The organism is Hymenobacter citatus, from assembly GCF_014333615.1.
Lineage (GTDB): Bacteria > Bacteroidota > Bacteroidia > Cytophagales > Hymenobacteraceae > Hymenobacter > Hymenobacter citatus.
This window is the reverse complement of record NZ_JACSCY010000012.1, coordinates 1-115,343: the sequence shown is the minus strand read 5'-3', so window position 1 is coordinate 115,343 and position 115,343 is coordinate 1. Positions and strand designations below refer to the sequence as shown.

Here is a 115,343-nt window from a genome sequence, read left to right as displayed (position 1 = left end):
GAAGCCCTGGGCTTGGCGCCGGAGCACATTCGGTTTGAGCTGGGCGACGCAGCGTTTCCGCACGCACCGGGGCAGTTTGGGTCGCTCACGGCGGTATCGGTGGGGTCGGCGGTGCATGAGGTTTGTACTGCCCTGAAGCTGCAATTGCAAGGGCTGCTCACGCAGCTTCCCGACCCTACCTTCCAGCAGCTCATGCCGGCTGAGCTGGTGTTTGCCGAGGGCAGCATCCGCCACGCGCATAACCCGGCCGTTTGTATTTCCTACCCTGAGGTGTTGCAACAAAGCCACTTGCCGGCCATTGAAGCTACATTAGAATCGAAGCCCAAGCAGCCGACGCATTCCGGCAAGTCCTTCGCGGCGCATTTTGTGGAGGTGCACGTGCACCCTGCTACCGGCGAGGTACGCGTGGCGCGGGTAGTATCGGCCTTGGATACGGGGCGGGTGCTCAACCAACGCACGGCCCGCAGCCAAGCCTATGGCGCGGTGGTGTGGGGCATTGGGCTGGCACTACTGGAAGATGCCGTCCTCGACCACCGCACGGGCCGCTTCGTGAATCACAACTTAGCCGAGTACCACGTGTCCACCAACGCCGACGTACCGGACATCGACATTATCCTGCTCGACCAACCCGACCCCTACCTGACGCCCACCGGCGCCAAAGGCATGGGCGAAATCGGCCTGGTGGGCTTCACGGCGGCTATTGCCAACGCGGTATTTCACGCCACTGGCACACGCGTGCGGGAGTTGCCCATCACGCCAGACAAGCTGCTGTAAGGGTAGCGAATGGCGTGGGGCTGTGCCCCGTGCCGACTATGCGCAGGCCTCTGGCCTGCCGTCGTCCGTGGCGTTAGGGACGCTCTAGTGCGTCGTTCTAACGGGCAGGCCAGAGGCCTACATATAATCGGCACGGGGCACAGCCCCGCGCCATTCGCTACCGACTTAGCTTTTGGCAAGCAACAATCCGCTTTTTTCCAGCAGATAGCCCATTAGGACACCTACACTATAGCACACTAGGTCGCTCCACAGAAAGCTGTGCCCCAGCACCAAGCTACCAAGTGTGGTATTGCGAATGGCGTTTATCCAGGGTGCTTGATAGAGTTGGCTGATTTCAATAGCGAATGCAAACCCCAATGCGATAATAGCCACCCGCTCGCTGGGCCAAGTGGGCCGGAGTAGTCCTAACAGCCAAAAAATCAGCAGCGCCCAGAGCGTATCGCCAGCGTAAGCCGCTATCCAGCTGGGTAGCCAAGGAGCATATATGCGCGAGGCCAACCCCAACAGGAGGGTGAAGAAGATTAACACCAAATAAACCGGCCAACGGCGAATACGCATACTTACTTAATTGTGAGATTCTCGCAAATACACATTAACTTTGCAAAACAAAGTACTTTAAAAAATATAAAATAAACTATGGATTATTTTGTTGAGCCGGACTCGATTGTGCGCCGCATTTGGGGGAAAGGCGACACGATTCTGTTCATTTTTGCTGGGGCAGCGGCCGAGTTTGCGCTGAACAAAGCCGTAGATTGGCTGTATTTCACCGGTCGCCTACCCTCCGACCCGCTGGGCCGCTTATTTTCGACGGTAGAGTACGCCCGCAAAATCGTGTTTGCAGAGCGCCACGCCGCCGAGCGGGCCATCGACACCATTGCCGCCATTCACGGCACGGTGGAGCAAAACCGCGGCATGGCCATTCCCGACTGGGCCTACCGCGACGTGCTATTTATGCTGATTCATTACTCAATCCGGGCCTTTGAAGTGCTGGAGCGGACCATGACGGAAGCGGAAAAGGATGAGGTAGTGGCCGTGTTCTGCCGCGTGGGCCGGCGTATGGGCATCCCCGAGCTACCCGATACCTATGCCACCTGGCTTCCTACCCGTGAGCATCACCTAGCTAATAATCTAACCCACAGCGCTTACACTATTGACTTATACCATCAATACCGCAAGCACCTTGGGGCTTTTCGATACCAACTGGTATTGGCCGGCCAACGCCTGGTAGTACCTACCCACGTGCGCATGCTACTATCACTCCCTAATGCAATGTGGCTACGCGTATCTCTACCCGCCTACCGCCTGGCACAGCGGGTAACACTGGGGCGGTGGCTCCGGTCGTTGCTGTTGCCAGCCGCCTATCAAGCGCAGATTCTGGCCCTGGATGCTGTGCCCGTGGCCACAGTGGCATCGTTTCGGCCGGTACCACACACAGCAAGACCCGCCATCGGTTGATAGCGGGCCTTGTGGTCGTCAGCACGGCCGGTCTAACGCCTGCGGCGTCGGACCAGTGAGCGACCAAGTATTATTCCGCGGCCAGCTTCACCACCAATTCTCCAAAGCCAGCACCCACCACCACGCTGGGTAGGGTGGCGCCGGTTTCAGCGTTATACTCACTTATCGTTATTTCATTACCATCGGCTTCTACCTGCGCGGCCACTGTGGGCAAGCCGTGAAATACCACCTGGTAAGTAGTATAGCTGGGCTGATAAACGCCTTCGATGGCTTGCGTGAGCAGCAGGCCCTGCGCCGAACCGGCCACCGTGAAGTGGCGCACGGTTTGCTGGCCGGCTTCCTGATAGGCGTAGCCCTCGCCACCGTCATCGTAGTGTACGCTCTCGGCGGTGCCGTTTTTGAAGTACACGTGCAAGGTGAGCTGCTCGATGGGTGCCTGGCCTACGTACTGCAACACGGGCGCTAGCGGCACCACGGCACCAGCCCGCACGAATAGTGGAATCCGGTCGAGGTTGGCTACGGCCCACACTTCGGCACCGCCGGCTTTTACTTCGTCGGTCCACCAATAGTACCAGTCGCCGAAGGGTAGGTACATCCAGCGGCCGTCTACGCCGGGCGTGGTGATGGGGCACACCAGCAGGTTGTCGCCGAGGGCAAACTCGGCCATGCGCAGGTAGGTGTTGGTGTCGTTTTGATCGAGGAACACCAAGGGGCGCAGCATGGGCGTGCCCTGCTGCACGTACTGCCAGAAGGCCGTGTACATGTAGGGCAGCAGGCGGTAGCGCAGCGAAATGTACTGCCGGGCCAGGTCCGTCACCTGGTCGCCGAAGCTCCAGGGCTCCTGGTCGCCGTGGTCGCCGGAACTGTGCGTGCGGAAGAACGGGTGAAAAGCCGCCAGCGCCACCCAGCGGGCGTACAGCTCGCCGTCGGGCGTGTCGATAAAGCCGCCCACATCACTCCCAATAAACGAAAACCCACTGATGCTCAGTCGCTGGCACTGGATATTGGCCAGCCACAGGTGCTCCCAGGAGGCGAGGTTGTCGCCAGTCCAGCCGGAGGAGTAGCGCTGCCCGCCGGCGTAGGTGCTGCGCGTGATGGTGAAAGGCCGGTTGGGGTAGGCAAAGCGTTTCACGCCGGCGTTGGTGGCGCGGGCCATCTGCATGCCGTAGATGTTGTGCGCCTTGCGGTGCGAGCCCTGCTGCCCGTCGTAGTCGAAGCGCACGTCGTCGGGAAAGGTGCCTTTCTCGAACACAGCCGGCTCGTTCATGTCGTTCCACACGCCCTTCACCCCAATGTCCTGAATCAGCCCTTTGAACAGGCCGGCCCACCACTCGCGCACGCTGGGGCGGGTGAAATCGGGGAAGTTGCAGAGACCGGGCCACACCGAGCCCTTCATCAGCGGCCCATCGGCGCGGCGGCAGAAGTAGTCCTTCTCCAGCGCCTGGGTATACACCTCATACTCAGGGTCAATCTTGATACCGGGGTCGACAATCACGACGGTTTTGAAGCCATCCTCGGCCAGCTCGCGCACCATCTTGGCGGGCTCGGGAAAGTGGGTAGGCGACCAAGTGAAGCACCGGTAGCCATCCATGTAGTCAATATCGAGGTAGAGCGCGTCGCAGGGAATCTGCCGCTCGCGGAAGCCCTGCGCGATGTCGCGGAACTTCTGCTCGGGGAAGTAGCTCCACTTGCACTGGTGGTAGCCCAGCGCCCACAGCGGTGGCAGCTCGGGCGGCCCCGTGAGGCGCGTATACTCCTGGCTGACTTCCAGCAGGGTAGGCCCGTAGATGAAGTAGTAGTTCATCTCGCCCCCCTCGGCCCAGAAGCTCGTCACATCGGCGCGCTCGGCGGCAAAATCGAAGTAGCTCTTGAACGTGTTATCGAAGAAAATGCCGTGGGCAATTTTCTGCTGCAATTCCAGGTAGAACGGGATATTCTTGTAGAGCGGGTCGGAGCCCTTCACGTAGCCGTAGGTGTCGGTGCCCCAGTTGGTGAAGCGCGAGCCGCGCAGGTTCATGTTGGCGGGCTTGTCGCCGAGGCCGTAGTAGCACACGCCGCTTTGCACCTGCTTACTCATGAGCACCAGGTCGTTGCCGGTGTCGTCGTTGTACTGCCAGTGAAAGCCTTTGTCGTCTTCGCAGAGCACCGTGCCGGAGCGGTCCAGGATGCGGGTGTGCAGGTTTTCCTTGCCCAGCACGCAAATCAGGCGGGCGGTGGTGATGCGGTAGTGGTCGGACTTTTCGCGGAACTCCAGCAGCTCGGGGGCCGTGCGGGTGTGCTCGGGGGGTAGGGCGTAGCTGAAATCGGGCGCAAACTGGCCGTCGGTGGCGTAGCGAAACCGCAGAATTTTGTCATTGATGACCTGAAGCTGCAACCGTAGGCCGTTGTCGCAGGTAAACAAAAAATCACTGCCTTGTTGCTCGCACGCGATTACCTGACCCGGACGAAATTCCTGGCGGGCGCGCGCCGCCAGGTCGTTTACCATGTAATTATTTTCCTGAAACATAAAGGCCGTTGCGGGGTCGGGAGAAGAGAATCAAAAAAAGCGTGGCAAAGCTGGTGCCATCTGCATAAGTTCGCAAGGTAAAACCGATTCCCCCGAATCTTATCTAACATTAGGCCAGTCCTGCGTAGAAACAGGTCAACGGTCACCTGTACTGGCTTTATCTACCCTGGTGCCGGTCTAATCCGGTGTTTGCTGCTTATGAAAATGAACAATCTGAAGGTACTGCTACTGGGCTGGGACAACGCCTATCCGACCGGAGAAGTGGCTACTCCCGACACACTGGAGTTGGCCCGCGCCCTGGCCCCCTACACGCAACTGGCGGTGCTACTGCCGCATTTGCCGGCCAACGATGCAGATTTGCCCACCGAGGCGCACGTAACCGGTATTGGCAACCTCACGCTGGCCGAGCTGGACGCCGCCGATGCCTACCTACCTTCTGAGCAGCTAACGCCGGTGGCCTACCCGAGCTTTCCGTACGTGGGCGCCGAGCACACCATTGATGAGGTGGCTCAGCCCTTCGCCCCTACTACCGACTCAGCCCCCGCTGCCGACGCCACGGCCACGCTGCTGGATGCCGATGCCTTTGCCGCCACCGGCGGTGAGCCCGACGCCGCCGAAGCCAACGACCTGGACCAAGGCAAGGAAGAAGTGGAAACCGCCCCAACGTATGCTCCGGCATCGGCCGAGCGCTCGGCGCCTTCGGAGGCGCTGGCCGTGCTGAGCGCCCACGCCGGCGACAGCGGCGACTTGAATTTCAGGGTGATTCAGTATGCCCGCTTTGCTACCCGCCTGGCCTTGCAGGAGCAGTTTGCCGTCACCTACGCCGCCGACTGGCCCGCCTGGCTGGCCGGGTTGGAAATTCGGCAGCTCACGGGCCGGCCGCTGGTGCTGCACGTGCATACGCTGGCCGCCGACCGCGACACGCCCCTTGACCGGGGCTGGATTATGGAGCTGGAGCGCTTGGCTCTGCGCCGCGCCGACCTGGTGCTGGCCGCCACTCCCGAGTTGCAGCAGCGCCTCACCGCCGACTACGGCCTACCTACCCAACGCGTGCACTTGCAACCCGATAACCTGGCTGACGGCCTGCGGCAGGTATTAGAAGAGGTGGCAATGGCAACCGTATAACCCGTTTCTCCCACGCACAAGGCCCGGCTGATAAGCATCAGCCGGGCCTTGTGCATATAATCGAGGGGCGTTTCACCGGATATTATCGAGCCAGCGGTAGGCAGTCACGGTGTCGTCAAACGTGTCTACCAGCGGTTGAGTCACATACTGCATCACAGTGTCGATGGCGGCTTGGGCGGGCCAGTCGTGCGCTTTCACCCACGCTACGGCTACTACACCTTGGGTAGTAAGCTGTTGAAAGAAGTTTTCTCCTACCCAGCGTGCTACTTCATTCCAACCATCCAGCACCTGGCTGCTGTCGTTCAGAATCTTATGAGCGCGAGTTTGTTCTACGTGCCGCAGAATTAAAATGCAGCCCGTAATGGCGGCCACGCAATCGTACTCGCCCCGCCAGGTTACGTACAGCCACTGGTGCGCAGCATCGTGCGAAATCACAAAATTAGGCGTTTCAAATAGTGGTCTTAGGGCCATAGCGTACGGCGGTATATAGAATATTTTGAATACGTCTCGGTCGCTTTAATGTTGTCCGTAGCTCGCCCAATTTATCCATTCAACTCTTTTATTTACTGATTCTTATGAAATAGCAGATCGGCGTCATCCCTTGTTGGCGGTGCAAGCTGGTATAGGCTTTGCTACCCTTACCCGGGTAGACGCAATTGCCTGATGCGTACTACCTGCCCTTTGCTCCTCCTTGGGTAGTCCTGCCGCAGTTGGCCTTGTTGAAATTGCCGGTTGTGGGCAGGCGTATGGCTTCCACCCTAGCCCGCTCTCATCGTGTCTGTTGCTTTTGAAAATGAAGCCCGTTCGTTGGCTCTGCCATCCGATTATTCGGCCGAGTGCCGCGGGCAGGCGCCCACCAACTCTTCCCCTACCCTCAGCGTAGCGCCCCCCGTAGCCACCGAGCCCCGCACCACCTACGCCAACGTGGTCCTGCCCGGCGACTTCCCCGACCCGACCGTGACCAAAATCGGGGATACGTACTGGGCTAGTGCTACCTCGGCCGAGTGGGGCCCTGTGTTTCCATTGTTCAAATCGACCAATCTGGTAGACTGGGAGCTGGTTGGCCACGTGTTTGCCGATAAGCCGGAGTGGGCCGAAGCCAGCTTCTGGGCACCCGAAATCAGCCACGAACACGGCAAAACTTACATCTGCTACACCGCCCGCCAGAAGGGCGGCCCGCTGTGCGTGGCCATGGCCTCGGCCGACAACCCCGCCGGCCCCTACCTCGACCACGGCCCGCTGGTAGGCCAGGCCCAGGGTTCTATCGACGGCTTTCCGATTCGGGATGAAAACGGCGAGCTGTACCTGGTGTGGAAGGAAGACGGCAACGCCTACGGCAACCCTACCCCCCTGTGGGCCCAACGCCTGAACGAGGAGCGCACGGCCCTGCTCGGCGATGCGCCGGTGGAGCTGTTCCGCAACGATGTGCCCTGGGAAGGCAACCTGGTAGAAGGCTCGGCCTTTGCCCGGCACGATAGGTATTTCTACATGTTTTACGCCGGCAATGGCTGCTGCGGCAGCGGCTGCACCTACGCCACCGGCGTGGCCCGGGCCCGCCAGCTGCTGGGACCGTGGGAGAAATGTCCGCAGAACCCCATCCTGAAAAAAAACAAGGTATGGAGCTGCCCCGGCCACGGCACCGTAGCCGAGTACGACGGCCGCTGGTTTCTGCTGCACCACGCCTACCACGCCAGCAGCCACGAGTTTGTGGGCCGGCAGGGCATCCTCAGCGAGTTCAGCTGGAACGCCGAGGGCTGGCCGGAGTTTGAAGGCAACAGCCCCCAGGCCGCTCCCCTGCACAACGTAGCCCGCCTGAACCTGACCGACACGTTTGCCGGCAACCACCTAGCCGAAACCTGGCAGTGGCCCATCGGTAAGAAACCTGTGGTGGGCATCGGCGACGGGCAATTGCTGCTGCAAGCCTGCCCCGACGAGTTGGGCGCCCTGGTGGCCCAGCGCACCTACGCCGCTACCTACAAGGCCACTACCGCCCTCGATGCAACGGTGCTACCCATTGGCACGTTTGCCGGCATCACGGCCGTGGGCGACCCGCACAACGCCCTGGCCCTGATGGCCAGCCACAACAAGCTCCAGCTTTGGCATGTGAAGCACGGTGTTTCGCAGTGCCTGACGGAGGTAGCTGTGGAGCCAAACCACAGCCTGGGCCTGCGCGTGGAGGCGTGGGGCGGGCAGCGCTACCGCTTCTCCTACAGCCTGAACGGCGTGACCTGGGAGCCCATGCCGCTGGATAGCTTCGCCGTGAATGGTACCTACCTCCCGCCCTGGGACCGGGGCATCCGGGTAGGGCTGCTGGCGCAGGGCCCTACCGACGTAACGGTGGCGTTCGACCATTTCACCATTCGCAATCAACGCTGATTGGGTGAGACATGAGAAGTCGTTCTGACGGATTTGCCAGAACGACTTCTCATGTCTCACGTCTCACAGTCTCATGTCTCAACGAAGCAACACGGGCGGCCGGCTGGATTCAGTCGGCCGCCCGTATCTTTGGCCATGACTTCTTCCCTGGAACAATCTTTCGAGGCCGCCCTGGAGCTGCACGACACCGACGGCGGCGTATTCCTGCTGATTCCTTTTGACGTGGCGGAGGTGTACGGCGCCAAAGGCTCCTTCCCCATCATCGGCACCATGGATGGTTTCCCCATTCGCCTGTCGCTGACACCAGCCGGGCCGGGCGAATACGAGCTGCGCGTACCCAAGGAGGTGCGCAAAGCCATCGACAAGAACTGGCCCGAAACCGTGCAAGTTGTGCTTCGCCCCGATACCGAGGAAACCCTGGAGCTGCCCAAACCGCTGGCTCAGGCGCTACGCAGCACGGGTTTGCAAACCCAATTTGATAAGCTTTCCTACCCTGAGCGCAAGGAGTTAGCGCAGTGGGTAGCGCGCGCTAAAACCAACGACGCCCGCCACCAACGTATTCAGGAGATTCTGGATCGGTTTGACTGAGTAATGGTAACGAGGGTGTGGGGATGGGAAGGTAGAAAGTGTGAGGAATAGAAATAGTGTGTCATCCTGAGCGCAGCGAAGGACCTTATTACGATAGAACGAGTCGTTGTTTCGATTGTCGTTCTATCGTAATAAGGTCCTTCGCTGCGCTCAGGATGACACACTTCCTACCCCCATACCCCCATACCCTCCTACCCTACCCCTCTTCCCGCTTAAACACCAGTACAGCGCGGTTGATGGCGTAGATGCTGAGCTGCTGGCCGGTGCCTTCTTCGTCGGGTTGGGTGAAATAGATGCCGTCGTCGTTGATGCGGCTGAAACCGTCGAAGCGGGCGTCGTCGGAGTTGAGCAGGAGGCGGTAGCGGCCGGGCTCGGGCACGTAGAACTGGTAGTCGGGCACGCTGTTATTGACGTGGAAGTTGAACACAAACACCAAGCCGCCCCGCTCGAAGGCCAGCACTTGGTTGGTGGTGTCGATGTTCAGCTCGCGGGCGGGACCGGCCGCCAGCAGGCGCTCGGCGCGGGCCAGCCCTACCATCGCCTCGTCGAAGGCTTGCAGGTACTGGAACTTCAGGTCGGGATTATCGGCCAGTGACCATTGCCGGCGGGCGTAGTGATGACTCCAGTTGTTGCCGGCCCGCGGGAAATCGACCCACTCGGGGTGCCCAAACTCATTACCGATGAAGTTGAGGTAAGCCTCACCACCCAACGCCAGCGTAGTCATCCGAATGAGCTTATGCAGGGCCATGCCGCGCGCCACAATGGGGTCGGGGTCGTTTTTCTGCATGTGAGTGTAGATGGCGGCATCCATCAGCCAGTGTGCCAGCGTTTTGTCGCCTACCAGGGCTTGATCATGGCTTTCGGCGTAGGCTACTGTTTTCTCGCCCTGGCGGCGGTTGGTGAGCGTGTACCAGAGGTCGTGCAGGTTCCAGTCCTCGTCGCGGGTGTGCTTGAGCAGCTTGATCCAGTAGTCGGGAATGCCCATGGCCAGGCGGTAGTCGAACCCGATGCCGCCCTCGCTAATAGGCCGGCACAGGCCGGGCATCCCGCTCATATCCTCTGCAATCAGAAGAGCGCTGCGCTTCTGCTCGCGCACCAGCGAGGCCGCCAGTTGCAGGTAGAGCACGGCATCATCATCTACCTCCGGCCCAAAATATTGGCTGTAGTCGCCAAACCCTACCCCCTCGCCGTGGTGGTGGTAGAGCATGCTGGTCACGCCATCGAACCGGAAGCCGTCGAAGTGAAACTCCTCCAGCCAGTAGCGTAAGTTACTGAGCAAGAACTGCTGCACCTCGGGCTTACCGTAGTCGAACAGGCGGGAGTCCCAGCCCGGGTGCTCGCCCCGGCCGCCCTGGTGAAAATACTGCCCGCCCGAGCCATCGAAGTTCGCCAGGCCCTCGGCTTCGTTTTTCACGGCGTGGGAGTGCACCACGTCCAGCAGCACCGCAATGCCGCGACGGTGCGCCTCGTTCACCAGGTGCTTCAGCTCCTCGGGCGTACCAAATCGCGACGACACCCCGAAGAAGTTGGCCACGTGGTAGCCAAACGAGCCGTAGTAGGGGTGCTCCATCACGGCCATCAGCTGAATGCAATTGTAGCCCAAAGCCTGCACGCGGGGCAGCACCGTATCGGCAAACTCCAGGTAGGTGCCAATGCGGCCCTCCTCGGTGGCCATGCCCACGTGGCACTCGTAAATGAACGGCTCGCGCACGTAGTTCGACACCCGAAACTTCTGGTCGGTCCAGCGAAAGGGCTGCTCGGGGCGCCACACCTGGGCGGCGAAATCCTTGGTTTCGTCGTCCTGCACGGCGCGGCGCAGATAGGCGGGTAGGCGGTCTTTGGCCTCGCGCCAAGTTACCACGTGCACCTTGTAGCGGCTGCCATGCGTGAGTCGGTCGCGGTACTCGCGGTCCGGAAAGAACCGCTCCCATACGCCGTCCGGACCTTTCTCTAGGGGCGTGGCCTGCCGGTCCCAGCCGTTGAAGTCGCCAATGAGGGAGAGGGCATCGGCGGCCGGTGCCCACTCGCGGTACCAGTAGCCCCGGCGACGACCGTCGTAGTTGAGGCCCAGGCGCTCGTGCGCTTGGGCAAACTTGCTCAGCGACTCATACTGCGCCTCAATTTCGTGTAGGCGCTGGCGCAGCCGCTGTTGGCGCGCCAGCAGCACCGGCTCATAGGGCGTCAGCCAGGGGTCTTGCGCAACAAGGGGAAGGGTAGGCGCAGCGGGCGTAGGCTCGGTCGTTTCGGTGGTGGTCATGGCAGAAAAGGGTTGAATAGCAAAGCTACGACTACCAACGAATTGCGGCGCGTACGGTTGGCCGCGGGTCCTTCCTACCCGTCTACTTGCTCCTTGGGAACGACTTGTCGGAGCAACCAGCTGCACGCCGAAGCAAGGTCAGGAAAGGCTACCACAAAGGGGCGTCTGCTGGAACGCAGCGCATTTTCGCGCATCTCTTCATCCATTGCTGACGTTGGGCTTACCCACACAAAGTAGTATACACCTGTTGCATAGATGTCATGCATCCATTGCCAACCCACGTCCGTAATCCGAGCGGTACTGCGGGTAATGTTGGAGTTATCGTTCAGGATTTTGGCGCAGCGCCTTTCCTGTGCTACTTCCAGCAGTAGCTGGCAGGCTACGGCCGAAGACTCCGGTGTATGCTCGCCGTGCCAGTCAGCATAAATCCACTGGTTTGTTCGGTCATAACTTATTATCAGGCCCGGTACTTCCCGAACATATTCTAACTCATCGAAACACATATACCTATTCAGCAGGGCTTTATCCTGCTTGACGCACTAAATATAAGCGGCAAACTATTCCTTTACCAAGTTGTATTTGCGGCAACTTACCTTTTCGCATCGACGGGGTAGGACAAACCCTGACCATCTCTTACCTTCCCCACATGAAAGTTCGTTTGCTCCCGTTGGCGCTGGTCGCGCTAACCGCCTGCTCTACCGGCCGTACCACCCCATTCACCGCCCCTACCGTGGCCGTGGCCCCACTGTCGCTGGCGGCCCGTCCGCCTGCTGTTTCGCCGGTCGTCACGGATAAAGTTATGGTAGTATCGGCGCACCCGGAGGCTACGCGCATCGGGGTAGAGATTTTGCAGAAGGGCGGCAACGCCTACGATGCAGCGGTGGCTGTGCAGTTTGCTTTGGCTGTGGCCCTACCCGTGGCCGGCAACATTGGCGGCGGCGGCTTTCTGCTCTACCACGGCGCCAACGGGCAGGAAGGCGCCCTCGACTTTCGGGAAACTGCCCCCGCCGCTGCCACGCGGGATATGTACCTCGATGCCCAGGGAAATGTAGTGCCCAACCGCAGCACCCTGGGCCACCTGGCGGTGGGCGTACCCGGCACCGTGGCCGGCATGGAGGCCCTGCACCAGAAGCTGGGCAAGCTGCCCTGGCGTGAGGTAGTGCAGCCCGCTGTGGATCTGGCAGCGAAGGGCTTGCGGCTGACTAGTAAAGAGGCGGCTGGCCTCAACCGTACCCGTGCCGAGTTTGCCAAGTTCACACCCACCGCGGCGTACATCAAGACCAATGGCACCTGGGCCGAAGGCGACATCATCACCTACCCCGACCTGGCCCAGACCCTCTCCCGCATCCGCGACCAGGGCCGCGCCGGCTTCTACCAAGGCCAGACCGCCGATTTGGTGGTGGCGGAGATGCAGCGTGGCAAGGGCCTGATTACCAAGCAAGACTTGGCCGACTATCAGCCCAAGTGGCGCACGCCCCTGCACGGCCAGTACCGCGGCTACGACGTGCTGACCTTTCCGCCGCCCAGCAGCGGCGGCGTGGCGCTGCTGCAAATGCTGCAAATGCTGCAACCCTACGACCTGGGCCGCATGGGCTGGCACACGCCCCAGCAGGTACACGTGGTAACGGAGGCCGAACGGCGCGTGTATGCCGACCGCGCCACCTACCTCGGCGACCCGGATTTCGGCCGCGTGCCGGTGCCGCAACTCCTCGACTCGGCCTACAACCGGCAGCGCATGGCTACTACCCTACCCGTGCGCGCCACACCCAGTGCCCAGGTGCAGGCCGGCGCGGGCCTACCCGGCTACGAGTCGGACCAGACCACGCATTACAACATTGTGGATACCCAGGGCAATGCGGTGTCGTGCACCACTACCCTCAACGGTGCCTATGGCAGCAAGGTGGTGGTGGCCGGTGCGGGCTTTATTCTGAACAACGAAATGGACGATTTCAGCAGCAAGGCCGGCACGCCCAACGCCTACGGCCTGGTGGGCGGCACGGCCAACGCCATTCAGCCCGGCAAGCGCATGTTGTCTAGTATGACGCCGGCTATTCTCACGCAGAACGGACAGTTGAAGCTGGTGGTGGGCACCCCTGGCGGTAGCACTATCATTACCAGCGTGTTACAAACTATTCTGAATGTGGTGGATTACGGCTTCAATCCCCAGCAAGCCGTGGCCGCTCCGCGCCTGCACCATCAGTGGCTGCCCGACCAGATAGACGTGGAGCAGAACGCCCTGATTCCGGCCGCTGCCGACACGCTGCGCGCCCACGGCTACAAGCTGGCGCCCCGCGCCGCCTGGGGCCGCGTAGAAGCCATCCGGGTGCTGCCCGATGGCCGCCTGGAAGGCGGTGCCGACCCGCGGGGCGACGACACAGCGGCGGGCTATTAGTAGGTCGACTGCGCACCCACCTCTGCGGAAGTAATTTCTCTTATTCTCCTCCCTTTGAAAAAGATCCTAAACAACTGGCTCTGTCTGGGCCTCACGCTCTGCACGGCAGCGTGCAGCAGCAACCCCGAAACCGCTACCACGCCAGCCGAAACCACTGATACACCAGCTGCTGCTGCCGCCGCCACCACTACCCCAGCGCCCATCGACGCCCGCGCCGACAGCACCGCCACGCTTACCATTCCGGCCGGCGACAGCGCCGTGACCATGCTGGGCGAACTGAAAACGGTCAATCAGGAAATGCTGGTGCGGGTGCCGGTGCAGGGCAAGCACCGCCTGTCGGCTACGCTCATTGCTCCGGATTCTTTGCCGAACATTCGCTTCGCCCAGGTGATTCGGCCGGGTGGGGAGGCGCAGGGGCCGTTCGGCACTACCGTTTCCGTACCTACCCCGCAGGATGGCACGTACACGCTGCGCATTACCCACAATCTGCGCACGGAGGCTGGGTTGACCAGGGAGTTTAAGATGCGGGTGGTGCTGAGCCAATAAATGCGTAGTTTGAAATAGATGATGTGACATGTGAGTACAATGACCGTCATGCTGAGCTTGTCGAAGCATCTCGCGTGCTGATGGCAGATAGTAACTCCAACATCAGCACGCGAGATGCTTCGACAAGCTTAGCAGGATGACCTTATGACATTTTAGACGACTCCAATACCCTACCTCCCCACACGTCCTGCCACTTTCAGCCACCTATGCGCCTGTTTCTCCTACCAATTCTGACAGCCGCCACCCTGGCCGCTACCGCTACCCAAGCCGCCGTGCGCCTGCCCAAGCTGGTAGGCGACCACATGGTGTTGCAGCGCGATAAGCCCCTACCCCTTTGGGGCTGGGCCGATGCCGGGGAAACCGTGACAGTCACGTTCAAAGGCAAAACATACAAGGCTACCCCCACCGGCGCCGAGGGCAAATGGACGGTGCAGCTGCCCGCCACGCCGGCCGGCGGGCCCTACGAGCTGGTAGTGAAAGGCCAAAACACCATCACGGTGCACGACGTGCTGGTAGGCGACGTGTGGCTGGCCTCGGGGCAGTCGAACATGGAGTGGCCGCTGCGCGATGCCAACAACAGCGCTCAGGAAATTGCGGCGGCTAACTTCCCTACCATCCGGCTGCTGGATGTGCCCAACGTGGTAGCCAGCGCCCCGAAAACCGATTTCGGTGGCAATGGCTGGCGCCCGTGCACCCCCAAAACGGCGGCGGATTTCTCGGCCGTGGCCTACTTCTTCGGGCGCGATTTGCAGCAGCAGTACCACGTGCCCATCGGGCTGATTTCGTCGGAATGGGGCGGTACGCCGGCCGAGGCCTGGACCAGCGTCGAGGCCCTGGGCACCCTACCCGACTTCAAAAGCAAAGTAGCTGCCGCCTCGAACGGCGACCTTGAGCAGCGGCAGCAGGCGTATGCGGCGCAGCTGGCACAGTGGCAGCGCACCCCCGCCGCCCACGACCAGGGCCGCGCCGCCGGGCACGCGCCGTGGTCGGCGACCGATGTAGCAACCACTGATTGGCCTACCATGCCCCTACCCGGCGCGTGGGAGCAACATGCCGACATGGCCGGGCTCGATGGCGCGGTGTGGTTTCGCAAAGAGGTGGACCTGACGGCCGCCGAGGCCGGCAAGCCGCTGACGCTGCACCTAAGCATGGTGGACGACGCCGATTCTACCTGGTTCAACGGCGCGCTGGTAGGCACTACTAATGGCTATGCCACGCCCCGTGCGTATGCCGTGCCCGCCGCGCTGGTGAAAGCAGGCCGCAACACCATTGCCGTGCGCGTGCTCGATTTTGGGCAGGGCGGCGGCATCTGGGGCAAGCCCGAAGACCTGCACCTCACCACCGCCACCCGCACCCTACCCCTCGCCGGCGACTGGCGCTACCACGTGGGGGTAGACAATCGGTTGGCGCCGCCCAACCCCTTCCCTGGCGGTGCGCAAAACGAGCCCACGGCGCTATACAACGGTATGATTGCTCCACTGATTCCGTACACTATCAAAGGCGTTATCTGGTACCAGGGCGAGAGCAACACGAGCCGCGCCGCGCAGTACCAGACCCTGTTCCCAACCATGATTCGGGACTGGCGCACGCGCTGGAATGAGGGCGACTTTCCGTTCCTATTCGTGCAGCTAGCCAATTTTCAGCCCGACCAGGACCAGCCCGCCGACTACGAGTGGGCGGAGCTGCGTGAGGCTCAGCGCCAGACCCTGGACCTACCGAGCACCGGCATGGCCGTGGCCATCGACATTGGCGACCCCAACAACATTCACCCCCGCAACAAGCAGGAAGTGGGGCGCCGGCTGGCCCTGGCCGCCCGCCACGTGGCCTATGGCGACAAGAACGTGGTGTACAGCGGCCCTACCCTGGAGAAGATGGAAACCAAGGGCAACACCGTCCGTCTCACATTTGCCAACCTCGGCGGTGGTCTGGTGCTGAAAGATACCAACGGGCCCTACCTCAAAGGTTTTGCCCTGGCTGGCACCGACCACAAATTCCACTGGGCGCAGGGCCGCTTGGAAGGCAACACGCTGGTGCTCACAAGCAAAGAAGTGCCGCAACCCCAGGCCGTGCGCTACGACTGGAGCAACAGCCCTTACCCCAACCTCTACAACAAAGCCGGCCTGCCCGCCTCGCCTTTTCAAGCAGGCAAAAATTGAACAAGAAAACCCGTCTGTCCTCCTGAGCAAGCTCAGGAGGACAGACGGGTTTTCTTTGCTTAACTCAACCCTTACAACTCACTATCTCCTTACAGCCCCGTGCGGATTTGGCCGGCGGCGGAGGCGAGCTTCTGGTTGAGGTGACGCAGGGCATCGTAGGCGAAGCTGTGGCCGTCGTAGGCAGCCTGGGCCGTGAGGTTGGAAAGGTTTTGCAGGGAATCGGCAATTTTGGTGATGTCGCTGCTGGTAGAGCCGCTAATCATGCCGCGCAGGTGGCGCATTTCGTCCACGAGGGAAGCGCTAATTTTGCCATCGAAGCCTTGCAGACGGTTGATCCACTGGTCGAGCAGACCGGTGGCATCCACGCGGTGCAGGTCGTTGTCCATGGCGGCAATGGTGTTTTCGATATCGGAGGTAACAGACATGATCAGGGAAATTGAAGAAGGAAAAACGGTTTTTCTACGGGCAGTTTCCGGCGGCTGTTGCAGGCCGCCCATTAAGCCGGCAAGATAGCGGCATTATCTTCGACCACCAATTCTGACCCACCGAATGGCCTTTCCCGGCCCCGGCCTACCCCTACCCTATGCGGCAAAAAGTACGCGAGTGGCTGCGGCGCTACCTGCCGGCCGAGCTGGCATCGGTGGTGGCCACGCTGGTGGGCGCCGCCCTGGCCTACGCGCTTACCCAGCAGCGCATCACGGCGGCGCTGGCGGCCACCTGGGCCGGCAACGTGGCCTACTTCGGCCTGATATTGGTGCGCGACATCCGCATCGCCCAACGCCGCTGCCACGCCGCTGGCCGCTCCTACGCTATACCCGATTTGCTGCACAACCTACGGGCACTGGTAGTGGAGTTTGGCGTGGCCGAAGTGCTCGACAGCTTTCTGATTCGTCCTACCCTCCTATACTATATGCCACTGTGGGTTGGCAACTTCGCCGGAGGCGTCCTGCTGGCCAAGCTTGCAGCCGACGTTACGTTTTATGTGCCGGCCATTATCGGCTATGAGCTGAGTAAAAGGCGGTTTCGGAAAGATGACCTCTGATATTTCTCGCAGTGTTTCGCAGATGCAAAGATTCGAAGTGTTGTAGCGCAAATAGCTATTCAGCATTGCGAACCTCTGCCTCTACCTCTGCGAAACACTGCGAGAAATATTATTTACCCAGCTCCATTGGGAGCCAATAGTTGTTATTGGGGTTCACGTCGGGTAGCAGATTGTCGGGGTTGAGCAGCACCAGGGCCAAGGGCGAGGTAGAAGGGTAGCGGAACGTCCAGGTGCCGCCGCGCTGCCACACTTCCACGGGCAGCTTCAGGCGGCCTACCTTGCCGTTGCTTTCGCGCACGGCCACAAACACCGGCATGGCGGCGCGGTCCTTGTTTTCGATGGTGATGAGGGCGCCCTGGGCGGGGTCCTGGTTCACGTAGCTGACGGTGGTAACGGCCTGATCGAGCAGCCAGTTTTCCAGGAACCACTCCTTCCAAAACCAGCCCAGATCCTCGCCGCCCACGTCCTCCATCGTTCGGAAGAAATCTTTGGGGGTAGGGTGCTTGAAGGCCCAGCGCTTGATGTACGTGCGGAACGCATAATCAAACCGCTCGGGACCCAGAATGGCTTCGCGCAGCAGTACCAGCCCAAAGCCCGGCTTAGAGTAGGCCGCAAAGCCCAAGTAGCGAGACTGCGTCACGTCGGGTGCCGTGTAGGGCACATCGGCATCGGGCACGCGCAGCAGGTAGGGCAAGATGTACTTGGCGCTGTCGCTGTTGGGCTTGTACTCGCCGTTGTTGAAGTTGCGAGTGCTATAGATGTTGATGAAGGTGTTGAAGCCCTCGTCCATCCACGGGTACTTGCGCTCGTTGGAGCCCACAATCATCGGAAACCAGTTGTGGCCAAACTCGTGGTCAGTCACGCTCCACAGGCGTCCGCCCTTCGAGTTGGCGCTGCAAAACACGATGCCCGGATACTCCATGCCGCCCACAATGCCGGCCACGTTGGTGGCCACGGGGTAAGTGTACTCAAACCACTGCTTGGAGTTGTACTCAATGCTGTGCTTCACGTACTCCGTGGAGCGCCCCCAGGCCGAATCGGCGGCCACCTCGGGCGGGTAGAGCGACATGGCCAGCGACTTTTTGCCGCTGGGCAGGTTCATGCGGGCTGCGTCCCACACGAAGGCCGGCGAGGCAGCCCAGGCCACATCGCGGGCTTGCTGGCAGCGGAAGTGCCAGGTGAGGCGGCCGTTTTTGCCAGCCGGACGCGAGCTGGGCTGCGTCACCTCAGCGGGCGTGCGCACCATCACGGTTTTGTCGGACGAGGCCGCTTGTTGCAGGCGCTGCTGCTGGGCTGAGGTTAGCACTTCCTTGGGGTTCACCAGCTCGCCCGAACCGCCCACGATGTAATTGGCGGGCACGTTGATGGTGTAGTCGAAGTCGCCGTATTCAAGGTAGAACTCGCCGGCGCCGAGGTAGGGCAGCGTGTTCCAGCCCTCCACATCGTCATACACAGCCATGCGCGGGTACCACTGGGCTATTTCGTAGATCTGGCCGTTGGGCGTCTGCTTGCGGCCCAGGCGGTCGGAGCCGTACTCGGGAATGTAGAACGAGTAGTCGATGCTAATGCGCAGCTTGTCACCGTTGGGCTTGAGGGCCTCGGGCAGCTGGATCTGCATGCGCGTATCGGTCACCACATACTTAGCGGTGCTCTTCTTGCCGTGCAGCTCAATGCGCACCGTTTGCAGGCTGTCGCCACCGGCGGGCTCGTTGGCCGCATTACCGAAGCGCGCCCCGTTGCGAGCCCCACTCACGGGGGTAGTCAGGGCGCCGCGAGAGGTGCGCTTGAACAGGTTCTGATCGAGCTGCACCCACACGAAGGGGAGGGCGCTGGGGCTGTTGTTGGTGTAGGTGATGGTGACTGAGCCATTTACTCGCTCCTGCTTTTCGTCCAGCGTGGCGCTGATCTGGTAGCTGGCCGCGTTTTGCCAGTAAGAAGCGCCGGGCTGTCCGCCACCGGTGCGGTAGGCCGTGCCGGGGTCGTTCTGAAACAGCGGCGAAAACAGCGTGTGGGCGTCGTAGGTGCCGGCGTTGGGGTTGGGATTTTGAACCTGGGCCTGGGCAGTGGCAGCGGTGAGGCCAACGGCAGCAGCCACTAGAAAACGAAGTTTACGCATTCAGTTAAAGGATGTAGATATAGGGTGGTGAAAGAGTCGTGCTGTTGAAAGGCACCGGCGAAGATGCATCGGTATCCTGTCTTTTGTGTGAACGACTCACATCTAGCCCGCAGATTGCACGGGAAACATAAAAGTTTTATCTGTGCTTCCTGCCATTACCATATAACATCCGAAAAGCACTATTTTTCGGCATGCGTTTCCGCCTTCTGCTGTTTGTAAGCCTGTTTCTCGCGGCTTGTCAGTCCAACCCCACCTGCCCGCCGCTGCCGGCGCCCTATAGCGTGCAGCATCCCGCCTGGGCGGCCCACGCTAGCATTTATCAGGTGAACGTGCGGCAGTACACGCCCGCGGGTACCTTTCGGGCGTTCGAGGCGCACTTGCCACGCTTGCAGCAGATGGGGGTAGGAATTTTGTGGCTGATGCCGGTACAGCCCATCGGCCAGGAAAAGCGCAAGGGTACGCTGGGCAGCCCCTACTCCATCCGGGACTACCGCGCCGTGAACCCCGACCTGGGTACCATGGCCGATTTGCAGCACCTGATAGCCGAAGCGCACCGACTGGGCATGCACGTAATCCTAGACTGGGTGGCCAACCACACCAGCTGGGATAGTGAGCTGGCCCGGCAGCACCCCGAGTGGTTCACGAAAAATGCGCAAGGCCAGTTTGTGGCGCCCGTAGCCGACTGGCAGGACGTCATCGACCTGGATTATAGTAAGCCCGCGCTGCGCCAGTACATGACCGCCACCATGGCTTACTGGGTGAAAACCGCTGGCTTCGACGGCTTCCGGTGCGACGTGGCCGGGCTGGTGCCCACCGAGTTCTGGAACGATACGCGCCAGGAATTGGAAAAGGTGAAGCCCGTATTTATGCTGGCCGAATGGGACGAGCTGCATCACCCGCCCTTTTTGAAAGCCGACGAGTTTACACCCAACACGCACCTGCTTGAACAAGCCTTCGACGCCGCCTACGCCCTGCGCCTGCACTACCTCCTCGATAGCGTGGCCCAGGGCAAGCAGCCCGTGGCAGCCATCGACGCCTACCTGAAGGCAGAGCGCGCCAAGTACCCGGCCGGCATCTACCTGATGAATTTCACCAGCAGCCACGACGTGAATAGCTGGGACGGCACCGAGTACGAACGCCTGGGCGAAAACGCGCTGGCTATGGCCGTACTCATTGCCACCCTCCCCGGCATCCCGATGGTGTATAGTGGCCAGGAGGCGGCTTTTGAGCGACGCCTGAAGTTCTTCGACAAAGACCAGATCGACTGGAACGCCTACCCCCTGGGCGACTTCTACACCAAGCTGCTACAGCTCAAAAAGCGCAGCCCCGCCCTCGCCAACGGCGACGCCTGCGCCACTTTTGCACGCCTACCCGCGCCAGCCGGCGTGTACGCCTTCTACCGCCAGGGTACCGCTTCGCCCACCGACTCGGCCGCTACTGCGCCAGATACGCCTGCCGCGGCGCACCGCTCTGGTGGCCGGGCACCAAGCACTGCTACGGTAGTGGTGTGCGTGAATACCTCGGGGCAGGAAAAATCCTTTGCCCTACCCAACGTGCCGACGGGCACCTACCGCGAAATCTTCAGCGAGCAGACGCTGCGCCTGGGCGCCCGTAGCCGCGTTTCGCTCACGCCGCACGGGTACCAGGTGTATGAGCTGGTGGAGGAGGCGCAGTAGAGGGGTGATGGAAGATTGTCACAGCAGCACGCGAGATGCTCCGACAAGCTCAGCATGGCGTTCTGTTTTACGCGGATTTTACTTTAGGAACGCCCCTCCTGCCCATGCACGCGCGGGGGCCTACTAGCGCCCTACCTTGCAGCGACAACAAAAGCAGCTACCGACTCTTCTTTTACTTCCACCGGCTGATGAATTGCTCGAATACGTCGCGGTAGCTGTCGCTGACGGGGAGGGTTTCGTTGCTGATTTGCACGGTGCCCCGGCCGATGGAGGTGATGTGCTCCAGCCCCACAATGTAGGAGCGGTGAATGCGCATGAACAGGTGCGACGGTAGGCGCTCCTCCATCGTCTTCATGCTGGTCAGCGACAGCAGGGGTTTGGGCTGGCTCCGGCGGTACACTTTCACGTAGTCCTTGAGCCCTTCCACGTACAGAATATCGTTGAACGGAACCCGCACCAGCTGGTACTCCACTTTCAGGTAGAGGTAATCTTCGGGCGGGGGTGCCGGGGCGGTAGGGGCCGCGGTTGCTCCTTGGTTCAATTCGGCGTAGGCTTTGGCCTTCTCGGCCACGCGCAAAAACTCGTCGTAGGTAAAGGGCTTCAGCAGGTAATCCAGCGCATCCACTTTGTAGCCATCCAGAGCGTACTGGTTGAAAGCCGTGGTGAACACCACCCGCGGCCCGCCACCGCCGGGTCCTCGGTCGAGGGCGCGGGCCAGCTCCAAGCCGTTGAGGTCGGGCATCTGGATGTCCAGAAAAAGCAAATCGATGGGTACGGTTTGCTGCTGCAAGCCCCGTAGCGCGGCCGTGGCACTGCTGTAACTGCCCACCAGGTTCAGGAAGGGCGTTTGCGCGGTGAAATTACCGAGCAGTTTCAGGGCGAGTGGCTCGTCGTCGACGGCAATGCAATTCAGCGTCATGGCAGCAGGTTCAGGGTGAGGTGCACCAGGTATTCGCGCGCCTCGGTGCGTTCTTTCACCACCAGCAGGTGGCGGTCGGGGTAGAGCAGTTCCAGGCGGCGGCGGGTGTTGACGAGGCCGATGCCGCTGTTTTCATCCAGCGCCGCCGGCCGATCTGCAAATACGGAGTTGCGGACAAACAAATCCAGCACGTGCGGCGCGGGCTGGCGCAGCACCACGCTGATATGGCTCGGCTCGTCGGTGCTGACGCCGTGCTTGAAGGCGTTTTCCACGAACGTGAGCAGCAACATGGGTGCAATGGGCGCATCGTGCAGCGGCTGCGGCGACTCAAAGTCCACCGTCACGTTGTCGGTCAGGCGCAGCTGCATCAGGTCGATGTAGTCGCGAATGAACTGCACCTCCTGCTGCAAGGGCGCCAGGCCCGTTTGGGTATCATAAAGCACGTAGCGCATCATGCGCGAGAGCTGGTGGATGGCCCCGCGCGCCTGGTCGCCGTCCATCAGCGTGAGGACGTAGATGTTGTTGAGCGTATTAAAGAAGAAGTGCGGATTGATCTGCGCCTTCAGCCACGACAGCTCCGTCGAGAGTTTTTCCTTCTCCAGCGCCTGCCGAATTTGGGCGTCCTGCTGCCCGCGCTGCACGGCCGCAATACTAGTGCCCAATCCCAACATGAGCAGCGTGGACAGGAGCACAGCCGGATTGAGCCAGTTGTGGCTTCTGGGGCCGGGGCCCGGCCGGGTGCCACCGTTGGGTGGCGGCGGCATTTCCTGCGGGTCTGGCGGCGGGGTCCGGCCCGGTGCGCGCAGGCCGGTTGCCCCGGGCGGCGAGGCCAGCGCCCCCTGCGCCACGTAGTGCGACGCGCTAATGCCGACCACCACCGCCACCAGAAACCCCAGGTAGGGCAGCAGGCGGCGGCGGTCCAGGAACTTGGGTACGGCCCAGTACATGTTCAGGTAAAACACCCCCAACGACACCACAAAGAGCGTCGTTTGTAGCAGGTAAAACCGCGAGGCCGTCAGGTGCTGGTCGGGCTGGGTGAATACCAGCACCCCCAGAAACACACTGATGACCACGTGAAATAGGCGGGGCTGTAGCTGCTCTAGCGTAAAAAAGGCCATCCAGTCGACGTTTGCTAAACTTAAACAATCTTTCACTAGGCACGTCCGACAGCGGTTTTTGTGGCCGTTGCTACGCCGGTAATTCCACCACCACAAGTAGGGCGCCGTTGCTGAGCGCTTCCAGCTCCACCTCTTTGGTGTCCCACAAGGCCAAGCCATCCTTTTCGTGGAGCAGCCTACCCTCTGCCTCGAAGGCACCGGCCAGCACAAAGGCGAAGAACTGCGCTTTGCCGGCTAACGGGTACACCACTTCCTGCCGCCCGTCAAATCGGCCCAGACTAACCGTGCAGGGTAGGGCATTAGGCGCTCCAATGGGCGGCAGTAGGGGCAACAGCCGGCCAGCAATAGCGGCGAAGCTGAACTGGCTGACGTAGCCGGCCGCGGCCGACTGGGCAGGGTCGGCGGCTATCCACAGGTGCAGAAAATCAATCAGCGCGTTGTCATAGGGGTTGGTGAAGTGTAGGGTGCTGCCTGCGGGTACGGTCAGCGCGTACATTTCCTCCACATCGATTTGCACGGGGCCTTCCGCCTCCACGCCAATTTGCACGGCGCCAGTGATGGGTATTATCAGCACATGCACGGCCTGCGCGGCGGCCACCGTCACGCGGGCCCCGCCCACCACTAACTCTTCATTCACGGCCAGCAACCGGCCCAGCGCCTGTTTGTGCTCGTGGCAGTAGGCCCCAAACTGCAACGTGCTGTAGCGCCGAAACTGCGCTGTTTCTTCCACGCCGCGCTGATCGGCCAGAAAGATTTTGCCAGAAGCTTGCGTCATCGTCATCGGCTTAGCCTTCGGTGTGCAGAGCGTGGATGCTCAGGTAGGGTTGCAGTTGAAACAAGTTGGTTAGCACCTCGGCGCCCGCGGTGGGCGCTTCCGCCGGCTTGGCCGATACGAGCAGGTAGGAGCCCAACGTATCGTGCCACAGCAGCGGGTCGGAGTAAAAGTTGATGGCGACCTGATGCCGGGACTTGTCCAGCAGGTCGGAGTTGATGATTTCGAACTGAAACGTATTAAACTTCAGAAAAAGCCGCCCCAGATTGTCAAGAATATCCGGTATCCAGCCGTTGAGTTGCTGCAAGTAGCCGCGCACGGCCGCACTTACCAGAAAATGCAGTTGCTCGGTACCCGGCACGTGCTGGCGCAGCTCCCCAAACGTGCGAAACTGGTTTTGCTGGTTGAAGTACTGCGCCTGCATCCGGAACTCAGTGTAGGTGTCGTCGAATACCAGCTTATCCCAGGGGCGGGCGGCGCTGGCATCGATGATCTTCCGGTAGTGCAGGGTGATGGTGCGGGCGAGCATGCGGCAGAAGGCGGAAAAAGGGTAGCGTGGGGTAAGCCGCGCGTCTAGGCAGGTACGCCCAACGAAATGGCCAAGGTAAACCCGTCGGTGGTGTTGCCGGTTACGGTGGCTATTTCCACCCCGGCCGTGTCGTCGCTGAACACGTTGTCCGACTTGTTGTAGGTGTAGCCCGTCATGCCCTTGGCGTAGCCACCAACGGCCGCCAACGCAGTGCCCGAGCCCTCGGGGAAGGCAATTTGCGTTACTTTCAGCGAGGTGCCGCTGGCGCTGTACACGTGCACGTGGATGTGGGTAGCCCGCCCCGAATACCAGCCGGGGAAGATGCTGGTAAAGCTGACTAGGCCGTTGGCATTGGTAGTTTGCCGGCCGCGCAAAAAGTGCACGCTCGCGTAGTTGACGGACTGCATGCCCGAGCCACCGTACTCCGAGTAGTTGCCCTCGGCGTCGCAGTGCCAGATATCTACCAGTGCCCCGGCCAGGGCGGCGCAGCTGCTGCTACTGTTGGTAACGGTGATGTTGACCGTCAGCTTGTAGCCCGTGCGGCCGTCGGTGATGTCGCTGCGCACGTAGGAGGCGGGCGCTTTGGTAGGAAAAGGCCCCTCGGTTTCGGTGGGTGCCACCGTGCAGCTATTTGAGCCGGTGCTGGTGCCGCCTGTCGTGCCCGTGGTAGTGGTGCCGGACGGGGTGACGCTATCCGACTCCTTGCTGCACGCCGCCAATACAGCGGGCGTCGAGATGGCACCGACGAGTAAGCTTTTCAAAAAATTCTTTCTTTCCATGACGGTAGCAGGTTAGTAGGTAGTGTGTCGAAGTGATGCTTCAAAAGTGCACCCCACCCCCCTACTCCCCGTAGTATAGTCGACGTAAGCCGTCATCACGACGACGAATCCGAGCTTCGGGTCGAAAAAGGAACAGGCCGATTTCCTTCCTTTCCGCTTGCCAAAGCACATGCAAATTCGGTGTGCATGACGAGGTAGAGGCGCAGCATTTTGCGTCTCTCCGTTGAACGACCAGAGCCACGCCTATACAACACCCTCAGCAACGAAGAGGCACGAAATGTTGTGTCTCTACTTTCCACCTCACACTCTCTACTAACATAGTACTAAACAGAGCTTTACCTATCATGTACACCCACACTAGCCGGCGCGTGCCACCCGCTAGGCAGGAACCTACTTAGTCGCGTAAACCACTTGTTTGAGGCGTAAAAAAGCCTCCCGAATACTCAGCGCCCTTCGACTTCGGGGGCGGCTTCTGCGTATGCATGGGCAGTTGTTCTTGTTCACTTCCAACCACTGCCGTGTCCGATTTCCCTCCGCACCCCGACGACCATCTGTTCCAGGTTCAGCACCCCGAGTGGGCCGCCCACGCCAGCATTTACGAAGTAAACGTGCGCCAATACACGCCCGAGGGCACGTTCCGGGCGTTTGCCGAGCACCTGCCGCGTTTGGCCGCCATGGGCATTGGTATTGTGTGGCTGATGCCTATTCACCCCATCGGGGAGCTGCACCGCAAGGGCACGCTGGGCAGCCAGTACGCCGTGCGCGACTATTTCGGGGTGAACCCGGAGTTCGGCACGCTGGACGATTTGCGCCACGTGGTGGAGGAAGCGCACCGCCTGGATATGCACGTGATTCTGGACTGGGTAGCCAACCACACCAGCTGGGACAACCCGCTGGTGACCGAACACCCCGCGTGGTTTACCAAAGACGAAAACGGCCAGATGGTGCCGCCCATTCCCGATTGGGAAGACGTAGTAGACCTGGACTACAACAGCCAGGAACTGCGTCGCTACATGACCGACGCCCTGCTCTACTGGGTGCGCGAGGCCGACATCGACGGCTACCGCTGCGACGTAGCCGGCCTGGTGCCCACCGACTTCTGGGATGATGCCCGTACGGAGCTGGACCAGGTGAAGCCCGTGTTTATGCTGGCCGAGTGGGATGAGCTCTACCCCTCGGGCGGGCAGACCTGGGAAAACTTCAATGGCAACACCCGCCTGCTAGAGCGCGCTTTCGACATGACGTTTGGCCTGCGCCTGCACTACTTTCTCGACCACGTGGCCGAGGGCAAGCACCCGCTCTGTGAGGTAGACGACTACCTGGCCGCCGAGCGGGCCAAGTACCCGCGCAGCGTGTACCTGATGCACTTCACCAGCAACCACGACGTGAACAGCTGGGATGGCACCGAGTACGAGCGCCTGGGTGAAAATGCCCTACCCTTCGCCGTGCTTTGCGCCCTGCTGCCAGGTATGCCGCTGGTTTACACCGGCCAGGAAGCCGCCCTGAACAAGCGCCTCGCCTTCTTCGACAAGGATACCATTGACTGGAACGACTACCCGTTGCAGGCTTTTTACACCTCGCTGCTCCAACTCAAAAAGCGCCACCCGGCCCTGCACAACGGCGTGCGCGAAAGTCGCTTCGAGCGGCTGCCGGCGCCGGACACGGCGTATGCTTTTGTGCGCCGCCACGGCAATGCGGCTGTGTTGGTGGTCGTCAACAGCGCCCCTACCCCGCTGGAATACTCACTACCCGATACTATTGCTGATGCCTGGTACGATGTATTCAGCGGCCTTACGGAGGAGCTGCTGCCGGGTGAGGCGCTGACGGTGGAAGCTCACGGCTGGCGGGTGCTGGAGTACGTAGCCTAGCAGCAAAGCCGTAGAGACCTAATACTTGCGTCTCGTCGTTGCTGATGTTGTTTGCCAGAACAATACTGACGCGACTTGTTCAACGACGAGACGCAAGTATGTGTCTCTACACCCCAAAGCTACCCACCCTATCCATGTCTGTTCCCCATCTCACCCTCGACCTCAGCGGCCTTACGACCAAGGCCGATTTGCACCTGTTCTTCAAGCGGAAACTGGCATTTGAGGACTGGTATGGCGTCAGTTGGGATGCCTTTTGGGACAGCATCGTGGCCATTGCCGATATGCCTATCGTGCTCACCTTGGAGCACTGGCAGGACTTTGCCGCGGCCTGCCCGCGGGACATGGAAATTCTGCGGCAGGTAATAGCCGATTACAACGACTACGTGCCTACCAAGCGCATCGAGCTAAGCCCGCCAACCTAAACCTATTGCCTGCCTACCTGGTACTACTACCCGGTGCCTTACTGGCGCCATCTGAACTACTCTTTCAACATTTCTCATGGAAAAACGTGAACTGGGCCGCTCCGGCCTCTATATCGCTCCGCTGGTGCTGGGCAGCAACGTATTTGGCTGGACGGCCGACGAACAGACTTCCTTCCGCGTACTCGATACGTTTGTGGGCGAGGGCGGCAACGCCATCGACACGGCCAACGTGTACTCGGCGTGGGTGCCCGGCCACCAGGGCGGCGAGTCGGAAACCATCATTGGCAAGTGGTTGCAGCAGCGCCACCGCCGCGACGACATCATCATTGCCACCAAGGTAGGGATGCAAATGGGCGACGGCTCCAAAGGCCTCAGCAAAGACTACATCAAACGCTCGGTAGAGGATTCGTTGCGCCGCCTGCAAACCGATTACATCGACCTGTACCAGTCGCACAAAGACGACGAGACGCTGCCCGTAGAGGAGCCGTTGCAGGCGTATGCTGAGCTGATTCAGGAAGGGAAAATCAGGGCCATTGGGGCCAGCAACTTCTCGGCCGAGCGCCTGCGCGCCGCCCTGCAAGCCAGCGCCGACCAGGACCTACCCCGCTACGAGTCGTTGCAACCCGAATATAACCTCTACGACCGGGACGACTTCGAGAAGCAACTGCTGCCGGTGGTGCAGGAGTTCGGTATCGGCGTGATTCCGTACTACGGCCTGGCTTCGGGTTTCCTCACGGGCAAGTACCGCTCCGAGGAGGACTTGCAGAAAAGCCAGCGCGGCGGCGGCATCGGCAAGAAATACCTCAACGACCGGGGCTTCAAGGTTTTGGCCGCTTTAGATGAGGTAGCCGACCGCCACCACGCCACCCAGGCCCAGGTGGCCCTGGCCTGGATTATGGCCCAGCCCGGCCTTACGGCCCCCATCGCCAGCGCTACCAATATGGATCAGGTGCGCGACATTATGAAAGCTACCATCCTCACGCTCAGCCCCGACGACGTAAAAACCCTGACTGACGCCAGCGCTTATTGAGGAGTTTACGTAGTAGCCCTACCCAACGGCCCGAATCCGCCCCGTGCGTGGTTCGGGCCGTTGTGGCTTGTGGCAACTTGGTAGAAATCTATGGAGAAGGTAACACCTTTCGACTGGCACCGCATCTTGCTATCTGACGACGCCCCACCAGTTTTTCTGTTGGAAATAGCGTTGCGCTGCGTCGTCACGTACTTGTTGGTGCTGGGTGCTCTGCGGGTGACGGGCAGGCGTGGTGTGCGGCAGTTATCCATCTTTGAGCTGAGTATCATCCTGGCCCTGGGCTCAGCCGGCGGCGACGCCATGTTTTACTCAGACGTACCGCTGCTGCACGTGGCGGTGGTGTTTGTGGTGGTGCCGGTGTTGTATTTGCTATTCAACCGGCTAACCGAAAAGTCGGTTAAGTTCAGCAACTGGCTGGAAGGCGCTACCATTTGCCTGATAGAAGAGGGCGTGATTGACATAGACGAGTTTCGCAAACACAACCTCACCTACAAGGAGCTGTTTGGCGAGCTGCGCCAGCGGCAGGTAGAGCACCTGGGGCAGGTACGCAAACTATACATGGAAGCCACCGGCGAAATCAGCGTCTTCTTCTACCCCGCCGACGAACCCGTACGCCCCGGCCTACCCATTTGGCCCGACGTACTGAAAACCGCCCAAACCCACGTAACCGAGCCCGGTACCTACGCCTGCACCGAATGTGGCCGCGTAGTGGAGTTACCAGCTGACACGCCCGTTTGTGAGGGCTGCCACGAGCACTGCTGGGTACCGGCCTGCAACCGCAAGCGAGAAGCGTAGGCACCAAGACACAGCGCCACTATGGCGCTGCCGCTCTACCTTGCGCTCATGAAATTGTCGACGACGCTTCCTGTGCTGGGGCTGGCTTCTTTTCCAGGAATCCCTTTGCAGCGGCCCTATTATGTGGAGCGCCTCCAGACACACGTCGCCAACTTTCCCCATATCGCCACGGCACATGCGCACGATTTCTATCTACTGCTCTACGTAACAGACGGCTACGGCACGCACACCATCGATCTGGTAACGTATGAATTGCGGCCGGGCAGTCTGTTCTTTATGGCACCCGGCCAAGTGCACCGCTGGCACTTATCGCCCGAGGCGCAGGGTATTGTTGTCTTCTTCGACGCCGATTTCTACTCGTTTCGCTATCCAGAGAAGCAGCTGTTTGACTATCCTTTTTTCACGCCGGCACAGGTCCCGGTTCTGTATCTACCATTTGGCGAAGCCGAGCTGTACCCACTGTTTGCGCGTTTGCTGACTGAAAACACCGGTCCCTACCCCAACCAGGCCGACGTGGTACGTTCCTACCTACACCTGTTGCTGGAGCTGGCTACCCGCCACTACGCCCGCCCCAGTGCCGCGCCCCCTGCCCTCACCCACAGCGAGGCACAGATTCGGAAATTTGGCCGCCTGCTAAATCAGCATTTTCGCACGCATCGCACGGTGCACGCCTATGCCCAGCTGCTGCACCTCACGGCCAACCACCTGAATGCCATCTGTCGGCAACGGCTCAATAAAACAGCCAGCTCCCTGATTCACGAGCGTGTGGTGATGGAGGCCCAACGCCTACTCACGCACTCGGCGCAGTCGGTGGCGCAGGTAGCAACGGCGCTAGGCTTTGAGGATGCTTCGTACTTCAGCCGGTATTTTCGCAAATACAGCGGCCAAACGCCCGAGGTATTTCGGCGGGGCCGTTGATTTGTCCTGTATTTGCCCGCAAGTGGTCCGTGCGCGGGTAGGGATGCGATGGTACCTTTGTGCCTGCCGTGCGGCGCTTTCTTCTCTAGTGCCAGCCACGGCTTCTACTTACGCGTAGAATGGCTATTGCGCGTCCTTTTCTTCTGCTCTATGCAACCTATCCAATCGTCTGTTCTTGCCTCGCTTGCCCAGCGCTGCCCGCGCTGCCACCAGGGCCCGCTGTTTACGCACGGCGCTTATAACCTCTCTCATTTCACCGATATGCCCGAGCACTGCCCTGTGTGCGGGCAGGCCTACGAGCCGGAAACCGGTTTTTATTGGGGAGCCATGTACATCAGCTTCGCCTTCAGCACGGGCATTATGCTGGTGGTAGGCGTGCTGCTTTACTACCTTGCCGGCGACCCCGATACGTGGGTATATGTGTCGGCGGTGGCGTTGGTGACGGTAGTGCTGGCCCCGTTGAGCCTGCGCTACTCCCGCACCTTCATGCTCTACCTGTTCGGGGGCATCAGCTACGACCCCGATTGGGCCAACCATGCGCCAGTGCGGCGGCGTGGGTAGTATGTTAGCTGTTAGCTGTTAGCTGTTAGCTGTTAGCTGTTAGCTGTTAGCTGTTAGCTGTTAGCTGTTAGCTGAATGAACGAGAGCTGTTAGCTAACAGCTAACAGCCTAAAAAAACACCTCTATGCTTGCGCTACAACGCGTCCATCACATCGCCATTATCTGTACCGATTATCCGGCTTCCAAGCACTTTTATACGCACGTGCTGGGCTTGCAGGTAGAGCGCGAAGTGTATCGCGAAGCGCGCGACTCCTGGAAGCTGGACTTGCTGCTGGATGGGCAGTACATCATCGAGCTATTTTCGTTTCCTACCCCACCAGCCCGCCCCAGCCGGCCCGAGGCCGCGGGTTTGCGCCACCTGGCGTTTGCCGTAGCCGATCTGGACGCGGCCGTAGCGCACCTGGCGCAGCATAAGGTTCAGACCGAGCCCATCCGGGTAGACGAGTTCACCGGGCGGCGCTTCACGTTCTTCGCCGACCCCGACGGCCTACCCTTGGAGCTGTACGAGGAATAGGGATGCATAAAAAACGATTGTCATCCTGAGCACTGCTCAGGATGACAATCGTTTTTTATGCATCCCTATTCTACTACCAGTTTCTGCACTACACTACGACTTGGCAGTTCGACTTCAAGCAGGTATACACCCTTGGCAAGCGAGTGTTGCACCGTGAGTTCCGTCGCGTTTTTGGCTGGATGCAGCACGAGTACTTCCCTACCCGTGAGGTCGCGCACGACGAGGCGGGTAGGCTGCTGCCGGGCATCTTCGAAGCGCACCCGGAAGCTGCCGTGGCTGGGATTAGGATATACCGACAAGATAGCCGCGGCCTGCGCGGTTTTGTTGCTGAGCGTTGACTGGTATTTGAATTCCAGCCAGTTCAGGTTGAAAGAACCCGTCTGCATCAGCACGCGCAGCACATGGCGACCAGCCGTGAGTGGCACCAGGGTAGGCGCCGTGAAAGTACGCCAGGTTTGCCAGCCTCCCGTCACGGCGAAGGTAGCCGCGTGCAGATCCTGGGCCGTGCCGCTGTCCAGGAGCTGGAGCTTCACCGCCCCCGCCGTCGACTCGCTGGCCACGCGGTAGTCTACCTGGTACATGCCCGGCTGATTCACGCGCACCACGTAGTCGAGGTAGTCGCCGGGGTCGGCGTGGCCCACATTGAGGCCGCCATCGGTGTCGGAGCTATTTTCGGTTTCGAGGCCGCTGTTGACGCTGAAGTTGGCCGCCTTGATTTTACCCGGAATCAGATTAGTAATGACCTCTACCTTGTTGAGAACGAACTGCGCATCAAAAGCTTGCAGCGCCTCGCCGGTGGTGGCTTTCACGTCGCCGGTCCCGTCGTAGCTCACCTTCACCACGGTGGTAGGCGTCGCGGTTTGTGGCAGCGTGAGCACCAACTGCTGGTTGGCGTTCAGCGAAGCCGCGCCCACGGTGGCGGCCGTACCGTTCAGCAGCAAGCTGAAGCCTTTGCTGCTGACGGTGGCAGGCACCACGGGCTTGTTCAGCGTCAGCAGCACGGCGGTGCCTTCCTCGTTGGTTTGCCCCGATACCAGGCGCAACGGCGTACCAGCGGGCACGCCCGTGAGGCGAAACTGCATCCAGTTCAGGTTGAACTCGCCCGATACCACGTCGATGCGCAGCTGCTGGTCGCCGGCGGTCAGGTTGAAGGCTTTGCCGGTGACAGTCTGCCAGGTTTGCCAGCCGTTGGTGCGGGCCACGGTCAGGGTTTCCAACAGGGTAGTCTGCCCGTTCACCACGCTCGACACGTTGATGACGTTGGGGCCGGCATTGTCGCTGGCCACGCGGTAGTCTACCTGGTAAGTGCCGGTTTCCTTCACCGTCACGTTGTAGCCAAAATAGTCGCCGGGGTTGAGGTAGCCCACCTGCGAGCCGCCGCCCACGTCGGCCGCACCACCAATGCTCACGCCCTCGTTCAAATCCAGATTTTCCGCCTCCAAACGACCAGGAATGATTTTTTGGGTAGCCGGATTCACCAAATCCACCGTCACCGCTTGGTCTGTGAAGGCAGCCAGCGCCACGCTTGCGTCGTTGGTAACGGTGGTGCCCGCGTAGCTCACCGTCACCACATCGCCGTAGGTGACGGGCCGGGCCAGCGTAAGCGTCAGCCGTTGCAGACTACCCGCTGTCTGCGTCGCCGCGCTGATGGTTGCAGCCGTACCGTTCACCTTCACCGAGAAGCCCGTAGGTGCCGACACGGCGGCCAGCGCCTGGTTGAACGTCAGCACGATATTCTTGCCTACCTCAGTGGTTTTGGCCTCCACCAGTTGCGGCGCCGCAGTAGCCGCGTGCGGCGCACTGAACTGCAAGTAGTTGAGGTTGAAACCGCCGTTTACCACGTATAGGCGCAGCCGGTTGGTACCAGCCGTCAGGTACAGGTCTTTGACTTCGGCCGAGGTCCATTTCGACCAGTCGCCGGAGCTGGGCAGCGTCACGGTCTTCGTGAGCGGCACGCCGTTGCTGGTCAGCCGAATCTGACCACCACCGCCTGCCGAGGCAATACGCACCTGCACGTCGTAGAGGCCGGTAGCGGGCACCTGCACGGTGTATTGCAGCCACTCGCCGGTCGAAATCCAGCCCACGCTGTAGCCGTTGGTCACGGCGTCGGAGTTGCCTTCTATGTCTACACCGTCGTTGCGGTAGCTCCAGCCCTGGTTCCAGGCCTGGTACGTGTTGGTATTGGTGTGATAGGTGGCCGTATCGAGGTCGTAGTACGCGGCGCCGTTGCGGCCCAGGTCGTAGTCGACAGCAAACAGCGGCGTGTTGGTGTTCAGCGTGTAGGGCTTGAAGGCCTTGGTGGCCGCAGGCGTCTGCGCCTGCCGGAACATCGCGTCGATGTAGTCGGGATGGTAGAAGCAGTTTTCTAGCTTGTAGTTATCGGCTAGGGCCAGCAACGCGGCCGATGCCTCGGCGGCTGAGGGCTGGGCGCCGGTGCCTTTCCAGTAATCGAGCAGGCGCTGGTAGCTGGCGGGCTTGCGCACCTCCAGCGGCGTGTTCAGCCCTACCTTCTTATACGTCCACCACGACCAGCCAATGTGGTTGTCTTCCAGCAGCTTAATGGCGGCGCGGTGCCAGGGGTTGGAGTTCTCACCCGACTCGCCCATCCACAGCGGCACATTGTAGCGGCTGCTCAGGTCCAGCATCCCCTGGATAGAGGCCTTGTCGTTGTAGTTCCAGTATTTGTGGAAGCTCAGCACCACGTTGTTGTCGCTCATGGGCCACAGGCCGTTGTGGTTGTTGGCGAAGCAGTTGCCTTCGATGTAGATGATGTGCTGCTTGTCTACCTCCCGAATGGCCGTGGTGATATCGGTGAGCAGGGCTTTGAGCGGGGCGTTGGTCTGCTCGTCGCACCCTTGGGCGCCGGCGCCGGCCGTGAAGTTCCAGTTGGTTTCGTTGATGAGGTCGTAGCCGCCAATCCAGGGCTCGTTGGCGTAGTGCTCGGCAATGCGTCGCCACAGGGCCACCGTTTTCTGGCGGTTGGCTTCGCTTTCCCACAAAGCAGGTTTGCTGGGGTCGTAGTCTGAAATGGCCGCGTCCTTGCCCTGACCGCCGGGCGTAGCGTGCAGGTCCAGAATCAGATACACGCGGTTGGCCTTGCACCACTCTAGCAGGCGGTCTGTCAGCTCGAAACCTTTGGGGCGCCAGGTATTCTGACCCGCTACTGGCTCCTCCTCAATAGGCGCCGTGAACAGGTTGTAGTGTAGCGGTAGTCGGATAGAGTTGAAGCCCCAGTGTGCCAGCGAGTCCACATCACGCTTGGTGATGTAGTTTTCCAGCCAGGCATCGTAGAAAGCCTGGGTTTGCGCATCGCCTATCAACGCCTTGATCTTCGCCCGAATCTGGTGCTGTGGGTTGGCAAAGCTTTCCGTTTGCAGCATATAGCCTTCTTGCAGCATCCAGCCGCCCAGGCCCATGCCGCGCAGCAGCACCTCCTGCCCTTGGTCGTTCACGATGCGCTTGCCGTCGGCATGCAGCAGTTGGGCAGGGCTACGGGTAGCGCCCAGCAGCAAGAGCAGCAAGAGCCAGATGGCCCGCGCGGGTAGTATTTTTCTCATATGGATAGTGGGTTTTGGTGAAGGTAGAAGCGGAGCGGGAAGGGCGCGCAGAAAGAGGTGGCGCAGGGTAGGCAACCGTGGAGCAGGCCCACGGTCAAGCAGGTATTTCCTTCAAGAAAAGACAAAAATCAGGTAGTTGAAAGCGCTGCTTTGCGGAAATCACCCCATCTTTCCCGGTGCGTTTTGGGTTCTTGTGGCGTAGGCGTATAGCCCTCTTACCAGGAATTCAGCCTAATTCGGCGTAATAAACGCTTCGTGTGTTTTTGTTCCGCCATTCTGCCCTACCTTGCTTTTCGTATGTCTCCTCCTCCTATTGCTACTCTCCCCTACCTCATCATCGACTTCGACAGCACCTTCACGCAAGTGGAAGGTCTGGATGAGCTAGCCGACATTGCCCTCACCGGCGACCCCAGCCGCGAAAAAGTGGTCGGCGAAATCCGCGCCCTCACCGACCAGGGCATGAATGGTAGTATCAATTTTTCGGAGTCGCTGCGGCGGCGGCTGGCCTTGCTGCCGGCCCGTCGCGAGCACCTGCCGCTGTTGGTAGAGCGTCTGAAAGGCAAAGTATCGGATAGCATCCGGCGCAACGCCGACTTTTTTCGGCAGTTTCCGGGGCGGGTGTACATTATCAGCAGCGGCTTCCGGGAGTTTATTGAACCGGTAGTAGCCGATTTTGGCATCACCGCCGACTACGTGCTGGCCAACACCTTTACTTACGATGAGGCTGGCCGCATTACCGGCTTCGACCCGGAAAACGTGCTCAGCCGCGACGGCGGCAAGATTGAGCAGCTGCGCCGCCTCGACCTGGATGGCGACGTGTACGCCCTCGGCGACGGCTACACCGACTATCAAATCCGCGAGGCCGGCCTCGCCAACCGCTTCTACGCCTTTACCGAAAATGTGTCGCGCGATGCCGTGGTGGCCCGCGCTGACGAAATCCTACCTTCTTTCGACGAGTTTTTGTACCAGAACAAACTACCCATGTCGCTTTCTTACCCCAAAAACCGCATCCGCGTCCTGCTGCTCGAAAACGTTGAGGCTTCGGCCGAAAAGCTGTTCCGCGAGGAAGGCTACCAGGTGGAAAAGATAGCCGGCGGGCTGGACGAGGACGAACTGGTGGAGCGCATTCAGGGCGTGAGCATCCTGGGTATTCGCTCCAAAACCAACGTTACGCAGCGCGTGCTAGACGCCGCCAACCGTCTCATTGCGGTGGGCGCCTTTTGCATCGGCACCAACCAGATCGACCTCACGGGCTGCATGAAAAAGGGCGTGGCCGTGTTCAACGCGCCCTTCAGCAATACCCGCTCGGTAGTGGAGCTCACGCTGGCCGAAATCATCATGCTGGCCCGCCGCATTCCGGAGAAAAACCCCAAGATGCACCAGGGCGAGTGGGATAAGTCGGCGAAGGGCGCCTTTGAAATCCGGGGTAAGAAGCTGGGTATCATTGGCTACGGTAACATTGGGGCGCAGCTTTCGGTGGTGGCTGAGGCCGTGGGCCTACAAGTGTATTACTACGATGTGGCCGAGAAGCTGCAACTCGGCAACGCCACCAAGTGCCGCACCCTCGACGAGCTGCTGCAACAGGCCGACATCGTGACCCTGCACATTGATGGCCGGCCCGAGAACAAGAACTTCATCGGCGCCGAGCACTTTGCCCAGATGAAGCCCGGCGCGCTGTTCATCAACAACGCCCGCGGCCACGTGGTAGACGTGCCCGCCCTGGCCGACGCCCTGCGCTCGGGCCACTTGGCCGGCGCCGCCATCGACGTATTCCCGCACGAGCCCAAAACCAACGACGAGTCGTTTGAGAGCGAACTGCGCGGCCTACCCAACGTGCTGCTCACACCCCACATTGGCGGTAGTACGGCCGAGGCCCAGCGCAACATTGCGCACTTCGTGCCCGAGCGCATCATGGACTACATCAACAGTGGCAACACGCAGCAGAGCGTCAATTTCCCCAACATTCAATTGCCCGACCAGCAGGCGCACCGCCTCATTCACATTCACGCCAACGTGCCCGGCGTGCTGGCCCGCATCAACAACGTGCTGGCCACCCGCCACGTGAACATCTTGGGGCAGTACCTGAAAACCAACGAGCACATCGGCTACGTGATTACCGATGTGGACAAACAATACGAACCCGAGCTGCTGGACGACCTGAAGCAGGTAGAGCACACCATTAAATTCCGGGTGCTATATTAGGCTGTCTTTCAGCCACGTGCCGCCAAAAGCGCCGCGCAAAATCTGGGGAGACGCCGCCCGGATTTTGCGCGGCGCTTGGCATTTAGGCTAGGCCTATTACTATGTAAACTACCTGTTCTTTCATTTATAGCTTTATTCTGATGAAAAAATATCTGCTTGGTTTATTGCTTGCGGCGCCGGGGTTGGCGCAGGCGCAAACACCCGTCCCGTTCACTGTGAAGGGCACTATCGGCCAGCTGAATCCACCGAATAAGGTGTACCTCATGTGCGATGGGGAGTTTATTGCTTCTGCCTCGCCCATCAACGGTGTTTTCGAAATAACGAGCACCGTCGATACCCCTCGTTGGGCGTGGCTGCTGCTGGCGCGGGACGGCAAAAGCGCGCAGTCTGTAGGAATCGAACGACTGACGTTGTTTCTGAGCAAAGGCGCCATCACGGTAAGCAGCGCTGACTCGATGCACAAAGCCACCATCAAGGGGCCAAAGCCAATGATGGAGTACCAGCAGCTGCGCGCATCTATCAAGCAGGCCTATACTGACCATCGGCGCCAACCAGCCCCGCAGACCACCGACCCGCTACGCATCAAGAAATGGCAAGCGGCGCAGGACTCCATCTTCGATAAGAAGCGCACCCAGATGCTGAAAGCTTACGCCCAGGCTAACCCTACCTCATTCGTAAGTTTAGATGCGCTTCAATTAGCTGGGGGGACATTCGTGCCTAATTACGCGGAGGTAGGGTCACTTTTCCAGGCGCTCAGCCCGGAGGTGCGCAACAGTCCCGAGGGTCGCAAATACGGCGAGCTGCTACAGGTGGTTAAGAAGGCAAGTAATCCGCCAATTAGCGCCTACCGTGTGACGGCGAAGATGCCTGGCCAGGTAGCCGGCGTGAAACCACAAGCTACTCCAGCCGTCCCAGACTCGGTGATAGAGCAAGCGGTGATACAGTACAAAGATTCTCAGTCACTTAAAGTGAAATCAACGCGCGAACAGCGGCGCCAAGCGCGCAACCAACAACTGGCCGCCTACATCAAAGACCACCCCGATTCCTACGCCAGCCTGGATGCCGTGGTCCAGATTGGCGACGCGGTGCCAAACTATGCAGAAGTAGGCCCGCTGTACGACATGCTGAGCCCCGCCATCAAGAACACGCCGGAGGGGCAAAAGTACGGTCAGCTGCTGGCCATGCGGAAAGCGGTGGCGGTAGGCGCACAGGCCCCCAGCTTCACCCAGCCAACGGCCGAGGGCAAACAAGTATCATTGGCTGACTACCGCGGCAAGTATGTGCTGGTCGACTTTTGGGCCAGTTGGTGCGGCCCCTGCCGGGCCGAAAATCCCAACATCACAAAAATTTATAATGAATTCAAACACAAGAAGTTCGATGTTTTGAGCGTTTCGCTTGACAGCGAAGAAGACCGCGAAAAATGGCTGAAAGCGGTGCAAACCGACCAGCTTCCCTGGACGCAGGTATCGGACCTGAAAGGCTGGGACAACCAAGCGGCTAAGCTTTACCACATACAAGCCATTCCGCAGAACTTTCTGGTGGACCCCAGCGGCAAGATTGTAGCCACCAACTTGCGCGGCGACGGCTTGCAGGCGGCGCTAGCCAAGTATATCAAGTAGCATACAAACGCTTTATTCTTTCACCTGCTTACTTCTATTTCCATGAAAAAGTATCTGCTTACCTTATTAGCCGCAGCGCCCTACCTAGTGCAGGCGCAAACGTCCTTTCCCTACGCCGTGAAGGGCACCGTTGGCAAGCTCAATGCGCCGGCAAAGATTTATTTGGTGCGAGGCCTTCAACTATTAGACTCCACTACCCTAAAAAATGGTGCTTTTGAGTTTAAAGGCACTACCGACCGGCCGAAGGAGGTGAATATTGTGGTGCAACGGGCTGGTAAGCTGAAAGACGGTTTCTCACTTTCCACCAACCGCACAAGGCTTTTCCTAGAGCCCGGTCCCGTAGTAGTCACTACCCCCGACTCGCTGCCGAACGCCACGATTGCGGGTACGCAACTAACGGCGGATTACAATAAAATGGAGGCTTCATTTGCGCCTATTATAGCCAAAGTAAAAACCTTCTCCGCAGAAGCACAGAAAGCCTCGCCCCAGGAACAGCAGGACCCAGCATTCCGCGAGCGTATGCAGGATAAGTTTAACATGATCAACAAAGAGTATCAGCAAGCCTATGCAGCCTTCATCAAAGCCAATCCTACCTCCTGGGTAAGCCTCGACGTGATGCAGTTTGCAGCGGGCAACGTGCCCCAATACGCAGAGCTGTCGTCGCTTTACAATGCCCTGTCGCCTATCCTCCAGAATACGCCTGAGGGCCAACGCTATAAGGACATGCTATCAGGCTTGAAAGCTATAGCCATTGGCGCACAGGCTCCTAACTTCACCCAGCAAACCCCCGATGGCAAAAAGGTAGCCTTAGCCGACTACCGCGGCAAGTATGTGTTGGTGGATTTCTGGGCCAGCTGGTGCGGCCCCTGCCGGCAGGAAAACCCCAACGTCACAAAAGTCTATCAAGCTTACAAGAGCAAGAATTTTGACGTTTTGGGGGTGTCGCTCGACTCTGAGAAAGACCGCGAAAAATGGGTGAAGGCCATCCAGGACGACCAACTGGCCTGGACACAGGTATCCGACCTGAAAGGGTGGGAAAACCAAGCCGCTCGAAACTACCAGGTCCGGGCTATTCCGCAGAACTTCCTGGTAGACCCCAGCGGCAAAATCGTAGCCGTGAACTTGCGCGGCGCAGATCTGCAAACGACCTTGGCGAAATATATTAAGTAATCCTTCTCACGTTACGAACCCCGATAGGGCCTCGAAGCCCTATCGGGGTTCTGCTAAAAGCCTGCTAAAAACTCTCCTGCTTTCACGCTTCTCTATTCTTCTACATATGAAAAAACACCTGCTCGGTTTTCTGCTGCTGGCGCCTTGGCTGGCACAGGCGCAAGCCCCTACCCCCTACACGCTGAAAGGCAAAATCGGCAAGCTCAGCGCACCGGCCAAGGTATACATGCTGCGCAATGGTAAGTTCACCGATTCTACCGCTCTCAGCAATGGGGCATTTGAGTTTAAAGGTACCGTGGAAGCGCCGCAGCAAGTGATGCTGGTACTGGTTCGCGACGGTAAGCTGAAGCAGACGCTTTCCAATTTTCAAAAAGCTGACCGCACTACCACCTTCCTGGAAAAAGGCCCCGTGATGCTCACCAGCGCCGACTCGCTGACCACTGCCAAAATCACCGGCTCCAAGCTGACGGCGGAGCACCAGAAGCTACAGGCCGCCCTGAAACCTGCCAACGATAAGATGAAGGCGCTGATGGCCGACTACCGCGCCGCCTCGCCCGAGCAGCGCAAAGATCCAGCGTTTATGAAGCAACTGGATAAGCGCGAAGAAGCCATTAGCGCCGAAAGCAAGCAGCACTACCTGGCCTTTGTGAAGGCCAATCCCGGCTCGCCTGTGAGCCTAGGCGCGGTACAGCAGATTGGTGGAGCCGTGCCCAATTATGCTGAGGTAGCACCGCTGTATGAGCTGTTGTCGCCGGCAGTGAAGAACAGCCCTGAAGGCAAGAAATACGGCGAGATGCTGCAAGCCATCAAAGCCGTTTCTATCGGTGCCATGGCGCCCAACTTCACCCAGCAAACTCCTGAGGGCAAGCAAGTATCGTTGGCTGACTACCGCGGCAAATACGTGCTAGTCGATTTCTGGGCCTCGTGGTGCGGCCCCTGCCGGCAAGAAAATCCCAACGTCACGAAAGTTTACAACGACTACAAGACCAAGAACTTCGACATTCTGGGCGTGTCGCTCGACAACGAAAAAGCCCGCGACAAATGGCTGAAAGCCATCCAGGACGACCAACTCGCCTGGACCCAGGTATCGGATCTGAAAGGCTGGCAGAACGACGTGGCCGTGCAGTATCACGTGCAGGCCATTCCGCAGAACTTCTTAGTAGACCCCACCGGAAAAATCGTAGCCACCAACCTGCGCGGCGACGAGCTGCGCGAGACCCTGGCGAAGTATATTAAGTAGCCTCTTGTTAGTATGTCATTTCGACCAGCGGGAGAAATCTCGCTTGATAGTAATCACTATCTCGCATTAGCATGCGAGATTTCTCACTGCGGTCGAAATGACACGTTACGCGAAACGCCTTTCCTTCATCGGAAAGGCGTTTTTTACTTACTCCTTACCCTACCACCGCGCCCGCACCTGCGTGAGTACACGCTCCATTTCGGCGCGCACGGCGCTGGTAGAGGCCACGTGGTTATTGTTCAAAAAGCTGAATGCTACCAGCCTACCCGACTTGGTGCGCAGGTAGCCGCAGAGGTTGTGCGTATTGCTGAGGGTGCCGGTTTTGCCCCACAGCCAGGGGCCTTTTGGGTCGCGGTACACGCGGCGCAGGGTGCCGTGGCCGCCGCCCGCCGCCAGCAGGCTCAGTAGGCGCGCTTCCGTTACCTCCTGGTGTAGCTTGAGTAGCAGGGCCGTCAGGTCGCGGGGCGTGACGAGGTTCTGGCGCGAGAGGCCCGAGCCGTCTACCCAGTGCGGGGCGTCGGGTAGGTCGCGGAGGTAGTTGGCCAGCGTGACTTTGATGGGTAGGGCCGAGTTGAGCGAATCGGGGCGAAGCTGGCCGGCGCACATCAGCAGCAACTGCTCGGCCAGGAAGTTATCTGACACCTGCAACATGCGCCGGTACAGCGAGTCGGCGGGTAGGCCGCGCAGGGTATACACGGTTTCGGCGGCGTGCGAGCGGAAGGGCACAGCCACCACGGGCCGGTGCAGGGTATCCTGCAACAGCAGCCGCGTCAGCTCCGGCCCTACCCGGAAGGGTGTTTCGTCAATCCAGTTCTTGGTCCACGGCAATACGAAAAAGCGGTTTTCCAGCACCGCCCGGCGCACGTGGTCGTCGGAGGCGGCGGGGTAATTGGCGGGCATGGGCTCTACCACCGGCGCGAAGTAGCGCGGCACCAGGCGCAGGTGCGGCGTAGGACTGGTGCGGGCGTATATGCGCAGTGTGTGCCCATACAGCGGAAATGGCCCGCGCTCCGGCTGGTAGTAATAGTTGTAGTCGTCCCAGCTCCAACTGGGTCCAAACGCCGACACGCAGGGCACGGAGGCGTAGTACAGCTTCTCGGGGCGAGTAGCCAAAAAGTCGAAGGCGCGGCGCGAGGGCACGTCGCCGTGCAGCAGGGTAGGGTCGCCGGAGCCCCAGAAAATCAGCGAGTCCTGGTGGCGCACGTAGCGCAGGCTGGGCAGGGAATCGCCCAGCAGGTGCAGGCCGGCGTAGAGCGAAAACAGCTTCATGGTGCTGGCCGGCATAAAGTAGCGGTCGGCCTGCTGCTCGTAGAGCGTTTCGCCCGTCGTCGCATCCACCAGGCTCACGCCCACATGGTGCTGCCGCAGCACCGCCGATTCGGTGAGCAGCTTGGCGAGCCACGCCGTATCGGGCGGGCGCGGGGTAGGCGGCGGGGTGGCAATAGCCGCCAAGGTAGGCAGCAACAGAAACGCCAGTAACGCGGCGCGGCGGCAAAAAGCAGTCAGCATAGACACGCAAGATGCGGAAGCTGATCAGGAGAACAAAACGGGGCGGGTGGTTTTTCAGGCGTCGAACTCTGCGCCCTCGCCCTACGCACTCGCTCGGCTGTGCCGAGTGAGATTTTCGCCTGATGGGCTGCGCCCTGAATCCGTTTGCGCCGCTTGGGTGAAATTGACCTGACGTTAGGCAGACGCGCGCAGCAAAGCTGCTGGGGCGTAGTGCTCACTCGGCAGAGCCGAGCGAGTGCGAAGAACGGCCGCGAAGCAGCGCTTCCTATGCGCACTGGCTACGCCGCTTCTACAGTATCTGGCAAAACTCCAGACGTTCACCATTAGGCCCTAGGATATTGATGTATTTGCAGCCATTTTTCCAGAAACCCAGATACACCGGCGCCTCTTCTACAATGTGAAAACCGTTTGCTTTCAGCGTAGCGAAGGTTTCGTCGATATCGTCTACATCAAACGCCACATGGTCAATTTTACCATTCGGGCGCTTGCTGATTTCCGTTAGTACGGGCTCGGGCATTTGGTACAGCTCCACGATAATCGTTCCGTGTTGCATCATCATTACCCTACCCTCGCCCCCCTCGTGCGCAAACGTGGAGGTCATCACGTTTTCGAAACCCAGACGCTGGTAGAATTTTTCCGACGATTCGATATCCGTTACTGGAATACCAACGTGTTGCAGGTGGTTTATTTTTAGGTTCATGGATTTTGAAATTCATTTTTAATTTTATTGTTTGATATGTATTATTGGCATCCAATCGAATATCATATTCTTTGACATGCCGAAGCCTTTTACATTATCTCTATTTACATTGGGAAACTTTATACTATTTACTTTTCCCGAAAGATAAGAGTTTAGTATAGCAGAATATATAATCAACTGCTTATAAATCATTTTATCACAACAAGTTGCGAAATATTTTTCTGTCTTCTCATTCCATTCTTGTGGAATTGTACAGGAGTCCTGATATTTATCTTCATAATATCGATAGGAATTTTGTGGTTGAAACAAGCTGTCATTACGTGGAATTGAAAGATTATAAAAATTTACAGGTGGATTTCTACGTATACCTTTATTAATAGCATCAAATTGACTCTTATCTATTTCTATTACCCAGTATAGCTCATTTGGATTCGGATTATCATGCCCACTAGAAAAGAAAATTTGCTCAGGTGTAATTGTCAAAATATAAGAACCGTCGTTACATATTGTATTCCAAGACAACTCTATTGTCCTGTTGTCTGGACTTACTTTTTCAAAATCCTTATCTTGAAATATAACTGCGTTTACAGTATCTAAAAATGCTGATTTGGGAATATAAAAGTAATCACCTCTATCAATAGTTTGTATAAATACTGCCTTCTTAGTATAACCGCCAACCGTTTGAGTGTCAGAAAATATCTTACTATCAACTATATGTAAAGGTTCATGTTTTGTTTTTGGGTTATCGCAAGAATATAACCCAAGCAATAACAGAATAAGGTTTATGTATCTACTCATAGTCGATTTTAAAAGATTATGATAATAGAAAGTAGTTCGACAGAGTCGATTGTGAGAGAAGTGAGTGAATTACGGCAATTTTCTCTTGTTCTATAGTATTAATCTGCTCTCCACCCTCCCCCTACACCAGAAATACCCGAAAAGCAACACTCGCCCGCCCGGTTCTTTTCGTACCTTTGTTTCCCGTTATGCCAGACCGAAACTCCACGTCCGCGGCTCCAACGGCCAAGTATATTTTTGTCACCGGCGGGGTGACATCCTCCCTCGGAAAAGGAATCATTTCCGCGTCGCTTGCCAAGCTGCTGCAAGCGCGGGGCTTCCGGGTCACCATCCAGAAGTTCGACCCTTACATCAACATCGACCCCGGCACGCTGAACCCGTACGAGCACGGCGAGTGTTTCGTGACCGACGACGGCGCCGAAACCGACCTCGACCTGGGCCACTACGAACGGTTCCTGAACACGCCCACCTCCCAGGCCAACAACGTCACCACCGGCCGCATCTACGACCACGTGATTACCAAGGAGCGCGAGGGCGCCTACCTCGGCAAAACCGTGCAGGTGGTGCCCCACATCACCGATGAGATTAAGCGCCGCATGCTGCTGCTGGGCGAAACCGGCCAGTTCGACGTGGTGATTACCGAAATCGGGGGGTCCATTGGCGACATCGAAAGCCTACCCTTCGTGGAGTCGGTGCGGCAGCTGCGGTGGGAACTGCCAGAGAGCAGCTCTCTGGTGATTCACCTGACTTTGCTGCCCTACCTGCGGGCGGCGGGCGAGCTGAAAACCAAGCCTACCCAGCACTCGGTGCGCGATTTGCGCAGCGCCGGCCTGCAACCCGACATCCTGGTGTGCCGCTCCGAGCACCCCATTCCGCCGGAGATGCGCCGCAAGATTGCGCTGTTCTGCAACGTCAACATCAACTCCGTTATCGAAAGCCTCGACGCCGACACCATCTACTCGGTGCCGCTCCTGATGCTGAAGGAGCACCTGGATGAGCGCGTGATCAAGAAACTGCGCCTGAACGGTGGCACGCACCCTGATCTGGAAGGCTGGAAGGACTTTCTGGGTCGCCTGAAAAACCCGACTGAGGAAGTGACCATCGCGCTGGTAGGCAAGTACGTGGAGCTGCCCGACGCCTACAAGTCCATTAACGAAGCTTTTGTGCACGCCGGCGCGCAGAACGAGTGCAAAGTACACCTACGCAGTATCCAGTCGGAGCACATTACGGCCGAGAACGTGGCCCAGCTGCTGCACGGTGTGGATGGCGTGCTGGTGGCGCCGGGCTTTGGCGAGCGGGGTTTTGAGGGCAAGATTGCCGCCGTGAAGTACGTGCGCGAGAACAAGATTCCGTTTTTCGGGATTTGCCTGGGGATGCAGGTAGCGGTGGTAGAATTTGCGCGCCACGTGCTGCAATTGGAAGGCGCCAACTCCACGGAGATGGACCCGATGTCGCCGAACCCTGTGATTTCGATGATGGAAGCGCAAAAGGCCATTACCCAGAAAGGCGGCACCATGCGCCTGGGCGCCTACGATTGCGAGTTGCGTCGCAACTCCAAGGCCGCCAAAGCCTACGGCCGCAACCACATCAGCGAGCGGCACCGCCACCGCTACGAGTTCAACAACGACTACCTCCAACAGTTCGAAAACGGCGGCATGGTGGCCTCGGGCACCAACCCCGATACGGGCCTGGTAGAGGTAGTGGAAATCCCAAACCACCCGTGGTTTGTGGCTGGGCAGTTTCACCCGGAGCTGAAAAGCACCGTGCAGAATCCGCACCCACTGTTCGTGCGCTTCGTGAAAGCCGCTATCCAGCGGCATAAGAACGAACTGTAGGGAAGAACGTCATGCTGAGCCCGTCGAAGTATCTCGCGTGCTGATGGTATATACCGTCTGTCGTCAGCACGCGAGATGCTTCGACGGGCTCAGCATGACGTTCTCCCCTACCCTCTTTCCCTGCCAAAACTACCGAGCTAGGAAAAATCGCCTGACAACCACGACCTTTGTAGGGGTCGCGCCAGATTTTTGCGGGCGCGACCCCTACTTCTTATTTTTTAGTACCCACCTTTCATGGACAAAAATTCAGCAACGACCGGCCTGTTTATTATGTCGGCTATGCTTCTGGTGTACATGTTTTTCTTCGCTCCCAAAGTGGAGGAAGAAGCGAAAAACGCAACCAAACCAGCCGCCACAGCCGTTGTGCGCGACACGGTCGCTACCGCCACTACCCCCGATTCGGCGATGATGGTGCGTCAGCTGGGCGCTTTTGCCGGCGCGGCCCAGGGCACGGCCCAACAGGTGCAGCTGCAAAACGACAACCTCACGCTGACCTTCACCAGCAAAGGCGGCCTAATTGAAGCGGTGCGCCTGAACAACTACAAGACATTTTTCGGCAAGCCACTTTTCCTGCTGGATGCGCAGAGTGCCAAACTGGACACCCGTTTCCGCACGCTGGACGGCCGCACGGTGCGCTTCTCTGATCTGTATTTTGAGTCGAGCGGACCGCAGCCATTTGCAGCTGATGGCAAAACCGGCCAGCGACTGACGTTTACGGCGCAAGTAGCCGGCGGCAGCATCGAGCAGGTGTATACGCTGCTGCCCGGCAGCTACGAGGTAGGCTACAACCTGCGGATGCAGGGCCTGGACCGTGTGGTGGCGCAGGAGCCGCTCACGCTCACCTTCGTTGACAACGTGCGCCAGAACGAGCAGGACGCCAAGCAGAACCGTAACCACAGCACCATCAACCACTACCTGGCCAAAGACGACCAGGGCGCCCTGGCCGAAGCCAGCGAAAACCCCGAGGAGCAAACCTTCAATGAGCCGGTGAAGTGGGCCGCGCACAAGCACGACTTTTTCGTGGCGGGCCTGATTGCCGACAACAACTTCTCGACCGGCAAATTCAACTCGACGGTTGATCTGAACGATTCCACGTTCATCAAAACGCTCACGTCGTCGCTCACTATTCCGGTAGCCGATGCGCAGAGCGGCAAAGCCGGGATGCGGTTTTTCTTCGGTCCAAACTCGTTTAGCTTGCTGAAGCAGGTGGCGCCCGAGTTTGACCGTAACGTGTACCTGGGCTGGGGCTTGTTCCGGTGGGTGAACCGTTTTGTGATTATCCCCATCTTCCACTTCCTGGAGCAATTCATTGGTTCCTACGGCATTATCATCGCCATCCTGGTACTGATTATCAAGCTGGTGACATGGCCGCTGACCTACAAAACCTACGAGTCGCAGGCGCGCATGAAGGTGCTGAAACCCGAAATCGACGAGATTAAGGAGAAGTACCCCGACGACCAGGTGAAGCAGCAGCAGGAAACGATGAAGCTGTACCAGACCTTCGGCGTGAGTCCGTTGAGTGGCTGCGTGCCTACCCTGCTCACCATCCCGATTCTGTTTGCCATGTTCCAGTTCTTCCCCAACGCCATCGAGCTGCGGCAACAGAGCTTCTTGTGGGCCAAGGACTTGAGTAGCTACGACGTGTTCATCAAGCTGCCGTTCTACGTGAAATGGTACGGCGACCACGTGAGCCTGTTTACCCTGCTCATGACGGCCTCTACCCTACTCATGACCTGGCAGAGCCAGCAGATGAACACGGCCATGCAGGGCCCCATGAAGTTCTACAGCTACCTGATGCCGCTGGTGTTCATGTTTGTGCTGAACAGCTTCGCGGCGGGCCTCACATGGTATTACTTCGTGTCGAACATGGTTACGTTTGCCCAGCAGGCCATCACGCGCAGCTTCGTGGACGACACGAAGATCCGGGCGAAGCTGGAGGCCAACCAGGTGAAAAACAAAGACAAGAAGCCCAGCGGTTTCCAGGCCCGTTTGGCCGAAGCCATGAAAGCTACCCAGGAGCGCGAGGCAGCCGCCAAGCGCCAGGCTGGCAAGAAATAAGGCTGATTCTGTACTTACACGAAAAGACCCGCGCCTACCCGGCGCGGGTCTTTTTTTTGCGTATGCTACGTTTGGGCATTGTAGTTGGGCCTGGTTTTTGGCCTACTCTTTCTTTCCATTCTCCTACTCCTTATGCGCTTCTCTTTGCTATTTGCTTTCGCTGTTTGCGGTAGTCTATCGGCGTGCACCACTAGCGCTCAGCAACCTACCACGTCGCAGCCACCTGCCCCTACCCAAGGAAATATGCCCGTGCAGTACGACCCCGCGCAGGACCCGGCCATGAACCCGCCGCAGACTCCGCAGAAACGTCAGCCTGTGGTGAAACCTGCCGCGAAGGATGCGCCCGTAATGGTCTTCCGCAAAACGCGCTGCTTTGGTACCTGCCCCGCCTATAATGCCACCGTGTACGCCGATGGCCGCGTGGCCTACGAGGGCCTCGACTTTGTGCCGCTCAAAGGCAAGCATGAACTACGCCTACCCGTTACGGTTATCGACCAAACGCTAAAAAAGGCCAATATCCTGGATTTCAGCCAGCTGCAAAGCCACTACCTCTCTGGTGTCAGCGACTTGCCCTCCACCTACCTCACCCTCACCCTAGCTGACGGTACGCAGAAGACTGTGCAAGCCGAACTGACCAACAACACGCCCGCAGAACTGAAAGAACTGCTTACCTACCTCACCGAGCAATTCAGTAAAATAACGGCCAGCGAGACGCGGTAATCCTTTAGAAACTGTTGAGGTTACTGGAAGGAACGGTGTGGAGACGCATAGTTGCGTCTCATCGTCGAACAATTTCGGCCACGCGGCATGGACGACGAGACGCAAGTATGCGTCTCTACACTGTTCAATAAGCAATAAGCTGTCCTCTCGACCGACGAGAAAATGGCTCCTACCCTACCCTACCCTACCCTACCCTACCCTACCCTACCCTACCCTACCCTACCCGCCAGCGGGCTAGGTCCTCAGCAGAGTCTACGTCGTGGAGGGTAGGGAGCAGCGCCGTGCGCAGGTTCAGATGCTGGGCGTCGGTGAGGGTATCGGCCAGCACGGTAGGAGTACTCCAGTTCTTGTTTTCAAACAGCGCCGGTTGCGGTTGACGCAGGCCGAGCAGGTAGTAACCGCCATCATCGGCGGGGCCGAGTACTACGTCGTGAGTGGTGAGCAGCTGGAAAGCATTGGTAAGATGCGTGGCGGTCAGGCCGGGGCAGTCGGTGCCGATGATGGCGACGCGGGCAGCGCCGGCGGCAAAGGCGGCGGCGAAGGCGTGGGCCATGCGCGCGCCCAGCGAGTTGGCGGCGGGCTGCACCTGCCAGGGTAGGCCGGGCCACTCGGGCAGTGCGTTGGTGGGAGCTGGCGTCAAGGTAGGCGCTTCGGCTAGCCACACGGTGGCGGGTACCTGGACCTGAGCTACAGCCTGCGCTGTGTGGGCCAGCAGCTCCCGGTACACTTGCAGCGCCGCTTCTGCCCCGATACCCGCTGCCAATCGGGTCTTCACGCGGCCCAGCACCGGCTCGCGGGCAAAGATCAGCAGGTGAGCGGGTGCGTTTCTATCGGTTATCATGCTTTGATCTAATGCGGTACAAATCAGGTGAACCGTCGCCTACCGGTCGGACGCCTGCGGCGTCCGACCGGTTGCCGTTGCTGATGGCTGCACCGCGTGGGGTAGGTAGAGACAGACATCAGCACGAAGCTCGTTCAACCTCAGCATACGGCAACCGGTCGGACGCCTGCGGCGTCGGACCGGCAGGCGACGGCTATAATTTGCTTTTGCGGATAAAAAACCGATAAAAGCGCACCAGATTCGCTTGCGATACACCCAGCCAGTAAAGCACCGCAATGCTGGTAAACAGCCCTTGCAGGCGGTATACACCGTTGTCGAGGTACTTGCGGGCGGAGGTAGTAACGGTGCGCGGCACCACTCGGAACAGGCCCTGGGTCTTCAGCCGCACAATGATTTCTTGGTCTTCCATCACCTGCAAGTCTTCCCGAAAGCCGCCAATCTGCCCGAACAGCGCCTTTGACACAAACAAACTCTGGTCGCCGAAGCGCACCACCGTCCATGGAAAGCGCGTGAACCAGGCGTTGGCGCGCAGAAACCAGTGTGGGTGGTCGAAGGCGAGGCGGTAGCAGCCGCTGCGGTAGCCCAGGGCCAGCGCCTGCCGGATGTCGGTGAGGAAGCCCGCGGGCGGGTAGGTATCGGCGTGCAGAAAGTACAGCACCTGGCCGGTGGCTACCTGGGCGCCGTGGTTCATCTGGGCCGCCCTACCCTTGCGCGGGCACACCACCACCCGCGCCCCGGCCGCTTGCGCCAGCGCCGCCGTAGCGTCCGAACTTTGCCCATCGGCTACCAGTATTTCCACGTCTTCCCCCACCGTAGCGGCACGCAGGTAACGCACCAGGTCGGCAATGGAATCGGCTTCGTTGAAGGTAGGAATGATGATGCTGACGGACGGAGCCGTAGCGCTTGCTGAATTGCTAGACGACGGCATCAGCAACTAACAGCCGCAGGAAGTGCCCACTGCATCGGCACCGGAAGTAGTCGACGGTGCCGGGCCGCACGGGAACAAACCAAAATGCCGGTCTTTGTTGCCCACTACGTTGAAATACGGGGCGTAGCGCGTCTGGCTGAGCATGTCGGCGGTGTTGCCGCACACCAGCATGGGCCGGCCGGTTTCGAAGTAATGGTGGTCGTCGAGGGTGAAGCCGTGGGGCTCGTCGGGTAGGGAGCCTAGATAGGTAGCCGCCTGGCCGTAGTCCTCGCACTGGTCTTCCAGGTCGAGCTTGAAGGCCCGCACCGTGAGCGAGTAGAACTTGATGTTGCCTACTTTCTGCTCAATTTCCGCATTCTCAATCGTCAGGCGGCGTCGCTCAGTGAGGCGGTAGTCGCGGATGCCCAGCTCGTGCAGCAGGCGCCGAAAGTCCTGCTCGTAGAGCGCCCCGCTCAGGCACTCGCCGTATAATACAGGGTCCTGGCGCAAGGCTTCGGGCACGCGCCGATCGGCAAACACATCCGAGATAAACAGCTCGCCGCCCGGCTTCAACACCCGGAAAATTTCGCGGTAGGTGGCGGCCTTGTCGGTGCTCAGGTTCAGCACGCAGTTGCTCACCACCACATCCACGCTGCTGTCGGCTATATCGGCAGTGCGCAGGTCTTCGATGTAGCCCTTGCGGAACTCCACGTTGGGCCGCTCGTACCCAAACCGCTCGGTGTGCGCCGCCACGTGCCGCCGGGCCACGGCCAGCTGCTCGTCGGTCATGTCTACCCCAATCACGTGGCCGTTTTCGCCTACTAGCTTCGAGAGCAGGAAAGCGTCGCGGCCGCTGCCGCTACCCAGGTCCAGTACGGTGCAACCCGCCACGGCCGGGGGCACGCACACGCCGCAGCCGTAATATTTATCCAGCACCTCGGGTTCCAGGGTAGCCAGAATCTGACGGTGCGCCGCTGGAATATCGGTGGTGCAGCAGGCGTTGGTTTTCAGGTCCTGATTAGTCGTCAGCTGCGTGCCGTAGTAGTCGCGCACTTGGGCTTGCGTGGTCGTTTCCATTCTCTCTATACTATCAGGTTGAAGCTATACCGTGGCGCCGCCGCAGCTGGAGCCCGCGCCGGCCGTGCAGCCGTAGCAGTGCTGGTTGATTACCACGACCCGACTTTCCAAGACTTCTTGGTTGAAGTCCTGAATGTGGCGCGGGGCCGAGGCTTCTACCAGCAAATCGAGTTGTTGGTTGAAGTCGCAGTCGTAGAGCTGGCCGTCCCAGCCTACGGAGAGCGTGCTGCGGCACATCACGTTGGCGGCGGCGGCGGGGTTGTAGGCCGTCACCAGTTTTTCCATATACAGCTCATACTTACCGCTTTCCAGCAAAAATTCCAGAAAGCGGTTGATGGGCAGGTTGGTGATAGTGAGCAGATTGTTGAACACAATCCCAAAATCCTGAATCAGCTGGCGCTTGTAGTCTACCTCCAGTGCCGCCTGCGGACCGGGCAGCGAGGCGCCGCCAGGATTGAATACCAGATCCAGCACCAGCCCCGTATCGGCCACGCCGTAGCCCACGGCGTTCAGCATCTGCAACGCCCGGATGGAGCGCTCAAACACACCCTCGCCGCGCTGCTTGTCGGTGTTGGCGGCCGTGTAGCATGGCAGCGACGACACCACCCGCACCCGGTGCCGGGCAAAGAACTCGGGCAGGTCGTGGTACTTCTTGTTAGCCACGATGATGGTGAGGTTGCAGCGCACAATCACGTTGCGCCCTAGGGCCGAAATCTGTTCCACGAACCACCGAAAATCCGGATTCATCTCCGGCGCGCCGCCCGTGAGGTCCACCACCGGAATATCGGTCTGCGCCAGCGCGTCGAGGCATTGCTGCATGGTAGCGCGGGTCATGATTTCGGTGCGGTCGGGGCCGGCGTCTACGTGGCAGTGGTGGCAGGTTTGGTTGCACATTTTACCCACGTTGATCTGCATCACCGTGAGGCCCGTGGGGCGCAGGGGTAGCAGGCCCGTTTCGCGCAGCTTGGCCGCAAACGGCGGCAAATGGCTGCCAGCAGCTTCCGCGTGGGTAAGCACGTTCAGCTGGTAGCGCAGGTCGGCGAGCGGGTGTTGCTGGGTATGGAGGGACTTCATAGCGGACGGGGTAGGGATACGGGAAAGGTAGGCGAAAGGGAATTACTGAATAGCACTAGTAAGAACGTCATGCTGAGCCTGTCGAAGCATCTCGCGTGCTGATGTTGAAATAGTAATCGGACGTCAGCACGCGAGATGCTTCGACAGGCTCAGCATGACGTTCTTATTCAATCAATACGAACGCTCTACTCCTTCCGAACGCGCTCCAGGGTGAGCTGGTTCATGGGATTTGGCCGCAGGCCGCGCACGTTGTTCTGCGTCAGGCGCACTACCTCATCGTAATAAAGCGGTACCACGGGCGCGTCGGCCATCATCAGGCGGTCCATCTGGCGGTAGAGGTTGTAGCGCTTTTCGGTGTTCTGTTCGCGGTTGGCCTGCTGGTATAGCTGGTCGTAGGTGGCGCTTTTGTAGTGCGTTTTGTTGGGGCCGGCCGGCGCGAAGTTGGGGCTGTAGAACAGGGCCAGGTAGTTTTCGGCGTCGGGGTAGTCGCCCAGCCAGCTTTTGGTGAAGAAGGCGGCGCGGCCGTTATCCACTAGCTCTTGGTGGGCGGCGGCTTGGTTCACGTCGATTTGCACCTGTGCCCCTACCTCGGCCCATTTCTTCTGCATGTACTCGCAGATTTCCTTGCGCTCCTGCACCGTGCTCAGGCGCAGCCGCAGCGGCCTACCCGAACCAAAACCCGCTTCTCGCAGCAACGCCCGCGCCTTCTGAGGTTGGTAGTCGTAGCCCGGCACCAGGGTAGCGCTGTACGAGGGCAGTGACGACGGCACAAAGCCCGACACGCCCGGCACGCCCACGTTGTTGAGGAAATACGCCACCATTTCGGGCTTATTGAGGGCGTAGCTCAGGGCCTGGCGCACGCGCCGGTCGCGCAGGGCGGGCGTGTCGTCGTCGGTGGGCAGGTTTTTGGGGTCGAGCTGAAAGCCGAGGTATTCGGTGTTGAGGTAGGGCACTTTTTCTACCCTGAATTTATTGCGAAACTCCTCGCGCACGGTGCCATCGGGGTGCATAATCAGGTCGCGCGAGCCTTCCCGAATACCCGACAGGAAATCCAACTTGCCCTGCTGAAACGTCAGGAACTCGGTTTTGCGGTCAGTGATGAAGCTGATCTGTACCGCGTCGAGGTAGGGCAGCGCGTGGCCCTGGGCGTCGCGGCGCCAGTAGCTCGGGTTGCGGTGGTAGATGATGGCGTTGCTTTCGTCCCACACCTTGAACCGAAACGGCCCCGTGCCCACCGGATGCTCCCGGAAGTCCTTGCCGTAGCGTTGCACCGCCTCGCGCGGCACCACGTAGGCGTAGGGCATCGTTAGGATGCCCAAAAACGGGATAAACGGCTCCTTCAAATAGATGCGCAGAGTGGAGTCGTTGGCAGCTACAAAGGCCGTGTCGCTGATTTCGCCCTGGCTATTTTCCAGCACTTTTCCCCGAAAAATCCACCCGCCGGGGCTGGCCGTGGCGGGGTCGAACAGGCGCCGGAAGCTATACACGAAGTCCTGCGCCGTGACGGCCCTACCCTTGCCACCGGCAAACACCTCCGAGTCGTGGAAGTGCACGCCGGGACGCAGCGTGAAAGTGTAGGTTTTGCCATCGGGCGAAATCTGGTAACGGCGCGCCAGGGCCGGGCCGGGCTTTAGGCTGTCGTCCAGCTCCAGCAGGCCGTTGTAGAGCTGCGTCACGGCCCAAATATTTGCCTGCTTGTTGGCAAAGGCCGGGTCCAGCGAGGTCAGCGCCTCGGGCTGGTTATAGCGAAACACGCGCCGGTCGTCGGTGGGCTGCGCCGGGCCGCCGCAGCTGCTTAGCAACCCCGCGCAGACAAAGGAAAAACCGGCCAAACGACGCAAAAACGAACTCATGAGAAAGGCGAAACAGTGTATCTTTGTGCTAAACTAAGCTGTTCGCGGTTATTAGTTATCAGTTGTCAACCAAATAAGGCTGTCATCCTGAGCGTAGTGAAGGACCTTTTCACGCTGGAACGAGTCGTCGATACGATGGTCGTTCGACTGGCAGAAGGTCCCTCGTAAGCGCAGCATGACCACCATACACAACTGCAATCTGGTAACCCGCAACTGCCACACCTGCATTGCTCTAACATGAAACTGACCTACTTCGGCCACGCGTGCTTCCTTCTTGAAACTGGTGGCCAGAAAGTGCTTTTTGATCCGTTCATCCGCCCCAACCCGTTAGCCAAGGACGTAGAGGTAGAAAAGATCGAGGCCGACTACATCCTGCTCAGTCACGGCCACGGCGACCATGTGGCCGACGTGGAGGAAATCGGCAACCGCACCGGCGCCGAGCTGGTAGCCATTGCTGAAATAGCGGGCTGGTTCGGCCAGAAAGGCCTGAAGGCCGCTTACCCCATGAACATTGGCGGCAAGGTGAGCCTACCCTTCGGCACCGTGAAAATGGTGGCCGCCGCCCATTCCAGCTCTCTCCCCGACGGCACCTACGGCGGCATAGCGGCAGGTTTTGTGGTGGAAGCCGAAGGCAAAACCTTCTACTTTGCTGGCGATACGGCCCTCACCTACGACATGAAAATACTGGGTGAGCAGTACCAATTGGACTTTGCCATCCTGCCCATCGGCGACAACTACACCATGGGCATCGACGATGCGCTGGTTGCGGCCAACTGGGTAGGCGCCACCAAGCTCATCGGCATGCACTACGACACCTTCCCGGCCATCAAAATCGACCAGGAAGCCGCCAAAACCAAAGCGCAGCAAGCCGGCAAAGAGCTGACGCTGCTGCAAATCGGCGAAACGATTGACCTGTAAAAGAAGCTGTTGGCTGTTAGCCACATCCTTCTTGACAGCGTGAGTATATTTTATAGAAAAGCTAACAGCTAATAGCTAACAGCCAACAGCTTTAAAACACATGGGCAAAATCATTGCGGTAGCCAACCAGAAGGGCGGCGTAGGCAAAACCACCTCGGCCATTAACCTGGCAGCCAGCCTGGCGGCGCTGGAATACCGGACGCTGCTGGTCGATGCCGATCCGCAGGCCAATGCCACGTCTGGGGTAGGCTTCGACCCCAAGGATATCGAGAACAGCGTGTACGAGTGCATGGTAGACGGGGTGAGTGCCGAGGAAACCATTCTGCAAACCAACATCCTCCCCCACCTCGACCTGATGCCCTCCCACATCGACCTGGTAGGGGCTGAGGTAGAGATGATCAACCTTCCCAACCGGGAGGAGAAGATGAAGGATGCGCTGCGCCCCCTGGCCGATCAGTACGACTTCATTATCATCGACTGCTCGCCCTCGCTGGGCCTGATTACGGTGAATGCCCTCACGGCCGCACACTCGGTTATCATTCCGGTGCAGTGCGAATATTTCGCCTTAGAAGGCTTGGGCAAGCTGCTGAACACGGTGAAAATCATTCAGGGCCGCCTGAACGAGACGCTGGAAATCGAGGGCATCCTGCTCACGATGTACGACGTGCGCCTGCGCCTCTCCAACCAAGTGGTAGAGGAAGTGAAGCTGCATTTCCAGCAGCTGGTATTCGATACGATTATCCCGCGCAACGTGAAGCTGTCGGAGTCACCGAGCTTTGGCATTCCGGTCATTCTGCACGACGCCGAGAGCAAAGGCAGCATCAGCTACCTGAACCTGGCCCGCGAAATTGTGGAGAAAAACGTGGAGGCAGCAGCCCCCGAAGCCGAGCAAGAAGAAGCCAGCGACGAAGCGGCGTAGAACAAGTACAGGTGTCATCCTGAGCACAGCGAAGGACCTTCTCACGCAAGAACGAGTCGTTGATACGCCTGTTGTTCTTGCGTGAGAAGGTCCTTCGCTGTGCTCAGGATGACAGGCGTTTTTAGTCAGTAGTAACCTTCGGCTACCCTACCCAACGAAAATTTCCCGGCCTTCCCGGCGGTTTGTGTATTTTTGAATCCGGCTTATATCCATTGGATAAATAAGAGCCGCTCGCAGGTATGTCAGAGAAAAACGAAGAAAAAAATATTCCGTCGCTACCCAAGCGCAAAGTAGGCGGCCTGGGCCGTGGCCTGAACGCACTGATTGAGGGCAGCTACGAAAAGAAGAGCGACCGGGTAGGTTCCACGGGCCTGGTGCCCCACCCCGTCAACTCCGTCGGGCTGATTCCGGTGGGCCACATTGAGGCCAACCCCTACCAGCCCCGCACGCACTTCGACCAGACTGCTTTGCAGGAACTGGCGGAGTCTATCAAGATTCAGGGCATCATTCAGCCCGTGACGGTGCGCCAGATGGGCACCAACTCCTACCAGCTGATTTCGGGGGAACGACGTTTGCAAGCTTCGCGGCTGGCGGGTCTGGAGACCATTCCGGCCTACATCCGCAAGGCCGACGACCAGCAGATGCTGGAAATGGCGCTCATTGAGAACATCCAACGCGAGAACCTCAACGCCATCGAAATTGCTCTCAGCTACCAGCGCCTCGTAAGTGAGTGTAACCTGAAGCAGGAAGAGCTAGGCGACCGGGTAGGCAAAAACCGCTCGACGGTCACGAACTATCTACGCCTGCTCAAGCTACCACCTGATATTCAAATCGGTCTGCGCGACAATGTGATTTCCATGGGCCACGCCCGGGCACTGGTGAATATTGACAGCGTAGAGCAGCAACTGGCGTTGTTTCACCGCATCGTGGATGAGGAGCTGTCGGTGCGTAAGGTAGAGCAGCTGGTGCGCAACGGCCTCACGCCGCCCACCAAGGCTGATGCACCTTCTGCGGAACCTGCCGAGCCACAAGTGCCCGTAGCCGAACTACGCCGCACCGAGCGCCACCTCTCCGACCGGTTTGGGAGCCGCGTGCAGGTGAAACCCGGTCCGCAGGGCCGGGGCGAAATCAAAATTGCTTTTGATTCGGTGGAGGACATGCAGCGCATTCTGCACATTTTGCAGCCAGCATAGAGTAGGTAGCCGGTAGTATAGGTATACTACCGGCAAGCCGGGCATCGTTGGACGCTATATAGTTTCTAGCTGCTTCAATGCTCCTCTTTTCACTATCTCTATGGCTGCCTTATCTCGTTGCTGTTCGCTGCTATTCTTATTGCTGGCGTTCTTTGTCACTACCCATCATGCCCAGGCTCAGATAGCCGTTACGGCCGGGCCAGACTCGTCGCAGGTGGCGGAGCCCCGGCAGGAAACTGCCGCCGACTCGGCCCGCAAAACCGAAATTCTGTTTGGCCGCCGCGTGACGCGTCCCACCAAAGCGGCATTTTTTGCCATTATCCCAGGTGGCGGGCAGTTTTATAACAAGAAGTACTGGAAGGTGCCGTTGGCGGTAGGACTGATTGGGGGGACGGTAGCGATGGAAGTGTATTCACAGACGCAATTTCACCGCTATGTGCAACAGAAAGAGTTCTTTGCAAAAAGGAATATCACCGGTAATACGCGTCTTACCGATGCACAATTTGAAGAGTCTCCCGGCTCTCGTGCCCCTGCACTAGTGAATGGTAGAACGCCAAATTACACGGAGCGCAGCGTTATTATATTTCGCCGCTACCGTGACCAGTTTATTGCCTACTCAGCTGTTGCCTACGGCCTTACCGTGCTCGACGCTTTGGTAGATGCCCACCTGAAAGACTTTGATATCAGCGACGACCTGAGTTTGAACGTTGAGCCTACTATGTTGCGCACGCCGATGGTAGCGGCGGCGCCGGGCATGTCGCTTACCTTTTCGCTTACCTCTACCCGCTCTTTCCCTCGAAAATGAAGTTGCTTCTTATTGGCTACGGCAAAATGGGCCAGGCCATTGCGGCCCAGGCCACGGCCCGCGGCCACCAGATTGCCGGCATTGTAGACCCTACCCATCCGGGGGTGCAGATTACCGATTTCACCCCCGAAACTGCCGACGTTGCTATTGAATTCACCCACCCCGACGCGGCCTTTGGCAACGTGCGGGCGTGCTTGCAGCAGGGTATTCCGGTGGTGTGCGGCTCTACGGGCTGGCTGCACCATTTCCAGGAAGCACAGGCACTGAGCCAGCAGACCGGCACGCCGCTGTTTTACGCTTCCAACTACAGCGTAGGCGTGAACCTGTTCTTCCACTTTAATGAGTACATCGCGGCCAAAATGCACCAGTTTGGCGGCTACGATGTGCAAGTACGCGAGATTCATCACACGCAGAAGGTAGACCAGCCCAGCGGCACGGCCCTCACAGCTGCCGAAGGCATCCTGCGCCACTTCCCGGCCAAAACCACGTGGCGCAACGAGCCGACCAACGCGCCCGATGAGCTGGCGGTAGTGTCAGAGCGCACAGGCGCGGTGGTGGGTACGCACATTGTGACCTATAGCTCCGCAGCCGATGATATCGAGCTGAAACACGAGGCCCACACCCGCGACGGATTTGTGCAGGGCGCACTGCTGGCCGCAGAGTGGCTGCCGGGCCGCCAGGGGGTATTTGGCATGAAGGACTTGCTAGGGTTGTAGCCTTATGAGGTAGAGACACAGTGGGTTGTGCCTCGTCGTTGCTGACTTCACTCAACCTGTGCGGTTCCAGTTGTTCAACGACGAGACATAATACGTTGTGTCTCTACCCCTTACCAGCAGCTAGCTCGTACGTTACTAGGTTACTAATTAAAATTTACCCGTTCTTTGGGTAATGAGCCGGAAGTTACTTCGGTGTTATTCTGCATCTCCGCCTTTCGTATTATGGCCGTACAATCCTGGGAAGACCGCCTCAAGGCGCAACAAGCCAAACCGAAACCGCCCCAACACAAAAAAGCCAAGAGCGTGTGGCGCGAGTGGGGCGACGCAATTCTGTTTGCCGTAGTGGCTGCCACACTCATTCGCTGGGCCACGTTTGAAGCGTACACTATCCCTACCCCCTCTATGGAGCATTCCTTGCTGGTAGGCGACTATCTATTTGTGAGTAAGCTCCATTATGGTCCGCGCACCCCTCAAACGCCCTTGCAGGTGCCGCTCACACACCAAACCATCTGGGGAACCGGCATTAAAAGCTACTCCGATGCCATTCAACTGCCATCCTACCGCTTGCCGGGCTTTTCAGAAGTGAAGCGCAACGATGTGGTGGTGTTTAATGTGCCGTTTGAAAGCCAGTTTCCGGCTGATTTGCGCACCAACTACATCAAGCGTTGCATCGGCACGCCCGGCGACGTGCTGGAAATCAAGGAAGGGCAGGTGTATATTAATGGGCAGCCCATCAAGACGCCCACAGAGTCGCAGACCACTTACGACATGGAAACAACTGCGCCCGTGCGCGACAAGTTTTTTCAGGAGCAGAGTGTGCTGGACTATCAGATCGACGGCAGCGGCATGGCCGGTGGCAATGGTATCCCCTACCCCAGCGGCCAGACGCAAGGCGGCAACTATGTGTACCAGAGCCTGCACATGACCAATTCGGCCGCTAGCTACTTCCGCCAGCAGCCCTATGTGAAGAGTGTGGCCCCCACCAAAGCTGCGCCCGGTGTAGCCAATCCTACCCTGTTTCCCAACCGCGTCGACTATCCTTCACTGACTATGACCAGCGCTACTGAGCGCCCCTGGAATGTGGACAACTACGGCCCTCTGCCTATTCCGAAGGAGGGCCAGACCGTTACTCTAACGCCAGAAAACGCGGGCATCTACTACAAAATAGTAGCCCGCTATGAGCACAACGAAGGCATTACGTGGCAAAACGGCATGATTTACCAAAACGGCAAGCCACTTACCAGCTACACCATCAAGCAGAACTACTACTTCATGATGGGTGACAACCGCCACAACTCCGAGGACTCGCGCTTCTGGGGTTTCGTACCCGAAGACCACATCGTGGGCAAGGCCGTGCTCATCTGGATGTCGGTAGACCCCTACGCCGATTTCTTCCACAAAATCCGCTGGAACCGTCTGTTTAACCTGATCACGGATTAGAGCGGATGTGACGGATTAGTCGGATTTTGTAGTCGATTCTACTAGAACCTATTACGAGATCTGAAAACCAAAAGAGCTTGCCATCTGGCAAGCTCTTTTGGTTTGAATCGACTACAAAATCCGACTAATCCGTCACATCCGCTCTAATCCGTGAGCTACCAGTTAATCGGCTGTTTGCCATGCTGCTCTAGGTAGGCGTTGGTTTTGCTGAAGGGGCGCGAGCCGAAAAAGCCCCGGTCGGCGGCGTAGGGCGAGGGGTGAGCGGCCTTTAGCACTAGGTGCTTTTTTGCGTCGATGATTTCGCCTTTTTTCTGGGCATAGACGCCCCACAGGATGAATACGACGTGCTCTTTCTGCTCCGATATTTTCTGAATAACGGCATCTGTGAACTGCTCCCAGCCTTTCTTCTGGTGGGAGCCGGGCGTGCTGGCCCGCACCGTAAGGGTAGCATTCAGCAGCAATACGCCTTGCTCGGCCCACCGGTCGAGGTTGCCATCGGGGGCGGGAGCGGTACCGGGAATGTCGTCGTACAGCTCTTTGAAAATGTTTTGCAGAGAAGGCGGCGTGCGAACCCCATGCGCCACCGAAAAGGACAAGCCGTGGGCCTGCCCCTTACCGTGGTAGGGGTCCTGACCCAGAATTACCACCTTTAGTTTATCAAAAGGGCAGGCCTGAAACGCATGAAAAATTTGCGGCCCGGGCGGGTACACAGCCGTGGTGGCGTACTCGCCACGCAAGAAGGTAGTCAGGTGCTGAAAATAAGTTTTGTCAAATTCTTCGTGCAACACCTTGCGCCAACTCTCATCTATCTTTACATTCATACGGAAATAGTTTATTTGCGAAGTAGGGAAGCCTTAGACGATGCTAACTGCGTAGATAAACCAAATTCCGCAGACTAGCGTTAGTCCTATTCTACACAGCATAGCAGCAGCCATGAATACTACCACTACGCAGGGAGTAACGGTGAGTGTTACGACCAACTACCTCCCCGATTATTCGAGCCCGAGCCAGGAACACTACGTGTTTGCCTATAAAATCGATATTCGCAACAATAGCGAGTACACCGTGAAGCTGCTACGTCGTCACTGGCACATCTACGATGCCAATGGTGTGGTGCGCGAAGTGGAAGGCGACGGCGTGGTGGGCCAGCAACCCGTGCTGGAACCCGGCGAAGCACATCAATATGTATCGGGCTGCAACCTGAAAACGGGCCTAGGCAAAATGTGTGGTACCTACCAGATGGAGCGCCTAGCCGACGGCCGCGAGTTCACCGTTGATATTCCCGAATTTACCCTCATCGTGCCGTTCCGGCTGAATTAGGTTGAATGGTTAAATGGCTGGCTGATTAAATGGTTGTCGTTCTGAATCTGCCGAACGACAACCATTTAATCAGCCAGCCATTTAACCATTCAACCATTTATCCATGTACCCCTTGCTTCACCAAGCACTCAGTTACTTACGATTTTTGGCCCGCTCGGGGAATGCACATGGGTTGCATTCCCCGTTTGTTTTTGGGCTGTACAACGACGTCATTCAGCACACGGGCGCCTACCAAGCCTTTGCGGCCATTGAGGAGCGCCGGCAGTATTTGCTTGACAGCAACATTAGCATTACGGTTACGGACTTGGGGGCCGGCTCGCACACGGGCGCGGGCCGGCAGCGCCGCCTGCGCGACGTGGCTCGTACGGCCGCCAAACCGCCCGCACTGGCGCAGCTGCTATTCCGGCTGGTGAACTGGCAGCAGCCGCGCACAGTGCTGGAGTTGGGCACGTCGCTGGGGCTGACTACCGCCTACCTGGCCGCGGCCGATTCTCGGGCCCATGTCGTCACGTTTGAGGGGTGCCCTGAAACGGCCCGCGTGGCCCGCGAAACGTTTGCGGCGCTGCACCTGCCTAACGTAGAGCTGGTAACGGGCAACCTTGACGCGACCCTCGCCCCTACCCTCCGGCAGCTACAAGCTCCCCTCGACTTCGCCTTTTTCGACGGCAACCACCGCTACGAGCCTACCCTGCGCTACTTCGAACAATGCCTGGCCCACCGCACCAACGACAGCCTATTCGTGCTCGACGATATTCATTGGTCAGTGGAGATGGAGCGCGCCTGGGCGGCGGTGCAACAGCACCCGGCCGTGTCGCTCACTGTTGATTTGTTTTACGTGGGCCTCGTGTTTTTCCGACCCAATCAGCCCAAGCAGCATTTCACGCTGCGTTTTGACCACCCGGTAGATCGGCTACTGGAGCGGGTAGGGCGGTTGTCGGCGTGAGATGGTGAGTGGAGAAATGGTGAAGTTGTGAGTTTGTGAGTAGTGAAATGGTGAGTAAACTACGGCTGTCATCCTGAGCTTGCGAAGGACCTTCTGCCAGTTGAACGAGTCGTTGGTACGCTTGACGAGTCGTTGGTACGCTTGTCGTTCTGATGTGAGAAGGTCCTTCGCAAGCTCAGGATGACAGCCGTAGTTTACTCACCATTTCACTACTCACCATTTCACCATCTCACCACTCCTAATACCCATACTTCTCCCCCCACTGCTGACGCAGCCGCTCGCGGATTTTGTGCTCGGCGGGGTTGTCGCCGGGGTGGTAGAAGGTGGTACCGGCGAGCTGCTCGGGGAGGAACTCTTGCGGCACGAAGTTGCCGGGGTAGTCGTGCGAATATTGGTATTCCTGACCGTAGCCGAGCTGCTTCATGAGCTTGGTAGGCGCGTTGCGCAGCGGAATGGGCACCGGCTGCACGCCCTGCTGGCGCACTAGGGCCCGCGCTTCGCGGATGGCCTTGTACGAGGTATTGCTCTTGGGCGAGGTAGCGAGGTACACCACCGTCTGGCCCAGAATAATGTCCGATTCGGGTAGGCCAATGACCGTGACGGCCTGGAAGCAGCTTTGGGCCAGTAGCAAGGCGTTGGGGTTGGCGTTGCCCACATCTTCGGAAGCCAGAATGAGCAGACGGCGGGCAATGAATTTCACGTCCTCACCGCCTTCCAGCATCACGGCCAGGTAGTAAAGCGCCGCGTTGGGGTCGGAGCCGCGGATGCTTTTGATGAAGGCCGAAATCACGTCGTAGTGCATCTCGCCGCCTTTGTCGTAGCGGGCGAGGTGCTGCTGGGCCAGCTCCTGCACCACGGCATCGGTAATGACGATTTCGCCGGTAACGGGCGCGGGCGAGGCGGCCTGCACCACAATTTCGAGCAGGTTAAGCAGCTTGCGCGCGTCGCCGCCCGAGATGGTGAGCAGGGCGTTATATTCCTCTACCCGTACTTTCTTGCGCTTCAGCACCTCATCCTCGGCCAATGCAGTGTCCACCAAACCAATGAGCACGTCTTTGTCCAAAGCCTCCAGGGTGTAGACCTGCGCCCGGCTCAGTAGGGCCGGAATCACCTCAAACGACGGATTTTCGGTGGTGGCGCCAATCAGCGTGACGGTGCCGTGCTCCACCGCGCCCAGCAGCGCATCCTGCTGGGCCTTGCTGAAACGGTGAATCTCATCAATAAACAACAGCGTGCCCGGCTGGCGCTTGGCGCGCTCAATCACGTCGCGCACGTCCTTCACCCCCGCATTAATGGCCGACAGCGCCGCAAACGGCCTCCCCAGCTCCTGGGCCAATAGGTGGGCCAGGGTGGTTTTGCCCACGCCGGGCGGCCCCCACAAGATCAGGGAGGGTAGGCGGCCGGCGTTGAGGTAGCGCCGTAGTACGCCCTCCGGCCCAATGAGATGCTGCTGCCCAGCATACTCGGCCAGCGTGCGCGGGCGGCGGCGCTCCGGCAGGGGGGCATCGGGCGTGGCGGGGGTAGGGCGGGAAGGCGTTTCGTCGTCGAAGAGGGAACCAGTAGACATGGTGCAAAGGTACGGAGGCTGCGTACCTTTGCCGGCCATGAAAAACCCCGTTTTGCTGCACGCCGCTCTATTTCTGGTTGCGCTGATTTATGCCGCCAACTACAGCCTATCGAAAGATGTGATGCCGGTGTACGCCGGGCCGTTTGGGCTGGTGGTGCTGCGCACGCTGGGCGCGGCGCTGTTTTTCGGGATACTGAGCCGTATTGTCAGCAAAGACCGCATCACGGGCCGCGCCGACAACGTGCGCGCCATTCTCAGCGGCATTATTGGCATCGGAGCCAATCAGCTACTATTCTTCGGGGGCCTCAACCTGACCACGCCAATCAACGCCTCGCTGGTGCAAACTGTGTCGCCGATTGTGGTAGTGCTGGCCTCGGCGGTGCTGCTGGGCGAGAAAATCCGGCCGATGCGCGTGGTGGGTATTTTGGTGGCTGGCATTGGCGCGGCGCTGATTGTGCTGGGGCGCGAGGTGCCCGGCGTGGCCCACGCCACCAATCCGGTGCTGGGCAATATTCTGATCTTGTGCAATGCCTCGGCCTTTGGCGTGTACCTGGTGATTGTGATGCCGCTCATGCGCAAGTACAACCCCTTCACGGTACTGGCTCGCATCTTTCTAGTAGGAGCGTTGGCGGCCCTACCCTTCGGTTGGCGGCAGGCCCTGGCCATCGACTTTGCCAACCTGCCGGTGGTTATCTGGGCTGAGATTCTGTATATGGTGGTGTTCCTCACCATCGTGGCCTACCTGCTCAACAACTGGGCCTTGAAGTACGCCTCCCCTACCCTCACCGGCGTGTACCTCTACCTGCAACCCGTGCTGGCCGTGCTCATTGCTGTGGCCCTGGGCAAAGACACCTTCACGGTGGAAAAGGCGTTGCAAGCCTCCCTGATTTTTGTGGGCGTGTTCCTGGTAAGTAAGAAACCGAAAGCAACGCCCGTGCCCCTCACACCCACCGCGGAGTAAAAAACACTCTATGCTAATGTTGCCTTAACGGAAAAAACTGAGGACTTGCTGCTTACTACTCAAAGTAAGCCCTGATTATTGATAGAAGCAGCGCCACGATGCAGCCTACTCCTCCGGCTGCCTACCCTTGGCAAACCGATAAACCAGCAGCATCCCGGCCACTGCCTGCACCGATAATCCTGCCAGTATCAGCCAGCTAGATACCTGCACGTGCTGTATTTTCAGTAGCGCCCCCAGCAAAACCAGGGCAATGCCCACAGCAAAAAACGAAAACAGACGGGGATACGAAGGCAATTGTTCCATTGCGCAGGGGTAAGCGGGTTAGTTGGGTAGGGTGCGCTGAAAATGCAGTTGCAGAATGGTAGCCAGCTTTTCCTGCGTGAGCGGCTTGCTGACCAGTCCCGCAATGGGCAGGTCGTTGAGGCGGGCCAGGTCGCTGGCATCCATGGTGGTGGTGAGCATAATTACCACGGTAGCGTGGCGCTGGGTAGCCGGCAGCTGCACATAAGTTTCCAAGAACTCGATACCATTCATGCCCGGCATGTTCACGTCCAGCAAAATCAGGTTGGGGCCGTGCGACTCGTCGGGCCATTGCAGCAGTTGCAAGGCCTCTGTGCCGCTTTCGGCCACCAACAGGCGGTCAGTTATTTCCAGCTTCTTGAAAAGCAGCTCATTCAAAAAGTTATTGGTAGTATCGTCGTCCACGAGCAAAACGCTGGCGAGCTTCTCCATAGTTAGTGAAAAGGGTACCCCACGGAGCACAATGAGCCGGTGGTTAGCCGGGTAAGTAGACTGTAAAGGTAGTACCTACGTTGGGCTGGCTCTCTACGGTAATCGTACCGCCCGCGTTTTCCACAATTTTCTTCACCATATAGAGCCCTACCCCCGAGCCCTCTACGTGGGAGTGAAGGCGCCGAAACATCCGGAACAGCTGTTCTTGCTGCGCTGGGGTTAGGCCCAGGCCGTTGTCTCGCACGGTTAATACTACCTCCTCGGCTTTGCGCTCACACCGAAGGTGCACCGTAGCTGGCCGGTCATAGGCGCGGTACTTCACGGCGTTGCTGAGCAGGTTGTACAGGATACTGCGCAGGTTTTTGGCCGAGAAATGCACGGTAGCGCAGGCATCCACATCGGCCGTGAAGGTGGTGTTGGCAGCGGCCAGCCAGGGCTGCAAGTCGAGGTGCACAGCCTTCACCAACGCTGGCAGGTTTACCAGCTCGGCGGAGGCTTCGTTGGGCTGAAGCTGCGACACATCGGTGAGGTGCACTAGCGTTTGCTGGAAGCGACTAACAGCGCCGTCCATCATCTCCAGAAGCTGCGGCACCAGATTGGCGTGCAGCGCTTCGGCGGGCAGCTGCTCGCGCAGGGCTATCAGCAGGCCTTCGAGGTTGGCAATGGGGGCTTTCAGATCGTGCGAGGCCGTGTACACGAACGTATCCAGATCGGTATTGATGCGGGCCAGGCGCTGGTTGGTCTGGCCCAGCGTTTTGTTGGCCAGTTGCAGCTCGGTGTTCAGCTCCTGCACCTGCTGGCGGGCCAGCACCTGCTCGGTTACCTCTACGCCTACTGCTACCAGACCCGTGATGTGCCGCTGGGCATTGTAAAGCGGTTGAAAAACGAAATTGAGATAACTCGTCAGTGCCTCGCCACTCTGCTGACGGGCCAGCTGCACGGGCGCTTCCGTCATAAAATAAGGCTTTCCTGTGCGCAGCACGCCGGCCAGAATTTCCTCAAACCCCTGTCCGGCGGCTTCGGGCATGGCCTCAAAGTAGGGCCGCCCTACCACCTCTGCTGGCGAGCGGCCCCAGATGTCGCCTACCGCAGAGTTGGCCAGCTCTACCCGTAGCTCCGCACCGCGCAAAATGGCAATAGCCATTGGGGCCTGCTCAAAAATACGCTGCAACTCAGCCTGCTGTGCGTCGCGCTGCTGACGAGCCAGCACCTGGCTGGTTACATCGTACGCAAACACAGAAATACCTACAATCTGGCCGGCCTCGTAATATGCTTGGTAAGTGAAATTGAAATAAGTCGTCTGGATTTCCTGGCTTTCCAGATCCTCAATGCTCAAGGGCACGGCATGCCCGAAGAAGGTTTCGCCCGTTTGATACACTCGGTCCAGCAACTCCACAAAACCCTGGGCTACGGCTTCGGGCTGCGTTTCGGCAACGGTACGGCCATGCATATTTCGGCCTGGGAAGAACTCCTGATAAGCCGAATTGAGGTATTCAAACCGATGCTCAGGCCCGCGCAACACACAGATAACTGCTGGGGTTTGCTCAAAGATCTGGTATATATTTTCTCGCTCCCGTGCTTGTTGCTGGGCCGCAGCCAGCATCTCAGCCTGTAGCGTATCCACTTGCCGGCGAGCCAGCACCCGGTCCGTAACGTCCAGGATAAAAGCCAGCACGCCCTGTACGCGCTGCTGCGCGTCGAAAAGAGGCTGGTAGATGAAATCAATATAGCGCTGCTCTGGCTGGCTGGAGGTAGGGGCCTGGAGCAAAACAGTCATTTCGGTGCCCGCAAAAGGCTTGCCCGTAGCAAATACGTTATCCAGCAGGTTGATGAAGCCCTGCTTTGCTACCTCTGGCAATACTTGGGCCACTGGCAGCCCTATTTGGGCTCTACCTGCCGAAAGCTCCCGGTACTGGTCGTTGAAGAAGGAATAGCGGTGCTCTGGCCCACTGAGGGTAGCAATTGCAGCGGGCACCTGTCCCATAATCTGTTGCAGCAAACTTTGCTGCACTTGTAGCTGCTCGCGCTGGTGCTCGGTTTCGCGCAGGGCGGCCTGTGCCTCTTGTGTACGCTGGGCCACGCGGGTCTCCAACTCCTCATTGAGTAGCTGTAGTGCCTGCTGCGTGTGGTCCAGCGCGGTATTGGCATTCAGGTATTCCTCGTTGGTAGCCTGCAACTCCTCGTTTAGCTCCTGCACCTTCTGCCGGGCCAGCACTTGCTCTGTCACGTCAATAGCAATGTCGATGACCCCTATTACTTCATTACCAGCATCATAAAGTGGTTGATATACAAAGTTGAAATAGCGCGTTTCCATCCGGCCGTTCTGCAACAAATCGGCCCCTACCTCTGTGCCTACAAATGGCACTTGCGTGTCGGCTACTTGCTGAATCACCTCTGCAAAACCCTGCCCCTGCAACTCCGGCACACCCACCAGCAGGGGTTTTCCTACCACTTCCTCTGCCGCATAGCCCCACACGCCACACATTAGCTTATTGGCGGCCAACACAGTGCAGTCTTCTCCCTGAAACACCCCAATGGCTACGGGCGCCTGCATCAGCGTGGCCTGCAACAGGTTTCGCTCCACTTCCAGGGCCGCGTAGGCTTGCTGCTCGTGGGCCTGGCTCACGCGCAGCGCCTCTTCCACGGCCGTGCGCGGGTGCTCGTTGGTATCGGTGAAGCTAACGACCAGCAGCTCGCCGTGACGCTGGGCCACCAGGTGGAAGTAGCCATCGAGCCCATCGTACTGGTACAATACCTGATGTCGCTCTACACTACCCGAGCGAAACGCCGCGCAGTAAAAGTCGAATAAGCCGGTAGGCCGCGCATTAGGGTACAGCGTCAGAAAGGTCTCGGCGGGCTGCGCGGGCAGCTGCAGCAGCTGCTGGGCGGCGGGGTTCAGATGTTCGTAAGCCAGGTCCTGTATAATTTCACCATCGGCTACCACAAGGGGCCGAAACAGGATAACGCCCGTTAGAGAAACATTTAACAGCACCTCTAACAGGCCTTCCGGCTCAGAAACAGACAGCGTTGATGAAACCGGATAGGCAGCCATACAAAATCTAGCAAATAGGCGAAAACTATCCCAAGGTACGTCATTATAGGTACGGGAAGGACAGATACAATTGAGGGGCTTTTTATACCCGCCGGCACATACGCTGGCTAGTTTGCTTGAGCACTAAAAAGCCCCGGCGTGCGCAACGGCGGCCGGGGCTTTTGGTGCTTGCAGAAGCGCGCTAGCGAAGCTTACAGGTGAATCACCTCGTCGTAGGCAGCGGCGGCGGCTTCCATTACAGCCTCGCTCATGGTGGGGTGCGGGTGCACCGACTTGATAATTTCGTGACCAGTGGTTTCGAGCTTGCGGGCAACTACCACTTCGGCAATCATCTCAGTCACGTTGGCGCCAATCATGTGCGCGCCCAGCCACTCGCCGTACTTGGCGTCGAAAATTACCTTCACAAAGCCATCCTTCACACCACCTGCTGAGGCTTTGCCGGAGGCCGAGAAGGGGAACTTACCTACCTTGATGTCGAGGCCGCGCTTGCGGGCTTCGGCTTCGGTGAGGCCCACGGAGGCAATTTCGGGCTGCGCGTAGGTGCAGCCGGGAATGTTCTGGTAGTTGAGCGGCTCGGGATGGTGCCCGGCAATCTTCTCCACGCAGATAATGCCCTCGGCCGAGGCCACGTGCGCCAGCGCCGGACCAGGCACAATGTCGCCAATGGCGTAGATGCCGTCCACGTTGGTTTTGTAGTAATCGTCTACAATGACACGGCCACGGTCGGTTTTGATGCCCAGTTCTTCCAGGCCGATATTCTCGATGTTAGTGGCAATACCCACCGCCGACAGCACCACGTCGCAATCAAGCTGCTGCTCGCCTTTGGCCGTTTTCACGGTTACTTTGCAGCCCTGGCCGCTGGTATCAACTTTGGTTACTTCGGCTTCAGTGAGTACGTTGACGCCGATTTTCTTGAAGGATTTCTCCATCTGCTTCGACACCTCCTCATCCTCTACCGGCACAATGCGGGGCAGATACTCCACAATGGTTACCTCCGAGCCCATGGTGCGGTAGAAGTAGGCAAACTCGACGCCGATGGCGCCCGAGCCTACTACCACCAGCTTCTTGGGCAGCTGCTCCAGGCTCATAGCCTTGCGGTAGCCAATGATTTTCTTGTCGTCGATGGGCAGGTTGGGCAGCTGGCGCGAGCGGGCACCAGTAGCCAGAATGATGCTCTTGGCTTCTACGGTCTCCTTGCCACCGTCGGCCTTGGTTACCTCAATCTTGCCGGGCGCCAGCAGCTTGCCGGTACCCATAATGGTTTCAATCTTATTCTTCTTGAACAGGAAGTTGATGCCTTTGCTCATGCCATCGGCCACGCCGCGGCTGCGCTTCACCACGGCCGTAAAGTCCTGTCCTACCCCCGTAGCCGACAGACCGTAGTCGCTGGCGTGGTTGAGGTATTCAAATACCTGGGCGCTTTTCAGCAGGGCTTTGGTGGGAATGCAGCCCCAGTTGAGGCAGATGCCGCCCAGCGACTCACGCTCTACCACGCCTACTTTCAGTCCGAGCTGCGAGGCCCGAATGGCGGCTACGTAGCCCCCGGGGCCGCTGCCGATAACGACCAGGTCGTATTGCAATGCCATACTGTTGTGTTGCTAGATAAAATAGAAAGGAAAAGACTACCCGGCAACAATGCCGCCGGTCAGGACAAAGATAGGCAGCCGGGCGCACTCGCCCCAACCGCCGCGGTGCCACCCACTACGGTGGCGTTGTAGGTATTTTTTCGGCGAAGCGCAGCCAGCTGCCGCGCCTGTCCGTACAAAGGCGCCATACCTCCCGGCCATTATAGCCGGTCTGTTTGCCTTTTGCTTACCATGAGAACAACGATATCTACCTTTTTGATTTGTGGCGCCACACTGCTGCTCACTACGCAGTGCGCCCGCACCACCGAGCCCGAAAACCCTACCTATACACAGTCTGATGCTGCTCGCCGGGCCGTAACGATGGAGGAAGGTGCTACCCCAGACCTAGATACCATCGGCGCCGCTGCCACGGCCCCCGACGCCAGCCTGTCGGCGGCGGCTACAGCTCCCGTACCGGCTGCACCAGACCTCCCCGTTACCCCAGCCGACTATCGCACCGCCATCCGCACGGCCGATGCGGGCCTGAAGCTTCACCCGCGCAACTTTGACCTGCTACTCACCCGCGCCAAGGCCCGCACCCAGCTCGGCAGCTACGCCGAAGCCCTACCCGACTACACGGCCGCCCTGCGCCTGAAGTCCGACGACGCCAATGCCTACCGTGGCCGGGGCATGGCCCACGCGGCTCTACAGCAATATTCCGCCGCTGTCTCCGATTACTCCAAGGCGTTGAAGCATAACCCCAACGACAAAGAATCTTTCTTTCAGCGGGGCAAAACGCGCATGCAAATGCAGAACTTCAAAGCCGCCATCAACGACTTCACCCAGGCCATTGCCCTCGACTCTACCTATGCCGCTGCCTACGAAGCTCGCGGCACGAGCTATTCCTCCCTCAACCAGCCCACCGAGGCCCGCGCCGACCTGGAAAAAGCAGCCACGCTGCGGTAAATGGTGAGCTAGTTGTCATCCTGAGCATTTCGCAAACTCACCAGTTCATTTCCCTATCATCATTTTCAGATAAAATCCCGGCCGGCGGAGCTGTTCGCGCAGGTCGAGGTCGAGGAACATGTTGGTGAGGGTTTGGGCGAGGGTAGGGTTGCGCACGGCGCGGTTGGCCACGAAGTTGAACAGCCAGGGGTAGGCCAGCAGGCGCTGCATGGCGCGGCTCAAACGCAGCTCCTGCCACAGGCGGTTGTATACGGCCGCGTCGTAGGCCTTCAGGAAATCGGCGCTGAAGTTTTGCGCCTGCACGGCGCGGGCGGCCCAGTCGGCAGCGTGGCGGCCCGACACCATGGCGTGGCTGATGCCCTCACCCGTGAACGGGTCGATGAGGGAGCCGGCGTCGCCGAGCAGCAGGTAGCCGGCGCCCGATAAGGAGCGCCGTTTGGAGCCCAGCGGCAGGCCCATGCCCCGCACCGGCCCTAGTCGCCGGGCCTGGGCAAAGCGGTGCCGGAAGCTGGGGTGGGTGGTCAGAATTTCGTCGAGGCGGGCGCGCAGGTTGATTTTTTTGGCCGACACCTTATCGGTACGCATCCCTACCCCCACGTTGGCCTGGCCGTTGGGCAGGGGAAAAATCCAGAGGTAGCCAGGTAAGAATTCTTTCAGAAAATGCAGCTCGATGAAGCCGTGCGGGTGCATGCCGGTTACGCCTTCGTAGTAGGTGCGCAGCCCCGCCGAGTGGTGCCGGGGCTCCAGCACGTGCCCGCCAATCTGCCGGGCCTGCGCCGATTGGGCACCGTTGGCAATCAGCAGCAGACGCGGGGTAGCCACCACGGTGCCATCGGCCGCGAGGAGCTGCCAGCGACCATCGGGCAGGCGCTCGTGGCGCACCACCTCTATCCCTTCCCGAAAGTCGATTTCCGGGCGCTGACGCACTTGCTCAATCAGCAGGTTATCGAAATCGAGGCGCTTGGCTACGTGGCCGGGGGCGGGTTCGGCGGTGGGGTTGTAGTGCGCCCGGAAGGGCACTTCCACGGGGCGGCCGTTGGGCGCAAAAAAGCTGATACCCCAACAGGGCACCTGCACCGCCGAGGCCGCCAGCTGCGCGGGCAGGCTAGCATCAATCCGGCGCAACTCGTTGATGACTTTGCCACTGAGCGCGTCGCCGCAGGTTTTGTCGCGCGGGAAGGTGGCGCGGTCGAGCAGCAGGCAGGGCTGGCCGGCGTTGGCAAGGTGTAGAGCTGCCGTGGCCCCGCCCGGTCCGGCACCGAGGATGCAAATGTCCATTGTTTGGGTAGCTGTTAGCTGATGGCTATTAGCTGATAGCTTCGTCATTTAAGCCGCAAGCTACGAGATGCCGGCTATACGCATCGATCGGATGGTTTACAGCTTCAGTTTTGTGCCCTATTCGTCAAAGCTCGTAGCTTGCACCTCAAACACAAAAGCCATCAGCTAGCAGCTATTGGCTAACAGCTCAAACTACATGACAAAACTGCTCGACGGAAAAGTGGCCCTCATTACGGGTGCTTCCAAAGGAATTGGCCGCGCGGTGGCCGTATATTTTGCCCAGCAGGGTGCGCAGGTGGCTTTCACCTACCTTTCCAGCGTGGAGAAAGGCCAGCAGCTGGAACAGGAACTGGCCGAGTTCGGCACCAAAGTGAAAGGCTTCCGCTCCGACGCCTCTGTTTTTGCCGAGGCCGAAAAGCTGGTAGACGACGTGGTGGCCGAGTTCGGCAAGCTCGATATTTTGGTAAACAACGCCGGCATCACGCAGGACGGCCTGCTGATGCGCATGAGCGAGCTGCAGTGGGACCAAGTGCTGAACGTGAACCTGAAATCGGTGTTCAACCTCACCAAAGCCGCCACCAAACCCATGATGCGCGCCAAGGCGGGCAGCATTATCAATATGTCGTCGGTGGTGGGTGTGAAGGGCAACGCGGGCCAGGCCAACTACGCAGCTTCCAAGGCTGGTATTATTGGCTTCACCAAGTCGGTAGCCTTGGAGCTGGGCTCGCGCAACATCCGTTGCAACGCCATTGCGCCTGGCTTCATCGAAACCGAAATGACCGGCGCCCTCGACCAGAAGCAGGTAGAAGAATGGCGCAAGGCTATTCCGCTGCGCCGCGGCGGCTCGCCCGAGGACGTAGCCAAAGCCACAGCCTTCCTGGCCTCCGACGATTCGGCATACATCACCGGACAAGTACTGCAAGTGGATGGCGGCATGCTGACCTAGGCTACTCCCCTACCCTGGTGGCACGACGGCGTGCCTGGCGTGGCCCCAGCGGCTGGCGCCGGGCACGCCGTCGCGTTTTGGGGGTAGCGGGTTGCATTGCGAAATCGTTACGCAATGCGTGTTTTCCCTCGCAACTCATAACCACAATATCGCACATCCTTAATATACGCTTTATACTACCGGAAGACATTTGCGCATCCAAAACCAACCCTACCTCATGCGCAAACACTTTCTACTCTTTCTCAGTATGTGGCTGCTTTTAAGCGGCTATTCTGGCTTCGGCCAATCCACCGACGCGACTATTGAAGGACGCATTGTGGACGAAGCCGGCACTACCCTACCCGGCGTGACGGTGGTAGTACGCAACGAAGCCACGGGCTTTCAGGCCACTACCGTGACCACCACCGACGGGCGCTACCAATTGCGGCAGCTGCCGCTGGGCAAGCCCTACAGCGTGCGGGTGAGCTATGTGGGCTCGGCTACGCAGGTGAAAAATGGGCTAGCCCTGAACCTGGGCGACCAGCTGCGGGTGGACTTCCGGCTGCAACCTGAGGCCGTGGGCTTGCAGGAAGTGGTGGTGCGCGGCAACGCCCTCAACAGCCGCGTAGACCGACTGGGCAGCAGCACGGCCATCACCGACCAGACCATCCGGCAGATTCCGACCCTGAACCGCAGTTTCACCAACCTGGTGTCGCTGGCGCCTACCTCCAACGGGGGCAGCGTGGGCGGGCAGTTGCCATCGTCGACCAACTACCTGATTGACGGCGTGAGTGCCCGCAACAACCTGACCTCCGGGGCAGTAGGCAACGGGCCGTATTCGTTGTCGCTGGAAGCCATCCGCGAGTTTGAGGTGGCCACCAACGTGTACGACGTGACCCAGGGCCGGCAGGGCGGCGGTACCGTCAGCGCCGTGACCAAGTCGGGCACCAACACGTTTACGGGTTCCATATTCGACTATTATCGCGCCGATTTTCTGGCTAGCCCCTACGATATCCGGGGCAACCGTCGCACCCAGAACTTCACCACCAACCAGTACGGTTTCAGCCTGGGCGGCCCCATCATCAAGGACAAGCTGCACTTCTTCACGGCCCTGGACCGGCAGAACGAGTCGGCGCCGTTTTTCATTGCTGATATTAAGTCGGATGCCGATGCCAACGCCTTGGGCATCAGCGCGGGCGCGTTGGATACGGTCCTGAACATTGCCCGCACCAAGTACGGCCTGAGCGACGCCAGGCAGACCGGCGAGTTTGGCCGCAAGACGGTGGCCAACACCTTTTTTGCCCGTCTGGACTGGCAGATCAACAACAAAAACCGCCTGACGCTGCGCAACAACTACAGTTCCTGGGACAACCCCAATAGCGTGAACGACAACTCGGCCATCAACCTGTTTGAGGTGTACGGCAATTTTAAGTCGCGTGAGAATAGCACGCTGGCCTCGCTGCGCACGCAGTTTTCGCCTACCCTGCTGAACGAGCTGAAGGTGCAGTACCAGACCGTGCGGCGCGACTACACGCCCAACGATCTGCTGCCCGGCGCCAACATTCCGCGGGCCATCGTGACGGTGCGCTCGCGCCTACCCAATGGCCGCCAGGGCACTACCTCGGTGCAGCTCGGCGGCCAGCGCTTCACGCCCGAAAACAACCTCGAAAACCAGCTGCAACTGGTGAACACGGCTTACCTCACCAAAGGCCGCTACAACTTCACCTTCGGCACCGACAACACGCTCACCTACCTCGATACCTACATTTCCAGCGAGCAGAACGGGCGCTTTGTGTTCAACAGCTTGCAGGAGTTCAACGACTTAAACCCCTCACGCTACGCCCGGGAGGTGCCGTTGCAGGGCGTGCCCTCGGTGCAGCAGTGGGTGCTGAACGCGTCGTTGTTTGGACAGATGCAGTACAACCCGCTGCCCCACGTAGAGGCCATTGTGGGCCTGCGCTGGGATATGACCAGCTACCTCACGGCGGGCGCCTACAACCCGGTGGTGGAGGAAACCCTGGGCCTGCGCACCGACAACAACCCCACCGACTGGAACAACTTTCAGCCCCGCGTGCAGCTAACCTGGGACGTGAAGGGCGAGCGGAAAAGCATCATCCGGCTGGGTGGGGGTATTTTCTCGGCCAACCCCGTGAACTACGCCCAAGTGAACAACATTCAGAACAGCGGCACCAAAGTGGCCTCCATTGACGTGACGCGGCCCTCAACGGGCGCCAACCCAGTGCCCCGCCCCGACTTCCCGGCCTACCGCAACGACCCCAACACGGCGCCCGGCCTGCTACCCGGCATACCCTATGTATCCACCATCAACCTGAACAACAAAGACTTGCAGGTGCCGAATATCTACAAGGCCAACCTGAGCGTCAACCACTTATTCGGGCAGGTGCTGCGCCTGGGCGTCAACTTCCTGTACTCCTACACCAACGACAACTACGTGTATCTGGACCGCAACCTGGTAGACCAGCCCTACTTTACGCTGGACAACGAGGCGGGCCGCGGCGTATTTGTGCCGGCCAACACGATTACGCGGGCGGGCATCACCAACAACGTGCTGGGCCGCAAAACCCAGGCCGTGGGCCGCACGCTGGAGTTTGTTAGTGCCGCCAAGATCAAGCAGGCGGCGGTGGTGGCCGATGCCGAGCTGCGCTACTTCCGCGACGGATTTTTCAACGCCAGCTACACCTGGAACAGCACCCGCGACAACAGCTCCTACAACGGCAACGTGGCCAATACGTCTACGTTCCGGCCCATCAAGTCGGACCCGCGCAGCCTGAGCGAAATCAACTACTCCGACAACCAGTTTCGGCATAAAGTGGTGTTCTTCGGCGCTTCGCCCAGCGTGGCGGGCTTCGTGCTGAGCGGCCGCTTCACGGGCCTGGGCGGCACGCGCTACTCCCTCACGGTGGATGCCGACATCAACGGTGACTTTGTAGGCGGCCCCGGCACCGATAACGACCTGGCCTTCGTGTTCGACCCCAACAACCCCGCCACCGACCCAGCCGTGGCCGCCTCCATGCAGAAGGTGCTCGACAACCCCGACAACCGCGCCCGCGACTACATCCGCCGCAGCCTGGGCACCATTGCCGACCGCAACGGCGGCGTGAATCCCTTCGCTGGCACGTTTGATGTGCGCCTGCAAAAGTCCTTCAAAACCTTTAAAACGCAGGCTTTCACGCTCAGCGTGGACGTTTTCAACTTCGCCAACCTGCTCAACAAAGACTGGGGCGTGAACTACAACCTGGGCAATCAGAACCTGCTGTCTGTCACGGGCTTCAACCAGACCACGCACCGCTATGTGTACCGCGTGAACGAGAACGTGGGTACTACCCGCCGGAACGGCACGCCCTACCAGATTCAGCTGGGCGCGCGGTATTCGTTTTAATGGTGGACCTCACCCCCCGGCCCCTCTCCTCGGGGAGAGGGGGAGCCAGATGATTTAGCGGTTAGCTTGTAGCTGTTAGCTGATAGCTTTTCTCAAACCAGAGCTAATAGCTAGCAGCTACAAGCTAACAGCTTACTACAAGGCTCCCCCTCTCCCCGAGGAGAGGGGGCCGGGGGGTGAGGTCAACCATCCACAACAATCCAACACATCCAAATCCCCTATGAAGTCTATTTTCCTCTCCATCAGCCTTTGCCTGTCCCTACCCCTCGCGTCTTTCAGCCAAACGGTTAAGCACGTGGTACTGGTTAGCATTGATGGGTTTCGGCCTGATTTCTACCGTGAGGCCAAGTGGCCTACCCCCAACTTGCAGCGCATGGCCGCCGAGGGCACCTCGGCCGACGGCGTGCGGGGCGTGTTTCCGAGCGTGACTTATCCTTCGCACACTACCCTGATTACGGGGGTGGCGCCGGCCCAGCACGGCATCTACTACAACTCGCCCTTCGAGCCCGACGGCGCCACCGGCCGCTGGTACTGGGAAGAAAACCTGATTAAGACCGAAACGCTGTGGGACGCCGTGCGCAAGGCGGGCCTGAAATCGGCCTCGGTGATGTGGCCGGTGTCGGTGGGTGCGCCCATTGATTACAACATTCCCGAGTTCTGGTCTTTGGACAAGAACGTGGACCGCTTCACGCCAGTGCGCCAGAACACCATGCCCAAGGGCCTGATGGAGGAAATTGAGCTGAACGCCACCGGCAAACTCACGGCCCGCGACATGAGCAGCGACTACGTGAGCGGCGACGAAAACGGCAGCCGCATGGCCGCCTACCTCCTCGAAACCTACAAGCCCAACCTGCTCACCCTGCACGTGTTTGGGGTAGACCACGCCGAGCACCAGGATGGCCGTGACGGCGCCCACGTGCGCCGCGCCCTGGCCACCGCCGACTGGGTGGTGGGCCACCTGCTGGAGGCCCTCGCCAAAGCCGGCATCGAGAAGGAAACGGCCATTATCGTGACTGGCGACCATGGTTTTGTGGACATCAACACCGCGCTGGCGCCCAACGTGTGGCTGGCCCAAAATGGGCTGTACAACGCCGAAAAAGGTGATTGGAAAGCGCAGTTTCATACGTCTGGCGCGGCGGCTTTTCTGATGCTGAAAGACCCCAAGGACAAGAAAACTCTGGCGAAGGTGCGCCAGCTGCTGGCCGCTGCTCCCGCCGAGCAGCGCAAGCTGTTTCGGGTGGTAGAGCGCCCTGAGCTGGACCAGATCGGCGCCGACCCCAACGCCGCGCTGGCTCTGGCCCCGGTGCCGGGCGTGTCGATGAGTAGCGCGCGCGAGGGGCAGGTGGTGCGCGCCGGCAAGGGCGGCACCCACGGCTTCTTTCCTGATTTCGACCAGATCCGAACCGGCTTTATTGGCTACGGACCGGGCTTTGAGGCGGGCAAGGTGGTGCCGCAAATGAACTTGCAGGACGTGGCGCCCCTCACGGCCAAGCTGCTGGGCCTACCCTGGCAGACGCCGCCGACAACGCCGAAGGTTCTTAAGACCGCTGCGAGGTAGGGCACTGTTCAGCTTTCTTGTGACACCCAGTAGAGCCGCAGCCGCAAGCTGCGGCTCTACGCGTAATGGGCGGAGTGCTCAGCAATGGTTTTTACCAGGCAGAAGCGCAGAAAATGAGGCAACTACAAAAAGAAATACGCATCTTTTTGGCGTCTGCTAATCTTACCTTCTTCCTACCCATGAAAAAAACCACTACACACGCCGCCCTGGCGAAAGTCGGCGTTGGCACCTTGTTGCTTACCACCGTGCTATTCTCGCCCGCGCAGGCCCAAAAGCCTACCCTCACGCTGGACGTATCGAAGCCGGGCGCCGCCGTCAGCCCGATGCTGTATGGGTTGATGACCGAGGAAATCAACCACTCCTACGACGGCGGCCTATACGCCGAGCTGATCCGCAACCGGATCTTCAAGGACGACCCTACTACCCCCGAAGGGTGGAGCCTAGTGCAGGATAACGCCGGCTCCAAGGCTAGCATCAAGCTGATGGCCGCCACCCAAGGCAACGTGCCCTACGACGAGCGGCGTCACGCCATCAACGAGGCCCTGACCACCTGCCTGCGCCTGACCGTGGAAAAGGCCAATGGCCGGGTAGGCGTGGCCAACGAAGGCTACTGGGGCATTCCGGTGAAGCCGGCTACCACCTACCAGGCCTCCTTATACCTGAAGGGCACGGGCAGCATTCCGCCGCCGCGCCAGCGGCCGGGCCAACCGGCACCGCCCGCCGCACCGGTTATCGAGGACAATACCGCCGGCCCGATGCAGGTGACCATCGAGAGCAACGACGGCAAAACGGTGTACGCCACCGGCACCGTGAACCTGGAAAAAAGCCCTTATTGGAAGAAGTACAACGTGACCCTGACCACCAGCGCCAACGTGAACCCCACGAAAGACGCCCGGTTCGTCATTTCCACCGACCGGCCCGGCCTGTACTACTTCAACCTGGTGTCGCTGTTTCCGCCTACCTTCAACAACCGCCCCAACGGCAACCGCCCCGATCTGACGCAGATGATGCTGGACATGAAGCCCAAGTTTCTGCGCTTCCCCGGCGGCAATTACCTGGAAGGCCCGCTGCTGACGGATGCGTTTCCTTGGAAAGCCACGCTGGGGCCGCTGGAAAGCCGCCCCGGCCACAAGGGCTCCTGGGGCTACCGCGCCTCCGATGGCATGGGGCTGCTGGAGTTTTTGCTGTGGTGCGAGGATATAAAAGCCGAGCCGCTGCTGGGTGTGTACGCCGGTTACTCGCTGGACGGTGACCACATCGACGCTGGCCCCCTTCTCCAACCCCACGTGGAAGATGCCCTGAACGAGATAGAGTACGTGATGGGCGACGTGAACACCTATTGGGGTGCCAAGCGCGCCGCCGACGGCCACCCTGCCCCCTTCAAGCTGCGCTATGTGGAAATCGGCAACGAAGACTGGTTTGACCGCAGCAACAGCTACGACGGCCGTTTCAACCAGTTCCGCACCGCCATTGAGAAGAAATACCCGCAGCTGCACTGCATCTCCACCATCGCCGACGCGCAGTTTCCTAACCAGAAAGTGACCAGCGGCAAGGCGCCGGAGCTGCTCGACGAGCACTACTACCGCAACTCCTGGGACATGTGGCAAAACGCCGCCCAATACGACACCTACGACCGTAACGGTCCTAAAATCTTCGTGGGCGAATGGGCCACGCGCGAGGGCGCTCCTACTACCAACCTGAACGCCGCCCTGGGCGATGCCGCCTGGATGACCGGCATGGAGCGCAACGCCGACCTGGTAGTGATGTCGTGCTACGCGCCGCTGTTTGTGAACGTGAACACCGCCACGGCTACCGCCAAAAAAGCCTGGCAGTGGGATTCGGACTTGATTGGGTACGATGCCCTGAATAGCTACGGGTCGCCGGCGTACTACGTGCAAAAGATGTTCAGCGAGTATCTGGGCAATCAGATTGTGCCGACCACGGCCGCCAACATTCCCCTGCGCCCCCGCCCCATGACCCGCCGCGACAGCACCGAGGGTAGGACGCCCAAGCCCGTGCCCAGCCTGTTCTACGCCGCTACCAAAGACGACAAAACCGGCGCCATCTACCTGAAGCTCGTCAACACCCTGGGCACCAAGCAACCCATCGACATCAACCTACAAGGCGTTACGAAACTGGAGCCAAGCGCCACGATGGTGGTGCTAAAAGGCACAAAGCCCGAGGATACAAACAGCATCACGGACCCGAAGAAGATAGTTCCTACTACGGCCCGCATCAAGCGCGTAGCGCCCCAGTTCACCCGCACCCTCGACCCCTACTCCGTGACGGTGTTGCAACTGCAGCCGCGGCAGTAGAGCGCAGCCCACCTCTCCCTGCCGATAAATCCAATCAGCAGTAGGTAGCATTGCGCAAATGCACAACAGCCTGCCTCACAGCAGGCTGCTACGAAGACAGGATAGGCAGAAGCAGAGGAACACCCACTCCTGGGTATCCTACATGTACCTATTAAAAAAGCAAAAAGGGCAGCCAATTGGATGCCCTTTTTGTTTAAACCTTGCCAACAGACTACTTCTCGGGGCAGTGCCCAGGACCCGTAGCTCCGCTATTGTAGTTATCCAGAGCCGATACGAGAGCACTCGTAACGCCGGGCGCCAGGTAGCCACTGTCTCCCACTTTCAGATCCCCAATCATTTCATCCGCAGCAACAATGCTGGCTGCCACAGCTGATGCTTTTGCACCATTTGCAACGTTCAGTTTTGCCGCAATCAATTGGTGCGCCAGAGTGAGTAAGCCATTACCTTTTGCCGGAGTGTTGAGAATAGAGCACAGCTGCGTGTCTTGGTAGGAAGTGTTACCAAGCATCAATGACGTCACAGGCCACATGTTCGTATTGTTGCCGTTCAGGCAACCTTCCGGGCCGTGTGTTTTCCAGTAGCCTTGCGTTAGGGTACAGGATGTTTCGCCGCTACACGCTAGTGTAGAGCACATTTGCGTAGCAGAAAACTCGCTTTTTGCCTTTCCTTGGGGCACATTATGTGCAAAAGCACGGAACACGTACTCTCTCCCACAGAGCAGCGGTACGTTTTCGCAGGGCGACGACGCGCCCACCTGGTCGTATAGTACGTCGCCGATTGTTACTTCGGTATACCCCTGGCTAGGCAGATTATAGCCTGAGGCACCTGGCACGCCAGAAAAAGAAGCTTTGCAGAACGATGACGTCTCGGTATTTACCTCACTACTCACCGGCCACCCGTTCGCATCATATTCTGATTTCAACATCCATTGCACCGAGAAACCGGCAGGTGCTCCGCTATTACCCGCGCGTACTACTAGCGTGATGCTGCTACCGGTTGCTTTGGTGGGCACACAATCAATGGAAGGTGCATCGAGCACTGTGGTAGGTGTGGATTTGGCATTCTGCGCCGAGGTAGCAGACAAATTCACATTATCCAACTCCGTTTTCGAGCAGGAGAAAATAGCTCCGCTAAGCAGCAGCGTAAGCAGAGAAGCTTTGACAAGGTTTCTCATGGTTGTGAAGCTTGAAGGGTGAAGAAGTGAAGTGTGCTAGAGGTACTCCACCATAGTGCATACCACTGCTAGTGTGGCTTATAGCCACTTAGAATAATGTTAGCAGCTACTGTGGAGCTTCTACACGAAAAATAGTAAGAAAACTCTGATTTTAAATCAAAATATTCATAATTATTTTATAAATAGTACAATTATATAAGCATAGTATTTTTCTAATTTACTTTCTTATCGTCACTGTAATTGTCTACTTATCAATATTTCATAGCCATACATATGGTATCATCGCAGAATAAAGACACTACACTTTCAATTTTTTGGTTCTGTCGAAAGAAAAAAGATGGTAGTAAGACACTTTTGCCCAGCAGAATTTCACCAGAGCTATTGAAGCCGATGCCCCCGCGCAGAAACCCTTCGAATGAAGCTTAGGAAATGCTGGAGACAGAGTCGCACGAACACTGATTCTGGACCGCCGCACCTGCCTGCGCCGCTTCTGGGGTGACGACAATTTCTTCACTGCCCGCAACATGGATGTGTATCTGTCGCACCTGCGCAAGCACCCGCGCCAGGATGAGACGCTGAATATTCTGAATATCCAAGGGGTAGGGTTTAAGCTGATTGCGTAGCTTGTGTTGCTTTTTACGCCCTCTGCTCATGCACAAGCGCTTTCTGTTGCTTCTCCTGCTTGTTCTTACTGCGGCTGCCGCTTTCGTTGCCTATCCTCGCGCCCGGCATCGTTACCTTCGCTACCGCAGCGCACAACAGGCCGCTACCACCGTAGCCCAGGCCGCCCCGCAGCTCCATGACGGCGACTTGATTTTTCAGGCGTCTACTTCCGCTCAGAGCCAAGCTATTCAGCTGGCCACGCACTCGCCGTATAGCCACTGCGGCATCCTCTACCGCCAGGGCAACGAGTGGCGCGTGTATGAAGCCGTGCAGCCCGTGAGCGATACGCCACTGGGCAGTTGGGTGGCGCGGGGCGCTGGTGGTCATTTTGTGGTGAAGCGCTTGCGCGACGCCGACCGAGTACTCACGCCGGCCGCGTTGCGCCGCCTCCGCGCCGCCGGCGAGCAGTACCGCGGCAAAAACTACGACCTCTACTTTGGTTGGTCCGATGACCGCATCTATTGCTCCGAGCTACTGTGGAAGATGTATCAACAGGCCACCGGCCGCGAAATAGGTCAACTACAGCACCTGCGTGAGTTTGATCTGAGCCAGCCGGCTGTGCAGGCAAAGCTGAAAGAACGCTATGGCAAGCAACTGCCGCTGGATGAGCTGGTTATTTCGCCTGTGCGGATGCTGGAGAGTAGGGAGTTGGTGACGGTGGTAGAGCGGTAGGGCTTATTTCTCCGGCGTAGCCGCTTCTACTTCGTACAGAAACGGCAGCATTTATGAAACAGGCGGCACGCGTGGCGCACACCCAACTACCCCAAACGCTTCACCTACCCTATTGACCTTTTGAACAGGTCTAAATTCAATTCCTCGTTCGGTACGCATTGGGCGTAACGCCCGTCTTTTGTTTGAATAGCCGAGTGAAATGCTGTGGGTATTTGAAGCCTAATTCGTAGGCAATTTCACTCACTGATTTATGCAGGTTGAATACCCGCTCCTTGGCTATATCTATCACTTTGGCCTGAATGTATTCCTGGGCAGATTTACCGGTTTCCTTCTTCACCAAGTCGCCGAAGTAGTTGGGGGATAGATGCAACGCTTCGGCGCAGTAAGCAACCGAAGGCAAGCCTTCCTTCTGCGGATGATCGGACGAGAAATAGCCTCCCAACACGCGTTCAAACCGTTCCAGAATTCCTTTATTGGCCGTATCGCGCGTTATAAACTGGCGGTCGTAGAAACGGAGGCAGTACTTGAGCAGCAGCTCGATGTTGGAAGCTATCAGGGTTTTGCTGTGCTTGTCTATCGTTTGCTCAAGCTCATACTCGATGTTGGCGAAGCAATCCAACACAATGCCTTTCTCTTTTTCCGATAAGTGCAGCGCTTCATGTACAGCATAGGTAAAGAAGGAATACGCTTGCATGTGCTTGCCCAGCGGCGTGCCGTGCAGCAGGTCGGGGTGAAAGAGCAATGCCCACCCTTTTGGGGCAAATAGCTCCACGCCGGGTTCCACCCCTACCATCTGGCCGGGCGCTATAAAGATCAGACTGCCTTCCTGGTAATCATAGTGCCTTCTGCCGTAGCGCAACTGACCGTGGTTGAGTTCTTTCAGCCCCACCGCATACAACCCGAAGTTGAAGGACTTGGCGGGCATTGGCTGCGCTTTCGCGAGGTCCAGCACCGTAATGAGCGGGTGCCTGGTGGGTATGCCCCGCATGGTATTGTACTGCGAGACGCTGTCAATATGCACAATCTCTTCCATGGCCTTGTTCGTTGCTGGCTACAAAAGTACAGGTTCCGACAAGCCCTTCCGGCACCGGCTTTCCCAAGTAGTAATAGTGGTAAGTAAACCTGTAATCTGTATACAAATCGGCCTACCTACCCTCCCCACTTTTGCAGCAGCAGCCACGCAAACCACAACTAGCTGCTACTGCAATATGAAAACTCGACAACTAGGAACCTCCGGATTAGAAGTGTCCGAACTTGGCTTCGGCTGCATGGGCCTGAGCCATGGATATGGCCCGGCAACGAACGAAAAAGAGGCCATTGCCCTCATTCGCAAAGCGTACGAATGGGGTATTACGTTTTTCGATACCGCCGAAGTGTACGGCCAGGGCGCCAATGAGCAATTGGTAGGTAAAGCCTTGCATGACGTGCGCGACAACGTCATTATCGCCACCAAGTTTGGCTTTCAGAACGGCCGCAATACCGACGGGTTGAATAGTCGCCCGGAGCGTATCCGGCAGGTGGCGGAAAACTCGCTGCGGTATCTACAAACCGATTGTATCGACTTGTTCTACCAGCACCGCGTAGACCCGGACGTGCCAGTAGAAGAGGTGGCCGGCACCGTCAAAGAGTTGATTGCCGAGGGCAAAGTGAAATACTTTGGGATGAGTGAGGCGAGCGCACAAAGTATTCGCCGGGCCCACGCCGTCCAGCCCGTGGCCGCCCTGCAAAGCGAGTACTCCATGTTCTGGCGCGAACCAGAGCAGGAAATTCTTCCCTTGCTAGAAGAACTGGGCATTGGTTTCGTGCCGTTTAGCCCGCTGGGCAAAGGGTTCTTAACAGGTAAAATGAATGCGAATACCGCATTCGACAAGACCGATTGGCGAAATGTTATGCCGCGTTTCAGCAAAGAAAACCGCGAAGCGAATCAAACCATTGTTGACCTGGTCACAACGCTTGCGGCCGAACGAAACGCCACGCCGGCGCAGATTGCCCTAGCCTGGCTACTGGCGCAAAAACCCTGGATTGCCCCAATTCCGGGAACCACAAAAATGACTCGCTTGGAAGAAAATATAGGCGGGACAACTATCACGTTGAGCGAGGAGGAGTTGGTTGTTATCAAAAGGGCGTTGGACAGCATCAACCTGCAGGGAGAGCGTTACCCCGCAATTTTAGCAGACCTGCAAGGCCGGTAATCTACGGGGTAGTGGCTCATGCTAGTCGGCGTGAGCCACTACCCTGTAAATCGTACGGTGGTCTAATACTTACAACGTACTTCGATTACTCATGTAAAGCAGAGCATTTTCTTAGGCATAATCAGTAGCTACAGTTGCAAGCGGTATCCAGACGTGCAAGCCAATCTATAGAAGAGCTATGGCAAGCAGTTGCTACTAGATGAACTGCTAACGATAGTGAAACAGTAATTTTATACTCATTAATTATTCTCTAAATAGTTTGTTTTTCATTTCCTTATATCCATTCCAATGATACCAAGTATCATAAAACCAAATAGTAGTTGGGCCATTTGATGATCGAACTACATAAACCTGACCCGCATGAGATGGATATGCTTCCTTCATACTATATAGAAGTAATTCCTGCATATAATTCATTATTATTTGCTCTTCACTCAAGCTGATTTGCTTCTGTTTAATCAACTGAGGTTTTCGCTCTTCACTTGGCGGGCATATTGAATCTGTATAGAGCACAGCAGTTAATGAGGCGTTTCTGCTCTCCTCGGGCCACCACTTATTACTCCCGTATATCTTTATCAAGTCCCTATGTCCACCAAACTCCCCACATTCTGAATATTGAGCACTCAAAAAAAGTGTGTCAGAGTTAAGTAGATGTTCGGTATTTGAAACTACCGTAGGCTCTTGCTTTGCTGTACATGCTATTAGAAATAGCGTAGCAGCAGTTAGAGTATATGTAATTAGAGAACAGATGCATTTTGTATTCATTGCAAAAAGGCATATAAAGCTTTAGTACTTGAAGATAGCGATGGAACTTTCTCCTCGCGTAACTTCCTACCTTCGCTTCGCCTGTTCACTTGCGCAACTATCCGGCTTGCTCCCGGGTTCTTAGCATTCCATCTGATACCGTCGCCTTTTGCTGACTACCGCTTATTCTCCCTGGTTTATCCTGCTGTGCCTGGCCGTGGGCGCCGGCTACGCGGCTTTGCTCTACTCGGCGCGGGCGCCTTGGAGCAAGCCTATTAATTATCTGCTGGCGGGGCTGCGCTTTGTGGTCGTAAGCTTTTTGTGCTTTCTGCTGCTGGGTCCGTTTGTGCGCGCTACCACCAATACTACCGAAGCGCCTACCCTGGTGCTGGCCGTGGATAACTCGCAGTCGGTGGGGCTGTTTACGCCGGCGCCGGTGTTGCAGCAGGCGCGCACAGGCCTCACGCAGCTGGCCGCCACTCTGCGCGGCCGCGGTTTCAACGTGGAAACCCGGACCCTGCCGCCCGCCCCGCAGCCGCCCGCTACCCCCGATTCGGTGCGCTTCACGGCCCCAGCCACCGACCTCGACGCCCTGCTCACGGGCGTGCAGGAGGGTTATGAGGGCCGCAACCTGGCCGGCGTGGTGCTGCTCTCCGATGGCATCGTGAATCAGGGTAGGGCCCCGGAATACACCACCTATAAATTCCCGATTTACAGCGTAGCCATGGGTGACACCGTGCCCAAACGCGACCTGAGCCTGCCCGCGCTCAACTACAACCGCGTGGCCTTCAGCGGCAACAAGTTTCCGGTTGAGGCGGAAGTGGCCTACGACGGCTTTGCCGGCGGCACAGCTACTGTGCAGCTGCGCGAGGGCGGCCGCGTGCTGGCTACTAACACTGTGAAGCTGCCCGCGGGTCAGCGGCGCACCAAAACCACGTTTTTGCTGACGGCGCCCGCCCCCGGCAAGCGCCGCTACGAGGTGGTAGTGCAGAAGCAAGCCGGCGAGTTTACCTTACTCAACAACAGCAAGTTTGCCTACGTGGACGTGGTGCGCGGCAGGCTGCGCGTGCTGCTGGCCGCCGCCGCGCCCCACCCCGATTTGAAAGCCCTGCGTGCCGCCATCAGCAGCAACGACAACTACGAGCTGGTGGCCTACCTGCCCGGCATCACGCCCCTGAAGGCCCAGGACTACGACGTGGCCATTCTGCACCAGCTGCCCAGCCGGCTAGGGGTAGGGCAGGAAGTGCTGAACCTGGTGCGCCAGCAGCGCCTACCGGCCTTGTATATCCTGGGCGCGCAGTCCGATTTCACGGCGTTCAACAATGCTGGCGCGGGCCTGACGGTGCAGCCCCGCGGCCAACAGACCGACGACGTGACGCCCGCGCCGAATCCGGCCTTTGCGCGCTTCACGTTTTCGCAGGACGACTTACAGCGCTTTGCCGCCTACCCGCCCGCACCGGTGCCCTTCGGGGAGGTGCAGTTGAGCGGCGGGGCCGAGGCGGCGCTGTTGCAGCAGGTAGGGCGCGTGCGCACCACCAAGCCGCTGCTGGTATTTGGCGGGGGCGCGCAGACCAAGGCCGCTACCCTACTTACCGACGGCAGTTGGCAGTGGCGCTTGCAGGAGGCCGTGGAGCACGACGACCATCCCGAGGCCTACGACCGCCTGGTGGTGCGCACGCTGCAACTCCTGACGCAAAACGCCAACAAGAAGCGCCTCGATGTGTACCCTACCCAGGACGACTTCACGACCCGCGACGACGTGACGTTTGGGGTGGAGACGTACAACGCCATCTTCGAGCGCATTTACAATCAGAAGATTACGCTCACGCTCACCAACGAGCAGAACCAGCCGCGCACGTTCACCTTCAGCAACAGCGAGGACGGCTCGCCGCTCCACCTGGGCCCCTTGCCCGGTGGGCTCTACCGCTACCAGGCCCGCGCCACGCTGGGTGGCCAACCCCAGCAGGCCAGCGGCGAGCTGCTGGTGCAGGACCAGCAGCTAGAAGCCCTTCAATCGCGCGCCGACCACAACCTGCTCTATCAGCTCAGCCGCCAGAGCGGGCAGCGCTTGTACTACCCTAGTCAGTTTGCGCAGCTTGCGCAGGACATTGAAAAGGCGAACTACAAGCCCGTTATCTACTCGCAGGAAGACCTAAAGGAATTGATTGACCAGAAATGGCTGTTTTTCCTGCTGCTGGCGCTCGTGACGGCCGAGTGGGGTATTCGGAAATATTCAGGCAGCATCTAAGGTGTTGTTTGAGTTAGACCGGTGGGTTGTTGATAGGGTGTAGAGACGCATACTTGCAGCTTGTCGTTGAACGATTTCGTGCAAAGGCGCGGCCGACGAAACGCAAATAGGCGTCTCTACATCGTTCAAACCACTTTTTCAATTAACTCAACCCACTTCTTAGAAAATCGTTAGGCGGTCGTGCTTTGGCTGCGTTTCGCATGACCCTCAATCGTCAAACACATTCTTGTATATGAAAGCCTTTGTTCCCACTCTGCTTCTGCTTTTTTGCCTGCCCGCCTGTCAGCAAACTGCTGAGGAGCAGGCACAGGCGCAGGTGAAAGAAGCCGTGCGCACCCACTTCACGCACAGCGAGGACTACCAGCCGGGCGAGTTCCGCTCGCGCCCTTACACGCGCTACGATTCCCTCGCCTACCAGGCGCGCATGGCCGTGCTGAATGCCGCCGCGCTTGCCCCCGATACCGTACCGCCCCTGGCCCTCCCCCCGCGCCGCGCCGCCGATACGGTACGCATTGGTACGCTGCTGGCGCACACTTACGATACGTCGGGGGGGCACGGCATTGTCCGCCACGACAGCGCCACGTATGTGGTCTACCGCTCGGGCACCATGCATGAGGTAGTGCCTGAGGGACTGGTGCGTGCCCGCTTGCGCAAGCTGGGGCGGTAGACCGAGCGGCGGGGCCTGAAATTTGTCGTCCTTTGCAGGATATTTCACTTTGCTCCCATGCGCTACCTGCTGCTCAACAAGCCCTACGAAGTCCTCACTCAATTCACCGACGAAAGCGGCCGGGCTACGCTCAAAGATTTTGTGGCCGTGCCCAACATCTACCCCGTGGGAAGGCTGGACTACGATTCGGAAGGCCTAGTGCTGCTCACCGACGACAAGCAGCTCCAGCACCGCTTATCGGAACCGCGCTTCAAGATTCCGAAAACGTATTGGGTGCAAGTAGAGGGCGAGCCGACGGAGGAAGCCCTGGAGCAACTGCGGCGCGGCGTGGACATCAAATCCGGCTTTACTACCCCCGCTGAGGTAGCGGTGCTGCCCGAGCCGCCCGCGCTGTGGGAGCGGAGCAAGCCGGTACGCTTTCGGGCCAATATCCCCACCAGTTGGGTGCAAATCACGATTTCGCAGGGCATGAACCGGCAGGTGCGCAAGATGACGGCCGCCGTGGGCTTCCCTACCCTGCGCCTGGTAAGGGCCCAGCTCGCTGGCCTCGATCTGCTGGATCTAGCACCCGGCCAGTGGCGCGAGCTGACCACCACCGAAGTACAAACCCTGAAAGACCTGACGGCCGCCCAGACCGCTGAGGCCGGCACCTCCCGCGCCACCGACAGCCGCAAGAAAGGCGAGTTTTGGCCCGGCGGCGTGCGCCCCGGCACCAAGCCCAAAAACGCAGCCGGCGGCTACAACCGCGGCGGCTTCGGCGGCAAACCAGCGGCTCGCACCAACGACAACAAACCCTCTGACAAAGGTAGCCGCGGCGCCAGCCGGAAACCGGGCACCGGCCGCCCAGCCAGCAGCGGCCGCAACGCCGGCCGGAAATAATGCGTCGGCGGTGGTGGCTGTGGGCGTTGCTGCTCGCGCTGCTGGGGATGAATGTGGTGACGTTCTTTCACGCTTGGCGCTTCACGCATTTTGTGGAGGCCGGCGGTCCGCGCACCCAAAGCCCAGAGCGGGTTTCCGCGGCGCAGAAGCTGACGCTGTTGCTTACGGGCGTGCGCAACCCCAAGCCCGTGAACGAGGGCGTACCGTCGTTTCCCTACCAGTCTGTTTTCATTGATAGTCCCAATGGTCGGTTGGCCGCGTGGTATGGCCCGGTGGCCGGGCGGCGCGGCACGGTGGCGCTGTTTCATGGCTACACCAGCAACAAATCAAAGCTGGTAACGGAAGCGGCCTACTTCCGGCGGCTGGGCTACGCGGTGCTGCTGGTCGATTTTGCGGGCAACGGCGGCTCCGAGGGCTACCGCACCACCGTCGGCTACCGCGAGGCCGATGACGTGGCCGCCGCAGTGCACTGGCTGCAACGGCAACCCACCACCGGCCCGATTGTACTGTATGGTCCCAGCATGGGTGCTGTGGCCATTTTGCGGGCTGAAAGTGAGCTGGGTGTACGGCCGGCCGCCAATATAATAGAGTGTCCCTACGGCAGTATGCTGCAAACCGCCCAAAACCGCTTCGCCTCCATGCACGTGCCAAGCTTTCCGATGGCCAATCTGCTGGTATTTTGGGGCGGCGTGCAGAATGGCTTCTGAGCCTACGGACTGAAAGCCACCGACTACGCCACGCACATCACTACCCCTACCCTACTGATGTGGGGAGAGCAGGACGCCCGCGTAACCCGCGCCGAAACCGACGCTGTTTTCCGCGGTCTGCGTGGCCCTAAGCAGCGGCAGGACTTTGCTCTGGCCGGCCACGAGCCCTACTGGCGCAAACAGCCTGCGCTGTGGCAACGGACCATTGCGGGGTTTCTGACTCGTATGCAGTAGGTTGATTGGCTAGTTAAGGGGTAGAGATGCAACATCTTGCTGTATTTCGTCTCCCTTAAATCCCCACGCAGCTATAGCGTTCTAAATGTGTCGATTGGAAAATATAACCTACCCTGTCAAAACAGATTCAGGTTAGAAAATCCGCCTATCCATCCAAGACACGCTATGCCAACGAAAGCCCTACCCTTCTTCCTGATTTTACAGCTTAGCGTATTCGCCGTACGCGCGCAGCAGCGCGACCTGGTGTCCTATGTGAACACGTTGCAAGGCACGAACTCCGACTTTCACCTCACCCGCGGCAACACCTACCCTACCACTGCCCTCCCCTTCGGGATGCACACCTGGACGCCCCAAACCGGCAAAAACGGCGACGGGTGGAAATACCAATACGCTAAGAAAACCATCCGGGGCTTCCAGCAGGCGCACCAGTGCAGCTCCTGGACAGAGGATTATTGCGTGTTCTCGCTGATGCCGGTGAGCGGCCAGCTGGTGGTAGGAGAAAACGAGCGGGCCACCGGCTTCTCCCACACCGACGAAATTGCGAAGCCTAATTACTACAAAGTAACGCTCGCCAACCACGTCACCACCGAAATAGCTCCCACCGAGCGCGGCGCCCACTTGCGGTTTCGGTTTCCGAAAGGGGCCAGCTACGTGGTGCTCGATGGCTATACCGGCATCAGCGAGCTGAAAATATGGCCGAAGGAGCGGAAAATAACCGGCTTCGTCAGCAACAACAAAAGCAACAAAGACCACTCGCTGAAAAGCTACCTGGAAGTGGTATTCGACCAACCCTTCACAGCTTATGGCACCTGGGAAAACCGCAAAAACACCGTGCAGGCCGGCCAGCAGCAAGGCGCCGGCGAGGGGGTAGGCGTGTACCTGCGCTTCAAAGACGGCGCCACGGTGCAGGCCAAAACGGCTTCCTCCTACATCAGCCCCAAGCAAGCCAGCGTGACGCTGCAAAAGGAGCTGGGCAAATTCAAAAGACTGGACGACACCAAAGCTGCCGCGGCCAAAATTTGGAACCAGCACTTGGGCCGGATTAAAATGGAGGGCGGCACGGAGGAAGATAAGGCTACGTTTTACTCCTGTTTTTTTAGGGCTAGCCTGTTCTCGCGCCAGTTCTATGAGTACGACAAAGCCGGCAAGCCGTACTACTTCAGCCCCTACGACAGCAAGGTGCACGAGGGCTATATGTTCACCGACACCGGCTTTTGGGACACCTTCCGGGCGCAGTTTCCGCTAAATGCCCTGCTCTACCCTACCATGCACGGTCGCTACATGCAGGCCTTGCTGGCGGCGCAGGAGCAATGCGGCTGGCTGCCCTCATGGTCGTTTCCCGGCGAAGGGGGTAGCATGATTGGCAACCACGCCATTTCCTTGCTCACTGATGCCTGGATGAAGGGCATCCGCACCTTCGACCCCGAGCAGGCCCTGCGCGCTTACCTGCACGAGGCCACCAACAAAGGCCCCTGGGGTCCCGCCAACGGCCGCCACGGCTTTGCTGAGTACTACCAGCTTGGCTACGTGCCCTACCCCAAATACCGCGAGGCCACGGCCAAAACCCTGGAATACGCCTACGACGACTTCTGCGCCTACCAGCTGGCCAGCGCCATTGGCAACGACTTTTACAAGAATATTTTTACTCGCCAGATGTACAACTACCGCAACGTGTATGACCCCAAAACGGGCTTCATGCGGGGTAGGCAGGCCAACGGCGAGTGGGTAGCAAACTTCAATCCCGTGGAGTGGGGCGGCCCCTTCACCGAGGGCAACGCCTGGCACTGGGAGTGGTCGGTGTTTCACGATATACAGGGTCTAATCAACCTGCTGGGCGGCAACAAAAACTTTGTCAGCAAGCTCGATTCGGTCTTCTCGGAGCCGAACACGGTGGCGGTGGGCACCTACGGCGGCATGATTCACGAGATGACGGAGATGGTGATGGCCGACATGGGGCAGTACGCCCACGGCAACCAGCCCATCCAGCACATGCCCTACCTCTACACCTACGGCGGGCAGCCCTGGAAAACCCAGCAGCACGTGCGCGAGGTGATGCGCAAGCTCTATAACACCACCGAAAACGGCTACCCCGGCGACGAAGACCAGGGCCAGACCTCCTCCTGGTACGTGCTCAGCGCCCTGGGCCTGTACAGCGTCTGCCCCGGCACCGACCAATACGTAATCGGCAGCCCGGCTTTCCCCAAGGCCACCCTCACGCTGGAAAATGGCCGGCAGTTTGTTATCGACGCGCAGGGCAACGCGCCGGCTAACGTCTACATTCAGTCGGCTACTTTAAATGATCAGCCCTACACCCATCACTGGCTCACGTATGGCGACCTGAATAAAGGCGGCAAGCTCACGCTCCAAATGGCCCCTACCCCCGCCCTGACCAGAGGCATAGCTCCGGAGGATGCACCCTTTTCGTTGTCAAAGTAGGCAAGAGTTACCCGAGTTGCCGAATAACTGCGTAGCGGCGAGAGGTTTGTAGAACAAAAGCGTTTCTGGCACGACGCGCTGCGTAGCGGTGCAAGGAATCCATCTGCCCCTTGCACCGCTACGCGGCGCACACTCCTTGTGCCGGCATCTGCTACAAACCTTTCGCCGCTACGCGGCTATCCGGCAATTTTAGCTAAATGGTGAACAGCGAATTTTGAATAACTCACCATTTCACAATTTCACCACTCACCATGGCTGCCTACCTGTCACGTAATCCCTACCCCGGGATTTTCGTAAAAGTCAGTCCGTCGGATATCGGCGGCACGGAATATTGAAAAATGACAATCTGTCACAAAAAAAGGGCTGGTACGCTGCTTGTATCTACCCTTGCGTGCCTGAGTTGCACAACATTCCAAGACACTTCAACTACACACTATAACCCTCCAACATGGGAAAGATAATCGGTATTGACCTCGGTACGACCAACTCCTGCGTCGCCGTAATGGAAGGCAACGAGCCGGTCGTAATTCCGAACAGCGAAGGCCGCCGCACGACGCCGTCGATTGTGGCGTTCCTTGATAACGGTAAAGGTGAGCGCAAAGTAGGTGACCCCGCCAAGCGCCAAGCCATTACCAACCCCACCAACACCATCGCTTCGATCAAGCGTTTCATGGGCCGCAGCTTCTCCGAAGTACGCGGTGAAACCGACCACGTAGCCTACGACGTGCAAGGCGGCTCGAACAACACGGTAGCCGTGAAAATCGGTGACCGTACGTATACGCCGCAGGAAATTTCGGCCATGGTACTGCAAAAGATGAAGCAGACCGCCGAAGACTACCTCGGCACCACGGTAACGGAAGCCGTTATCACGGTTCCGGCTTACTTTAATGATGCCCAGCGCCAGGCTACCAAAGAAGCCGGTGCTATTGCGGGCCTCGACGTGAAGCGCATCATCAACGAGCCGACCGCCGCGGCCCTGGCCTATGGCCTCGACAAACAGCACAAAGACGAGAAGATTGCCGTGTACGACCTGGGTGGTGGTACCTTCGACATCTCGATTCTGGAGCTGGGCGACGGCGTATTCGAGGTACTGAGCACGAACGGTGACACGCACCTTGGCGGTGACGACTTCGACCAGGTTATCATCAACTTCCTGGCCGACCAGTTCAAAGCTGAAAACGATAACCTCGACTTGCGCAACGACCCCTTGGCTCTTCAGCGTTTGAAAGAAGCCGCCGAGAAAGCCAAGATTGAGCTGTCATCGTCGAATGAGACGGAAATCAACCTGCCCTACATCACGGCTACGGCTACCGGTCCTAAGCACTTGGTAGTGAAGCTGAGCCGCGCCAAGTTCGAGCAACTCTCCGACGACCTCGTGCGTCGTTCGATGGAGCCTTGCAAAAAAGCGCTGCAAGACGCTGGCCTGTCGGCTTCTGATATCGACGAGGTAATTCTCGTGGGTGGCTCTACCCGCATTCCGCGCATTCAGGAAGAAGTAGAGAAGTTCTTCGGCAAGAAGCCTAACAAAGGTGTGAACCCCGACGAGGTAGTGGCCATTGGCGCTGCCATCCAGGGTGGTGTACTGACCGGCGACGTGAAAGACGTGCTGCTGCTCGACGTAACCCCGCTTTCGCTGGGTATTGAAACGATGGGCGGCGTGATGACCAAGCTCATCGAGTCGAACACCACGATTCCTACCAAGAAGTCGGAGACGTTCTCCACGGCTTCGGACAACCAGCCTTCCGTGGAAATCCACGTGTTGCAGGGTGAGCGCCCGATGGCTTCGCAGAACCGCACCATTGGTAAGTTCCACCTGGCCGACATTCCGCCAGCACCCCGCGGCGTACCGCAAATCGAAGTAACCTTCGACATCGACGCCAACGGTATTCTGAACGTATCGGCTAAGGACAAAGGCACCGGTAAGGAGCAGAAGATTCGTATCGAAGCTTCGTCGGGCCTGTCGGACGCTGACATTGAGCGGATGAAGAACGAGGCCAAGGCCAACGAGGCCAACGACCGCGCCGAGGCTGACCGGATCAAGAAAGTGAACGAGGCTGACTCGATGATTTTCCAGACGGAAAAGCAGCTGAAAGAGTACGGCGATAAGCTGAGCGGCGGTAACAAAACGGCCGTTGAGAATGCCCTCGCCGACCTCAAGAAGGCGCACGAGAGCAAAGACCTCGCACAGATTGACTCGGCTATGGAAGCCATCAACGCCGCCTGGCAGAATGCCTCGCAGGAGATGTACGCCCAGGGCGGCCCACAAGGCCAGCCCGGCGCAGAAGGCTTCGGCGGACAGCCCGGTGGCAACGGCCAGCAAGGCCAGCCCCAGGGCGCCGACAACGTAACCGACGTAGACTACGAAGAAGTGGACGGCAGCAAGTAATTGCTGACACACGCTAACTAAAAAGGCCCGGAAGAAATTCTTCCGGGCCTTTTTGCGTTATTTTTTCTCCTGCTATTCTACGCCTCTTGTCATCCTGAACGCAACGCAGTGGAGCGAAGGACCCCATTATAATAGAACGAGTTGTTGTTGTGCTAATCGTTCCTACATGATAAGGTCCTTCGCTCCAATGCGTTGCGCTCAGGATGATAACCTATTCTATCACTCCTTTTCCTCTTCTACCTCTGCCTTCTCGGCATCGGGGCAATGGGTAGGGGTGCTGCGTACGTGGGCGGGTACGGTGACGGTCTTGCCGTGGTAGGTGCGCGTGTAGGCCGGCACCCGGATAAATTTCTGTCCTTTTTCTGTCTGAGCCATGCTGCTGTTGATTAGGGCCAAGTGGCCTGTGCAGCCACGGAGCGGTTGGCATTCGGTATAGTTGAACCTACGGGATACGTCGGCTCGCTGTTTCATCCCATTGTTCAGGCATTTATCTTATCTTACCTTGCAAAATCGTTTTAGCATTTCTGCCTGTAATTGAAGTCCATCTTTAAAATAAGTAGAACAATACCCTCATAGCGGTGCTAGGAAAAGCAACTAATACCCTGTATGTTGAGTCAATTGGCAGCTGGCAACAGTGTATTGCTGTTGGCTATTGACTTTGTTTTCCGCTTCCTCTTGTTCGTGCAGTCAGCCTTTACGGTCTTTCCTACCCTACCCATAAACCACACTACATGAAACTTCTCGTTGTCAGTATTGCAGCGCTGATAGCCTGTAGCCCGCTCGCGCCGGCCAACAAGCAGTCGGCCAGCAAAAAGCCCCAGGTATTGTTTGATGGCAAAACCACCAATGGCTGGCACCTCTACCTGAAACCCGACGCCACGCCCGCGTGGAAGGCCGTGAACGGCACCCTACAACTGGACCCGAAAGCCGAAGGCCAGGGCGACTTGGTGACGGATAAAGAGTACGAAAACTTCGAGCTGGCCCTGGACTGGAATATTACGGAAGCCGGCAACAGCGGCATCATCTTCGGCGTGCAGGAAGATCCAAAGTTTCATGCCACCTACCAAACCGGTATCGAGATGCAAGTGTTGGACAACATCAAGGCATCAGACAACAAAAAAGCAAACCACTTGGCCGGCTCCTTATATGATATGAAAGCCCCGGCCAAAGACGTGGCGAAACCCGCCGGCGAGTGGAATAAGGTGAAGCTGCGCAAGCAAAACGGCCACCTCACGTTCTGGCTGAACGGCACCAAGATCGTGGAAACGCAGATGGGTAGCCCAGAGTGGAACGAGCTGATCAACAACAGCAAGTTTAAAACCTGGAAAGACTTTGCCGCCTACCCCAAGGGCCATATTGCCCTGCAAGACCACGGCCACGAAGTAGCCTTCCGCAACATCACCATTACAGAATTATAAGACCCTCATTTCTCCCGCTGGTCGAAATGACGGTCTCACAACGCGCAACTCAACTCGCAATTGGCAACTCAATATAGAATATGAGCACTTTTGAAATTAAGAAATCGGGGACGGTATACGATGCCGTTATCGTGGGTTCGGGGGCCGGGGGCGGCATGGCGGGCTACGTGCTGGCTCATGCCGGTCTGAAGGTCTTGATGCTGGAAGCCGGTGCCTACTTCGATCCGGCCAAAGACGCGCAGCAGCTGAAGTTCTCGTACGAGTCGCCGCGGCGCGGGGCCTCTACGGTGCGCCCCTTTGGCGACTTTGACGCAGCCTATGGCGGCTGGGAGCTGGATGGCGAACCGTATACCACCAAAGACGGTACGCAATTCGACTGGTTCCGGGCACGCATGATGGGCGGGCGCACCAACCACTGGGGCCGCATCTCACTGCGCATGGGCCCCAACGATTTCAAGAGCCACCACATTGACGGCCTCACCGATGACTGGCCCATCACCTACGACGAGGTGAAGCCCTACTACGACAAGCTGGACCGCCTCATTGGTATCTACGGCACCGTGGAAAACCTGGAAAACGAGCCCGATGGCATTTTCCTACCCCCACCCAAGCCCCGTCTCAACGAGCTGTTCATTAAGAAGGGCGCCGAGAAGGCCGGCGTGAAGGTAATTCCCGGCCGGGGCTCAGTGCTCACCGAAGCCCTACCCGACAACAAAGACCGGGGCGCCTGCTTTTTCTGCGGGCAGTGCGGCCGTAGCTGCAAGGTGTACGGCGACTTCTCCGCGTCGTCGTGCCTGGTGATTCCGGCCCTGAAAACCGGCAACATGAAGCTCATCACCAACGCCATGGTGCGCGAGGTGCTGACCGACGCCGACGGCCTGGCTACGGGCGTGTCGTACGTAGACAAGGAAACGTTGCAGGAATACCAGGTGCTGGGCAAGACGGTGATTCTGGGTGCCAGCGCCGGCGAATCGGCCCGCTTGCTACTCAACTCCGTGTCGACGCGCCACCCCAACGGTCTCGCCAACAGCAGCGGTGTGGTGGGCAAGTACATTCACGACTCCACTGGTGCCAGCCTGGGCGGTTTCCTACCCCAGTTGATGGACCGCAAGCGCTACAACGAGGACGGTGTGGGCAGCGTGCACATCTACACCCCTTGGTGGCTCGACAACAAAAAGCTGAACTTCCCCCGCGGCTACCACATCGAGTACGGCGGCGGCATGCACATGCCTTCCTACGGCTTTGGGATGGGCATGCACAAGCTGAACGGCCTGGTGCCCGACCGCGACGGCAACAAGAAAGAAGCCGGTGGCTTTGGCGCCTCGCTGAAGGATGATTACCGCCGCTTCTACGGCACGCAGGTAGGTATGGCCGGACGCGGCACCGCCATTGCCCGCATCGATAACTACTGCGAAATCGACAAGGACGTGGTGGATAAGTACGGCATTCCGGTCCTGAAATTCCACTACAAGTGGACCGATGCTGAGGTGCAGCAGGCCCGGCACATGCAGGAAACCTTCCAGGAAATTATGCACGGCATGGGCGCCGTTATCACCTCCAAAATCCCCGGTCCCGAAACCAACTACGGGCTGGAAGCACCCGGCCGCATTATTCACGAGGTAGGCACCGTGCGCATGGGCGACGACCCCAAGAAATCGGCTCTCAACAAATGGTCTCAGGCGCACGACTGCAAAAACCTGTTTGTGGTAGATGCCGCGCCGTTTGTGCAGCAAGGCGACAAAAACGCTACCTGGACGATTCTGGCTCTGTCGATGCGCACGAGCGAGTACATCCTGGACCAGCGCAAGAAACAAAACGTGTAACCAGCCTCATTTTTTAGTCAGATTCAGATGAAAAGACGGGATTCGTTAAAAGCTATCGGCCTCACGGCCCTTTCTACCGGGCTGCTGCTGGATAGCTGCAAAAGCGACACGGAGAATAAGCAGGTTCCGACCGCCAAACAGGCTACCCCCGAGGAAACTGCCGGCCGGGAAGCCTTTGAAATAGAGCGCGATAAAAAACTGCACGAAGAGACCTTCTTCACCAAGCACGAAATGGCCACCATCACGGTGCTGGGCGACATTATCATTCCAAAAGATGAGAAGTCGGGTAGTGCTTCCGATGCGGGCGTGCCGGCCTTCATTGAGTTCATTGTGAAGGACATTCCCAGCCACCAGGTGCCCATGCGCGGCGGGCTGCGCTGGTTGGATATCCAATGCAACACCCGCTACGGCAAGCCCTTTGTGGATTGCAGCCAGCAGCAGCAGCTGGAGATGGTAACGGCCATTGCCTACCCCCAGAAAGCCAAGCCAGAAATGGCATCCGGCGTCGCGTTCTTCAACCGCATGCGCGACCTCACGGCTACAGGCTTCTTTACCAGCAAGATAGGCATTGAGGACATCGGCTACGCCGGCAACACGCCCAACCGCTGGACCGGCGTGCCCGAAGACGTGCTGAAGCAATACGGCATGGAAAACGTGAAGGTGTAGGGTAGCTTTCTTAGTAGAAATAAGCCCGTCATGCTGCGCTTGTCGAAGCATCTCGCGTGCTGATGGTAGATACTATCTGTCGTCAGCACGCGGGATGCTTCGGCAAGCGCAGCATGACGGGCTTACTTATTTCCCTACTCTTCCTTCCAGCCTCAACCTGCTTGTTCATACCCCGTTCATTGTAGAAACGCTATACTGCCGTATGCATTTTCTTATCATTGGAGCGGGTATTGGAGGATTAACTGCCGCCATAGCCCTACGGCGGCAGGGCCATACGGTACAGGTATACGAGGCAGCGCCTATGTTGCGCGAGGTAGGCGCGGGCGTGGTGTTGGGCCTGAATGCCATGCGTGCCCTCCACGACCTGGGCCTGCACGAAGCGGTGCGCGCCGCCGGTAGCCCCATCACCGAGCTGCACCTGGTAGACCAGCAGGGTAGGCAGCTCAACCACACCGATACGCGCCCGTTCAGCCACCGGCTGGGCTTCGAGAACCTGGGCATTCACCGGGCGGCCCTGCAGCAGGCGTTGCTGCGCCAACTGCCCAGCCACTGCCTCACGCTGGCCTGCCCCTTCGAGCGGTTTGAGGTGCTGGCTACCGGCGAGGTGCGCGCCCATTTTGCCAATGGCAGCGAGGCTGTGGGTCACGCCCTGCTGGGCGCCGACGGTATACGATCCAGGGTGCGGCGGCAAATACTGCCGGGCACCGAGCCGCGCTACGCAGGCTACACTTGCTGGCGGGCTGTGGTCGATGCGTCGACCCTTGGCCTACCCACCGGCCACGCCTACGAAACCTGGGGGCGCACTGGCCGCTTTGGCTACGTGCCGCTGGCCCACGGGCAAACGTACTGGTTTGCGTGCATCAACAGCGCGCAGCCGCGCAATCCGCATTTTCAGCATTTTCGGGTGGCCGATTTGCGGCGGCATTTCGCCGATTTTCACGCGCCCGTGCCGCAGCTCCTGGCCCTCACCCGCGACGACCAGTTGCTCTGGAACGACATCATCGACCTGAAGCCCATTCCGCATTTTGCCCACGGCCCGGTGCTGCTGCTTGGCGACGCGGCCCACGCCACTACCCCCAACCTGGGCCAGGGCGCCGGCCAAGCCGTGGAGGACGCCGCCATCCTGGCCAATTGCCTGGCCAACCAAGCCGATATACGCGAAGCATTCCAAACGTTTGAGGCCCGGCGCCACGCCCGCACCACCCGCATCGTACAGCTGTCGTGGCACTTAGGCAGGGTAGCGCAGCTGGAAAACCCTACCCTCGTTCGCTTGCGCAATACCGTTATGCGGTACGTGCCGGCCAGCATCAATCAACAGCAAATGGCTTTTCTGTTTGAAGAAGGGTATTGAGTGGTGAAGGATTTGGCAGAAATCCTCTGTCATCCTGAGCACAGCGAAGGACCTTCTCACGCGTGGACGAGTCGTTGTTGCGTCCGCTGTTCTAGTGTGAGAAGGTCCTTCGCTGCGCTCAGGATGACAGAGGGGTTTATTACTACCTCACGCTTGCTTTTCCTGCGCTTCTTCGCGCTCCTCTTCAGCCTCCTCAGCAAAGCCAGCGGCAATTTTTTCTTCGGCCTCCTCGTGGTCTTCGGCGTCGGGCTTGGCGGCTTCAGCTTCCTGTTCGGCTTCATCCTCGGGCTCGTAGCTAAGGGTGATGCAGATCGGGAAGTGGTCGGAACCAATGTATTCCAGCCGGTGCATCTGCACCACTTTGAAGTGGGGCGAGTGGAAGATATGGTCCAGCGGCCAGCGCAGCAGAGAATAGTCGGCGTGGAAGGTAGGCATCAGCCCCCGGCCAATACGCGGGTCGAGCAGGCCGCTGATACGGCGAAACAGCTCGGAAGTGTGCGACCACGCTACGTCGTTCAGGTCGCCGGCCACAATCGTTGGCTGGTCCTTATTCTCTATCTCGCGTCCAATTAGCAGCAGCTCTGCGTCGCGGCGGGTGCTGGTTTCGGCCTCGGCGGGCGCTGGTGGCTTGGGGTGCAGGCAGTGCAAGCACACTTCCTCACCCGATTTCAGCATCACCTGCGCATGAAACGAGGGCACCTCATCATCCACAAGATAGCGAATGTGGGCATCGCGCAGCTCCAGCCGCGAAAAAAGTAGCAGGCCGTACGTATTGGGTAGGGGCTCGTATGCCGTGTAAGGGTAGTCTTTTTCCAGCACGCGCAGCTGGTCCAGCCACCATTGGTCCGTTTCGACGGCCAGTAGCACATCGGGCCCACAGTCGCGGATAGCCCGCAGGCAAGCTTCGGCATTGCGGTTGGTCATCAGCACGTTGGTCACCATCACCGTAATCTGGCGGTCTTTGTTGGCGAGTCCTTCCGGGTCGCTATCTGCCACTTGCTTGGGCCGCAGGGGCGTATAGGGCAAGATGCGCACCAGCTGATACACAATGCACATGCCCAGCGCTACCCCCAAGGCAAGACGCCAGCGTAAATCGGGCAGCAACAGTAGGCCGGCCGCCGCCAGCAAGGCACCTACCACAATTTGCAGACGCGGAAAATCAAAAATCCGAATCCACCAGTCCTGCGCCCGCAGGATGGGCACCGCTGTGGCAATAAGAGTGAAAGCGGCCAACAAAAGCGTCAGCAGCTGGCCTGCCAGTAACCACCAAGGGGCGTCGAAGTCGAGCAATTGTACAACGTTGAGGGAGGGAGATGCCAATAGCTACGGCTGCCAGCCGGTTTCGTTCAGCCTCAACAGCAAGGGTAGCCCGACAAACATACGATTTTGCATTTTTGCGCCGTCCCGGTAGCATGTACCTTTGCCCGCGGGGCTTCTCCCTCACCGCCTATGGACATAAATATTCTGATTGCCACGTTCACCACCTTGTTTTCCGTGGTGAATCCGTTTGGGGCCATGCCGGTTTTCCTGACTCTGACCGAAAACGATACGGCCCCCGAGCGCAGCCGCACGGCGTTGCGGGCGTGTATATACATGGTGTGCATCATGGCGGTGTCGTTTTTTGCCGGTCAGTATGTGCTCAATTTCTTCGGTATCAATATCTACCATTTGCGCATCGCGGGTGGCATTCTGCTGATGCGCTCAGCCTTCGACCTACTCACACCCGGCGCCAACAAATCGAAGGTATCGGACGCCACGGTGGAAGACAGCAAGCAGAAAGACGATATTTCCTTTACGCCGCTGGCTATGCCCATGCTCTCGGGACCGGGCTCTATTGCCGTGTGCATCGGCCTGTTTACCAGCCGCTTGTCGTATTCTGGCGTTGCGCTTACCCTGGTAGGCTTCGTGCTGGTAGCCTGTGCCAGCTTCCTGATTCTGGTGAGCAGCCTGCGCCTCACCCGCGTAATGGGCCGCGCCGGCATGACGGCTATGGCCCGCGTAATGGGCTTTCTCACGCTCAGCATTGGCGTCAGCTTTATTGCCACGGCTATTCGGGCGTTGTTTATGAAGGGGTAAATGGGTGCATAGGTGAATGAGTTTGTGAAAACGCGCCTGTCATCCTGAGCAGCGCGAAGGACCTTCTCACGTGTGAACGGGTCGTTGGTACATCAATCGTTCTGTGGGCATAAGGTCCTTCGCTGCGCTCAGGATGACAGGCGCGTTTTCACAAACTCACTATTTCACAACCTCACAATTTCACCATTTCCCCTCTACCTTTGCGGCATGCTCAAGAATGATTTGCTGTTGCGTGCCGCCCGCGGCGAAGAAACCGAACGTACTCCTGTGTGGCTGATGCGCCAGGCGGGCCGTATTCTCCCCCAATACCGCGAGTTGCGGGGCCGCCTCAGCGGCTTCAAAGAGCTGGTAGAAACCCCCGAGCTGGCGGCCGAAGTCACCATTCAGCCCGTAGATGCGCTGGACGTAGATGCGGCTATTATTTTCTCTGATATTCTGGTGGTGCCCGAGGCCATGGGCCTACCCTATGAGATGGTAGAGGCCCGCGGGCCACTATTCCCCGATACAGTGAAGTCGGCGCAAGATGTGGCCCGCTTGCGCGTGGCCGACCCCGAGGAGCACCTGGGCTACGTGCTGGAGGCCATTCGCGTCACCAAAACAGCGCTGAATGGCCGCGTACCGCTGATCGGTTTTGCCGGCGCGCCCTGGACTATCTTGGCGTATATGGTGGAGGGACACGGCTCTAAAACCTTCTCCAAAGCCCGGCGCCTGCTTTATGCCGACCCCGAGCTGGCGCATGAGTTGCTGCGCAAAATCACGGCTACGACCATTGCCTACCTGCAAGCCCAGGTGGCAGCCGGCGCCAACCTGATTCAGGTGTTCGACTCGTGGGCCGGCATCCTGCCGCCCGACCATTACCGCGAGTTCAGCACGCGCTACATCCGCGAAATCTGCCAGGCTATTCCCGATGTACCCGTAACGGTATTCGCCAAGGGCGCCTACTTCGCTACCGCCGATTTTGCCGAGCTACCCTGCCGCACCATTGGCCTCGACTGGAATGAGGACCCGCGCACCGTGCGCCCACTCGTAGGCGACAAAACCCTACAAGGCAACCTCGACCCCTGCGCCCTCTACGGCTCGCCGGCGCAAGTGCGCGAGGCTACCATCGAGATGTTGCGCCGCTTTGGCCCCCACCGCCACATTGCCAACCTGGGCCACGGCGTCTATCCCGACACCAACCCCGACAACGTGCGCGTATTCATCGAAACCGTGAAGGAATTTAGCACTACCCTAAGGGCATAATCCCCTACCCTGCCTAGGCCAAAGGCCCGCCGGAAGCATGTTCCGGCGGGCCTTTGCATTACATAGTATCATCTTATTTCTCCAACACTCGAATGCTTACCCGGCGGTTGAGTGAGCGGCCATCGGGCGTGTCGTTGCTGGCAATGTTGTCCAGGGCGCCGTAGCCGATGGCTTCCACGTTGTTTGGGTCGACGCCCATGCTGATGAGGGTAGTGCGGGCGGCTTGCGCCCGGTCGCGGCTCAGGCGCAGGTTGAGCAGTGGGTCGCCTGAGCTATCAGTGTAACCGCCAATCCGCACTTCGGCCTTGGGAAAGGTCTTCAGGATGCTGGCTACGTTGGAAAGCTGCCACATCGACTCGTTGGTGAGCGTGGCCTTGCTGGACTCAAAATAGATGCGGTCGAAGCCAATCCAGCCTTTCAACGGGTTCAGCGTGTCCACATCCATCATGGGGTCGGCCAGAAATTGGTATAGGCGACTTTCGGTGGAATTGGAGCCGATAATCTGCTGCAAGCCGCCGCTCAGTTTCAGCACCACCGGCACCCCAGCGTTGCCGTACACGTAGCCGCCGCCACTGTTAGGGGTAGTATTGGTGGCGATGACCGTGGGGTAGCCCCCAGCGGCCTGGAAGTTTTCGTTGGTCACCACGTTGATGGGGTTGGCGGCGTCCCAGGTGGTGCGGTTATCGGAGGCGGCAGTGGGTAGGGAAAACCGGTCCCGAGCCGATAGTGCATTACTGGCCAAGGCATTGTCGGGCAGTTGGTAGTTAATAGTAGGCGCCGTTTGGCGGCCCAGCACGAAGCTCGCAATGGCAATGGCGACCATCAATGCAATCCATCCCCAGCGGCCGTTACCGCCACCACGGGCAGCAACCGGCTCGCGGGGCACGGCAGTGAAGGCGGGTAACGGTGGCAAAGCCGGGCGCACACGCTGGGCTTGCACCTGCCCGTTACCCTGCCCTTGCAACCATTGACTGAGCGCTTCAGCATCCCATTGGTTAGCAGCAGCTTTTTGGCCCAGAAGCGCAGTTGCCACAAGAGTTGCTTGCCCAACCAACTGGCTTACCTCACCGGCATCGGCACCCGTATCAGTCGCGATACTGTGCATCGTGCCGTGGTAGCGGTCCTCTAACAACGATTTCATTAACTCGTTGCCTTGTTGAATAGTCGCCGGTTCATGCAAAGCAGATGGCTGCTTAAGCACTTGGGAAGCAGGCGTTTGGCGGATTGCCTTCCAGATTATTTCTTGTCCACCTACCTGCCGAGCTACTTCGGTCAGCTTGGCTACTATTAGCTCGGTAATTCGAGTAATTGCTGCTTTAGTACCTGTTGAGCTAGTAGTTGTATTGAGCAGCACCTCATGGCTTCCAAGGAAATGTCTGATTTCATCCGAAAAATTTTGTCCATCAACCATAAGAAATCGCATTAGTGATTACGCACCATAAATTAAATCCAATTTTTTAATGGATTATAACTAATTTATGTACGTAATTACAAAGCGGTTAGATTGATGCCCCTCGAAATAGTAGGGTATACCGTGACAATTAAGTTCGCGTGAGACATCTCGATGTATACGCATCGGTCACTCTGTGCAGCGGCGGCTTCGCTCAGTTTAACCCAGGTCCAGACCTACGGTTTGTGCTTCCGTCAGCAGTTGCTGCTTGGCAATGGGTACTACACCTACCTGCTCACACACCAGTCCGCCACCCAAGTTGGCCAGGGCGGCGGTGGCCGGAGCCCCTACCCCCAACGCCACGCACAAAGCTGCAATGCTAATAACCGTATCGCCGGCCCCGGAAACGTCGGAAATGGCGCGTATATGGGCCGGAATGTATGTTTGCTGCTGCTGTGCATCTTCAATAAATACCCCGCGCTCCGAGAGTGTCACAAGCACGTTATCGGGTTGTAGCTCCTGCCGCAGCCGAGCTACAGCCGCTTCAAAGTATGGTCGGTCAGCATCGGTATCACCAAATTCCAGCTTCAGGCCTTCGCGCAACTCTTTTAGATTAGGCTTGAACAGCGTGCAGTGCTGGTAGGCCAGAAAGTTTTTCTTCTTCGGGTCGACTACCGTAGGCACTTGCCGCGCACGCGCCAGTTGGATGAAACGCTGAATGGTTGCTGCATTCAGCACGCCTTTGTCGTAATCCTCAAATACGACCACATCGGCGCGGGCCAGCAGCTGTTCGTAGCGGGCATGCAGGCTGGTATTTTCTACTTCGTTGAGGTCGTGCTCTACCTCTGCATCGAGGCGGAGCAGCTGCTGCCCGCCGGCCAGCACACGCTGCTTCACGGTGGTAGGGCGGTGGGCACTGCGCACAATACCTTCGGCCGATAGTTTGCGCTCCTGCAACAATGTGAGCAGCTGGTCGCCCCCTTGGTCCTCACCTACCACAGCACATAGCAGCGGGGTAGCGCCCAGGGCCTGCACGTTCAGGGCCACGTTGGCGGCACCACCCAGGCGCTGCTCGGTACGCACCACATTCACCACTGGCACCGGTGCTTCCGGCGACAGGCGGCTGGCCTTCCCCCACACATAGGCATCCACCATCACATCGCCCACAATCAGCACCGTGAGTTGGTTGAACGCAGAAAACAGATCGGGCAGTGTGGCGGGTGTAGCAAGCTGAGGCATTACGCAAAGACTAGTAAGGCCGCAAAGGTAGGGAAGTGGTGAAATTGTGAGTTTGTGAAGTTGTGAAGAAGGGTGTCATCCTGAGCGCAGCGAAGGACCTTATCACGCGTGAACGACAGACGTCTCAACGACTCGTCCCAACGTGATAAGGTCCTTCGCTGCGCTCAGGATGACACCCTTCTTTTCTAACTCACCACCTCACAAACTCACAACCTCACTATTATCCCAGCTTCTCAATGCTAGTCTTAATACGGTTGAAAGCTTCTTGCAGCTTCTCATCGGCAGCTGCGGTGCTGAAGCGGATGCAGTTGGGCGCTCCGAAAGCATCGCCACTTACAGCTACCACGTGCGCGTCGCTGAGCAGGTAGAACGCCACATCGGCCGACGTTTCCAGCACTTTGCCTTCGGGTGTAGTCTTGCCAAAGCAGCCGCTCACATCGGGGAAGATGTAGAAGGCGCCCTCGGGCACCGGCGTGCGAAAACCGGGGATGTCCTGCACCAGGTCCAGCACCAGGTCGCGGCGGCGACGGTAGGCGGCTACCATTTCATCGGCCGAGGCACGGCCACCTTGCAACGCGGCCAGACCGGCGCGCTGGGCAATAGAGCAGGTGCCAGACGTGATTTGGCTCTGGAGCTTGTCGCAGGCCGAGGCAATTTCCTTGCTGGCCGCCAGGTAGCCCACGCGCCAGCCCGTCATGGCGTACCCTTTTGAGAAGCCATTCACGGTAATCACCCTGTCTTTTATCTCCTCAAACTGTGCGATGCTCACGTGCTCGCCCACAAAGTTGATGTACTCATAAATCTCATCGGCCATCACCAGCACTTGGGGGTGGCGGGCCACTACCTCGGCAATAGCCGCTAGCTCCTCCCGCGAGAATACGGCGCCCGTGGGGTTGCAGGGTGAGGAATACATGATGAGCTTGGTACGGGGCGTAATGGCGGCTTCCAGCTCCTGGGCCGTCACTTTATAGTCGTTTTCGATGGTGCCCATCAGCGGTACGGGTACGCCCTCGGCCAGCTTCACCATTTCCTCGTAGCTCACCCAGTAGGGTGCAAACACGATTACCTCGTCGCCGGGGTTTATCACGCTCAGCACCACGTTGGCCAGCGACTGCTTGGCACCGGTGCTCACCACAATCTGATCGGGCTGGTAGTCGAGGTTGTTGTCGCGCTTGAACTTGGCGGAAATTGCCTGGCGCAAGTCCAGGTAGCCGGGCACGGGCGTGTAGAACGTGTAGCCCTCGTCGATGGCCGTTTTGGCGGCGTCCTTGATGTACTGCGGCGTTTGGAAATCCGGTTCACCAAAGCTCAGGCTAATAACGTCGACGCCTTGGGCGGCCAGTTCGCGGCCTTTTTTGGCCATGGCAATCGTTTGGGATTCCTGCAAAGCGTTGATGCGGTCGGACAACACGGAGGCAACGGAGGTAGCGGAGCTGGACATGCGAAAAGGATGAAACAGGTCAGAAGTTCGGCCAATGTACGGATTTGAGTTGAAGCCGCGCCGCTTTACCTGCTCTTTTTACGCTGCCTACTACTCAGTCGCGCGGCGCATTATTGGCCTCGGGCACCCAGCCCAGCCACCGGAAGCAGCGCACCAGCACGCTCATATCCGGAGCGGGTGTGTAAGTAGAGGCCGCCTGTTCCGGCGCGTAGTAGTCGCCGGGCGATACGCGGCTGGAGCTACCCACGATGTACTCGCTTCCATGGGCCAGTATGCGATACGCAACTTCCAGCCGCTGGGGCAGTTGCATCATCAGGGTCATAATTTGCTGCGACGTCAGATCCTGACCGCAGAATACCAGTTCGTCTACCCGATGGCGGCGCAGGATGGCTGGCAGCTCGCTCACGGTGCCTAGTTGCTCCTGATGGCCTTGGGTAGGGCGCGGGCTTACGTGCCCTACTACGCACACGGGCGCACCAGATTGCCGCAGCAACTTGCGTACCCGGTTGCTTTCACTCTCTGACCCCACAATGGCCACGCGCCGGGCACGGAACTGGTGCAGGTGCACACTGCCGTGGCGTACGGCATGCACCGCCATCCGCCAACCCGCCATCATGGCTGCCGCCCAACTGCCGCCCAGCAGCAGGGCTTTCGCCGCGTAGCCGGCCTTCGCAAAGCCATCGACGGCCAACAGCGCCACCGTGCCCAGCAGGATACCCCGCACGATGGGCCAGAGGCGTGGGGGCTGGTCGTAGGTACCACTGAGGTAGGCGGCCGTCAGCCAGGTAGCCACCCACGCCGGCACGGCCGCCGGATTTGCTATGGCTGCATCGGGCCAGTAAGCGCGCATGGTTAGTAGGCCGGCCCCTACCCCCACAGCATCCAGCAGCACAGGGGTACAGCCGGCCACTATGCGGTGGGCCACGGCGGCACCAGCACGCAACCAAATAGCTAGATTCAGCAATAGGCTAAACACACTAGCCTTGCCCGGCGCAAAGTGCTTGTCCGCAAAAATGACCATGGCCTGGTAAAACACGAACACATAGTTGATGCTCGTGCGCCGGGTGCTTTCGCCTTTGTAATGAATGATGCGGGTGCCGGGATAGTAGTAGTTCTTCCAGCCACCCTGCGTGAGCCGGTACGAGAGGTCGATGTCTTCCCCGTACATGAAATAGTCCTCATCAAGCAGCCCTACCTCATCTAGCGCTTGCCGGCGCATCAGCATGAACGCGCCGCTGAGCACGTCTATTTCGTGGGTTTGGTCCTTATTGAGGTAGCCCAGGTGGTAGCGGCCAAAGGTGCGCGACTTGGGTAGGAGCCACGCCAGACCGAATATTTTGTAGAAGGCAACCCAGGGCGTGGGCAACCCGCGCTTGCTCTCGGGCAAAAACCGGCCCTGGCCATCCAGCATGTGCACGCCCATGCCGCCACCCTCGGGATGCTCGTCCATAAACTGGCAGCACTGCCGGAAGGTATCTTCCTCCACTACCGTATCGGGGTTGAGCAGCAGCACGTACTGGCCGCGGGCGCGGCGCAGGGCTTGGTTGTTGGCGGTGCTGAAACCGGGATTGGTTTTGTTTTCAATAAGCACTACCTCCGGGAAGCGCGCCCGCACCATCGCTACCGAGCCGTCGGCCGAGTGGTTGTCCACCACAAATACCTCCACGGGTTCGTTCAGACAAGCCGCTGCCTTGCGCACCGACAGCAGGGCCTGCTCCAGAAAGTGGCAAACATTGTAGCTGACAATGATAACGGAGAGCTTCACGCGGCGGGTAGGTAGGGCGGAGTGCAAGGTGAACAAATTACGGTGAACTACCTAAAAAGCCCTACCCTACCCTTGCATAATCCTATGATAGCATAGCCGCTATCCTTCCGTGGCATACAAGGCTCCATTCAATGCTACTACGGCAGGATTAAAATCTTCTCTAGCTACCAAAAACTGAATATTCACCTTCCGCAAAGCAAACCCGGCGCTCTTGATGTTGATGCCAGCCCCGGCCAGCGCACCCGCCGCCCGCGCTAGTAGCCCCGGCTCATCGATATTGGAGCCAATAATACAGACCATGGCGGCCTTTTCCACGGTCACCTTCTCAAATTTGGCTTGCAGCTCTTCTACCAGCTGCGGCTTAAAGTCTTTCTCCCAGATAACCAGCGAGATGCTATTGGCGCTGGTGGCTTTAAAAGAATAGCTGATGCCCAGCCGGGCAAAGGCTTCCATGATGTGCAGGTCGAAGCCTACCCCCCCTACCATCAGCGGGTCGTACACGTCTACAATCAGCACACGGTCGGTGCCGGTGACTACCTCCACGCGCTTGGTGGGGCTCACGTAGTCTTCGGTGATGAGCGTGCCGGGGTGCTCCGGCTCGAAGGTATTTTTGATGCGCAGGTTAATCTTGTTGATTTCCAGCGGCTTGGATGCTTTTGGGTGGATAGCTTCCATGCCTACGTCGGCGAGTTGGTCGGCCACATCGTAGTTGGTGAAGCCTACCGGGGCACAGTTGGCCAACCCTACCACGCCAGGGTCGGCGGTGCACAGATGGTACTCTTTGTGAATGATGGCCTCCTGCGGCCGCACAGCTACGGCTATCTTGCTGAACGTCACTTCGGAATAGCCCCGATCAAACTCCCGCATAATGCCCTCTGTGCCCTTGGTATAGCCGGTGGCAATGCAGATGGTAGAGGCGAAATCGATGCTGCCAAATGCCTTCTGAATACGCTGGTCGATGGTGTAGGGCGTGGCGTCATGGAAACCGCTCAAATCTACTAGGGTAGCATTGATGCCGCGGTTTTGCAGGATATTGACAGAGTTGAAAGCCGAGTGCGACTCCCCGATGGAAGCCAGAATCTCGCGGGCGGCCTGCAAGATGTTTTCGCTGCTCACGTAGCCCGAGGCCAGAATGCTGGCTAGGTTGTCGAGGTAGCCTTGGGCATCTTGGATGCGCTGCGCGATGAACGCGTTGGCTACGGCTAAATCCAGCCCTAGCGGCTCATACTGTTTGTTCAGCTCCTGGAGCTGGTCGCTCACCTCACTCAGTGCCTGCCGGAACTGCTCGTGCTTGGCAAAACGGTGGTAGACGCCCGGCGCGCCGGTTTTCTTGTTCTCCAGCAGCCAGTTGGTGACACCAGCATAGGCCGACACAACGAAGATGCGATTGTAAAGCGCCGCACCCTCGCGGCCATACAGGATGATGTTATCAAGCACATCCCCAAAAGCACTCATAGAAGTGCCACCTATTTTTTCTACCGTAAGCATACTGGCAAAAATAGCCCGGAAATATTGAGTGTTGCGTGTCGAATTAACAGACTCTATGTCTCTACCACAAAAAAAGCCGCCGGAAGTAAACTCCGGCGGCTTCACTTATGAAGCAATAATATACCTTATCGCGCCTGGCGCTGGCGTTCTACAATGCTGCGGCCCAGCGTAATTTCATCGGCGTATTCCAACTCGCCCCCAACCGGGATGCCGCGGGCAATGGTACTGATATTGACGCCTTCCTGGTCGCGGAGCTTGCGCGAGAGGTAGAAGGCCGTGGTATCGCCCTCCATGGTAGGGCTGATGGCCAGAATCACTTCCTGCACCTCCGAGCCGGGCGCCGTCACGCGCTCTAGCAGCGTATCAATGTGCAAGTCGCCGGGGCCGATGCCCTCGATGGGCGAAATCACGCCACCCAGCACGTGGTAGGTGCCCTGGTACTGACCGGTATTCTCAATGGCAATCACGTCGCGGATGTCGGATACCACGCAGATAGTGGCGTGGTCGCGCAGCTTATTGGCGCAGATGCTGCACTGCTCCGTATCGGAAATATTATGGCAGGTCTGGCAGTAGGTGATGTCGAAGCGCATTTTGGCCAGCGCTTCCGCTAGGTTGCTGGTGGTTTCGGTTTCGGCTTTGAGGAGGTGCAGGGCCAAACGCAGGGCGGTTTTCTTACCAATACCCGGCAGCTTAGCCAGCTCACCCACGGCATTTTCTATCAGCTTGGAGGGAAATTCCATTCAAAAGAGGAAAGGAGTAAAATAGACTGTCATCCTGAGGCCGGCAAGATACCATATTCCGCCGGCCCGTTTCTTAACAACGAACAGGGGGTGATAAGGTCCTTCGCCGGGCTCAGGATGACAGAATTTTTCGGGAGGAAAGCTGCTACAGAATGTCAGCCGAAATACCCCGGTCGTGAATGGCGGTGCACATGCCCGTTAGCTCATCATAGGCGCCGTGCTTTACGGTGCACTTGCCTTTGTGATGAATGAGCAACGTGCACTGCTCTGCCTGCTCGGGCTCGTGCTGGCACACGTCGATCAGGGTTTTGATAACGTGCTCAAACGTATTCACATCATCGTTGTACACGACCAAGTCGCGCACGTCGATGGTTTCTTCCAGGAGTAGTACGTCCTCGTCGTAGTCGATTTGCGGGTTACTATGCATGGTGCAAATTTACGAAAAAACCGGGTAAAAGGTCAACCTCAACCGCACCTTTCTAACGGGATAACCCCTTGATAAGCTGCATACTTGCTTACCGGTGTCGGATCTGCCGCACAATTGTCTGGTCGGTAATCTGGTCATCGGTCATGAGCAGCATGGCTTTGCTGAGGATAATTGACAAGATAGCGTCTCCCTCGAAGGGTAGGAATACACCGGTGGCGGTGACTGTTTTGGTCGAGCGGTCGGGCACAATGCACAGGTACTGGTCGTTGGGCGTCATCAGGATATTGCCGCTACCTAAATGAATTTTGTAAGTACGCAGCTTGCCTTTCACTTCCAGAAAATTGCCGTTGATCTGGCTCACCTTTCCGAGTTGCATGCGGGGCACCAGTCGCTCCAGGGCCGCCTTGCGGGTTTTCGCTACTTCGCCTAGCTCCCCAAACGAGTAGTTTTGCCAGTAGTCCCGGTACTGCACTAGGCCGCCATTGTCGCGCCAAAGCGGGTCGTTGCCTACCGAGGCTACCCCCACAAATAGGTCCACATCGCGCATCACCTCCGAAAACACCAGCGGCGGTACTTCCGGCAGCGGTACGGGGCCGTGGTCGTTCACGAAACGCACTTGGTCGGTGCTCACGTAGTTCCAGATACCAGCTTCATTCCAGGCACCATCGGCATTAACTTCACTCACCCAAAACTGCGCTTCCAGGCCGTGCGTGGGTAGTTCTAGCGTAGTCGAGTCCGATTCGTAGCCTTTATCGTAGTTGCCCATGAGGCGGTAGTTCCAGCCACGGCCACGCGCCAGAGCGCTGAACTGGTGCTGGCGCAGCACGTGCGCGGCCATGCGATTGGAGTACGTGCGCGTGCGTTCCTCGGGCGGCGTAAGCAGATACACCTCGCGGTAGGCCTGCTTGAATGGCTGGCGCAACTGTATGCTATCAAGCAGATTGCGCCAGGCCAGCACTTCGTCGGTGGTACTCAGCACGGGGTGCCAGAGCTGCACGGTGTCGGCCTCATTGGGTTCGGGTAGGGTCTCCTTCTGCGCGGTGCGCCAGGCATCGTCAAGCCACAGCGCGTCGTGGTGGGTGCCATCGGGGCGGTGAAAACGCCAGATAAGCGGCCGGGTTAGTTCACCCATCAGCCCATGTTCCAGGTAGTAGCACTGAAATCGGGGCCACGTGATGCGCCGATCTATGATGTAGCTCCGGTCGAGCCGGTCGCGTTGCGTGGTATAGGTATGCTGGGCCTGCGCTTGGACGAGTTTGAGCGCACGCAACTCCTCGGCGTGGGTGCGTTTGAGCGCCGCCGGCACCGCTTTCATGCTTTTATCTCCTTTGCTCCACTGCACCTCTACTTTGCCGGTGTGCAGTTGCAGCACGGCGCGGTAGTCGCCCAATTCATGCAGCGCACGGCCGTGGGCTAAGCCACAGTCCGGTACGGCCATATCTTCCAGTTCGGCGGGCGTCATGCCCAGCGCCAGAGACGCGGTTTCGAGGTAGCGCCCAATAAGGTTTTTCGTGTTGCTTTGCTTCACAATGCTGTGCAGGCGCGAGAGGTGCGTCACACCTGCCTGACCCCGCTGGGCCAGTGCCCACAGGCACGCATTGCCGAGGCCCGGCGCCAGGGGTCCTTTACCTGGAGTTTTGCGGTAGCACTTCGCCGCTAGCTCGGCTATGTAGTGCGGCAACGCAGCACTGGGCAGCAACCCGCTCGTCCACAGCAAACCTTTTACAACCTCCTGGTTTGGAGTGCTCAAGAAATGCCATTCGGTGTGGGTGTAGGTATAGCTACCATAGTGCTGCGTACGGTTCAGCTCCTGCACCGGTAGTTTCGTCAGGCCATTCAGCCAGACTTCATACTGAGCCGCCACTTTTTCTGCCCCCACCGCGGCTACAGCCGCTGCCGCTGCTTTCTGAAACTTGCCCGTAGGTTGCGCTCCACTCACATTCTGGCACAGTTGCAATAGCCGCAACCAGGATCCATCCGCATCGCTACCGTGCAGCCCCTGCACAAACTCATTCAAGGCTACGCCAAACAGATCATCGGTAGGAAAAACAACCACGGGCAGCTCTGCGACCCCGCTGGCCCTCAGGATATCCTGAATTTTAGCGCGCAAATTTCCCAGCCTGTTATCGGAGCTAGAGACGCCACGCAGCCGGAGTTGCTTCAGGTAGGCAATCAGCGCTTCCGATATTTCTTCTTTGGCCGCCAGCTTTTCCACTTGGCTTAGCGTGAGCATGAGGTGGTCCGATTACGCTGGACAGTTTAGGGCGTTAGGTTGGAGGAGCTGTTGGTGAGTAAGATACGGTGTCTG

The 115,343-nt window shown here is 58.6% G+C and carries 94 protein-coding genes (1 of these 94 running past the window's edge); 54 read left to right on the top strand and 40 right to left on the bottom strand.

The features are described 5' to 3' along the window. Positions 1 to 774 carry the final stretch of a xanthine dehydrogenase family protein molybdopterin-binding subunit gene (locus H8B15_RS14875; protein ID WP_187320464.1) on the top strand. The gene continues 1,440 nt to the left of window position 1, outside the view, so the window shows 774 of its 2,214 coding nt (coding positions 1,441–2,214); its start codon lies beyond the left edge, outside the window; the stop codon is at positions 772 to 774. 165 nt (positions 775 to 939) lie between these two features. On the opposite strand, the gene H8B15_RS14870 is transcribed toward H8B15_RS14875, so the two are convergent. Then, positions 940 to 1,332, bottom strand: a complete 393-nt coding sequence (locus H8B15_RS14870) for a ribosomal maturation YjgA family protein (protein WP_187320463.1) — start codon at positions 1,330 to 1,332, stop codon at positions 940 to 942. 78 nt (positions 1,333 to 1,410) lie between these two features. Between H8B15_RS14870 and H8B15_RS14865 the strand changes: the two genes are divergently transcribed. Then, a complete protein-coding gene (locus H8B15_RS14865) occupies positions 1,411 to 2,229 on the top strand; it encodes an oxygenase MpaB family protein (protein ID WP_187320462.1) in 819 nt (272 codons plus the stop codon). 70 nt (positions 2,230 to 2,299) lie between these two features. Here H8B15_RS14865 and H8B15_RS14860 read toward each other — a convergent pair whose 3' ends face one another. After that, on the bottom strand, positions 2,300 to 4,735 hold the full coding sequence (locus tag H8B15_RS14860) for a glycoside hydrolase family 31 protein (RefSeq protein ID WP_187320461.1): 2,436 nt from the start codon (positions 4,733 to 4,735) through the stop codon (positions 2,300 to 2,302). A gap of 198 nt (positions 4,736 to 4,933) precedes the next feature. Here H8B15_RS14860 and H8B15_RS14855 point away from each other — a divergent pair, with 198 nt between their 5' ends. After that, positions 4,934 to 5,860, top strand: a complete 927-nt coding sequence (locus H8B15_RS14855; protein WP_187320460.1) for a glycosyltransferase — start codon at positions 4,934 to 4,936, stop codon at positions 5,858 to 5,860. 72 nt (positions 5,861 to 5,932) lie between these two features. On the opposite strand, the gene H8B15_RS14850 is transcribed toward H8B15_RS14855, so the two are convergent. Beyond that, positions 5,933 to 6,331 (bottom strand): hypothetical protein, encoded by a 399-nt coding sequence (locus tag H8B15_RS14850; protein WP_187320459.1) that lies wholly within the window; start codon positions 6,329 to 6,331, stop codon positions 5,933 to 5,935. 303 nt (positions 6,332 to 6,634) lie between these two features. On the opposite strand from H8B15_RS14850, the gene H8B15_RS14845 reads away from it, so the two are divergent. Next, positions 6,635 to 8,236 (top strand): family 43 glycosylhydrolase, encoded by a 1,602-nt coding sequence (locus H8B15_RS14845; RefSeq protein ID WP_343069167.1) that lies wholly within the window; start codon positions 6,635 to 6,637, stop codon positions 8,234 to 8,236. A gap of 135 nt (positions 8,237 to 8,371) precedes the next feature. Then, the gene (locus H8B15_RS14840; protein WP_187320458.1) at positions 8,372 to 8,824 is read left to right on the top strand and encodes a YdeI/OmpD-associated family protein; all 453 of its coding nucleotides are present in this window, start codon (positions 8,372 to 8,374) and stop codon (positions 8,822 to 8,824) included. A 196-nt stretch (positions 8,825 to 9,020) separates the two neighbouring features. On the opposite strand, the gene H8B15_RS14835 is transcribed toward H8B15_RS14840, so the two are convergent. Beyond that, positions 9,021 to 11,081 carry an alpha amylase C-terminal domain-containing protein gene (locus H8B15_RS14835; protein WP_187320457.1) on the bottom strand — a complete coding sequence of 687 codons (2,061 nt, stop codon included), beginning with the start codon at positions 11,079 to 11,081 and terminating at the stop codon, positions 9,021 to 9,023. Between the two features lie 646 nt (positions 11,082 to 11,727). Here H8B15_RS14835 and ggt point away from each other — a divergent pair. From ggt to H8B15_RS14820, 3 genes are all read left to right on the top strand, one after another. Then, positions 11,728 to 13,473, top strand: coding sequence for a gamma-glutamyltransferase (ggt, locus tag H8B15_RS14830; protein WP_187320456.1), 1,746 nt, complete (start codon positions 11,728 to 11,730; stop codon positions 13,471 to 13,473). Between the two features lie 54 nt (positions 13,474 to 13,527). Next, positions 13,528 to 14,019 carry a hypothetical protein gene (locus H8B15_RS14825; RefSeq protein ID WP_187320455.1) on the top strand — a complete coding sequence of 164 codons (492 nt, stop codon included), beginning with the start codon at positions 13,528 to 13,530 and terminating at the stop codon, positions 14,017 to 14,019. 206 nt (positions 14,020 to 14,225) lie between these two features. Continuing rightward, entirely contained in the window at positions 14,226 to 16,175 is a 1,950-nt protein-coding gene (locus tag H8B15_RS14820; RefSeq protein WP_187320454.1) for a sialate O-acetylesterase, read from the top strand. 89 nt (positions 16,176 to 16,264) lie between these two features. Here the strand turns inward: H8B15_RS14820 and H8B15_RS14815 are convergent, their stop codons facing one another. After that, positions 16,265 to 16,600, bottom strand: a complete 336-nt coding sequence (locus H8B15_RS14815) for a hypothetical protein (protein WP_187320453.1) — start codon at positions 16,598 to 16,600, stop codon at positions 16,265 to 16,267. Positions 16,601 to 16,758: 158 nt separating this feature from the next. Here H8B15_RS14815 and H8B15_RS14810 point away from each other — a divergent pair, with 158 nt between their 5' ends. Further along, a complete protein-coding gene (locus H8B15_RS14810) occupies positions 16,759 to 17,217 on the top strand; it encodes a hypothetical protein (protein WP_187320452.1) in 459 nt (152 codons plus the stop codon). A 109-nt stretch (positions 17,218 to 17,326) separates the two neighbouring features. Here the strand turns inward: H8B15_RS14810 and H8B15_RS14805 are convergent, their stop codons facing one another. Next, the gene (locus H8B15_RS14805) at positions 17,327 to 19,333 is read right to left on the bottom strand and encodes a M1 family metallopeptidase (RefSeq protein ID WP_187320451.1); all 2,007 of its coding nucleotides are present in this window, start codon (positions 19,331 to 19,333) and stop codon (positions 17,327 to 17,329) included. Positions 19,334 to 19,524: 191 nt separating this feature from the next. Here H8B15_RS14805 and H8B15_RS14800 point away from each other — a divergent pair, with 191 nt between their 5' ends. Beyond that, a complete protein-coding gene (locus H8B15_RS14800; RefSeq protein WP_187320450.1) occupies positions 19,525 to 21,009 on the top strand; it encodes an alpha-amylase family glycosyl hydrolase in 1,485 nt (494 codons plus the stop codon). A 172-nt stretch (positions 21,010 to 21,181) separates the two neighbouring features. Here the strand turns inward: H8B15_RS14800 and H8B15_RS14795 are convergent, their stop codons facing one another. The 5 genes from H8B15_RS14795 to H8B15_RS14775 all read right to left on the bottom strand — a co-directional run bounded on the left by H8B15_RS14795 (position 21,182) and on the right by H8B15_RS14775 (position 25,126). Beyond that, positions 21,182 to 21,928 (bottom strand): LytR/AlgR family response regulator transcription factor, encoded by a 747-nt coding sequence (locus H8B15_RS14795; RefSeq protein WP_187320449.1) that lies wholly within the window; start codon positions 21,926 to 21,928, stop codon positions 21,182 to 21,184. After that, positions 21,925 to 23,046, bottom strand: coding sequence for a sensor histidine kinase (locus H8B15_RS14790; protein WP_187320448.1), 1,122 nt, complete (start codon positions 23,044 to 23,046; stop codon positions 21,925 to 21,927). The genes H8B15_RS14795 and H8B15_RS14790 overlap by 4 nt, the downstream gene beginning before the upstream one ends. A gap of 70 nt (positions 23,047 to 23,116) precedes the next feature. After that, complete coding sequence (locus H8B15_RS14785; RefSeq protein ID WP_187320447.1) at positions 23,117 to 23,821, bottom strand: pirin family protein; 705 nt, start codon at positions 23,819 to 23,821, stop codon at positions 23,117 to 23,119. Between the two features lie 10 nt (positions 23,822 to 23,831). After that, positions 23,832 to 24,347, bottom strand: coding sequence for a hypothetical protein (locus H8B15_RS14780; RefSeq protein WP_187320446.1), 516 nt, complete (start codon positions 24,345 to 24,347; stop codon positions 23,832 to 23,834). 44 nt (positions 24,348 to 24,391) lie between these two features. Then, entirely contained in the window at positions 24,392 to 25,126 is a 735-nt protein-coding gene (locus tag H8B15_RS14775; RefSeq protein WP_187320445.1) for a dioxygenase family protein, read from the bottom strand. Positions 25,127 to 25,644: 518 nt separating this feature from the next. Here H8B15_RS14775 and H8B15_RS14770 point away from each other — a divergent pair. From H8B15_RS14770 to H8B15_RS14740, 7 genes are all read left to right on the top strand, one after another. Next, positions 25,645 to 26,994, top strand: coding sequence for an alpha-amylase family glycosyl hydrolase (locus tag H8B15_RS14770; protein WP_216859160.1), 1,350 nt, complete (start codon positions 25,645 to 25,647; stop codon positions 26,992 to 26,994). Between the two features lie 134 nt (positions 26,995 to 27,128). After that, a complete protein-coding gene (locus tag H8B15_RS14765) occupies positions 27,129 to 27,416 on the top strand; it encodes a barstar family protein (protein WP_187320443.1) in 288 nt (95 codons plus the stop codon). Positions 27,417 to 27,492: 76 nt separating this feature from the next. Beyond that, complete coding sequence (locus H8B15_RS14760; protein ID WP_187320442.1) at positions 27,493 to 28,446, top strand: aldo/keto reductase; 954 nt, start codon at positions 27,493 to 27,495, stop codon at positions 28,444 to 28,446. Positions 28,447 to 28,536: 90 nt separating this feature from the next. Beyond that, on the top strand, positions 28,537 to 29,241 hold the full coding sequence (locus H8B15_RS14755) for a DUF421 domain-containing protein (RefSeq protein WP_187320441.1): 705 nt from the start codon (positions 28,537 to 28,539) through the stop codon (positions 29,239 to 29,241). 48 nt (positions 29,242 to 29,289) lie between these two features. Next, positions 29,290 to 30,159 (top strand): AraC family transcriptional regulator, encoded by an 870-nt coding sequence (locus H8B15_RS14750; protein WP_187320440.1) that lies wholly within the window; start codon positions 29,290 to 29,292, stop codon positions 30,157 to 30,159. A gap of 150 nt (positions 30,160 to 30,309) precedes the next feature. Continuing rightward, positions 30,310 to 30,720 carry a DUF983 domain-containing protein gene (locus tag H8B15_RS14745; RefSeq protein WP_246455512.1) on the top strand — a complete coding sequence of 137 codons (411 nt, stop codon included), beginning with the start codon at positions 30,310 to 30,312 and terminating at the stop codon, positions 30,718 to 30,720. 124 nt (positions 30,721 to 30,844) lie between these two features. Beyond that, complete coding sequence (locus H8B15_RS14740) at positions 30,845 to 31,234, top strand: VOC family protein (protein WP_187320439.1); 390 nt, start codon at positions 30,845 to 30,847, stop codon at positions 31,232 to 31,234. Between the two features lie 65 nt (positions 31,235 to 31,299). Here the strand turns inward: H8B15_RS14740 and H8B15_RS14735 are convergent, their stop codons facing one another. Then, positions 31,300 to 34,791, bottom strand: coding sequence for a carbohydrate-binding protein (locus tag H8B15_RS14735; RefSeq protein WP_187320438.1), 3,492 nt, complete (start codon positions 34,789 to 34,791; stop codon positions 31,300 to 31,302). 297 nt (positions 34,792 to 35,088) lie between these two features. Here H8B15_RS14735 and serA point away from each other — a divergent pair, with 297 nt between their 5' ends. The 4 genes from serA (at position 35,089) to H8B15_RS14715 (ending at position 41,022) form a co-directional block, all read left to right on the top strand. Beyond that, positions 35,089 to 36,993: a phosphoglycerate dehydrogenase gene (gene serA, locus H8B15_RS14730; protein WP_187320437.1), complete on the top strand. Its 1,905-nt coding sequence runs from the start codon at positions 35,089 to 35,091 to the stop codon at positions 36,991 to 36,993. Positions 36,994 to 37,133: 140 nt separating this feature from the next. Then, on the top strand, positions 37,134 to 38,612 hold the full coding sequence (locus H8B15_RS14725) for a TlpA disulfide reductase family protein (protein ID WP_187320436.1): 1,479 nt from the start codon (positions 37,134 to 37,136) through the stop codon (positions 38,610 to 38,612). A 42-nt stretch (positions 38,613 to 38,654) separates the two neighbouring features. Further along, positions 38,655 to 39,782, top strand: a complete 1,128-nt coding sequence (locus tag H8B15_RS14720) for a TlpA disulfide reductase family protein (RefSeq protein WP_187320435.1) — start codon at positions 38,655 to 38,657, stop codon at positions 39,780 to 39,782. A 106-nt stretch (positions 39,783 to 39,888) separates the two neighbouring features. Beyond that, positions 39,889 to 41,022: a TlpA disulfide reductase family protein gene (locus H8B15_RS14715; RefSeq protein WP_187320434.1), complete on the top strand. Its 1,134-nt coding sequence runs from the start codon at positions 39,889 to 39,891 to the stop codon at positions 41,020 to 41,022. 159 nt (positions 41,023 to 41,181) lie between these two features. On the opposite strand, the gene H8B15_RS14710 is transcribed toward H8B15_RS14715, so the two are convergent. From H8B15_RS14710 to H8B15_RS14700, 3 genes are all read right to left on the bottom strand, one after another. Next, positions 41,182 to 42,531 (bottom strand): D-alanyl-D-alanine carboxypeptidase/D-alanyl-D-alanine-endopeptidase, encoded by a 1,350-nt coding sequence (locus H8B15_RS14710; protein WP_187320433.1) that lies wholly within the window; start codon positions 42,529 to 42,531, stop codon positions 41,182 to 41,184. 289 nt (positions 42,532 to 42,820) lie between these two features. Then, positions 42,821 to 43,231, bottom strand: coding sequence for a VOC family protein (locus H8B15_RS14705; RefSeq protein WP_187320432.1), 411 nt, complete (start codon positions 43,229 to 43,231; stop codon positions 42,821 to 42,823). 24 nt (positions 43,232 to 43,255) lie between these two features. Beyond that, positions 43,256 to 44,029: a hypothetical protein gene (locus H8B15_RS14700; RefSeq protein WP_187320431.1), complete on the bottom strand. Its 774-nt coding sequence runs from the start codon at positions 44,027 to 44,029 to the stop codon at positions 43,256 to 43,258. 188 nt (positions 44,030 to 44,217) lie between these two features. Here H8B15_RS14700 and pyrG point away from each other — a divergent pair, with 188 nt between their 5' ends. From pyrG to H8B15_RS14685, 3 genes are all read left to right on the top strand, one after another. Continuing rightward, on the top strand, positions 44,218 to 45,864 hold the full coding sequence (pyrG, locus tag H8B15_RS14695) for a CTP synthase (RefSeq protein WP_187320430.1): 1,647 nt from the start codon (positions 44,218 to 44,220) through the stop codon (positions 45,862 to 45,864). Between the two features lie 234 nt (positions 45,865 to 46,098). Next, entirely contained in the window at positions 46,099 to 47,922 is a 1,824-nt protein-coding gene (gene yidC / locus H8B15_RS14690; RefSeq protein ID WP_187320429.1) for a membrane protein insertase YidC, read from the top strand. Positions 47,923 to 48,054: 132 nt separating this feature from the next. Then, positions 48,055 to 48,642, top strand: coding sequence for a DUF6438 domain-containing protein (locus H8B15_RS14685; protein WP_187320428.1), 588 nt, complete (start codon positions 48,055 to 48,057; stop codon positions 48,640 to 48,642). A 214-nt stretch (positions 48,643 to 48,856) separates the two neighbouring features. Here the strand turns inward: H8B15_RS14685 and H8B15_RS14680 are convergent, their stop codons facing one another. The 5 genes from H8B15_RS14680 to H8B15_RS14660 form a co-directional block, all read right to left on the bottom strand. Continuing rightward, positions 48,857 to 49,483 carry a TIGR04282 family arsenosugar biosynthesis glycosyltransferase gene (locus tag H8B15_RS14680; protein ID WP_187320427.1) on the bottom strand — a complete coding sequence of 209 codons (627 nt, stop codon included), beginning with the start codon at positions 49,481 to 49,483 and terminating at the stop codon, positions 48,857 to 48,859. Positions 49,484 to 49,676: 193 nt separating this feature from the next. Next, on the bottom strand, positions 49,677 to 50,411 hold the full coding sequence (locus H8B15_RS14675; RefSeq protein ID WP_187320426.1) for a TIGR04283 family arsenosugar biosynthesis glycosyltransferase: 735 nt from the start codon (positions 50,409 to 50,411) through the stop codon (positions 49,677 to 49,679). Between the two features lie 6 nt (positions 50,412 to 50,417). Continuing rightward, complete coding sequence (locus tag H8B15_RS14670; RefSeq protein ID WP_187320425.1) at positions 50,418 to 51,467, bottom strand: methyltransferase domain-containing protein; 1,050 nt, start codon at positions 51,465 to 51,467, stop codon at positions 50,418 to 50,420. A 24-nt stretch (positions 51,468 to 51,491) separates the two neighbouring features. Beyond that, the gene (arsS, locus tag H8B15_RS14665) at positions 51,492 to 52,541 is read right to left on the bottom strand and encodes an arsenosugar biosynthesis radical SAM (seleno)protein ArsS (protein WP_187320424.1); all 1,050 of its coding nucleotides are present in this window, start codon (positions 52,539 to 52,541) and stop codon (positions 51,492 to 51,494) included. Positions 52,542 to 52,726: 185 nt separating this feature from the next. Next, positions 52,727 to 54,394 carry an ABC transporter substrate-binding protein gene (locus H8B15_RS14660; RefSeq protein WP_187320423.1) on the bottom strand — a complete coding sequence of 556 codons (1,668 nt, stop codon included), beginning with the start codon at positions 54,392 to 54,394 and terminating at the stop codon, positions 52,727 to 52,729. A gap of 237 nt (positions 54,395 to 54,631) precedes the next feature. On the opposite strand from H8B15_RS14660, the gene H8B15_RS14655 reads away from it, so the two are divergent. The 6 genes from H8B15_RS14655 to lepB all read left to right on the top strand — a co-directional run bounded on the left by H8B15_RS14655 (position 54,632) and on the right by lepB (position 60,385). After that, positions 54,632 to 55,312 carry a metal-dependent hydrolase gene (locus tag H8B15_RS14655; RefSeq protein WP_187320422.1) on the top strand — a complete coding sequence of 227 codons (681 nt, stop codon included), beginning with the start codon at positions 54,632 to 54,634 and terminating at the stop codon, positions 55,310 to 55,312. A gap of 100 nt (positions 55,313 to 55,412) precedes the next feature. Beyond that, on the top strand, positions 55,413 to 56,231 hold the full coding sequence (locus tag H8B15_RS14650) for a ParA family protein (RefSeq protein ID WP_187320421.1): 819 nt from the start codon (positions 55,413 to 55,415) through the stop codon (positions 56,229 to 56,231). Between the two features lie 239 nt (positions 56,232 to 56,470). Continuing rightward, the gene (locus tag H8B15_RS14645; RefSeq protein WP_187320420.1) at positions 56,471 to 57,424 is read left to right on the top strand and encodes a ParB/RepB/Spo0J family partition protein; all 954 of its coding nucleotides are present in this window, start codon (positions 56,471 to 56,473) and stop codon (positions 57,422 to 57,424) included. A 100-nt stretch (positions 57,425 to 57,524) separates the two neighbouring features. Next, the gene (locus tag H8B15_RS14640; RefSeq protein WP_187320419.1) at positions 57,525 to 58,229 is read left to right on the top strand and encodes a DUF5683 domain-containing protein; all 705 of its coding nucleotides are present in this window, start codon (positions 57,525 to 57,527) and stop codon (positions 58,227 to 58,229) included. Further along, entirely contained in the window at positions 58,226 to 58,945 is a 720-nt protein-coding gene (dapB, locus tag H8B15_RS14635; protein WP_187320418.1) for a 4-hydroxy-tetrahydrodipicolinate reductase, read from the top strand. The genes H8B15_RS14640 and dapB overlap by 4 nt, the downstream gene beginning before the upstream one ends. 222 nt (positions 58,946 to 59,167) lie before the next feature. Further along, the gene (gene lepB / locus H8B15_RS14630) at positions 59,168 to 60,385 is read left to right on the top strand and encodes a signal peptidase I (RefSeq protein ID WP_187320417.1); all 1,218 of its coding nucleotides are present in this window, start codon (positions 59,168 to 59,170) and stop codon (positions 60,383 to 60,385) included. A gap of 155 nt (positions 60,386 to 60,540) precedes the next feature. Here the strand turns inward: lepB and H8B15_RS14625 are convergent, their stop codons facing one another. Continuing rightward, positions 60,541 to 61,206 (bottom strand): uracil-DNA glycosylase, encoded by a 666-nt coding sequence (locus H8B15_RS14625; RefSeq protein WP_187320416.1) that lies wholly within the window; start codon positions 61,204 to 61,206, stop codon positions 60,541 to 60,543. Between the two features lie 112 nt (positions 61,207 to 61,318). Between H8B15_RS14625 and apaG the strand changes: the two genes are divergently transcribed. After that, positions 61,319 to 61,705, top strand: coding sequence for a Co2+/Mg2+ efflux protein ApaG (gene apaG, locus H8B15_RS14620; protein ID WP_187320415.1), 387 nt, complete (start codon positions 61,319 to 61,321; stop codon positions 61,703 to 61,705). Between the two features lie 172 nt (positions 61,706 to 61,877). Further along, positions 61,878 to 62,648 carry an O-methyltransferase gene (locus H8B15_RS14615; protein ID WP_343069166.1) on the top strand — a complete coding sequence of 257 codons (771 nt, stop codon included), beginning with the start codon at positions 61,878 to 61,880 and terminating at the stop codon, positions 62,646 to 62,648. 238 nt (positions 62,649 to 62,886) lie between these two features. On the opposite strand, the gene H8B15_RS14610 is transcribed toward H8B15_RS14615, so the two are convergent. After that, positions 62,887 to 64,215 carry a replication-associated recombination protein A gene (locus H8B15_RS14610; RefSeq protein ID WP_187320413.1) on the bottom strand — a complete coding sequence of 443 codons (1,329 nt, stop codon included), beginning with the start codon at positions 64,213 to 64,215 and terminating at the stop codon, positions 62,887 to 62,889. Positions 64,216 to 64,252: 37 nt separating this feature from the next. Here H8B15_RS14610 and H8B15_RS14605 point away from each other — a divergent pair, with 37 nt between their 5' ends. Next, positions 64,253 to 65,176: a DMT family transporter gene (locus H8B15_RS14605; protein WP_187320412.1), complete on the top strand. Its 924-nt coding sequence runs from the start codon at positions 64,253 to 64,255 to the stop codon at positions 65,174 to 65,176. A gap of 105 nt (positions 65,177 to 65,281) precedes the next feature. Here the strand turns inward: H8B15_RS14605 and H8B15_RS14600 are convergent, their stop codons facing one another. The 4 genes from H8B15_RS14600 to lpdA form a co-directional block, all read right to left on the bottom strand. Further along, positions 65,282 to 65,479: a GldL-related protein gene (locus H8B15_RS14600; RefSeq protein ID WP_187320411.1), complete on the bottom strand. Its 198-nt coding sequence runs from the start codon at positions 65,477 to 65,479 to the stop codon at positions 65,282 to 65,284. 18 nt (positions 65,480 to 65,497) lie between these two features. After that, the gene (locus tag H8B15_RS14595; RefSeq protein WP_187320410.1) at positions 65,498 to 65,908 is read right to left on the bottom strand and encodes a response regulator; all 411 of its coding nucleotides are present in this window, start codon (positions 65,906 to 65,908) and stop codon (positions 65,498 to 65,500) included. A gap of 43 nt (positions 65,909 to 65,951) precedes the next feature. Next, positions 65,952 to 68,960, bottom strand: coding sequence for a PAS domain-containing sensor histidine kinase (locus tag H8B15_RS14590; protein WP_187320409.1), 3,009 nt, complete (start codon positions 68,958 to 68,960; stop codon positions 65,952 to 65,954). A gap of 191 nt (positions 68,961 to 69,151) precedes the next feature. Continuing rightward, a complete protein-coding gene (gene lpdA / locus H8B15_RS14585) occupies positions 69,152 to 70,546 on the bottom strand; it encodes a dihydrolipoyl dehydrogenase (RefSeq protein WP_187320408.1) in 1,395 nt (464 codons plus the stop codon). 231 nt (positions 70,547 to 70,777) lie between these two features. On the opposite strand from lpdA, the gene H8B15_RS14580 reads away from it, so the two are divergent. Beyond that, the gene (locus H8B15_RS14580) at positions 70,778 to 71,491 is read left to right on the top strand and encodes a tetratricopeptide repeat protein (protein WP_187320407.1); all 714 of its coding nucleotides are present in this window, start codon (positions 70,778 to 70,780) and stop codon (positions 71,489 to 71,491) included. A gap of 45 nt (positions 71,492 to 71,536) precedes the next feature. On the opposite strand, the gene H8B15_RS14575 is transcribed toward H8B15_RS14580, so the two are convergent. Then, the gene (locus tag H8B15_RS14575; protein ID WP_187320406.1) at positions 71,537 to 72,769 is read right to left on the bottom strand and encodes an NAD(P)/FAD-dependent oxidoreductase; all 1,233 of its coding nucleotides are present in this window, start codon (positions 72,767 to 72,769) and stop codon (positions 71,537 to 71,539) included. Positions 72,770 to 72,965: 196 nt separating this feature from the next. Between H8B15_RS14575 and fabG the strand changes: the two genes are divergently transcribed. The 4 genes from fabG (at position 72,966) to H8B15_RS14555 (ending at position 80,967) form a co-directional block, all read left to right on the top strand. After that, on the top strand, positions 72,966 to 73,715 hold the full coding sequence (fabG, locus tag H8B15_RS14570) for a 3-oxoacyl-[acyl-carrier-protein] reductase (RefSeq protein WP_187320405.1): 750 nt from the start codon (positions 72,966 to 72,968) through the stop codon (positions 73,713 to 73,715). Positions 73,716 to 73,962: 247 nt separating this feature from the next. After that, positions 73,963 to 77,094 carry a TonB-dependent receptor gene (locus H8B15_RS14565; RefSeq protein ID WP_246455510.1) on the top strand — a complete coding sequence of 1,044 codons (3,132 nt, stop codon included), beginning with the start codon at positions 73,963 to 73,965 and terminating at the stop codon, positions 77,092 to 77,094. A 220-nt stretch (positions 77,095 to 77,314) separates the two neighbouring features. After that, a complete protein-coding gene (locus H8B15_RS14560) occupies positions 77,315 to 78,652 on the top strand; it encodes an alkaline phosphatase family protein (protein WP_187320403.1) in 1,338 nt (445 codons plus the stop codon). Between the two features lie 179 nt (positions 78,653 to 78,831). Next, positions 78,832 to 80,967, top strand: coding sequence for an alpha-L-arabinofuranosidase C-terminal domain-containing protein (locus H8B15_RS14555; protein WP_187320402.1), 2,136 nt, complete (start codon positions 78,832 to 78,834; stop codon positions 80,965 to 80,967). Positions 80,968 to 81,178: 211 nt separating this feature from the next. On the opposite strand, the gene H8B15_RS14550 is transcribed toward H8B15_RS14555, so the two are convergent. Further along, entirely contained in the window at positions 81,179 to 82,141 is a 963-nt protein-coding gene (locus H8B15_RS14550; protein WP_187320401.1) for a hypothetical protein, read from the bottom strand. A 455-nt stretch (positions 82,142 to 82,596) separates the two neighbouring features. Here H8B15_RS14550 and H8B15_RS14545 point away from each other — a divergent pair, with 455 nt between their 5' ends. Both H8B15_RS14545 and H8B15_RS14540 read left to right on the top strand, forming a co-directional pair. Then, the gene (locus H8B15_RS14545; protein ID WP_187320507.1) at positions 82,597 to 82,764 is read left to right on the top strand and encodes a winged helix-turn-helix domain-containing protein; all 168 of its coding nucleotides are present in this window, start codon (positions 82,597 to 82,599) and stop codon (positions 82,762 to 82,764) included. 28 nt (positions 82,765 to 82,792) lie between these two features. Beyond that, positions 82,793 to 83,476: a YiiX family permuted papain-like enzyme gene (locus tag H8B15_RS14540; protein ID WP_187320400.1), complete on the top strand. Its 684-nt coding sequence runs from the start codon at positions 82,793 to 82,795 to the stop codon at positions 83,474 to 83,476. Positions 83,477 to 83,612: 136 nt separating this feature from the next. On the opposite strand, the gene H8B15_RS14535 is transcribed toward H8B15_RS14540, so the two are convergent. After that, positions 83,613 to 84,509, bottom strand: a complete 897-nt coding sequence (locus tag H8B15_RS14535) for a helix-turn-helix domain-containing protein (protein ID WP_187320399.1) — start codon at positions 84,507 to 84,509, stop codon at positions 83,613 to 83,615. A 175-nt stretch (positions 84,510 to 84,684) separates the two neighbouring features. Here H8B15_RS14535 and H8B15_RS14530 point away from each other — a divergent pair, with 175 nt between their 5' ends. Beyond that, positions 84,685 to 85,668 carry an aldo/keto reductase gene (locus H8B15_RS14530; RefSeq protein WP_187320398.1) on the top strand — a complete coding sequence of 328 codons (984 nt, stop codon included), beginning with the start codon at positions 84,685 to 84,687 and terminating at the stop codon, positions 85,666 to 85,668. A gap of 243 nt (positions 85,669 to 85,911) precedes the next feature. Here the strand turns inward: H8B15_RS14530 and H8B15_RS14525 are convergent, their stop codons facing one another. Beyond that, positions 85,912 to 86,181: a hypothetical protein gene (locus H8B15_RS14525; protein WP_187320397.1), complete on the bottom strand. Its 270-nt coding sequence runs from the start codon at positions 86,179 to 86,181 to the stop codon at positions 85,912 to 85,914. A gap of 400 nt (positions 86,182 to 86,581) precedes the next feature. On the opposite strand from H8B15_RS14525, the gene H8B15_RS14520 reads away from it, so the two are divergent. The 7 genes from H8B15_RS14520 to dnaK all read left to right on the top strand — a co-directional run bounded on the left by H8B15_RS14520 (position 86,582) and on the right by dnaK (position 95,969). Then, positions 86,582 to 88,660, top strand: coding sequence for a VWA domain-containing protein (locus H8B15_RS14520; RefSeq protein ID WP_246455509.1), 2,079 nt, complete (start codon positions 86,582 to 86,584; stop codon positions 88,658 to 88,660). 232 nt (positions 88,661 to 88,892) lie between these two features. Next, a complete protein-coding gene (locus H8B15_RS14515; RefSeq protein WP_187320396.1) occupies positions 88,893 to 89,327 on the top strand; it encodes a hypothetical protein in 435 nt (144 codons plus the stop codon). 57 nt (positions 89,328 to 89,384) lie between these two features. Then, positions 89,385 to 90,206 (top strand): pseudouridine synthase, encoded by an 822-nt coding sequence (locus H8B15_RS14510; protein WP_187320395.1) that lies wholly within the window; start codon positions 89,385 to 89,387, stop codon positions 90,204 to 90,206. Beyond that, a complete protein-coding gene (locus H8B15_RS14505) occupies positions 90,206 to 90,913 on the top strand; it encodes an alpha/beta hydrolase (RefSeq protein ID WP_187320394.1) in 708 nt (235 codons plus the stop codon). The genes H8B15_RS14510 and H8B15_RS14505 overlap by 1 nt, the downstream gene beginning before the upstream one ends. Positions 90,914 to 90,970: 57 nt before the next feature. Next, positions 90,971 to 91,147, top strand: a complete 177-nt coding sequence (locus H8B15_RS14500) for a hypothetical protein (protein ID WP_187320393.1) — start codon at positions 90,971 to 90,973, stop codon at positions 91,145 to 91,147. Between the two features lie 165 nt (positions 91,148 to 91,312). After that, positions 91,313 to 93,583 (top strand): GH92 family glycosyl hydrolase, encoded by a 2,271-nt coding sequence (locus H8B15_RS14495; RefSeq protein WP_187320392.1) that lies wholly within the window; start codon positions 91,313 to 91,315, stop codon positions 93,581 to 93,583. Between the two features lie 448 nt (positions 93,584 to 94,031). Next, positions 94,032 to 95,969, top strand: a complete 1,938-nt coding sequence (dnaK, locus tag H8B15_RS14490) for a molecular chaperone DnaK (protein WP_187320391.1) — start codon at positions 94,032 to 94,034, stop codon at positions 95,967 to 95,969. Between the two features lie 219 nt (positions 95,970 to 96,188). On the opposite strand, the gene H8B15_RS14485 is transcribed toward dnaK, so the two are convergent. Beyond that, complete coding sequence (locus H8B15_RS14485; protein ID WP_187320390.1) at positions 96,189 to 96,344, bottom strand: hypothetical protein; 156 nt, start codon at positions 96,342 to 96,344, stop codon at positions 96,189 to 96,191. A gap of 356 nt (positions 96,345 to 96,700) precedes the next feature. Between H8B15_RS14485 and H8B15_RS14480 the strand changes: the two genes are divergently transcribed. From H8B15_RS14480 to H8B15_RS14465, 4 genes are all read left to right on the top strand, one after another. Further along, positions 96,701 to 97,387 (top strand): 3-keto-disaccharide hydrolase, encoded by a 687-nt coding sequence (locus H8B15_RS14480; protein ID WP_187320389.1) that lies wholly within the window; start codon positions 96,701 to 96,703, stop codon positions 97,385 to 97,387. Positions 97,388 to 97,467: 80 nt separating this feature from the next. Beyond that, positions 97,468 to 99,210 carry a GMC oxidoreductase gene (locus tag H8B15_RS14475; protein ID WP_187320388.1) on the top strand — a complete coding sequence of 581 codons (1,743 nt, stop codon included), beginning with the start codon at positions 97,468 to 97,470 and terminating at the stop codon, positions 99,208 to 99,210. Between the two features lie 27 nt (positions 99,211 to 99,237). After that, positions 99,238 to 99,876, top strand: a complete 639-nt coding sequence (locus H8B15_RS14470) for a gluconate 2-dehydrogenase subunit 3 family protein (RefSeq protein ID WP_187320387.1) — start codon at positions 99,238 to 99,240, stop codon at positions 99,874 to 99,876. A gap of 202 nt (positions 99,877 to 100,078) precedes the next feature. After that, positions 100,079 to 101,227: an FAD-dependent monooxygenase gene (locus H8B15_RS14465; RefSeq protein WP_187320386.1), complete on the top strand. Its 1,149-nt coding sequence runs from the start codon at positions 100,079 to 100,081 to the stop codon at positions 101,225 to 101,227. Between the two features lie 147 nt (positions 101,228 to 101,374). Here H8B15_RS14465 and H8B15_RS14460 read toward each other — a convergent pair whose 3' ends face one another. After that, a complete protein-coding gene (locus H8B15_RS14460) occupies positions 101,375 to 102,547 on the bottom strand; it encodes an endonuclease/exonuclease/phosphatase family protein (RefSeq protein ID WP_216859159.1) in 1,173 nt (390 codons plus the stop codon). 129 nt (positions 102,548 to 102,676) lie between these two features. On the opposite strand from H8B15_RS14460, the gene H8B15_RS14455 reads away from it, so the two are divergent. Next, positions 102,677 to 103,303, top strand: coding sequence for a MarC family protein (locus H8B15_RS14455; protein ID WP_216859158.1), 627 nt, complete (start codon positions 102,677 to 102,679; stop codon positions 103,301 to 103,303). Positions 103,304 to 103,510: 207 nt separating this feature from the next. Next, positions 103,511 to 104,545: a uroporphyrinogen decarboxylase gene (gene hemE / locus H8B15_RS14450; protein WP_187320385.1), complete on the top strand. Its 1,035-nt coding sequence runs from the start codon at positions 103,511 to 103,513 to the stop codon at positions 104,543 to 104,545. Positions 104,546 to 104,618: 73 nt separating this feature from the next. Here the strand turns inward: hemE and H8B15_RS14445 are convergent, their stop codons facing one another. The 8 genes from H8B15_RS14445 to H8B15_RS14405 all read right to left on the bottom strand — a co-directional run bounded on the left by H8B15_RS14445 (position 104,619) and on the right by H8B15_RS14405 (position 115,268). Continuing rightward, positions 104,619 to 105,956, bottom strand: a complete 1,338-nt coding sequence (locus tag H8B15_RS14445; protein ID WP_343069165.1) for an OmpA family protein — start codon at positions 105,954 to 105,956, stop codon at positions 104,619 to 104,621. A 198-nt stretch (positions 105,957 to 106,154) separates the two neighbouring features. Further along, positions 106,155 to 107,174, bottom strand: a complete 1,020-nt coding sequence (locus H8B15_RS14440) for a bifunctional heptose 7-phosphate kinase/heptose 1-phosphate adenyltransferase (RefSeq protein WP_187320383.1) — start codon at positions 107,172 to 107,174, stop codon at positions 106,155 to 106,157. Between the two features lie 220 nt (positions 107,175 to 107,394). Next, positions 107,395 to 108,615: a pyridoxal phosphate-dependent aminotransferase gene (locus tag H8B15_RS14435; protein ID WP_187320382.1), complete on the bottom strand. Its 1,221-nt coding sequence runs from the start codon at positions 108,613 to 108,615 to the stop codon at positions 107,395 to 107,397. Between the two features lie 94 nt (positions 108,616 to 108,709). Then, positions 108,710 to 110,407, bottom strand: a complete 1,698-nt coding sequence (locus H8B15_RS14425; protein WP_216859157.1) for a glycosyltransferase — start codon at positions 110,405 to 110,407, stop codon at positions 108,710 to 108,712. A 72-nt stretch (positions 110,408 to 110,479) separates the two neighbouring features. After that, a complete protein-coding gene (locus tag H8B15_RS14420) occupies positions 110,480 to 111,868 on the bottom strand; it encodes an aspartate kinase (protein ID WP_187320380.1) in 1,389 nt (462 codons plus the stop codon). 125 nt (positions 111,869 to 111,993) lie between these two features. Further along, complete coding sequence (recR, locus tag H8B15_RS14415) at positions 111,994 to 112,608, bottom strand: recombination mediator RecR (RefSeq protein ID WP_185280899.1); 615 nt, start codon at positions 112,606 to 112,608, stop codon at positions 111,994 to 111,996. Positions 112,609 to 112,753: 145 nt separating this feature from the next. Beyond that, positions 112,754 to 113,035 (bottom strand): ATP-dependent Clp protease adaptor ClpS, encoded by a 282-nt coding sequence (locus H8B15_RS14410; protein WP_187320379.1) that lies wholly within the window; start codon positions 113,033 to 113,035, stop codon positions 112,754 to 112,756. Positions 113,036 to 113,123: 88 nt separating this feature from the next. Further along, positions 113,124 to 115,268 (bottom strand): DUF4132 domain-containing protein, encoded by a 2,145-nt coding sequence (locus tag H8B15_RS14405; protein ID WP_187320378.1) that lies wholly within the window; start codon positions 115,266 to 115,268, stop codon positions 113,124 to 113,126. Positions 115,269 to 115,343 lie beyond the last annotated feature (75 nt).

Excerpts from the sequence above, each read along its gene's own strand:
- H8B15_RS14870 (WP_187320463.1), bottom strand. The coding sequence starts at position 1,332 with ATGCGTATTCGCCGTTGGCCGGTTTATTTGGTGTTAATCTTCTTCACC.
- H8B15_RS14865 (WP_187320462.1), top strand. The coding sequence starts at position 1,411 with ATGGATTATTTTGTTGAGCCGGACTCGATTGTGCGCCGCATTTGGGGG.
- H8B15_RS14860 (WP_187320461.1), bottom strand. The coding sequence starts at position 4,735 with ATGTTTCAGGAAAATAATTACATGGTAAACGACCTGGCGGCGCGCGCC.
- H8B15_RS14855 (WP_187320460.1), top strand. The coding sequence starts at position 4,934 with ATGAAAATGAACAATCTGAAGGTACTGCTACTGGGCTGGGACAACGCC.
- H8B15_RS14850 (WP_187320459.1), bottom strand. The coding sequence starts at position 6,331 with ATGGCCCTAAGACCACTATTTGAAACGCCTAATTTTGTGATTTCGCAC.
- H8B15_RS14840 (WP_187320458.1), top strand. The coding sequence starts at position 8,372 with ATGACTTCTTCCCTGGAACAATCTTTCGAGGCCGCCCTGGAGCTGCAC.
- H8B15_RS14835 (WP_187320457.1), bottom strand. The coding sequence starts at position 11,081 with ATGACCACCACCGAAACGACCGAGCCTACGCCCGCTGCGCCTACCCTT.
- ggt (WP_187320456.1), top strand. The coding sequence starts at position 11,728 with ATGAAAGTTCGTTTGCTCCCGTTGGCGCTGGTCGCGCTAACCGCCTGC.
- H8B15_RS14820 (WP_187320454.1), top strand. The coding sequence starts at position 14,226 with ATGCGCCTGTTTCTCCTACCAATTCTGACAGCCGCCACCCTGGCCGCT.
- H8B15_RS14815 (WP_187320453.1), bottom strand. The coding sequence starts at position 16,600 with ATGTCTGTTACCTCCGATATCGAAAACACCATTGCCGCCATGGACAAC.
- H8B15_RS14810 (WP_187320452.1), top strand. The coding sequence starts at position 16,759 with ATGCGGCAAAAAGTACGCGAGTGGCTGCGGCGCTACCTGCCGGCCGAG.
- H8B15_RS14805 (WP_187320451.1), bottom strand. The coding sequence starts at position 19,333 with ATGCGTAAACTTCGTTTTCTAGTGGCTGCTGCCGTTGGCCTCACCGCT.
- H8B15_RS14800 (WP_187320450.1), top strand. The coding sequence starts at position 19,525 with ATGCGTTTCCGCCTTCTGCTGTTTGTAAGCCTGTTTCTCGCGGCTTGT.
- H8B15_RS14795 (WP_187320449.1), bottom strand. The coding sequence starts at position 21,928 with ATGACGCTGAATTGCATTGCCGTCGACGACGAGCCACTCGCCCTGAAA.
- H8B15_RS14790 (WP_187320448.1), bottom strand. The coding sequence starts at position 23,046 with ATGGCCTTTTTTACGCTAGAGCAGCTACAGCCCCGCCTATTTCACGTG.
- H8B15_RS14785 (WP_187320447.1), bottom strand. The coding sequence starts at position 23,821 with ATGACGCAAGCTTCTGGCAAAATCTTTCTGGCCGATCAGCGCGGCGTG.
- H8B15_RS14780 (WP_187320446.1), bottom strand. The coding sequence starts at position 24,347 with ATGCTCGCCCGCACCATCACCCTGCACTACCGGAAGATCATCGATGCC.
- H8B15_RS14775 (WP_187320445.1), bottom strand. The coding sequence starts at position 25,126 with ATGGAAAGAAAGAATTTTTTGAAAAGCTTACTCGTCGGTGCCATCTCG.
- H8B15_RS14765 (WP_187320443.1), top strand. The coding sequence starts at position 27,129 with ATGTCTGTTCCCCATCTCACCCTCGACCTCAGCGGCCTTACGACCAAG.
- H8B15_RS14760 (WP_187320442.1), top strand. The coding sequence starts at position 27,493 with ATGGAAAAACGTGAACTGGGCCGCTCCGGCCTCTATATCGCTCCGCTG.
- H8B15_RS14755 (WP_187320441.1), top strand. The coding sequence starts at position 28,537 with ATGGAGAAGGTAACACCTTTCGACTGGCACCGCATCTTGCTATCTGAC.
- H8B15_RS14750 (WP_187320440.1), top strand. The coding sequence starts at position 29,290 with ATGAAATTGTCGACGACGCTTCCTGTGCTGGGGCTGGCTTCTTTTCCA.
- H8B15_RS14745 (WP_246455512.1), top strand. The coding sequence starts at position 30,310 with ATGCAACCTATCCAATCGTCTGTTCTTGCCTCGCTTGCCCAGCGCTGC.
- H8B15_RS14740 (WP_187320439.1), top strand. The coding sequence starts at position 30,845 with ATGCTTGCGCTACAACGCGTCCATCACATCGCCATTATCTGTACCGAT.
- H8B15_RS14735 (WP_187320438.1), bottom strand. The coding sequence starts at position 34,791 with ATGAGAAAAATACTACCCGCGCGGGCCATCTGGCTCTTGCTGCTCTTG.
- serA (WP_187320437.1), top strand. The coding sequence starts at position 35,089 with ATGTCTCCTCCTCCTATTGCTACTCTCCCCTACCTCATCATCGACTTC.
- H8B15_RS14725 (WP_187320436.1), top strand. The coding sequence starts at position 37,134 with ATGAAAAAATATCTGCTTGGTTTATTGCTTGCGGCGCCGGGGTTGGCG.
- H8B15_RS14720 (WP_187320435.1), top strand. The coding sequence starts at position 38,655 with ATGAAAAAGTATCTGCTTACCTTATTAGCCGCAGCGCCCTACCTAGTG.
- H8B15_RS14715 (WP_187320434.1), top strand. The coding sequence starts at position 39,889 with ATGAAAAAACACCTGCTCGGTTTTCTGCTGCTGGCGCCTTGGCTGGCA.
- H8B15_RS14710 (WP_187320433.1), bottom strand. The coding sequence starts at position 42,531 with ATGCTGACTGCTTTTTGCCGCCGCGCCGCGTTACTGGCGTTTCTGTTG.
- H8B15_RS14705 (WP_187320432.1), bottom strand. The coding sequence starts at position 43,231 with ATGAACCTAAAAATAAACCACCTGCAACACGTTGGTATTCCAGTAACG.
- H8B15_RS14700 (WP_187320431.1), bottom strand. The coding sequence starts at position 44,029 with ATGAGTAGATACATAAACCTTATTCTGTTATTGCTTGGGTTATATTCT.
- pyrG (WP_187320430.1), top strand. The coding sequence starts at position 44,218 with ATGCCAGACCGAAACTCCACGTCCGCGGCTCCAACGGCCAAGTATATT.
- yidC (WP_187320429.1), top strand. The coding sequence starts at position 46,099 with ATGGACAAAAATTCAGCAACGACCGGCCTGTTTATTATGTCGGCTATG.
- H8B15_RS14685 (WP_187320428.1), top strand. The coding sequence starts at position 48,055 with ATGCGCTTCTCTTTGCTATTTGCTTTCGCTGTTTGCGGTAGTCTATCG.
- H8B15_RS14680 (WP_187320427.1), bottom strand. The coding sequence starts at position 49,483 with ATGATAACCGATAGAAACGCACCCGCTCACCTGCTGATCTTTGCCCGC.
- H8B15_RS14675 (WP_187320426.1), bottom strand. The coding sequence starts at position 50,411 with ATGCCGTCGTCTAGCAATTCAGCAAGCGCTACGGCTCCGTCCGTCAGC.
- H8B15_RS14670 (WP_187320425.1), bottom strand. The coding sequence starts at position 51,467 with ATGGAAACGACCACGCAAGCCCAAGTGCGCGACTACTACGGCACGCAG.
- arsS (WP_187320424.1), bottom strand. The coding sequence starts at position 52,541 with ATGAAGTCCCTCCATACCCAGCAACACCCGCTCGCCGACCTGCGCTAC.
- H8B15_RS14660 (WP_187320423.1), bottom strand. The coding sequence starts at position 54,394 with ATGAGTTCGTTTTTGCGTCGTTTGGCCGGTTTTTCCTTTGTCTGCGCG.
- H8B15_RS14655 (WP_187320422.1), top strand. The coding sequence starts at position 54,632 with ATGAAACTGACCTACTTCGGCCACGCGTGCTTCCTTCTTGAAACTGGT.
- H8B15_RS14650 (WP_187320421.1), top strand. The coding sequence starts at position 55,413 with ATGGGCAAAATCATTGCGGTAGCCAACCAGAAGGGCGGCGTAGGCAAA.
- H8B15_RS14645 (WP_187320420.1), top strand. The coding sequence starts at position 56,471 with ATGTCAGAGAAAAACGAAGAAAAAAATATTCCGTCGCTACCCAAGCGC.
- H8B15_RS14640 (WP_187320419.1), top strand. The coding sequence starts at position 57,525 with ATGGCTGCCTTATCTCGTTGCTGTTCGCTGCTATTCTTATTGCTGGCG.
- dapB (WP_187320418.1), top strand. The coding sequence starts at position 58,226 with ATGAAGTTGCTTCTTATTGGCTACGGCAAAATGGGCCAGGCCATTGCG.
- lepB (WP_187320417.1), top strand. The coding sequence starts at position 59,168 with ATGGCCGTACAATCCTGGGAAGACCGCCTCAAGGCGCAACAAGCCAAA.
- H8B15_RS14625 (WP_187320416.1), bottom strand. The coding sequence starts at position 61,206 with ATGAATGTAAAGATAGATGAGAGTTGGCGCAAGGTGTTGCACGAAGAA.
- apaG (WP_187320415.1), top strand. The coding sequence starts at position 61,319 with ATGAATACTACCACTACGCAGGGAGTAACGGTGAGTGTTACGACCAAC.
- H8B15_RS14610 (WP_187320413.1), bottom strand. The coding sequence starts at position 64,215 with ATGTCTACTGGTTCCCTCTTCGACGACGAAACGCCTTCCCGCCCTACC.
- H8B15_RS14605 (WP_187320412.1), top strand. The coding sequence starts at position 64,253 with ATGAAAAACCCCGTTTTGCTGCACGCCGCTCTATTTCTGGTTGCGCTG.
- H8B15_RS14600 (WP_187320411.1), bottom strand. The coding sequence starts at position 65,479 with ATGGAACAATTGCCTTCGTATCCCCGTCTGTTTTCGTTTTTTGCTGTG.
- H8B15_RS14595 (WP_187320410.1), bottom strand. The coding sequence starts at position 65,908 with ATGGAGAAGCTCGCCAGCGTTTTGCTCGTGGACGACGATACTACCAAT.
- H8B15_RS14590 (WP_187320409.1), bottom strand. The coding sequence starts at position 68,960 with ATGGCTGCCTATCCGGTTTCATCAACGCTGTCTGTTTCTGAGCCGGAA.
- lpdA (WP_187320408.1), bottom strand. The coding sequence starts at position 70,546 with ATGGCATTGCAATACGACCTGGTCGTTATCGGCAGCGGCCCCGGGGGC.
- H8B15_RS14580 (WP_187320407.1), top strand. The coding sequence starts at position 70,778 with ATGAGAACAACGATATCTACCTTTTTGATTTGTGGCGCCACACTGCTG.
- H8B15_RS14575 (WP_187320406.1), bottom strand. The coding sequence starts at position 72,769 with ATGGACATTTGCATCCTCGGTGCCGGACCGGGCGGGGCCACGGCAGCT.
- fabG (WP_187320405.1), top strand. The coding sequence starts at position 72,966 with ATGACAAAACTGCTCGACGGAAAAGTGGCCCTCATTACGGGTGCTTCC.
- H8B15_RS14565 (WP_246455510.1), top strand. The coding sequence starts at position 73,963 with ATGTGGCTGCTTTTAAGCGGCTATTCTGGCTTCGGCCAATCCACCGAC.
- H8B15_RS14560 (WP_187320403.1), top strand. The coding sequence starts at position 77,315 with ATGAAGTCTATTTTCCTCTCCATCAGCCTTTGCCTGTCCCTACCCCTC.
- H8B15_RS14555 (WP_187320402.1), top strand. The coding sequence starts at position 78,832 with ATGAAAAAAACCACTACACACGCCGCCCTGGCGAAAGTCGGCGTTGGC.
- H8B15_RS14550 (WP_187320401.1), bottom strand. The coding sequence starts at position 82,141 with ATGAGAAACCTTGTCAAAGCTTCTCTGCTTACGCTGCTGCTTAGCGGA.
- H8B15_RS14540 (WP_187320400.1), top strand. The coding sequence starts at position 82,793 with ATGCACAAGCGCTTTCTGTTGCTTCTCCTGCTTGTTCTTACTGCGGCT.
- H8B15_RS14535 (WP_187320399.1), bottom strand. The coding sequence starts at position 84,509 with ATGGAAGAGATTGTGCATATTGACAGCGTCTCGCAGTACAATACCATG.
- H8B15_RS14530 (WP_187320398.1), top strand. The coding sequence starts at position 84,685 with ATGAAAACTCGACAACTAGGAACCTCCGGATTAGAAGTGTCCGAACTT.
- H8B15_RS14515 (WP_187320396.1), top strand. The coding sequence starts at position 88,893 with ATGAAAGCCTTTGTTCCCACTCTGCTTCTGCTTTTTTGCCTGCCCGCC.
- H8B15_RS14510 (WP_187320395.1), top strand. The coding sequence starts at position 89,385 with ATGCGCTACCTGCTGCTCAACAAGCCCTACGAAGTCCTCACTCAATTC.
- H8B15_RS14505 (WP_187320394.1), top strand. The coding sequence starts at position 90,206 with ATGCGTCGGCGGTGGTGGCTGTGGGCGTTGCTGCTCGCGCTGCTGGGG.
- H8B15_RS14500 (WP_187320393.1), top strand. The coding sequence starts at position 90,971 with ATGTGGGGAGAGCAGGACGCCCGCGTAACCCGCGCCGAAACCGACGCT.
- H8B15_RS14495 (WP_187320392.1), top strand. The coding sequence starts at position 91,313 with ATGCCAACGAAAGCCCTACCCTTCTTCCTGATTTTACAGCTTAGCGTA.
- dnaK (WP_187320391.1), top strand. The coding sequence starts at position 94,032 with ATGGGAAAGATAATCGGTATTGACCTCGGTACGACCAACTCCTGCGTC.
- H8B15_RS14485 (WP_187320390.1), bottom strand. The coding sequence starts at position 96,344 with ATGGCTCAGACAGAAAAAGGACAGAAATTTATCCGGGTGCCGGCCTAC.
- H8B15_RS14480 (WP_187320389.1), top strand. The coding sequence starts at position 96,701 with ATGAAACTTCTCGTTGTCAGTATTGCAGCGCTGATAGCCTGTAGCCCG.
- H8B15_RS14475 (WP_187320388.1), top strand. The coding sequence starts at position 97,468 with ATGAGCACTTTTGAAATTAAGAAATCGGGGACGGTATACGATGCCGTT.
- H8B15_RS14470 (WP_187320387.1), top strand. The coding sequence starts at position 99,238 with ATGAAAAGACGGGATTCGTTAAAAGCTATCGGCCTCACGGCCCTTTCT.
- H8B15_RS14465 (WP_187320386.1), top strand. The coding sequence starts at position 100,079 with ATGCATTTTCTTATCATTGGAGCGGGTATTGGAGGATTAACTGCCGCC.
- H8B15_RS14455 (WP_216859158.1), top strand. The coding sequence starts at position 102,677 with ATGGACATAAATATTCTGATTGCCACGTTCACCACCTTGTTTTCCGTG.
- hemE (WP_187320385.1), top strand. The coding sequence starts at position 103,511 with ATGCTCAAGAATGATTTGCTGTTGCGTGCCGCCCGCGGCGAAGAAACC.
- H8B15_RS14445 (WP_343069165.1), bottom strand. The coding sequence starts at position 105,956 with ATGGTTGATGGACAAAATTTTTCGGATGAAATCAGACATTTCCTTGGA.
- H8B15_RS14440 (WP_187320383.1), bottom strand. The coding sequence starts at position 107,174 with ATGCCTCAGCTTGCTACACCCGCCACACTGCCCGATCTGTTTTCTGCG.
- H8B15_RS14435 (WP_187320382.1), bottom strand. The coding sequence starts at position 108,615 with ATGTCCAGCTCCGCTACCTCCGTTGCCTCCGTGTTGTCCGACCGCATC.
- H8B15_RS14420 (WP_187320380.1), bottom strand. The coding sequence starts at position 111,868 with ATGCTTACGGTAGAAAAAATAGGTGGCACTTCTATGAGTGCTTTTGGG.
- recR (WP_185280899.1), bottom strand. The coding sequence starts at position 112,608 with ATGGAATTTCCCTCCAAGCTGATAGAAAATGCCGTGGGTGAGCTGGCT.
- H8B15_RS14410 (WP_187320379.1), bottom strand. The coding sequence starts at position 113,035 with ATGCATAGTAACCCGCAAATCGACTACGACGAGGACGTACTACTCCTG.
- H8B15_RS14405 (WP_187320378.1), bottom strand. The coding sequence starts at position 115,268 with ATGCTCACGCTAAGCCAAGTGGAAAAGCTGGCGGCCAAAGAAGAAATA.